Genomic DNA, 114,483 nt, shown 5'->3' with positions numbered 1-114,483 from the left:
TGCGATTGTCTTCACCGGCCTGGTTGGCGCAGCCGAGGAAGACTTCGTCGACTTCCTCCCAGTTCACCGACGGATTGCGCTCCATCAGCGCCTTGATCGGCAATGCAGCCAGATCGTCAGCACGAACCGTGGCCAGTGCGCCACCGAAGCGGCCAATCGGGGTGCGAATCGCGTCGCAGATAAAGACCTCACGCATCATGCTTCTCCCGGTGCCTGACCGTGAGCGGCAGCGGTACGCGCTTCCAGATCACGCAGGGCAGACAATTCGTATTCGCTCGGCTCTTCAGACACCACAACGTTGTCCGCGAAACGAAGCTCCCAGCCTGTGGCCGCGATGACTTGTTCGCGGGTGACGCCCGGATGCAGCGTAGTTACGACGAATTCGTTGGTGCCCGCTTCCGGCTCCATGATGCACAAGTCGGTGATGATGCCGACCGGGCCGGCGCCCGGCAGGCCGAGGCGCTTGCGGGAATCGCCGCCCTCGCCATGCCCCACGGAGGTCACGAAATCCAGCTTGTTGACGAACGCGCGGGAAGACTGCTTCAGGATGATCAGCACTTCCTTGGCTGACCCGGCAATTTCCGGCGCGCCACCGGCACCCGGCAGGCGCACTTTCGGGTTGTGATAGTCGCCCACCACGGTGGTGTTGATGTTGCCAAAGCGGTCGACCTGCGCCGCACCGAGGAAACCGACATCCACCCGGTCGCCTTGCAGCCAGTAACGGAAGATTTCACTGGTGGAGACCACAGTGTCGGCGGTTTCAGCCAGCTCGCCATCGCCAATGGATAGCGGCAGCACGTTGGGTTTGGCACCAATCGGGCCGGACTCGTAGATCAACACGACATCAGGCGACGAGGTCAGACGTGCGAGGTTAGCGGCCTTGGAAGGCAAACCGATGCCGACAAAGCAGACCGAACCGTTCTTCAGGCGGCGAGCCGCAGCCACGGTCATCATTTCACTGGTGGTGTACGTCATTATTTTGCCTCCGAAGCGCGGGCCAGCTTGCTCTGGAACTCACTGAAATCACGGGTGCCGTGGATGTATTCCTCGATCCACGCAGTAAATGCCTCACGGTCGCGACCGATCGGGTCCCACGCCTGATAGAAACGGTTGTCACGCTCGTAGTAGCCATGAGCGTAGGAAGGGTGCGCACCACCGGGCACGACGCACACGGCACTCAGCGCCCAAGTCGGCAGTACACAGGCGTTCATCGGCGCGTTCAGGTCGTCGACGATTTCTTCGACGGTGACAATGCAGCGCTTGGCAGACAGTGCGGCTTCTTTCTGCACGCCAAGAATGCCCCACAGCAGCACGTTGCCTTTGCGGTCGGCTTTCTGGGCGTGAATCACGGTCACATCCGGGCGCACGGACGGCACGGCAGCCAACACTTCGCCGGTGAACGGGCAGGTCACGGACTTGATCAGCGGGTTGACCTTGGGCAAGTCGGACCCGGCGTAAGCGCGCAAGACAGCGAACGGCAGACCCGATGCACCCGCTACATAGGCGTTGGCCAGATCAGCATGGCTGTGCTCTTCGATTTCCATCGGTTGCGGCCATTGCTTTTCAACGGCGTCACGCAAACGATGCAGCGAACCTACACCCGGGTTACCGCCCCACGAAAAAATCAGCTTCTTCGCACAGCCGGCGCCAATCAGTTGGTCGTAGATCAAGTCAGGGGTCATGCGAACCAGCGTCAGGTCTTTCTTCTTCTGACGAATGATTTCATGCCCGGCTGCGGTAGGAATCAGATGGGTGAAGCCTTCCAGCGCAACGGTGTCGCCATCGTTGACGAATTGCTTCACGGCATCGTGCAGGGAAAGAATTTCAGCCATGGGGCGCTCCAGGTTCGAATCTCTATCGGTGAGCGGCGCGTTGTCGATCAGCGCCGGGATGAGATTCAGGTTATGCCTGAGCGTGGGGCGTAACAATCCGATAATCGACTATCTGTTCGATAATCGAACAGAGAGTGCATCAGCAGAAATCACGTGAACAACTGAGTGCTCAGGTCTCGACTGGCGTCGAGCATGATCGGCAGAAATTTCTGCTCAAGCTCATTGCGCGTCACCCGGCCCGCGCTGGTGCTGACATTAAGCGCGGCAAGCACCTGGCCGGATGCGTCGTAAACCGGAACTGCAATGGAACGCAGACCCTGTTCCAGCTCCTGATCAACAATGCACCACCCCTGCTGGCGAACCTGTTGCAGACATTCGAGCAAGGCGTCGGGTGTGCGCAGGGTGCGGCTGGTTTTGGGCTGCAGATCGACGTGATCGAGATACTCCTGCAACGACACATCATCCAGCGCCGCCAGCAGAATTCGCCCCATCGACGTGCAATAGGCCGGTAGACGACCGCCGACGGCCAGATCCACCGAAATCAGCCGCTGCGTCGTCGCCGAACGGGCTATATAAAGGATGTCATCGCCTTCGAGGGTGGCCATATTGCAGGCTTCATGCAACTGATTGCTCATGCGATCCAGATAAGGCTGAGACGACACTGCCAACGGGGTCGACGACAGATACGCATGGCCCAGAGTGAGCACTTTGGGCAGTAGCGAATACGTGCGACCGTCGGTGGTGGCATAACCGAGCTTGATCAATGTATGCAGACAACGCCGAACTGCAGCGCGCGGGATTTCGGTGCGATGGCTGATCTGGGCGATGGTCAGGTGCCGTTTACGCTCCTGAAAGGCATGAATCACTGCCAGCCCACGGGCCAGAGAGGTCATGAAATCCGGATCACCCGTAAAGGCCTGAATCCGCTTGGCAGGAGACGCCACAATGGGCGGGGCCAGCGAAGAAAAGGAATTACGCAGTTGATCGTTCATCTTCACACCGTTCGTCGCGGCCTTGCAGGCCTTCTGTAGCGCCACTCTCGCTTCTTTTGCAGAGAACGGCAAGAGCGATCCGTGCGATTATCGAACCACTGGCCGATAATCGCAATTGACCCGCCGCTCAGTTGCTTATACCTTTCACACGCCACCATGTGGCTTCTTGGAAATACTGGTCAGGTACCCACTGAGAAGTCCCAGGCAACGGCCTTGCTCACTGCAAGGCCGTTTTTGTCTCCACGCCTCCTCGCCTCGCAATAAATTGTAAGCAATCCAATACACTCACGCTTATCGCCCCATGAAGAGCGCCATGGAATTACGTCGCCAGTTTTTTGTCTCTGCATGCCGAGTTTTGAATATTAAAGTTTTGTCATGATTTCTCCTTCATGAACTTCGGAAGCGTCGTACAAGAAAACAGTATCTGTTCGCAGTTATTGAATTGAAGTGCGCTGCACAGTTGACTACCGCGATCTTCTTGGAGATAGTGCCCACTCATTGACGAGCTATAACGCCAAGGCGCGTGTGCCATCCGAAACCCTGAAGGTAATGGATCCAATCAACGCGCCGCATGCACTACCCGAGTGCCATGCCCGGCGATAGACAGGCCAGAAGCCTGGTCAATCTGCCAGCCTCCTGGCAAACCGAACACATGAATTGGGGCTACGACAGTTTTGTCGTTCTGGTGTGCGTAGCCGCATGTGACAAGAAGTGTTTAATACATTCGTTGAAGACTCATCGCACACGTTTGCCATCCGTCGCCAGCGCTCGACACTTCTGCCACCTGCGTTATCACCAGAATCACACTCGACACGATCAGGTAATAATGTGACCAAAGATGAACTGCGCGCAGAACTAGAGCGCCAGGAACAACGTTACAAGGAAGTCTACGGCGGTGAAGTGACCACCTACGCCGCCCAGCCGGAGCCCGAACGCAAGCCATGGCGCAAACGTGCCAGCCTGCTCGATCAGGCGTTCAAGCAAGAACTTCAGAAGATGGAAGAAGAGCTCAAGGAAGAACGTTGATCCTTGATCGGCTCAGGCTCGATGTACCGAGATAGGCAAGGTGACCCGCAAGGCTTTCCCACAGAAAGTCAACGGGGGTGAACGGGCAGAATTTTCGTTGCAGGTTGCTACCAATTGGCGGCTTGCCTATCGATTAGTTTTTTTTCTGTCATAATCCCGCCCCCTTAATACCGGGTCAGAAAACCTTCCATGATCGATTTATTCAGCGGACTGGATGCTTGGGTGATTGTGAGCTTGTTGCTCGCCCTGGCCTTCGTCCTCACCTTCGAGTTCATCAACGGCTTTCATGACACCGCCAACGCGGTGGCGACAGTCATTTACACCAAGGCGATGCCACCCCACCTGGCGGTGTTCTTCTCGGGTGTGTTCAACTTTCTCGGGGTGCTGCTTGGCGGCGTCGGCGTTGCGTATGCCATCGTCCATCTGCTGCCAGTCGAACTGCTGATCAACGTCAACACCGGTCACGGCCTAGCCATGGTGTTTTCGCTTCTGGCTGCGGCGATCACCTGGAACCTGGGCACCTGGTACTTCGGGATTCCGGCGTCCAGCTCCCATACGCTGATCGGTTCGATTCTGGGCGTGGGCCTGGCCAACGCGCTGATCAACCACATTCCGCTGGCGGAAGGCGTGAACTGGCAGAAGGCAATCGACATTGGCGCCTCGCTGGTGTTCTCGCCTCTGATGGGCTTCATCGTCGCCGCACTGGCGTTGATCGCGCTGAAGGCGTGGCGTCCGCTGTCGAAGATGCACAACACGCCGGAACAGCGTCGCAATACCAAGGACAAGAAGCATCCACCCTTCTGGAACCGTCTGGTGCTGGTGATTTCAGCGATGGCGGTCAGCTTCGTCCACGGTTCCAACGACGGCCAAAAAGGCATTGGCCTGATCATGCTGGTGCTGATCGGTATCGTTCCTGCCCAATTCGTGCTGGACCTGAGCACCACCACGTACCAGATCGAACGTACTCGCGACGCCACGCTGCACTTGAGCCAGTTCTACCAGCGCAACAACGCGACGCTGGGCGAATACCTGGCACTGGGCAAATCGACGAACGGCGACCTGCCGGAGCACTTCAGCTGCAACCCGGAGCAAACCGAGCCGACTATCGACGCGTTGCTCAATAACCTCAAAGGCGTAACGGACTACCACAGCCTGTCTGCCGAGCACCGCATCGAAACCCGCCGTTATCTGCTGTGCCTGGACGATACGGCGCGCAAGGTCGGGAAACTGCCTGCGCTCGACGCCCGCGAAAAATCCGATCTGGAAAAGCTGCGCAAGGACCTGACCGCCACGACCGAATACGCGCCGTTCTGGGTGATTCTGGCTGTCGCACTGGCGCTGGGTATCGGCACCATGGTCGGCTGGAAACGCGTGGTACTGACCATCGGCGAGAAAATCGGTAAACAGGGCATGACCTACGCACAAGGCATGTCGGCTCAGATCACCACTGCCAGCGCGATCGCCTTGGCCAACGTGTTCAGCCTGCCGGTCTCGACCACCCACATCCTGTCGTCTGGCGTCGCTGGCACCATGGTTGCCAACAGGAGCGGTCTGCAAGGCGGCACCGTCCGCAACATCCTGCTCGCTTGGGTGCTGACGCTGCCTGCCACTGTTGCGCTGTCCGCTGCGCTGTTCTGGCTGTCGTCCAAGGCGCTGGCGTGATTCAACAGCCCTCGTGACATGAAAATGCCCACAATTGAGTGGGCATTTTCGCTTCTACAGTCCACTTTAACGTCGCTTCTTACTGCCGCCCAACAAAGATCCCATGAGACCGCGCACCAATTCCCGACCGATCTGGTTGGCGGCCTGGCGCACTGCACTCTTGACCGCCTGCCCCGCCAGGCTACCCAAAAAGCCGCCTGCGAGATCGGCCAGACCGCCTTCGGACTTTTCTTCAGCGGCGGGTTTCGAGGCAGCATCAGGTGCAGCGCCTTTGCGCGCCAATAGCATCTCGTAGGCTGATTCGCGGTCCACCGCCTTGTCATACCGACCGGCAAGCGGCGAATGAGCAATCAGCACTGCTCGCTCCGCCTCACTCAGCGGCCCGATCCGCGATTGTGGAGGCGCCACCAGCACACGCCTGACCACTTCCGGCGTACCCTTTTCCTGCAAGGTGCCCACTAACGCCTCGCCGATACCCAATTCGGTCAGCACCGTCAGCGCGTCGAAAGCAGGGTTGGGCCTGAAACCCTCCGCCACGGCTTTCAGCGATTTCTGTTCCTTACTGGTAAATGCTCGCAGGCCGTGCTGAATGCGCAGACCCAACTGCGCCAGAACGGTGTCTGGCAGATCACCCGGCGACTGGGTCACGAAATACACGCCGACACCCTTTGAGCGAATCAGACGAACCACCTGTTCGAGGCGGTCTTGCAAGGCTTTGGGGGTATCGGCGAACAACAAATGGGCCTCATCAAAAAACAATGCCAGCAGGGGTTTGTCCGCATCGCCGCGCTCCGGCAATTGCTCGAACAATTCCGCCAGCAGCCAGAGCAGAAAGGTCGCGTACACTTTCGGCGCTTCATGCACCAACCGACTGGCGTCGAGTAAATGAATGCGCCCTCGCCCGTCACTTGCCGGTTGCAGAATGTCTTCCAGTTGCAACGCAGGCTCGCCAAACAGCGCCTCGGCCCCCTGCTGTTCCAGAACAGCCAGCCGCCGCAGCAGCGCCTGGCTCGAACCCGTCGTCATCAGGGCACTGTCCTCGCCCAATGCCTGCGGGTTGTCGTGCAAGTAATTGAGCAAAGCCTTGAGGTCTTTGATATCCAGCAACAACAGGCCCTCGCGATCCGCCACCTTGAACGCCGCGTACAGGGCCGACTGCTGACTGTCCGTAAGTTCGAGCAAACTGCCGAGTAGCAAAGGCCCCATTTCCGATAGTGTCGTTCGCAAAGGATGACCCGATTGGCCGTAAACATCCCACAATGTCACCGGATACGCCTGGGGCGTGTGATTGAGCCAAGGCATCCCCGCAATGCGCTCGGCGACCTTGCCCTGGGGGCTGCCCGCCGCCCCCAGACCGCACAAATCACCTTTGATGTCGGCAGCGAACACGGCCACTCCGGCATCGCTGAACACTTCAGCCAAGCGCTGCAAGGTGACCGTCTTTCCGGTGCCCGTAGCGCCTGCTACCAGACCGTGGCGATTACCAAGCCTGAGCGTCTGCCCGACCGGCTGGCCATCCGGCCCCGCACCAATCAGCATCTGTTGAGAATCCGGCATGTCTTCACCTACAAATCAAATGGGAGTTGCAGCAAGACCACGGCGAAACGACACACCCTTGCCTGCATCGACGATTGCCAACTGAAGTCAGCCCCTTCACTCTAGTTCAATGCAGCCCGGGCACCGGCCACCCACCACCTGCTGACGAACACCTGATTGTGAACGCTGTCCACTCAGCACCCAAAACGAAGAGCATTTGTCATCGTGCCCATTGCCTTTTTCTTACCCGCGTTCAAATCGTCCAACAGGTCCTGCGCGTGAAACGACTCGTCTGGCTTGTCGTCATTCTGCTGATCGCCTTGCTGATTCCGTTCTTCATGGGCGGCGCAGAGATGTTTCACCGCTTGCGCAATTTTCCCCTGACACTGCTGCTCGCCATGTTTGGCATGGTGCTGGTGGGATGGTGCGCCAACACCATGCGACTGCGGCTATTGCTGGGTGAGAGCGCTGCCGGAGTCGGCATGCGTAAAAGCTTGGGCATCGTCATGGCCACGGAATTTGCCTATAGCGCGACACCTGGAGGCAGCGGCGCGCCATTGACCTTGGTGGCGTTGTTGTCACGTTGCGGCATCGGCCCTGCCAGAAGCACGGCCGCGTTCGCCACCGACCAACTCAATGATCTGGTGTTTTTCCTGCTGGCACTGATCGGGATTCTGATTTACGCGGTCTTTCACAAGCTCAGTGAAAATCTGGAATGGATGCTCATCGCCAGCGCGCTGCTGATCGGCGCGGGTTTATGCGTGTGTGCAGGTTTCGCACGCTTTCACCGGCGCATCATTCTGTTTAATGGCAAGTTGCTGACACGTCTGAGACGCAAGAACACCACACGCATTCGCTGGGCACGCAAACTTCTGCATTTTCGCGACGCACTGGCTGACACCTGGAAAATGCCCCATCGCATTCTGCTCAAGGTATTCGCCCTGACCTGCGTGCACTGGGGCCTGCGCTACAGCGTGATGTATCTGGCCCTCAGAGGCCTGGGAGTCGACATCGACTGGGCCTGGACGTTTCTGGTGCAAATGCTGTCGCTGAGTGCGGGACAGTTCAGCCTGTCACCGGGCGGTGCCGGGGCTGCGGAATTGACATCAGCCGCCCTGTTGGCGCCGATGGTGGGTAAATCGACCGCTGCGGCGGCGATTCTGATCTGGCGGATCGTGACCTACTACTTCTACCTGATCGCAGGCGGGCCGGTCTTTCTGCTGATGGTCGGCAAGCCGCTGCTGATGAAGCTATTGCGAGTCAGGACCGGCTGACTCGTCCTCATCAGGCTTCACCTGTTCCCACAACTGCGCAGCGCCCTCGAACTCGGTGCCGTCTTCGGGAGACAGCGCATCCGGGTCGTAACGCGTCAGACAGCCTTCACCCAGCGTCGGCGGGGCTTTGGACGTGGCTTTGTCGAGTGGATGGGTCATTACAGAATGCCTCCGAAGATGGGGACACGTGTCCTGTGGGAGCGAATTCATTCGCGATGCAAGGGTACATCCGGCAGTTACGCATAGGATGTACCGCGCTCTCGCGAAGTACCGCCCAGAATGAATTCACCCCCGCAGGGCTGGGCGTGCTTCGAGCTTAGTCGAACACCACCGTCTTGTTGTCGTGCACCAGAACGCGGTCTTCCAGATGCGCGCGCAAGCCGCGAGCCAGCACCATTTTCTCGACGTCACGACCGAAACGTACCATGTTTTCGATGCTGTCGCGGTGGCTGACACGCACCACGTCCTGTTCGATGATCGGACCGGCATCCAGCTCTTCGGTCACGTAATGGCACGTCGCACCGATCAGCTTCACGCCGCGCAGCGACGCCTGATGGTAAGGCTTGGCGCCCACGAACGACGGCAGGAAGCTGTGGTGAATGTTGATGACTTGATGCGCGTACTCGCGGCACAGTTGGGGCGGCAGGATCTGCATGTAGCGCGCCAGTACCACCACATCGGCCTCATGCTGCTTGACCAGACGCGACACTTCGGCGAACGCAGGCTCCTTGTCCTTTGGGTCTACCGGGACGTGGTAATAAGGAATGTCGTGCCACTCGACCATGCTGCGCAGATCCTGATGGTTGGAAATCACGCAGGCGATTTCGCAGTCCAGTTCATCGCTGTGCCAGCGGTGCAACAGATCCGCCAGGCAGTGCGATTCGCGGCTGGCCATGAGTACGACGCGCTTTTTCTGATCGGAGTCGGTGATGCGCCAGTCCATCGAAAACTCTTCCGCGATCGGGGCAAATGCCGCGCGAAAGCCTTCCAGGTCAAAAGGCAGGGTGTCGGCGCGGATTTCATGCCGCATGAAAAACCAGCCGCTGAGGTTGTCAGAGTGATGGCTCGCTTCCGTGATCCAGCCGTTGTACGACGCCAGAAAGTTACTGACTTTGGCAACGATGCCGACACGGTCCGGGCAGGCGATCACCAGACGAAAAGTGCGCATGGGGGAAAACTCCAGAACTTCGCAAAGGCGGCTATTCTAGCGATAACCCGGCGCCAGTGCAGTATGCTGATCACGCAGATTTTCCCCGGGCAGAAAAAAGGATCCGATCAATGGTAATGGACCGGTGTTTTCACCCGAGGTCCGCCCGCGCCGAACATGGCGTCGCTAAAAACTTATTAACCCTCACTTCTTACCGCCGACAGTGTTGTTTGATGGCCCGCGTATGTTCATACGCTATTTCAAAATGCTACGAATAAAACTTTTCTTAAATGTTTACTTGCGCAAATACTGTGACTATTATTGCGTCATTGCACCCCGCTCATCACAACACAGGTAGCCCTCATGTCCCTGATCAACGAATACCGCGCAACAGAAGAAGCCATCAAAGAATTGCAGGCCCGTCTGCAAAACCTGCAACAAGACGACAAGCTGCAAAAAGAACTTGAGTTTGAAGGCAAGCTGCGGTCGCTGATGGGTGAGTACCAAAAATCGCTGCGCGACATCATTGCGCTGCTGGATCCAGAATCCAAACTGAAGGCCCCACGTGGCGCCGCTGTCAAAACTACCGGCACCAAGCGCGCACGCAAGGTCAAGCAATACAAGAACCCGCACAACGGCGAAATCATCGAAACCAAAGGCGGCAACCACAAAACGCTGAAAGAGTGGAAAGCCAAGTGGGGCGGTGACGAGGTTGAAAGCTGGGCAACGCTGCTGGGCTAATTAGCCCGCGTGTTGTAACCGTCGTTGTACAGTGATGTGCGACCTGAAAAACGCCAGCGATTGCTGGCGTTTTTTATTGCCCCGGATTCATCATGCACCTGCGTCAAAGTCCGACTCGTTGCTGCAGTTGCAGCGAGTAATCCTGCCACTGGGCCAGCACCTTCAATTGATCCGGTGTCGCCTTCAGCGACAGCTCTAGCAGCGCCTTGGTAAAGGCCTTCAAGGTATTCGGGGCGCCTGCTTCAGGATCGGTCAAGCGTTGCTGACAAAAACTCAACCAGCGCTGCCGTTCAACATCGTTCAAGGTTTCAGCAAAGTTTCGTGCCCGGTAACGAAACAGCAACTCAGGCAACCGTGGATCATCAAAAAGCCACGGATCGCTGGCCAACTGTTGCGGTTCGGCCAGACGCACCTGCTCACAGAGACGACGGTCCCGATCGTTAATGAATCCATCATATAATTGTTGTTCCGGGTCATCGCTGACAGCGAATTCGTCAGCGCCGTAAACCGTTTTCAACTTATCCAGCCAGATCCCCTGCCCTTCACTCAGGTCCCGGGCACGTGCCTTGTAAACGTCCATATCCAGTTGCAGACGCTCACGGTCCTCCTCTCGCAACACGCTTAACGGGGCCACGACCGGGCACTTGTTTATATGCAGTAGTTTAAGCGGCACCGGCAACTGGCCGTCGAGCAGATCTTCGCGACGGGTATATAAGCGCTGACGCAACGTTTGCGCCGCTTCATCCAGTAATGGACGGGGGTCATGAAAAAGGTCGCAGACAATCAGGGCATTGCGATTGGTCGGGTGCCAGGCCAGCGGCAGAACAACGCTCAAATAACTTCGCGCGGCGGAAAAGCGTCCGGATATATGAACAAGCGGCTGTAGCAAACGGATCTGATCCTGAACCTTATGTTTACTGCGTAGCTGAAAAAGATAGTCGTACAGCTTGGGCTGCTTGTCCCGGATCAGGCGCGCCAGTGCAATCGTCGCTCGCACATCGGACAGCGCGTCGTGAGCCTGTCCATGGTCTATACCGTTGGCGACGGTCAATCGCTCCAGCTTGAGCGTGACCCGCCCCTCTTCCTCCGGCCAGACGATCCCTTCGGGGCGCAAGGCATAGGCCGTACGCACGACATCGATAAGGTCCCAGCGGCTGTTGCCACCTTGCCACTCGCGTGCATAGGGGTCGTAGAAGTTGCGATAAAGGCTGTAGCGGGTCATCTCGTCATCGAAGCGCAACGTGTTGTAGCCCGCACCACATGTACCGGGCAACGCCAGCTGGGCATGGACCCGAGTCATGAAATCTGCTTCGCACAGGCCCTTTTCAGCCAGCCGCGCAGGTGTGATACCGGTGACCAGACACGCCGCCGGATGAGGCAGGATGTCATCGCTGGGTTGACAATAGAGGTTCACGGGTTCGTCGATTTCGTTGAGCTGGTCGTCCGTGCGGATCCCCGCCACCTGAAGCGGCCGGTCGTTACGCGGATTGATCCCGGTGGTTTCGTAGTCGTACCAGAAGATGCTGGAAGTCACGGGTAGATCCTGAGCAAAAGTCCCGCGCAGTCTAACAGATGCGATCAGGCACCCAGACCGTCCAAAAGGCGTCGTGAAGTGTTTAAAGACGTTTCCCACAACACGGTTCAGAATCGTCCGGTTGCTTAGCGTTCATACCGTGGCTAGCATCAACTTTTATTTTCAGGCATACCCCTCCCGACAATGTCCTCCTCGCAAGCCTGGCCAAGGAACGCTGCACAGCCTGCCCCGCTGGACACCCGCATCCGCATGGAAACTCCGGAAGGCATCGATTTGCTGCTGCGCCCGGCGGGGCTGTTGTCCCGTTCACTGGCGTTCACGATCGATCTGGCCATTCGCGGCGTGTTACTGATCGCGTTGTTCTTCCTGCTCGATGCCTTCGGCGAATTCGGCAGTGGGGTGTTCGTGCTCACACTGTTTCTCATCAACTGGTGGTACATGGTGCTGTTCGAAGTGCTGCATCAAGGGCGCACACCCGGCAAACAGATCATGGGCCTGCGTGTGGTTCATGACGACGGCACGCCGGTGGGGTGGTCGGCCTCGCTGCTGCGCAATTTGCTGCGCTTCGTCGACATGCTCCCGTTTGGGTACAGCGTCGGCGCCTTCGCTTGCCTGCAACATCCATTGTTCAAGCGACTGGGGGATCTGGCCGCCGGCACACTGGTAATCTACCGCGACGTTCCGGTCACGCGTCCTGCCGTACCGGATGCTCCCTTGCTGATGCCCCCCCTGCGTCTGACACTGGACGAGCAGCGGGCGATACTGTCCTTTGCCGAACGACAACAGCACTTCACACCCGCCAGAGCGCAGGAACTGGCTGCGCTGCTGGTGACGCCCCTGCAAATGCCGACGCAGACGCCCCCTCAACATGCGGTTGACCAGTTGAACGGTATCGCGCGTGGGCTGGCGGGGTCACCATGAAACAACGCGAGTTCGAACAACGCCATCAGGCAGACTGGACGCGCTTCGCCGAGCGCCTGGTGATCCTGGAGAGCAGTCGTCGCCTCAACGAAGCGGGCAAGGGCTTCACCGAAGACTATCGCCAGATTTGCCGGCACCTGGCTCTGGCACAGGAGCGTGGGTACAGCAGTCACCTGGTCGATCCCTTGCAGCAGCTGGCGATGCGAGGTCATCAACAGCTCTATCGTCATCGCAGCCAACTCGTGGCCCGGCTTCTGAGTTTCGTTCTGGCTGACTTTCCTCGGCTGGTACGTGCCGAATGGCGGCTGGTCGCCTTCTCGGGAGTGCTGTTCTTCGGCAGCCTGTTCATCATGGGAGTGCTCGTTCACGGCTACCCGGACCTGATCTACAGCGTTGTCAGCCCCGCAGAGGTCAGTGAAATGGAGGGCATGTACGACCCGGCGGCCAGACGCCTTGGACAGTCTGCCGAGCGGGCGTCGAGTACAGACTGGCTGATGTTCGGCTACTACATCATGCACAACATCGGCATCGCGTTTCAGACCTTCGCCAGCGGATTGCTGTTCGGCCTGGGCAGTCTGTTCTTCCTGCTGTTCAACGGTTTGATGATTGGCGCAGTAGCGGGGCATCTCACGAACGTCGGGTTTGGTGAAACCTTCTGGCCGTTCGTGGTGGGCCACGGTTCATTCGAGTTAACCGCCATTGCCCTGGCAGGCGCGGCAGGTTTGAAACTGGGTTGGGCGTTGCTGGCGCCCGGTCCGCTGCGGCGTGGCGAAGCCTTGAGAGTGGCCGCGCAAACCAGCGTTCGCCTGATGGGTGGCGTTATCCTGTTTCTGATGATCGCCGCCTTCATCGAGGCCTATTGGTCATCGATGACCTGGCCGCAGCCCGTCACCAAGTACCTGGTCGGTGCCACGTTGTGGTTGCTGGTCGGCGCCTATCTGATTTTCGCCGGACGCACCGCCCATGCGCCTGACTGAAGCCCACGTGGCCATCCGCCCGCGCAACCCTTGGGAAGCCGTCGACCTGGGTGTCCTGTTCGCGCGCCAGCACCAATATTTGTTGATAACCAGTTGGGCGTTGGTGACGCTGCCGACGTTCCTGCTGCTCAGCGTGGTGCTGTGGGACTATCCGACCCTCGCGGTGCTGCTGTTCTGGTGGCTGAAGCCCGCCTTCGAGCGTCTGCCCCTGCTGATCCTGTCGCAAGCCCTGTTCGGCCAGCCTCCCACACTCAAAAATGCCCTTGGCGCCTGGGTTCGAGCGCTCAAACCACAACTGTTGGCCAGCCTGACCTGGCGCCGCTTCAGCCTCAGCCGCAGCTTCAATCTGCCGGTCCTGCAACTGGAGGGGCTGGATGGCTTGCCCCGCGCGCAACGCATCGCGCTGCTTGGCCAGAAAAACCTTTGGGTGGCTCGCTGTCTCACCTCGATGGGCAGCACACTGGAAATGTGCCTCTGGATAGGCCTGATGGTGTTGTTCTATACGCTGATCCCTCAACAGGTCGAGCTGGACTGGTCATGGCGCAGCCTGCTCGCCGTTGATAGCAGCTGGAACTGGCTGGAACACCTGACCAACGCGTTCTATGCGCTGGTACTGGTGATGTGGGGACCGATTTACGTGGCATCCGGATTTGCGCTGTACATCAATCGCCGCACCACACTCGAAGCCTGGGACATCGAATTGACGTTCCGCCGCCTGCGTCAGCGAGTGGTCGGCAGTGCCTATGCCTTGTTGCTCGGCGTCGCACTGGCGCTGAGCGTTTCGCCGTCCAGTGTCATGGCAGACGAAAGCGCTGACGAGCCGAATTACAGCTGCCCGCTGCCACCACTGGATCTGCCGCAAACAGAGGATCAGGTCGCAGCCCCCAACACGGCAAGGCTGCTCAATCAGCCACTGACCAGTGCAGCGTCCCGAGAGGCGATCAAAGGCGTGCTCGACAGCCCGCCCTTCAAGAACCCGAAAAACGTTTCAGGCTGGCGGCTGCCCGAACAAAAGCACAACGCGAAAACAAAGGCCAGCGACACCCCTCAGTGGCTGGCAAAGCTGATTCTGGGCATGCTCAACCTTGGCAAAACGCTTTCAACCGTATTCGAAGCCCTGCTCTGGACGCTTCTCGCACTGACCTTGGGCTGGGTCATCTGGCGCTATCGGGCCTGGTTCGGCACATTCGTCAGCCGCAACAAGGCGACACCTGTAACTCGCCACAACGTTCCCCAGCAATTGTTCGGCTTGCAGGTGAATACAGAGAGCCTGCCGGACGACGTTGCCGCTGCCGCCGAACGACTCTGGCAGCAATCACCTCGCGAAGCGCTCAGCCTGTTGTATCGCGCACTGCTCAATCGCCTGCTGACCGACTACCAACTGCCCTTGAAAAACTCGGACACCGAAGGGCAAGTGCTGGCGCATACCGAGCGATTGAACCTGCCCCCCTTGCATGCCTTCAGCCAGACCCTCACCCATCACTGGCAAACCCTCGCCTACGGCCACCAACTCCCCGCCGCAGAGGTGCTGAAATCGCTGTGCGATGACTGGCGACGTCTGTTTACCGGAGAAACGACAGCATGAGCCGCCGTATCGGGTTCGTGATCATTGCGCTGGTCCTGCTCAGCATTGCGGGCGCCAGCGTGCCTCTGCTCAAGCGCCTCGAACACTATCAGGAAGTGGTCGATCAAGGCCCTGCCCCAGAGGTGAGAGCGAATCCCTATCTGGCGGCTGAGACGTTTCTGCGCGAGCGCGGCATCACCGTCAACACGACACAGGCCCTCAACGTGCTGCCTGATATCGGTCAGCAGCCTCAGACCCTGATGCTACTGGACACCCGCGAAAAGATGACGCCGAGCGAAGTCCAGCGTCTACTGAGGTGGGCGCGAGCAGGCGGACGGCTGCTCTTCGTTGCCGAGCAGTTGTGGGATGAAACGAAGGGCCGCAGTGGCGATCTGTTGCTCGATCAACTGCACATTCACCAATTCCTCACCCGCGACCTGCGCGAACAGGACAAACAGCGCGAGCGAGCGTTGAACACCCCTGTCATTCCGCTGAGCGTCCCGGATGTCGAAGCCCCCAAAACACTCTGGCCCGAGCTCACCCGGCTTTACGTGCAGAACGAAAACGATCCGGCCTACATGAGCTTCGATCCGGCCTTCCATCTGGACGACCCGGACAATCTTGCACAGTCCTGGGCCAACAGCGCGGATGCGACACACCTGCTACAGATGGCCTATGGCAAGGGCTTGATCACGGTGTTGACCGACGCCGACCTCTGGAAAACCCGGGCCATCGGCAAATACGACAATGCCTGGCTGCTGTGGTATCTGAGCCAGGACAGCGACGTGACGATGTTGCTGCGCACTGACCACGATAATCTGTCGGCGCTGCTGTGGCGGTATTTCCCACAGGCACTGTTCGCGCTGGCGCTGTTCATTGGCGCAGGACTCTGGCACAGCGGCATGCGCCATGGCCCCCTGCAACCGGAGCCTTCCCGCGCCAGACGGCAATTGAGCGAACACCTGCGAGCCAGCGCCGATTTCATACTGCGACGCGAGGGGCATCAGGCGCTGCTACGTCCATTGCAGCACGACATCCTGCGCCGAGCCCGTCAACGACATCCCGGCTTCGAGGGCCTGCCCGTTGCCGAGCAGTGGCAGATACTGGCCCGCATGACAGGTCAATCCACCCGCGATATCGGACAGGCATTGCGACCACGTCCGGACGAACATCTCTCCAACATTGAATTCACCCGTCAGGTTGCCTACCTGCAAAGCCTCAGGAATGCCTTAGCATGAGCGATCACCCCACGCCGCAGTCGAGCGCGACAGACAGCCAGACGGACATTGAACAGCCCGTCACCCATGCACCTGGCGAACCCGAAGACAGCGCATCTCAAGCCGGGTCCGCCAGCCACATGACTCAGCAACGTCAACGGGCGATTCATCTGGCGCAGGCCGTGCGCCATGAATTGCAAAAGGCCGTGATCGGCCAGAACCTCGTCATCGACGATGTACTGACCGCGCTGATCGGCGGGGGCCACGTTTTGCTCGAAGGCGTTCCCGGGCTGGGCAAGACCCTGCTGGTCCGTGCCCTCGCCCGCTGCTTCGGCGGTGAGTTCGCCCGTATTCAGTTCACCCCCGACCTGATGCCGAGCGATGTAACGGGGCATGCCGTGTACGACATGCAGAGTGAACAGTTCAAGCTGCGCAAAGGCCCGCTGTTCACCCACCTGCTGCTCGCCGATGAAATCAACCGCGCCCCTGCCAAGACGCAAGCCGCGCTGCTCGAAGCCATGCAGGAACGACAAGTGACGCTGGAGGGCCGCGCACTGCCGGTGCCTCAACCGTTCATGGTGCTGGCGACCCAGAACCCGATCGAACAGGAAGGCACCTACCCTCTGCCTGAAGCCGAGCTGGACCGTTTCATGCTCAAGTTGCGCATGGACTATCCACAGGCGGACCAGGAACTGGAAATGGTGCGACAGGTCACCCGATCGACGCGCTCTGACATGCTGGAGGTCCAGCCATTACGCACGCTGATGACGGCCAAGGATGTGCAGGTATTGCAACGCATCGCCAGCGAATTACCGGTGGACGATCAGGTGCTGGACTATGCGGTGCGCCTTGCCCGCACCACGCGTACATGGCCTGGCCTGACACTGGGCGCAGGCCCTCGCGCGTCCATCGCACTCGTGCGCGGCGGTCGTGCCCGTGCGCTGTTGCGCGGGGGAGACTTCGTGATCCCCGATGACATTAAAAGCTGCGCACTGGCCGTGCTTCGTCATCGCGTCAGGCTGTCGCCTGACCTGGACATCGAAGGCCTGTCGGTGGATCAGGTGCTCAAACAAATGCTCGACCAGGTTCCGGCGCCGCGTCAATGAAGCAACTGTTGAGACCCTCTACTCGACTGCTCTGGTGGCTGGCCGTTCTGGCAGGTTACGGCGTACTGCTGGGAGCATTGCAGGCGTTGGGACGAGGGCCGCTGGGCCGCCTCGACGGGCTGTTCTGGACGCTGGCCGGCGTGATGGGCGTGCTGATTGCGCTTGATGCCTGCTGGCTTTGGCGCTTGCCGTCTCCCCGTCTGCAACGCCATCTCCCCGGCAGCCTCCCATTGGGGCGTTGGGCCGAGGTGCGTATCGCGATCGAACACACCTATCGACGAAGCGTCGCCCTGAGCGTGTTCGATCACGGCCCGGAAGGCGGCACCAACCGTTTCGACGCCGAATACCTGCCCCAAGCAGTCGTACTCCGCGCCCAGCGCGGCGCGCAGCTGACCTGGCGCCTGCGCCCTACTAGCCGTGGGCTGTTCACCTTCGAAAAAGCCGAACTCCAACTGCGCAGCCCGCTGCGTCTGTGGTTTTCCCGACGCTATGTGCCGTTGATCAGCTCGGCGCGGGTCTATCCCGACTTTGCACGGCTGCACAATGGCCAGTTACTCGCGGTGGACAATTGGCTCAGCCAGATTGGCATACGTCAGCACCCTCGCCGAGGGCTGGGTCTGGAGTTCAATCAATTGCGCGAATTTCGCGAGGGCGACAGCCTCAAGCAGATCGACTGGAAGGCGACAGCCCGGCAGCGCACCCCCATAGCGCGCGAGTACCAGGACGAACGGGATCAACAAATCGTGTTTCTGCTCGACTGCGGACGTCGGATGCGCAGTCAGGACGGAGAGCTGACGCACTTCGACCATGCGCTCAACGCCTGCCTGCTTCTGGGCTACGCCGCGCTCAGGCAAGGGGATGCGGTAGGCCTGTCGACGTTCGCAGCCGAACAGGATCGACACCTGACGCCGGTCAAAGGCCCGGCTCAGTTGAACCTGCTGCTCAATCACGTATATGACCTGGACAGCACACAAAAGTCTGCCGACTACGGCGCCGCGATCGGCCAACTGTTGATCCGACAGAAACGCCGCGCCCTCGTCGTGCTGGTGACCAACCTGCGCGATGAGGACGACGAGGAATTGCTGGGAGCGGTCAAACACCTGGCACGCCAGCACCGCGTACTGATCGCCAGCTTGCGTGAGGAAGTGCTGGATGAACGGCGCAGTACACCTGTCCAGGGCTGGCAGCAGGCACTGGACTATTGCGGCACAGTGGACTTTCTCAATGCCCGGGCAAGCCTGCATGAAAGGCTGACCGCTCATGGCATTCCGGTACTGGACGTGCGCCCCGGCGAACTGGGGCCGCAATTGGTGAGTCGCTACCTGAGCTGGAAGAAAGCCGGCACCCTGTGACAGGTGCCGTTCTCAGGCAGAAGCCTCCAGCGGATAGAAGCTGAAATAGCGCTGCAGCGCCTGAATCAGATGGTAGTACTCGGCAGGTGCCGCCTGCAGCTTGAACCCTGAATCGTAGACCCTGGGGGTCTCGTCTTCCTGGCACCACAGGCAACTGGCGTTGATGTCGATGTGATAGAGACCGTTCTTCTCGTCAGGGACTTTCAGACGCAACTGAAAGTCCGCGCCGACGAGAATCGGCAGGTCGCTGATCAACATCAGACCTTGTTCGGACACGTTCCCCAGGCAACCCAATGGCTTGTCGGTGTACCGATTGAACACCTGGAGGTAGTAAGGGAGTTGGTGACGCTCGATTCGTCTTTCGTTAAGCATTGGACATGGGTCCTCGAATGACCATTGAGCATGGCCTTGCTAATGCGAAGAGATCCGGTCGCGCGTGAACCACAGACGACGAAACGACCGAACCCACCTGTTCATTACAACAGGGACGTCATCTGACTCACCAGCCATAACCGAAGTCACTCATCCGATTATTCGATTTCGCGATAGCGATTGATCCCGCTAGCCCGCGTTGAAATAACCGGAGTGCTCTTCGCCACTCCTGTGATGAAATCTTTAGGTCCCTACCGATTGCAGCCTAGCTCAACATTCTGGAAAGGCCACTCGAAAAACGTGACGCTGTATCCAAACGGGTGTAACTAGAGTGAAGCAGGTCGCGGGACTGCCGGGGGCGCGAGGTTGTCATGGCCCAACTGGTGCAGCGTATCGAGACGCGCGCGGGCTCTGAACGCGTATTCACTGTACGGGTACTGGGTAATGATGAACTGGTACGTCTGCACGGCATCGACGTACAGCTTCTGGCGCTCTAGGCACTGACCGCGCAACATCGATACTTCAGGCTGAACATAGCGACGCGCGCGACTTTCGCGATCCACTTTGGACAGGTTGTACATCACCGCATCGCAGTCGCCCTGGGCGTACGCACGGTTGGCATTGTCCAGATGGCTGTTCATTGCCCAGCGCGTGCAGCCGCTCAAAGCCGCCAGCGCCACTAATATCATCACGATTCGCATGAGAGTCTCCTGTGCTCTCCAGCATATCGGCGCCTGGCGAGATTTCTTCAAGCCCGTTTTGCACATTGCCAGTCTGCCTACACTGGGCCGATTGCCCATTCAATGCGCAACAAGTAGTGCAAAGGAACAATGACTACAGGCCAATACAGTAGTAGCCTTCCGCTGCGCTTCATTTAAGGAGTTTGTGCATGTCCGTTCGTCGCACCAAAATCGTAGCCACACTTGGCCCTGCCAGTAATTCGCCTGAAGTCATCGAGAAGCTGATTCTTGCTGGCCTGGACGTTGCCCGCCTGAACTTTTCCCACGGCACGCCTGACGAGCACAAGGCTCGCGCGAAGCTGATCCGTGACATCGCTGCCAAGAATGGCCGCTTCGTCGCGCTGCTGGGCGACCTGCAAGGCCCGAAAATCCGCATCGCCAAATTCGCCAACAAGAAGATTGAGCTGAAAGTCGGTGACAAGTTCACCTTCTCCACCAGCCATCCTCTGACCGAAGGCACGCAGGAAGTTGTCGGTATCGATTACCCCGATCTGGTCAAGGATTGCGGCGTAGGCGACGAACTGCTGCTCGACGACGGACGCGTGGTCATGCGTGTGGACACGCAAACCGCTGAAGCCCTGCACTGCACCGTGACCATTGGCGGCCCGCTGTCGGACCACAAAGGCATCAACCGCCGCGGTGGTGGCCTGACCGCACCAGCGCTGACCGACAAAGACAAGCAAGACATCAAGCTCGCCGCTGAAATGGACCTGGACTACCTGGCCGTTTCGTTCCCGCGTGACGCAGCCGACATGGAATACGCCCGCAAACTGCGTGACGAAGCTGGCGGTACGGCGTGGCTCGTGGCGAAGATCGAGCGCGCCGAAGCGGTTGCCGACGACGAAACCCTGGGCAATCTGATCCGCGCCAGTGACGCCGTCATGGTTGCCCGTGGCGACCTGGGCGTAGAAATCGGTGACGCCGAGCTGGTGGGCATCCAGAAGAAAATTATCATGTTGGCTCGACGCAACAACAAAGCGGTGATCGTGGCCACGCAGATGATGGAGTCGATGATCTCCAGCCCCATGCCGACCCGCGCTGAAGTGTCCGACGTGGCCAACGCCGTGCTCGACTACACCGACGCCGTGATGCTGTCCGCTGAAAGTGCCGCGGGTTCCTACCCTGTCGAAGCCGTTGAAGCCATGGCGCGTATTTGCGTCGGCGCCGAACGTCACCCGACCGGCAAGACTTCCAGCCACCGTATCGGCCACTCGTTCACCCGTTGCGACGAAAGCATCGCCCTGGCGGCCATGTACACCGCCAACCACTTCCCTGGCGTGAAGGCGATCATCGCACTGACCGAGAGCGGCTACACCCCGCTGATCATGTCGCGCATCCGTTCCTCGGTGCCGATCTACGCGTTCTCCCCGCACCGCGAAACCCAGGCCCGTGCGGCCCTGTTCCGTGGCGTCTACACCATTCCATTCGACCCGGCTTCGCTGCCAGCGGGCCAGGTCAGCCAATCGGCTGCGGACGAGCTGGTGAAACGCGGTCTGGTCGAGCAAGGCGACTGGGTCATCCTGACCAAGGGTGACAGCTACCACACCATCGGTGGCACCAACGGCATGAAGATTCTGCACGTCGGCGACCCAATGGTTTAAGGCACTTCGCAGCGATCAAAAAGCCCCGGCGCGTGAGCGTTCGGGGCTTTTTTGTGTCGACTAACCCTTCTCCAGAAAGGTATCCGCCAGCAATTGCCCCCGTGGCAACCCGGCGATGAACAAGCGCTTCGAAAACGCTTCAACGCTACCTGGCGAACCACAAACGAGGGCGATGGTTTGTCGAGAAGCGACCCGCAAGCCAGACAGCGCAGTCTGAAACTGCTCGGCATCGATCAGCTCGACCTGCAGTTGATCATGCTCGGTCGCCAAGCCTTGAAGGCTCGCAGCCAGGTAATGTTCCCGCGCAATGTGCATCACCCGAATAGGCCCCTGATGCCCCTGCCGCAACGCTTCGCGCAGAATGCCCCATAAAGGCCCCAGACCGGTTCCCGCCGCCAGCAACCACAAAGGCCGCTCCTGCCAGTCAGGGTCGTAGTGCAGTACGCCGCCACGCAGTTCGCCCATTCGAAGTTCGTCGCCGATTTTCAAGAAGCGCGCCACATCGACGAACGCCCCGGGCCGGGCACAATCGATATGAAATTCAAGAAAGATATCCTCCCCCGGAACGCTTGCCAGCGAATAGGGCCGCGCGACGCCGCTGGCGGTCCAGAGCAGCAGATGTTGCCCGGCGCGATAGCGCAATGGACGCTCGGGTTCAAGCCGCAGACGCAACACTGAAGGACTCAGCCAGTCATGACCGCTGACAGTCGCGAGCGAACCATCGCGTAATGGGTCGAAGAGCTCGACGCTCAAGTCATCGACGACCCGGCACTGGCATGCGAGGCGCCAGCCCTTTTCGCGCTGGCCCGCATCCAGTGCCTCGGGTTGCGCATCCAGTGGCTCACCCTGAGTGCAACGCACAAGGCAGGCATGGCAACTGCCTGCACGGCAACTGTAAGGCACGCAAAGCCCCGCGCCGTTGAGTGCGTCCAACAGGTTGCTTCCGGCGGCGACCGACCATTGCCAATCACCGGCGCGCAATTCAGGCATCGACGTGGTCCCATGCGCCGTGGCAGCAATTGCGACCCTGGTGTTTGGCGCGATACAAGGCCTGGTCGGCACGGTGCAATGCGTAGTCCAGTGTGTCGCTGCGTTCGATCAACGTCATACCGACCGACAGGCTCAGTTCCAGCCCCGGCAAATCAACAAGGGTGACGTGCTCGAAAGCATGGCGAACCCGCTCGCAGCAATCGATCAATTGCTCGCGGGTACAACGCGGAATCAACAACACAAATTCCTCCCCGCCATACCGCGCCAGGATGTCATCCGAACGCAGGCAATTGGCGGCCGTCTTGGCGAATACCTGAAGCACGCGGTCGCCTGCGGCGTGACCGAACACGTCATTGACCCGCTTGAAATGGTCCAGATCGATGAGCGCCAGTCCTTGCGTGTAACTGCCCTCCATGGACTCCAGCTCACGGCTGGCCAGACGCAGGAAATGGCGCCGGTTACACAGATGGGTCAACTCGTCGGTGGACGCCAGTTCCTCAAGCTGAAACATCATGCCGCGCAGCGTTTCCTGGTGGGCTTGCAAGGTGATGCGGTGTTGGTGCATGCGTTGCCTTGAATCCTGCACAAAGCGCGCATAAAGGCACAACCAGCTCAGCGCGATAAACAGCGCTCCCGTTTGCAAAATAGCCAGACCAGGATCATCGAGGCGACCCTCATACCCGTCCCAAAGATTGAGCGCCGTGAATCCCAGCAACGCAAACACCGCACAACGGGTGAAGACTCTGGGCGGCAGATGGAACAGACCGAACAGCAGCACCAGCACATACAACAGCAAAAAGGTGCCCCGCGCCGAATCCAGGTGATAGAGCAGAAAGGTTTCCCATCCCAGGCCCATCAACACCTGAAACTCCGTCAGGCTCGAATCCTTGAAGCGTTGGTTGTAACCGCTGAAAAAAACCAGGCTCAGCACCGCCTGAGACATCATTACCGAGACGCTGACCAGCCAGACGTCGAAGAAATCAGCGTGGTAATACCCCGCGCAATACGCCAGCCAAACGAGCACGATCAGCAGCATGTAGGTGCCCGCCGCCATGGCGAAGCGCTTCAACCGCAAGCGCTGAATAGTTCCATCTACATGGGGGTGATTCATCATTGAGGCTCTTGCAGTCCGACCAGATGTGCCTGCCTCAAACAGCCTTCTGATCGAGTCTTGCTGTCGGAAAAGGCAGAGGCGCTACGGTCATCCGGAAAAATGCCAATGTAGAGCAAACGTGGCGATTCGCCAACGCGTGCTGAACGATCAGTCTCGGCCACACATCTGAACGACACACGTGCTGCCATCCTCCCTCGATGCCTGCCCACAGGGAAACACTCTGCAAACCTTCCACGGGAGTGCAATACATATATATACCAACCCGCAGAGAAGCAGCCTCTAGGCTAGAGTCTCCCACTAACACCATGGACGGTGAAAAACCATGAGTTACAACAACGATACCCAATGGATCAGCGCCTTCACCCTCGCGGTCACTTCCAGCTCCAACAAAGTGTTCTCCAACGGCCGCCACCAGGTGGAAATCACGGTCGGAGTTACCCCACAGGAAGGTGAAGAAGTCACCGAGGAGCAGATGGCGAGCATCCAGCTCGTCACTCTGGATGATGACGGCAATTATCAGGAGCTGTCTGGCGAACTGCAGCTCGGCACCGAGCGGGACGAACGCTTCGACTATCACCCGGACGCAGGTTCTGCCTCCGACACCACAGACCTCGAATCCACGACTCAGCGCCGCACCTTCTATGTTTCGTCGACCCGCCCTGACGGCTCTCAAGATACGCTCTATGCGGTGATCAGCAAAAACGAGGAGAAACGCTACGTCACTCACAGCAGCGAATTTGGCGCTTCGGTCACTGTGGAGTCGGTAGTACCCACACAGGTGGGTGCAGACGATTTCTTGTTCTGGGCAGACAACGTATCAAACCGGGAGCTTGCTACCTCGCGGGCAGGCTGCGAAATCTATTCCCTGGCCTTCAAGGACGCAGAACGCAGAATTGTGGCATCTGTTCCTCGCGGGGCTGGAGAAGGCGTCGCCTACTACCAGAACCACCTCGATATTTCTCCATGGGACGACGCTAATGAAGAAGAGTACGTCCCGACACGCTTCCAGAACTTCTACCACCACGCCTATAAGGTGGGCGAACCCAAGGAGTTCGTCTTTCAGGGCACCGCCATCCCGCTGAACCAGACACCTGGCGTCATGAACTTCGTGCGACTGAAGACGATCAGCGACAGTCCTGAGGTGGAGTTCCATCACGACGCTAGCCGTTGGGAGTTGCTGGATCAATATGGAAATGCACACACGATCGAGATGAAACAGTTCAACGATGGCGCAGGTATGGATTTCGAGTTGCTCGAATACATCTGAGGCGCAAGCGATTTCAGTCTGTTTAATCTAGACGAGACGCCCAGAGCCTCTTTCAAGCACGCCTAGATCGGGCGACTCGTCAATCCATGGATGGAATAAAAATGAAGATTATTGAAAACACCAACTTTCTCAGCACATTTAAAATTCAGATAACCTCTGGCCAGCCTCGAATCTACAACAACGGGCATCAGCAGATCGAAATAACGGTCACCTATCAACCGGCAAAAAATGTGGAGCTGTCTGAAGAGCAATTAAATAGCCTCAGGCTCGTGACCTCCAAAGGGGGTGAGTTCCAAGAGCTGTCGGATGAGTTCACCGTCTCGACCACCCGCGACCCACGATTCAAATATTTTCAAGACCCGCGGGGTCCGTCTAACGTAAGAGCGCCGGAGGTTATCGCAGGCCAGAACATCAAAACCTTCTACATTTCCTCCACTCATGAAGCGGAGGTCCCCATCAATCTCCACGCCGCCATGAACAAAGATGATGACCTTGTGGCAATCACGGGAACCAAATACTTCAATTCATCGTGCATCATAACGACAGCCAATCCGGACCTGATACTTTCTCGCCAGGATTTCACATTCTGGGGCGAAGATGTTCACGAGGAGGACCTGAGCTACTGGCACGGAGGGCAGAAAACCACGAGAGAGCTGGACGTCGACGTCTACCATCTATCCTTCAAAGACCCACGAAACCGACTGGTGGAGTCCGTAAAAGCTGAAGAAGGGACCGTGGGTGAGGGAGAACCGTGGTTCCACAAAAAGTTCGGAGCCGACGCATCCTGGTTCTTCAGCAGCCACGAAAGCCGTACACACACGCACATCGCCTATACGGTCGGTACAAAGCTGAGTTTCAGTAACGAGCACATCACCATCAACGTCTCCGGACGCAACGTCATGAAGTTTGTACGCGTCAAGATTTATGAGAAGCATTCTTCATTTCCTGTATCGGTAAAAACCGTCAATGAGCGCAGTGTATGGCTGTTGCGGGATCAGAACGGGAACACACATAAAATCGAGATGTTTACGGAATCCAATGGCAACATTCCAAACTTCAAAGTCATTGAGTCGCACTATTACGACCGCTTGATAGCACAGCGGTAACGACGTCCCTTTTGAGCGCAAGTTCAAAAGGGTGCGTCCTCTATCAGGCATACCTACAGGGAACGATGATATGTCTATCAGCGGTATTCATACCCAAGCTACAAATTTCATGGATTTTATCAAGACTGGCGTAGATGCACGGACGGGTCAGTTTACGATTGCATTCCAATTGCCACTTCTTCCCGCTAACGGTCTGGCGGGTCCCTCTCTTTCGCCCACCTTGTCATTCAACGTATTGGCCTCGACCGTCGACCGAGGCTTTGGTTACGGTTGGGCACTGGGTTTCAGCGAAATCAACCTTCAGCAAACCTCAGCCTCCCTACAACTTTCGTCAGGCGAAAGTTTTGCCATTGATATCAAAAATACCGACTTCTCGCCTGGCAACGAGCTGCTGTTGTTGGACAACAAACTTAAATCCGTGGTGATCACGTGCCAAAGTGACACGGAGGTCCGAATCGATCATAAATCCGGGCAGACCGAGATTCTGACGAAACAACACAACAGTGCCAAATACCTCCTGACGGAGCTACGCAGTCCAGAGGGGCGTCGGATGTTCGTGGATTGGTCCGCGTTCGCCAATGACGATTTCAGGCTCGACAAAATCCGCGACGAGACTCGCACCCTGTTGGCGGTTCAAAGTGACGGCGCAGAAGTGGTATTTCAGGTGCCAGGCCATGAGGCTCGTACCCTGTCCCTGCAGCTGACGAACGATATGCTGGGCTCTGTGTACCTGCCTGGCATCGATCAACCCTTCACGGTGACTTATGAGGCTCATCCGGTGAGCGACCAGTTGGAAATACTGCTGCCTACCGAGCTCACTAGCCCACTGGGGGCATCCGATAGCGTCAGATGGGGGACGGGTGAGTTTGGCCACCAGCTTCCACCAAGTGCTCCCCTCCCTGAACTACCAAGGGTGATTGAATGGAAGCACTCATCCGGCACAGGAGACGTTGAACTGACCCGCTCTTACGAATGGGTCGGAGCACTCAACTTTCTGGGGTTCGGCAGCGAGCACCCCTTCGACTGGCAGACAGGACGCGACAACCTTTATGCGGTCCAGGAAGATTACAACTACGAAGTCATTGAAACGCTGACAGATGAACAAGAGCGCACGCTTTCGACCACTACGCGCACCTGGAACCGCTTTCATCTGCTGACCAGTGAAGTGACTCGCCGAGGACAGTGCGAGATCCGGAACACCACCACCTACGGCATCGAGACTGGCAAGCATTGGGAAGACCAACCCGCGTGGTGCCAGCTTCCCCACCTACGGAAAACGACGTTTATCGATCACAGCGCTGCAAACCTGCAACGTAGCGAAGAGACCGAATACCGCTACGACACGTTCGGCAATGTGCTCTTCACACGCACACCCGACGGGATCGAGGAGCACAGCGAGTATTACCCTGCCGAAGGCGTGGAAGCGACCGAAGAGAGCGACGGTTGCCCGGCCAGCCCTCTGGGCCTGGTCAGGTTCTTGAAGAAAAAAACCGTCAAGCCGGCCCTCGTGGAAGACGGCACCTACGGCGGCGCATCCGAGACATCCACCACGTATGCCTATAAAGCGCTGGATTCCACTATCGAAGGTGGCCTTCCGTTCGTAGTGGTGCAGAGCGAGAGGGTGCGGGATGAAACTCACTCCCGTGATCTGGAAACCACGACCCAGACCTACATCACCGAGAAAGGCCCCCACTATGCTCGCGTGAGCGAAAAAGTCATCACCCTCAATGGCAAGGCCACCACTACCAGCTATCGCTATGAATTGACCAACGATGAGTTGAGCACCCACACGACCGTCACAGGTTTCGAGGACACCGATCTGGTTCGTGCGACTCAAAGCAGCTCGCGCTCGCTGATCACCGGCCAACTCACCCGCGAGCGCAATCAGGCGGGTGTATTGTCGCGTTACGAATACGACGCCCTTGGTCGTGTGACCAAAGCGGTCAACGCCGACGACAGCCCTTATCAGACCCAGATGACGTCGTCCTATCACGTGAAAGACAAGGTGGCGATCGAAACCGCCGCTGAGGGCGAAAACCCGGTGATGATCGAGCAGGTGCTTGCCACGGGCCAGCGACGTCGGCAATGGCTCGACGGAGAAGGCCGCGCAGTTCGCATCGAACTGCAGGATATAGACCACGCTCCCGATGAGTTTCGCGAGATCGCCCGTACCGTGTTCGACGCTGAGGGCAGAACAATCAGCGAAACACAGCAGGACTGGCTGCGTGCCCCGGAAAACCCGGCCACGGTCACAGCGCTCACGCTTACCACAACCTTCGAATACGACGACTGGGGTCAAGTGCGTCAAACCACTTCTCCGGATGGTGTGCAGAGTTGCAATGAACACGACCCGGTGGCCTTGACCCTCAAAGCCTGGCAGCAGAACGGCTCCCTTCAGGGGCCGCAGACGATGACCCGGCACAACGCTGCAGGCAGCCCGATAAAGGAGCAGTTGTATGACAGCGAAGGCACGCTCATCCGCACCAAGGAATGGGTACGCGACGGGCTGGATCGTGTCACCCAGACCACCATCAAGGTGCCCGGCCAACAGGACCGCGTAACGTCGTTAAGACTGGATGTTTATGGCCGAGTCCTCGAACAGCGTCTGGCCGACGATACGGTCGTGAATTGGACATACGCCTTGCACAGCGATGCCAACCACCCGGAAACCATCGCTGTGACACCCTCGAGCGCTGAACAATCGCAAGCCGCGCCATCCGAATGACCGAGCGAGTGTCGGGAAGCCTGAGAGCGGAAAGAGCATCCCACGACTTACATCATTTCCAAGGATCGGAAACATGAGCACACCAACGATTATCGGTCGGCAGACCTTCGACGGCCTGGGCCGTCAACTCAGCGTCGAAGTGGGAGGGAACACTACCCGGTTTGACTACATCGACGGCCAGCTTCCTCCAGCAGCCAACACCCTTGCCGATGGCAAGAAGATCACGTTCACCTACGAAAAGGCGTTGAATAATCAATTGCTCAGCATAGCTGCGGAGGGCGAAACGACGACCCTGATCAGTCGCCATCCCATGCTTGGCCAGCCCTCCTTCATCGAAGCGGAATTGGGCACCCAAGCCTTCGAATTCACAGCCGCTGGTCAACCGGACAACGATAACTGGACAGTGGACGGCAAGACTCATACCACCCGTTGGCGGCATTCGCTCAGCGGCTTGCTGCAAGGCTTCAATGACGCGCAAGGCGTGGTTCATGAGCGCCATCTGGATGCAGTCGGACGCGTGGAAAAGACCCGCGTGGCAGACGTCGAGACGACCTACACCTATGACGCCCTGTCTCGCCCACTCACCGTGAGCGTCATCGACCCGCAAAGCCAGCAGGCCCTCACCACGTCGCTGACCTACGACGCGCTGGGGCGAGAACACACCCGCACCTTTACGGTCGTGCAGACAACGGATGCCGAAGCGGGCGAGGCACCCGAGGCCACCACTCGCACATTGACCCAGACACTGAGCTACTCAGGGCTCGACCAGATCACTTCTCGCACCTGGACCGATGGAGAGGCGCAAGGCGAGGAAACATTCGAATACGACGTGCGCAATCGCTTGGTGCGCTGCACGGCCAATGCCTGGGCGGCGGCAGAAGATCCTTACGGCAACCGGATCGTCGAGCAGGTGTTCACCTTCAACGCGTTCAATGGCTATAAAAAGGTCGTCAGCACCTTCATCGATGGAACGCACGACGAGGCTGTCTTCAGCTATGCCAAAAACGACCCCACCCGCGTCGTCGAGATTACCCACACTCACCCTTCGTGGCCTTCGCAAGTCACGCTGACCTACGATGCCTGCGGCCGGGTCGTCAGCGACAGCCTGGGGCGAAATTTAAGCTGGAACACCCAAGGTCGACTGACCGAAGTGCAAACGCCTACAGGCACGTGCACCTACCGCTACGACCCCAGTGGCCAACTCACCGACCGCGAAGTGAACGGTATCCTTACCCGAGACTTCTTCAGCGCAGACCAACTGACCCACAAACAGACCGACGAAGACAGTATTCAGTTAATAGGTGACATGGATGCCCTGTTCGCCGTGAACAAAGTGACGGACGGCGTTCGACAGACCATTCTGCTGGGCACCGATGCCCAGGGCAGCGTGCGCATGGAGGCAGGCAACACGGTGCGAGCCCGCCGTTACAGTGCGCATGGGGCAGACGTAGCCACTGCAGACAACGAGCCGTTCGGCTATACCGGCGAGCAGTGCGAGCCGGTATCAGGCTGGTACATTCCAGGCGGTTACCGGCCTTATGACCCCGTGCTCATGTGTTTTCTGGCCCCTGACACCGATAGCCCGTTCGGTCAGGGGGGAATCAACCCTTACGCGTGGTGCGACGGGGACCCGGTCAATCGCGTCGACCCGGACGGCCATAGTTGGGTGAGCTACGCCTTGGCAGTCACTGGCATCGTCCTGGGTTTTATCGGTTTGATACCTGGCTTGCAGGCATTACCTGCCTTTGGAGTTTTGTTCAGCACCGGGACGAGTTTACTCACGACTTCAAATATCACCGCACTGGTCGCCACGACACTGGATATCGTTGCGCTAGCCACCGGAGCTGCAAGCACACTCCTCGAAGCCTCAGGCAACGATGGAAAAGCATCATCGATTCTCGGGGCCATTTCGCTGGTGACCGGCCTGGCGGGGGCAGGACTGGGCTTGAAATTGGGTTTCCGACGCGCGGGCACGCATGGTTTCAAATCAACTCCCAGAAAACAAGCGGATTACGAAGTCATTTACGAGGCTGCGTCAAACAGTGTTGACGTGGGTTTCATTCCTAACTATCACCGCACCAAACGTGCTGCGTTCGTCACTCATGGCGATCCCCTGCGCCCGATCCTGATGGGCCCGGACGGCAAACCCATGTCCGCAGCCGAATTTGCCAGAACGGTTATCTCCCCACGGCTTGCAAACCTCCCTGACGCGGATGCCACCATTGTGTTGGTGTCATGTTGGGGGGCGAAGAATGGTGCGGCTTTGGAAATCGCCAGGGAGCTGAACCGGCCGGTACAGGCATTCACTCATAAGGCCTACATTAAGTTCGTCAACTTGGCTCAGCCTGCCAACAAAAACACCATTGCCAAAGAAGCCAACCCTTACTTCGAGCGTCTATTGGCAACCCGCAACCCCGTGAAAGCCTGGAAGACAACCTACCGGGAGGCCGCTTCGAAGATCTTTTATCCACCAGCAGCAGCCTCGGCAGCGTGACATGCTTCCGACGGCGTGCAACGAACCATCTGGACTCAACTTCCAAGGATTGGAAAATCATGAACACACCCCTGATCATTGGTCGGCAGACCTTCGACGGCCTGGGTCGACAGCTGTCGGTAGAGGCCGCAGGCTACATCACCCAGTTTGAATACACTCAAGGGCAACTCCCGCCCACGGCCAACGTCCTGGCCAATGGCAAGCGCGTGGACTTTACCTACGAACCGGCGCTGAGCAACAAATTGCTCAGCGTCAAACCGCAGGACGAAGCCGCGCAACAACTGTCATACCACCCGTTGGGCATGCCCGCCTCAGCCAGTGGCGCGCTGGGCACAGAGGCATTCGACTTCACGATGGCAGGCCAGCCTCAACAGGACACCTGGACCGTTGACGGCACGCCGTACAACACCCTGTGGCTGTACTCGATAAACGGTTTGCTGCAAGGCTTCAGGGATGCCAACGGCGAGAACCATCGACGCCATTTCGACGCTCAGGGGCGCGTGCAACAAACTCAGGTCGGCAACCTGACAACCCGCTACAGCTACGACGGGTTGTCGCGTCCAGTGAGCATCATCATCAAGGATCCGGACAACTCACGTACACTGACCACGGCAATGACCTACGACGCTTTGGGGCGTGAGTCGACGCGAACCTTCTCGACCACCGCTATTGGCGACCCTGAGCAGCCGGTCATCAACACGTTCACCCAGACCCTCGCCTACTCCGCGCTGGATCAGATCATTTCTCGCATCTGGACTGAAGATGATCAGCTCGCCGAAGAGGCTTTCGGATACGACACGCGGGGTCGTCTGGTGACCTACGTCGCCAATGCCCTCGCAGCGCCGGAGGATCCATTCGGCAACCGCATCGTGCGACAGGAATTTTCATTCAACGCCCTCAACGGCCACGAGAAAGTGGTGACTACCTTCACAGACGAAAGTACCGACGAGGCGCTGTTCACTTACGCAAAGGGCAACCCCGTTCAGGTGGTCAAGATCACTCACACCCACCCGTCCTGGCCCCAGGAAGTGACACTGACCTACGATGCCTGTGGCCGTGTAGTGAGCGATAGCCTGGGACGTCGCATGGTCTGGAATGCGCAAGACCGTCTGACTGAAGTGCATCTTGATGACCGAACCTGCCAATACGGCTACACCGCCCATGGCCGTCTGGCAGACCGCACGCTGGATGGCACCCTGAGCCGCAGTTTTTTCAGTGGTGAAGAGCTGACCCATGAACGGACCGGCGAAAACAGCATGCAGTTTTGCTCAGGTGCTCAGGGCATGTTTGCCATCAACAAAATCGCCGGAGGTGTCCATCAAACGATTCTGCTGGGCGCCGACGCACAGGGCAGTATCAAACTGGAAGCCGACAGCGACATCCGCACCCGTCGCTACAGCGCCCATGGCGCCGAGCCAGAAAGCACCGAGCATGTGCCCTTCGGGTTTGCCGGGCAACGCCAGGAGCCACTGACTGGCTGGCAGATTCTGGGCGACTACCGCCCGTATGACCCAGTGTTGATGTGCTTTCTCAGCCCGGACAGCCTGAGTCCGTTCGGCAAAGGAGGGCTTAATCCTTATGCCTATTGCGCGGGTGATCCGGTCAATCGCATCGATCCGGACGGTCATAGCTGGGTAAGCTATGCGTTGGCCGGTATTGGGCTAGCGATCGGCATAGCGACTGCTATCGCGAGTTTCGGCACGGCGTCGGCCGTCATTGGAGGAATCGCCGCTGCGGGATGGTCGGCGCTCACGCCCAGTGCAGCGATAACCATCGGTGCCGTCGCTCTGGACATTACCTCGACAGCCACGGGCATTGCGGCAATGGGCATGGAGTTGGCGGGCGCAGACTCCAACGCCTCCGACGTGCTGGGCTGGGTTTCGCTCGGCACCGGATTGGCCGCCGCTGGAGCGCTGACAATCGGATTCAAAACCAGCCGCTCAGCCTTGAATATGGGCCGATACACCAAGTCAGGCTCACCAAGCGCGCCTATCCGAAAAATGGGTCATGCCGATGTTCTGTTCGGTTCACCAAGACCCGACGTCGCATTCCACCACAACCTGTGGGGCGACGTACCCAAGCCTTGGGGGCCGGGGGAACTCAGGGCTTTTGAGACCCACGGGCTGAAAAACGGTCATCTGATGAATGCAAACGGGGTCTTCGAAGACGCGGCCAATATTGCCCGACAGGAAATTGCCCCCCGGCTGGCAGGCTATGCATCAGATCGACCCCTTGTGTTGCTGGCTTGTGAAGGTGGAAGAAGCGGCGCCGCGCAACAGGTTGCCGATGTCGTACGCAGACCTGTGATTGGCTTCGATAAAGTGATCCACCTCCACGCGCCCCATTTGATGACCCGATTCGGATATGGGGCCGTCGGTAAAGTCATCGAAACCAATTTTCCGCTACAGCGAGTGTCGTTCTGGAAACAATTCAAGATAAGCAGACAGTTGCCCTATGACATGGGAAGGAACTACGAACTGGCGACCTACAAATTCTATTACCCTCAGTAAACCGCTGGACTCCCGGCATCCCGGCTAAGCGGAGACACCGACACCGTGCCCTTTAAGACCAACGTTTACCCTGCGGCAGGGTGTCGCGCCGGTCTCCACGCGGTATACTGCCGCGCCTTTTTCCTGCCGCTGCGCCTGAGCGGTAGCAGAGCCAGAGGCCGTTCGCGCAGATGCCAAGCGCATCGTGCGCCAACCGCCCATATAATGTTCCCGCCTGACAGAGGAGAACGCCCATGACCGTGATCAAGCAGGATGACCTGATTCAGAGCGTCGCCGACGCGCTGCAGTTCATCTCCTATTACCACCCCGTCGACTTCATCCAGGCCATGCACGAGGCCTACCTGCGCGAAGAATCGCCCGCCGCGCGCGACTCCATGGCTCAGATCCTCATCAACTCGCGCATGTGCGCCACCGGCCACCGTCCGATCTGCCAGGACACCGGTATCGTCACCGTATTCGTACGCGTGGGCATGGACGTGCGCTGGGATGGCGCCACCATGAGCCTGGACGACATGATCAACGAAGGCGTGCGTCGCGCTTACAACCTGCCGGAAAACGTCCTGCGTGCCTCGATCCTCGCCGACCCGGCAGGCGCTCGCAAGAACACCAAGGACAACACCCCGGCGGTCATTCACTACTCCATCGTTCCGGGTAACACCGTTGAAGTGGACGTGGCAGCCAAAGGCGGCGGTTCGGAAAACAAATCGAAGATGGCGATGCTCAACCCGTCCGACTCGATCGTTGACTGGGTGCTGAAAACCGTTCCCACCATGGGCGCTGGCTGGTGCCCGCCTGGCATGCTCGGCATCGGCATCGGCGGCACCGCCGAGAAGGCTGCGGTCATGGCCAAGGAAGTCCTGATGGAGTCCATCGACATCCACGAGCTCAAAGCGCGCGGCCCGTCGAACCGTCTGGAAGAAATGCGTCTGGAGCTGTTCGAGAAGGTCAACCAACTGGGCATCGGCGCTCAGGGCCTGGGCGGTCTGACCACCGTGCTCGACGTCAAGATCATGGACTACCCGACCCACGCAGCCTCCCTGCCGGTCTGCATGATCCCGAACTGCGCCGCCACCCGTCACGCCCACTTCGTGCTCGACGGTTCCGGCCCCGCTTCGCTGGAAGCGCCACCGCTGGACGCCTACCCGGAAATCGTCTGGGAAGCTGGTCCTTCGGCTCGCCGCGTCAACCTCGACACCCTGACACCAGAAGAAGTGCAGAGCTGGAAGCCGGGTGAAACCGTCCTGCTCAACGGCAAGATGCTCACCGGTCGCGACGCTGCGCACAAACGCATGGTCGAGATGCTGAACAAGGGCGAAACCCTGCCGGTGGACCTGAAAGGTCGTTTCATCTATTACGTCGGCCCGGTCGATCCGGTCGGTGACGAAGTGGTAGGCCCAGCCGGTCCGACCACCGCTACCCGTATGGACAAGTTCACTCGCCAGATCCTGGAACAAACCGGCCTGCTGGGCATGATCGGCAAATCCGAGCGCGGCCCGACCGCCATCGATGCGATCAAGGACAACAAAGCTGTCTATCTGATGGCCGTGGGTGGCGCAGCGTACCTCGTCGCTCAGGCGATCAAGAAATCGCAAGTGCTGGCATTCCCTGAACTGGGCATGGAAGCGATCTACGAGTTCGAAGTCAAAGACATGCCGGTCACTGTCGCGGTCGATAGCAAAGGCGAGTCGGTACACATCACAGGTCCTGCCATCTGGCAGAAGAAGATCAGTGAGAGTCTGGCGGTGGAAGTGCAGTAAGCGCTGCTCTGGCAGCAACGAAAAGCCCGGCCTCAGTGCCGGGCTTTTTCATGTGCGCTTCGCCCCTGGCCTTACTTGCCCACCGCTCGCAAAAGGCTGGGCTCGGGCGCCACAGAGGGTCGTTTCTGACTCAAATACCGCGTACAACTCACCCGCAGAAACGAGGCGAAATTAACCACCTCGCCATTGAATCCCATCACCTCTTCGTACAGTTTGGTAATCAATTGATTGGTCGTCATGCCGTCGTGGCGGGCGATTTCCGCGAGGATGTCCCAGAACTGGTTTTCCAGCCGCAATGTCGTCACCACGCCGCAGATGCGCAACGAACGAGAGCGGGATTCATAGAGAATCGGGTCGGCCTTTACGTAGAGTTCGCACATGGTTTTCCCCTGTGAGATTGCCTTCTGTCAAAGAATGATCTGAGTGCCCAGCAGCTTCAAAAACGCCGCTAACCACGCCGGGTGGGCAGGCCACGCCGGGCCGGTCACCAGATTGCCGTCTGTGTGCGCCTCTTCCATGCCGATCTCGACGTATTCGCCCCCCGCCAGCCTGACCTCGGGCGCGCATGCGGGGTAGGCACTCAACGACTTGCCCTTGAGCACCCCGGTTTCAGCCAACAATTGTGGGCCATGGCAAACAGCAGCAATGGGCTTGTTGTCGCGACCAAACTCGCGCACCAGTTCCAACACACGGGCATTGAGCCGCAGGTACTCAGGCGAACGGCCGCCGGGCACCAGCAGCGCGTCGTAGTCGGCGGATTTGACGCTGTCGAAATCGAAATTCAGCCCGAAGTTATGGCCGCGCTTTTCGCTGTAGGTCTGATCGCCTTCGAAGTCGTGAATGGCTGTGCGAATGACCTCGCCTTTCTTCTTGCCGGGGCAAACGGCATGAACGGTGTGGCCGACCATCTGTAGCGCCTGAAACGGCACCATCACTTCGTAGTCTTCGACGTAATCGCCGACCAGCATGAGGATTTTCTTGGCTGCCATGTGCGATGTCCTCCAGTGAGAGAGTCCTTTAGCCGAAAGTATCGGTGGGATATTTCCCCCGCAGGTAACAGCGTAGTACTACACAGAGAAATGCACGTTGGCATCTGTAGCAGGAAAAGGAGCTGCGCGACGTTTATCCCCGCCGATCCAACGCATTGACCACCAACCGATCCACCCAACCCCACACCCGCTGCTTGACGCGACTCCACAGCGGACGAGCCTGCCACGCCTCCAGACTGACCTGGTGGCTGACCAGAAAATCGCGCTCAAAGCTCTCAGCCACCGCTTGAGTCAATCCCGGGTCAATCGCCTCCAGATTCGCCTCAAGGTTGAAGCGCAAATTCCAATGATCGAAGTTGCACGAGCCGATACTGACCCAGTCGTCCACCAACACCATTTTCAAATGCAGGAAGCACGGTTGGTATTCGAAGATTTTCACCCCGGCCTTGAGCAAGCGGGGGTAGTAGCGATGCCCGGCGTAGCGCACCGAGGGATGGTCGGTGCGCGGGCCGGTGAGCAGCAGGCGCACGTCGACGCCTCGGGCCGCAGCGCGACGCAATGCGCGGCGGACTTTCCAGGTGGGCAAGAAATAGGGAGTCGCCAGCCAGATGCGTTTTTTGCTGGTGCTCAGCGCGCGAATCAGTGATTGCAGAATGTCTCGATGCTGGCGCGAATCGGCATAAGCCACGCGCCCAAGACCCTGGCCACTGACCGGGGCTTTCGGCAAGCGCGGCAGGCCGAAATTTTCCGCCGGACGCCAGGCGCGACGTCGGGGGTTGGCGTGGAACTGGCGGTCGAAGAGGGCTTGCCAGTCGAGTACCAAGGGGCCACGAATCTCCACCATCACTTCGTGCCACTCGCTGACGTCATGATCGGGGCGCCAGAACTCGTCTGTCACCCCGGTACCGCCCACCACCGCCAGTTCCTTGTCGACCAAGAGCAGCTTGCGATGATCTCGGTAGAAATTACGGATGCCGCGACGCCAATGCACGCGATTGTAGAAACGCAGAATCACCCCGGCGTCGGTCAGGCGTGTGCGCAAACTCAAGGTGAAGGCCAGCGACCCGAAATCATCGAACAGGCAACGCACGATGACGCCACGCCGAGCGGCATTGACCAGCGCTTGCACGACCGCCTCGGCGCACGCCCCCGCCTCTACCAGATACAACTCCAGTTCCACCTGCTGCTGCGCGGCATCGATGGCCGCGAGCATGCGTGGGAAGAACGCAGGCCCGTCGATCATCAGGTTGAACTGGTTGTCGTCACGCCACGGAAAGATCGCGCCTCTCATGGTCAGCGCGCCGTGAAGATCAACACGGCACCGACGGGCACCGAAAAGCCGATGGCCGACAGATCAGCCACTTTGCGCAGACTGTCGAGGCCCGGCAGCAAACCGAAATCCTCGACGTGCAGCACCAGCGGCTCCAGCGTCACCACTTGAAAGCGGCGGTCATCCAGCCGCGTGGCCAACAGTTCAGCGCTGTAGCTTTGCGACTGCCCATGCATTTGCACCTTCAGCGGCAGGCGCAGTTCCAATTGCGCGCCGGGGGCCAGCGCGTTGATAGGACGCATGTCCAGTTGTGCGGTGATTTTCGCTTCGGGGAATTGCTTGACGTCGAACAACTGCCTGCGCAAGCGCTCGTCGCGCAAAGGGATGCCGGTGGCCACCGAGTCCATTTCCACTTCCAGCTCCGCCACGCCTTTCGGGTCGACCTTGCCGTGCAGATTGAGGAAGCGATGCACCTCGGAAATGTCAGCGTTCTTGGTAGAGATGAACGAGAGCCGCGACGACTCGTTATCCAGATACCAGTTCGCCTGAGCAGGCAACGCCAAGGCGGCAAGCGAGGCCAGCAGCAGGCGAGAACGTAAGGGCATGGGAACTCCAGATGCGCGATGGGACAAACCTTATCCGGCTGTCAGACCGCAGGCAAATGGGGATGTTCGCCGTTACGGCACCGGGGGCAACAATTGGCAGCCCTGACGCGCACCTTGCCATTGCGCTGTGCTCTCCCGGCCCATGCCGGTGGCAGTGATGCGCTTGTCGCTGGCACTTTCCGACAACGTGCTGGGCAGCCACTGCTTCACGTACCGCTGACAATAGTCCACCGGGTTGTTCATCACATAACGGCAGGAACAATATTCCTTGGCGGTGTAGGCGCTGATGATGCTTGGGAACACCTGCAATGGCACTCGCCAGACCCAGAGCACGGCGCACAGGAAAAACAGCAGCAGGATCGCGAGGCTGCTGAATGGGCGACGTCGAATGAAGCCTTTGCCCGCGTTCATTGGGCACCCTCCCCGAGCACGGCATGCAACGCTCGTTTCAGCAACTGATTGTGGTCGTAGGTGCCGTCCCGGTCATCGGCGTAGCGCACGATGACCAATCCCTTGCTCGGAACCACGTACAGCGCCTGGCCCCAATGCCCAAGCCCGGCAAACGTATCGGGCGGCGCGTCTGGCCAAGGTCCGGGCTGACTGCCTGCTTTACGGTTCAGCCACCACTGGCCACCGGGGGCTTCACCCGTGGCATTCGGGAATGCGAACGGCGTGACGTTGAAATCGATCCACGCTTTGGGCAACAACTGGCGACCTTGCCAGGCGCCACCGCGTTGCATCAGCAGGCCAATGCGCGCCAGGTCGCGAGCGGTCATGTAGGCGTAGGACGAACCCACGAACGTGCCGGTGGCATCCGTCTCCCATACCGCACTTGTGATGCCCAGCGGGTCGAACAAGGCCGTCCACGGGTAATCGGCATAGGCCGTGTCGCCCACCATGCCTTTCAACGCGGCGGCCAACACCGTGCTGTCGCCGCTGGAATAGCGATACGAGGTGCCGGGAGCGCTGGTTACCTTGTGCTCAGCGGTGTAGCGCGCCATGTCGCCGCGCCCACGGGTGTAGAGCATCGCGACCACCGAGGAATTGAGCGGTGCGTATTCGTAGTCTTCCTGCCAGTCCAGGCCCGAGGCCCAGTGCAGCAGGTCTTGAAGGCGAATATCGGGGTGGGCGCTGAACGGCGAATAGAACTTCGCCACTGGATCATCGAGCTTGAAATGCCCCTCGCCGAAGGCCACGCCGAGCACGGTCGCCAGAATGCTTTTGCTGATGGACCAGGTGAGGTGCGGCGTCTGGGCGGTCGTCACGCCTGCGTAGCGTTCGTAGACCACTTCACCGTTGCGGATGATCAACAGCGCGTCGGTGCGGATGCCTTTGCGCTCCTGTTCGTCGCGAGGTGGGAAGGCGTAGGTTTCCAGATCCTTTAGGGCAGCGCTCTGTGCAAGAGGGTGAACGGGCCACTCGGGGTCAGGCCAGCTCTCGGCAAACGCCACATTGGCGAACAGCAAGAAAACGAACAACAGACGGCTCATGAAGGGGTCTCGAACGCAGGTTGCCCAGAACCCTAGCAGGGGATGATGACAACGCGTGGAGGCCAACACATCTTCTTCGACAAACGCTGTTCACCTTGTGGGAGCGAAGTCATTCGCGATGCGGCGTGTCAGGCGAAATCAATGTCGCGTGTGCCGACGCCATCGTCGGAAGCCGCCCAGAATGAATTCGCTCCCACAAGATGATCTACGTCGGTTCATAAACGTAGGCACACACCCTCCGTCCGCCCTGTCACGCAACCATCACCAAAGCTTAATGGTCATGACATCGGCCCTCCCTAGCCTGCATTCGTACAGCAATGCTTCGAATAATCAGTCGACCGGCCTGGACCAGGGCTGGCCCACGGAGACGCCACATGACTCAGATCGCCAGTATTCGAGACTCCAGCTCCGACCGCCGTCTGCAGGCTGAACGCCTGATCGGCACCCAAGCCCTGCAGGAAGCACAGGCTTTGCGCTTCAGCGTGTTCAGTGGCGAATTCAACGCAAAACTCAAAGGCGCCGAGCTGGGCCTGGACATCGACGATTACGACATCCATTGCATGCACATCGGCGTACGTGACCTGAACAGCGGTCGCCTGGTCGCCACCACTCGCCTGCTGGACCACAAGGCCGCCAACACGTTGGGCCGGTTCTACAGCGAAGAAGAATTCAGCCTGCATGGCCTCGGCCATCTGCAAGGCCCAATCCTGGAACTGGGCCGCACCTGCGTCGACCCGGCCTACCGCAACGGCGGCACCATCGCAGTGCTGTGGAGCGAACTGGCTGAAGTCCTCAACGAAGGCGGCTACAGCTACCTGATGGGCTGCGCCAGCATTCCGATGCAGGACGGCGGCATTCAGGCCCAGGCAATCATGCAGCGTCTGCGCGAACGTTACCTGAGCACAGAGCACCTGCGCGCCGAGCCGAAGAACCCGTTGCCGAATCTGGACCTGCCGAACAACGTCATCTGCGAAATGCCGCCGCTGCTCAAGGCCTACATGCGTCTGGGCGCGAAGATCTGCGGCGAGCCGTGCTGGGACGAAGACTTTCAGGTCGCCGACGTGTTCATCCTGCTCAAGCGCGACGAACTCTGCCCGCGCTACGCCCGCCACTTCAAGGCAGCCGTGTGATGGGCGCCCTGCGCAGTCATGCGCGCGTCATTCGCGTGTTGTGGGTCATCGGTCTGGGCCTGACCATTGCGGGCACCTTCGCCCTGATGGAACGTATGAGCATCGGCGCGTCCATGGCTCGTCGTCAGCGCTGGACCAGTTGGTTCATGGCGCGCCTGACCGCCGCTCTGCCCTTCCGCGTGAAGGTCAGCGGCAAACTGCCCGATCAGCCAATGTTGTGGGTCTCCAACCATGTTTCGTGGACCGACATCCCGCTGCTGGGCATGCTCGCCCCACTGTCGTTTCTGTCCAAGGCCGAAGTGCGCACCTGGCCTGTCGCCGGTTGGCTGGCACTAAAGGCTGGCACACTGTTCATCCGTCGCGGTTCGGGCGACAGCAAATTGATCCAGAAACAGATGGGGCAGCATTTGCTGAGCAAGCACTCGCTGGTGATCTTCCCCGAAGGCACCACCACCGACGGTCGCAGCCTGCGCACCTTCCATGGCCGCTTACTGTCGAGCGCGATTGAAACGAGCACCCCACTGCAACCGGTGGCGATCCAGTACCTGCGAGACGGCAGGCCGGATCAGATCGCGCCGTTCATTGGCGATGACGATCTGCTCTCCCACTTGTGCCGCCTGTTCGCCAACGAGGTGAGCGAGGTGCACATTCAGTTGCTGACCCCGATTCAGCCGCATGACAAAGAACGCGCAGCCCTGGCGTTCGAAGCCCAGCAGGCGGTTCAGGTGGCGCTGTTTGGCGAAGCGGATCAGCCAAGCGAGACGGCTCAGCCTGATGGCGCCCGCCCGGCGGCCAAAGCCGCCTGAGCGAATGCCTGAAGTTCGGGATAGAACACGCTGAAATCCTCACTCAATGGTCGATAAAGCGCCTGCAATTCCTGCATGGCGCCGACCAACCCTTCGGGGCGCGACAGGCGTCTGGAAATCCCCGCCAACGCGTTGCCCACCACCTCGAACTCCACGTACGAACCCAGCCAGTCCTGCGCAGCCATGCGCGGGGCGATCAGCGCCAGACGTTCGGGTAATTGCGGTTCGTCCGCCAGCACGCGGTAGACCTTGCCGGTGAAAATCTCCAGCGGTTCGTCGGCATAGTGCGCCCAGTCTCGTGCCAGGCAGTGATCGAAAAACACGTCCAGTACGATCCCCGCGTAACGCCTGCGCTCTGCCGGAAAGCGCGCCATGGCCTGTTTGATGACGGGATGGGAGTCAGTAAAGGCGTCGATGCGTCGGTGCAGACGAATGGCGTCCTCGATGTCCGCAGGAAAACGCCCCGGCAGCAGCCCTTTGACGAAATCGCCGTACAGGCTGCCGAGCAATTGCGCAGGCGTTTGACCGCCAAGGTGGAGGTGTGCGAGGTAGTTCATGGAGAGGAATGTATCAGAGTGCAGCGCAATCCCTGTAGCCGCCCGGCCGTGCTGCTACGAGGATCGCGTTTCAATGGACTGCAAATGAAGGCAGTACGAATATCGTTATAACCCGATATACCGATTTTCGACTTCCTTATCACGCATTCATATTTGTATATCGCGATTTACAGATATATGGTTCGCCCTATCGCGATATACCGCTACACACCCTTGAGAACGACATGCCTATCGACCTCGACGAAATAATAAAAGCCCTGGCGCACCCGGTTCGCCGTCAGATTCTGGACTGGCTCAAAGACCCTGCGACCTGCTTCCCGGACCAAACGCACAGTTTCGAAGGCGGCGTCTGCGCCGGTCAGATCGACCAACGCGCCGGGCTTTCGCAATCGACGGTTTCTGCCCATCTGTCGCAACTGCAACGTGCCGGGCTGATCACCAGCAAAAAGCACGGGCAGTGGCACTTCTTCAAACGCAACGAAGACGTCATTCAGGCGTTTTTGCAGGAACTGAACAAGCAGCTCTGAGCTGACCGTTCCCCTACAGATTCAGGAGACGCACCGTGCCTCTTTCGCTACTTATTCTGGCCCTGAGCGCCTTCGCCATCGGCACGACCGAGTTCGTCATCATGGGCCTGTTGCCCGACGTCGCCGCCGACCTCGGCGTGAGCATTCCTGGCGCCGGGTGGTTGGTGACCGGCTATGCGCTGGGCGTTGCCATCGGCGCGCCGTTCATGGCCATGGCCACCTCCCGCCTGCCGCGCAAGGCTGCGCTGATCACACTGATGGGCATCTTCATCATCGGTAATCTGATGTGCGCCGTGGCCTCCGATTACAACGTGCTGATGCTCGCCCGCGTCATCACCGCCCTGTGCCATGGCGCGTTCTTCGGCATCGGCTCGGTGGTGGCCGCCGGTCTGGTTCCGGCCAACCGTCGAGCCTCGGCCGTCGCCCTGATGTTCACCGGTCTGACCCTGGCCAACGTGCTAGGCGTGCCACTGGGCACAGCGCTGGGTCAACAGGCGGGCTGGCGTTCGACGTTCTTTGCTGTGACCGTGATCGGCGTGATCGCCTTCATCGGTCTGGTGCGCTTCCTGCCCAATAAACACGACGAAGAGAAACTCGACATGCGCGCCGAGCTGGCGATGCTCAAGGGCGCCGGAATCTGGCTGTCCCTCAGCATGACGGCGCTGTTTTCTGCGTCGGTGTTCGCGCTCTTCACTTACGTGGCGCCACTGCTGGGCGACGTCACCGGGGTTTCGCCTCGCGGTGTGACCTGGACCCTGATGCTCATCGGCCTTGGATTGACCGTCGGCAACATCATCGGCGGCAAGCTGGCAGACCGGCGTCTGGCCGCCACGCTAATCGGCGTGTTCATCACCATGGCCGTTGTTTCGACGGTTCTGAGCTGGACCAGCGCTGCACTGATCCCCGCCGAGGTGACGCTGTTCCTTTGGGCTGTCGCCTGCTTCGCGGCGGTCCCGGCCTTGCAGATCAATGTCGTGACCTTCGGCAAGGACGCACCGAACCTGGTGTCGACCCTGAACATCGGTGCCTTCAACGTCGGCAACGCCTTGGGGGCCTGGGTCGGCGGCAGCGTCATCGCCCACGGCTTCGGTCTGACCAGCGTGCCACTGGCCGCAGGCGCTTTGGCGGTACTGGCCCTGCTGGTCACCCTGATCATTTTCCGTCAGCGCGGCGATGCCGAGCTGGCTGCGGTAGCGAACTGAGCCTCAAGAGTCAGCGCTGAACGCATGCGTTAACCACTGCGGATTCACCCTTTACTGACAGCATTGAGGATATTCCCGATGACCACGATTTTTGACCCGATCAAGGTCGGCGAACTGGACCTGGCCAACCGAATCATCATGGCCCCGTTGACCCGCTGCCGCGCGGACGAAGGGCGCGTGCCCAATGCGATGATGGCCGAGTACTACGTACAGCGCGCCTCGGCGGGCCTGATCATCAGCGAAGCCACCTCGGTGACACCAATGGGCGTAGGCTACCCGGATACTCCCGGCATCTGGTCCAACGACCAAGTGCGCGGCTGGAGCAACATCACCAAGGCCGTTCATGCGGCAGGTGGCAAGATCGTGCTGCAACTGTGGCACGTGGGCCGTGTGTCTCACCCCATCTACCTGAACGGTGAAGCGCCGGTCGCGCCAAGCGCCATCCGGCCAAAAGGTCACGTCAGCCTGGTGCGTCCGCTGTCGGATTACCCAACGCCACGGGCACTGGAAACCGCTGAAATCGCCGACATCGTCGAGGCCTATCGTGTCGGTGCGGAAAACGCCAAAGCCGCTGGTTTCGACGGCGTGGAAATCCACGGCGCCAACGGTTACCTGCTCGATCAGTTCCTGCAAAGCAGCACCAACCAGCGCACCGACGCCTACGGCGGCTCGCTGGAAAACCGTGCGCGTCTGCTGCTGGAAGTGACCGATGCGGCGGTAGAAGTCTGGGGCGCTGGCCGCGTTGGTGTGCACCTGGCACCTCGTGCCGACTCCCACGACATGGGCGACGACAACCTGGCCGAAACCTTCACCTACGTGGCGTCGGAGTTGGGCAAACGCGGCATCGCGTTCATCTGCGCTCGCGAACGTGAACTGGACGACAGCCTGGCGCCACGCCTGAAGCAAGCCTTTGGCGGCGTGTTCATCGCCAACGAGAAGTTCACCAAGGAAAGCGCCAACGCCTGGCTGGCCAGCGGCAAAGCCGACGCAGTCGCCTTCGGCGTGCCGTTCATCGCCAACCCTGACCTGCCTGCGCGTCTGGCCAAGGATGCACCACTGAACCAGCCGCACCCAGAAACGTTCTACGGCAAGGGTCCGGTGGGGTATCTGGATTATCCGACGTTGTAATTCAGACAACGCGGAACCTGTGAGCCGCCTTGGTGGCGAACGAGGAAGGTCAGGCACCTCGATGTTGTCTGAACCCCCGCATTCGCCAGCAAGCCGGCTCCCATAATTTCAGCGTCGAACAAAAAATCTGAATTCGACGCAATCGAAGTGGGAGCCGCCTTGCTGACGAAAAGGCTGGCCAGCCCCCCTAGAATCTCCCACATCAAAAAACCCGCTCACTGCCCCCGCGCATTAATCTGCTGCGACAACGTCTGAATCTGGCTCTGCAAGGTGTTCAGGTTACGCGTCATCTGCCCACGGAATGCATCGAATTCCTGGGTGCTCGCGCCCGAGGAAGCTGCCTGCGCCGGACGATTGTCCTGCTCGCTCTTGAGCACGATCATGTCCTGCTCCAGTCGCTCGATCGCCTGGCTGTTGTTGTTCTTCTTCAGGTTCGCCACGTCTGCCGACAAACTCTTGATTTGCGCGTCCAGCGAGTCCTGCTCGGCCTTGGCTGACTTTCCGTCCGGCATCGCCGCTTTCAGTGCGGCCAGTTCAGTGGCCACGGTCTTGAGCTGATCTTGCAACTGCTGATTGGTTGCCTGCTGCTGGGCCGTCTGACTGGCAATCTGCTCCAACCGCTTGTCCAGGCCGCCCTGCAATCCAGCCACGCCTTGTTGCTGTTTGCTCTGATCGGCCAATTGGTCCTGCAACTGCTTGATCTGAGCTTTCAGCGCTGCGCCGCCGCTATTGGCTTCTGACTCACTGGCGTTGAACTTGCCGGAAATGTCCTGCAGACGGCCTGCAGCTTCTTCACTGATCCGCGCGAAGCTTTCCTGAGTGGCCACCAACTGCTGTTCCATCAACGAGATCTGCTGAAAGCTCCACCAGGCCAAGCCGCAGAACGCGATCAGCAGCGCGCCAATCAGCGCCCACAAAGCACCTGATCCTGGCGCTTTGACTTTCACGACCGGTGTGGTCCGCGAATACACCGTCGTACGCTCACGGGCACCGGCGGTGGGGATGAAATCGTCGTCATCGTCTTTGGCGCTAAGGCTCGGAATGTCATCGACGTCGTCATAGGGGTCTTTGCGCATGGGTTTCCCTTTGAAATCCATTGAATCTTGAGGGTGGAGGCTGTCCACCGAACGTTAGGACCATCCGAATCGTCGGCTGTTTTACAGCGCCGTACCGTGTGTCGCTTTCCACCAGCCGCAGAACTCGTCGAGCGCGGTCCAGACGCTGACCTTGGGCTGGTAATCCAGATAATACTGGGCGCGGCTGATATCAAGCGTGAAATCTCGGCTCATGACCTGCATTCCGATTCTCGACAGCGTCGGTTCAGGTCGACCGGGCCAGAGCAGGCACGCAGCCTCGTTGATCGCAGCGGCGCTGTAGCCCAGGCCATAGGAGCGATAGCGCGTGACGGGCGGCAGCTCCATCTTGCGCATCACGTAATTGACCACGTCCCAGATCGGAACCGGCGCACCATTACTGATGTTGTACGCCTTGCCCAAAGCCGAGCCGGTCGCCAGCAGGCTGCTGAGCAATGCTTCGTTGAGGTTCTGAATGCTGGTGAAGTCGACTTTGTTCAAGCCGTTGCCGATGATCGAAAGACGCTTCTTGCTCTGCATCTGCATCAGCCGTGGAAAGATGCTGTTGTCCCCGGCCCCGGTGACGAAGCGCGGGCGCAAGGCAATCACTTCCAGACCGAACTCTTCGGCACCGAACACCTTCTGCTCCGCCAGGTACTTGGTAGCAGCGTAGTGGTTGTGGAAACGTTTGGGCACCTGCTCTTCACGAATATCGAGGTGCGACTTGCCGTCGAAATAGATCGAAGGCGACGACAGGTGCACCAGCCGTCGCACTCGCCGCTTGAGGCAGGCCTCAACGACGTTTTCGGTGACCTGAACGTTGCCTTGCAGGAAATCCTGATGCTTTCCCCAGGTGCCGACCGCACCGGCGCAATGCACCACGGCTTCGACGTCGTCGCACAGAGCCTGCACAAGTTCGGCGTCGTTCAGATCGCCTTGAATGAACTCGGCCCCCCGTCGAACCAGATGTTCAACGCCTTGCGGGCGACGGCCGTTGACCCGGACGCTCAACCCCTGCTCCAACGCAAAACGCGCAAAGCGTCCGCCGATGAAGCCGCTTGCGCCGGTGACCAGAATCTTCATTTACCGCTCCGTTTTACGTCTGTAGCAGCCTGGCTTGCCGGCGGCGGCGTCATCAAAATCGCTACCGTCGGCAAGCCGGACTGCTACAGGGATTTGCGTGAATCACACGTTGACGTTCACTGCTCGCTCAGCGGCACCAGCCATTGCCCGGCTTTTTTCGCCAAATGCTCGGTCAACTGCGTCAACAGTTGCCCACCGTTGCGCCAATGATGCCAGTACAAAGGCACATCCACCCACTGATCCGCGAACAACTCCACCAGCTTGCCAGCCGCCAATTGCTCGCGAACCTGCATCTCAGGCACCAGCCCCCAGGCCATGCCCGCCTCGGTCATGCGCATGAAGCCTTCGGACGACGGGCACAAATGGTGCTGGAAACCGCCATCAACCCCCAACGACGCCATGTAGCGATGTTGCAGAAAGTCGTCAGGGCCAAACACCAACGCGGGCGTGCGCGCCAGCGCCTGAGGCGTCACCCCGTTCGGGAAATGCCGAGCGATGAATGCGGGGCTGGCCAAACCACGATAGCGCATGGCGCCCAGCGACAGGCTTCTGGCCCCGGCGACAGGCCGTTCGCTGGCGCACAGACAAGCGGCGACCTCTCCTGCGCGCATGCGCTTGAGGCCGACATCCTGATCTTCAATCACCAGATCGGTCAGTAAGTGATGCTCGGCGCAGAAGTCCCCTACCGCCGGTGCCCACCAGGTCGCGAGGCTGTCGGCGTTGAGCGCAATGCGCAATCGTTCAGGCGCACCGCCTTCGTCAAGCGCAGGGACGACGCTTTGCAGGTCACGCTCCAGCAACCGAACCTGCTGCACGTGGTTGAGCAGGCGCTGACCGATTTCCGTCGGTGTCGGTGGCGTGGCCCTGACCAGCACCGGCTGGCCGACCCGCGCCTCCAGCAGTTTGATGCGCTGGGACACCGCCGATTGCGACAGCCCCAACACCTGAGCGGCACGCTCGAACCCCGTTTGTTCCACGACCGCCGCAAGGGCCGCGAGCAGTTTGTAATCGAACATCAATTTTCCTAATGAGCGATCAGCATTATTGGTTTTTCTTATACCGCCGATCCCTCGACAATCGCCACACTCTTTTCATCGCAACACCTGACTCACGGAGCAAGACATCATGTGGCAAAGCTACCTCAACGGACTGTTGGTCGCGTTCGGCCTGATCATGGCCATCGGCACGCAAAACGCCTATGTGCTGGCGCAAAGCCTGCGTCGTGAGCATCACCTGTCCGTCGCGGTGCTGTGCATTCTGTGCGACGTGGTGCTGGTGGCTGCCGGAGTGTTCGGGTTGGCCAACGTGCTGGCGCATAACCCGACATTGCTTGCCGTGGCGCGCTGGGGCGGTGTGGTGTTTCTGCTCTGGTACGGCGCCAAGGCGCTGCGCCGTGCTTTGGCCCCGCAAAGTCTGCAAGAGGGGGACGTCACCGGCCAGCGCTCGCGTCGCGCGGTCCTGCTGACAGCACTGGCGGTGACGCTACTCAACCCGCACGTTTATCTGGATACCGTTTTGCTGATCGGGTCTCTGGGCGCTCAACAGACCGAGCCCGGCGCGTATGTCGCGGGCGCCGCCAGCGCATCGCTGTTGTGGTTCTCGACGCTGGCGATTGGCGCAGCCTGGCTGGCGCCCTGGCTCGCCCGCCCCGCCACTTGGCGTCTGCTGGATCTGATGGTGGCGGTGATGATGTTCAGTGTGGCGGTGCAGTTGATTCGCACGGCTTAAATACGGCGCCCAACACGCCCCTGTGAGAGCCGGCTTGCTGGCGAATGCGGTGGATCTGTGACGAATGAGCCGCCTGACACTCCGCCTTCGCCAGCAAGCCGGCTCCCACAGAGATCAGCGTGCCACCGCTTTTCATCATTTCCCCTGCAAACCTCTGGAACCTCTATCCCACACAGTTGTTGCGTGGTTATGGGCCGGGGCCGGTGCTATGATCCAGCCCCTGCGCCGCAAAGAGTAAAAACTCGCCGGCGTATTCTGTCTGGCCGTCCGTGATCGGCCTTGCGCTAACCGCAACCTGACCTGATTAGGAGAATTACCATGGCTTTCGAATTGCCGCCGCTGCCTTACGCTCATGACGCTCTGGCACCGCACATCTCCAAGGAAACGCTGGAATACCACCACGACAAACACCACAACACCTACGTCGTGAACCTGAACAACCTGGTCCCAGGCACCGAGTTCGAAGGCAAGACACTGGAAGAAATCGTCAAGTCTTCCTCGGGCGGTATCTTCAACAACGCAGCCCAGGTCTGGAACCACACTTTCTACTGGAACTGCCTGGCGCCAAACGCTGGCGGCCAGCCTACCGGTGCACTGGCTGACGCCATCAACGCTGCATTCGGCTCCTTCGACAAGTTCAAGGAAGAGTTCAGCAAAACCTCCATCGGCACCTTCGGCTCCGGCTGGGGCTGGCTGGTGAAGAAAGCTGACGGCTCCCTGGCGCTGGCCAGCACCATCGGCGCAGGCAACCCGCTGACCAACGGCGACACCCCGCTGCTGACCTGCGACGTCTGGGAACACGCGTACTACATCGACTACCGTAACCTGCGTCCAAAATACGTCGAGGCGTTCTGGAACCTGGTGAACTGGAAGTTCGTCGCTGAGCAGTTCGAAGGCAAGGCGTTCACTGCCTGATTTGCGCACCCAATGAAAAAAGCCCGGCCTGTCCGGGTTTTTTTTCGCCTTCTATTCGTCCTTTATGTATTGTCAGGCCACGATAGCGGACTAATATCAGGTTCGGTCAGAATCGACGAAACGAGGCTCAAGTTCCGCCCTCTGTTTACCGACACAGTACTGATAGCCAAGATTGCCCCTGTGAAATCGTTACCTGAATGAAACAGGTCGAGGGTGTTTCAAAACCTTGACCCCGGGCGCTGTATTGCCAATGCTTGTTACGTCACCCGCTATCAGCATGGATGAAGGAATGGCCATTTGAAGCTGGAACTCAAAAACAGCTTGTCGGTGAAGCTGCTGCGTGTGGTGTTGTTGTCGGCGCTGGTCGTGGGCGTTGTGCTCAGTTGCGCGCAAATCGTCTATGACGCCTACAAAACCCGGCAAGCCGTCGCCACAGACGCCGAGCGGATTCTGGACATGTTCCGAGACCCGTCGACTCAGGCTGTCTATAGCCTGGATCGGGAAATGGGCATGCAGGTCATCGAAGGTCTGTTCCAGGACAAGGCCGTGCGCATGGCATCCATTGGCCATCCTAACGAAACCCTTCTCGCCGAAAAGACCCGCGATCTCAAATCGTCCCCCACCCGCTGGCTGACCGATCCGATTCTCGGACAGGAACGCAGCTTCACCACGCAACTGGTCGGTCGCAGCCCCTACAGCGAATACTACGGCGACCTGCGCATCACCCTCGACACGGCCACCTACGGTGAAGGCTTTCTGGTCAATTCAATGATCATCTTCGTTTCCGGCGTGTTGCGTGCACTGGCCATGGGGATGGTGCTGTATCTGGTGTATCACTGGCTACTCACCAAACCGCTGTCGCGCATCATCGAACACCTGATCAGCATCAACCCCGACCGCCCCAGCGAGCATCAACTCCCCCTGCTCAAAGGCCATGAAAAGAACGAACTGGGGATTTGGGTCACCACCGCCAACCAGCTATTGGCCTCCATCGAGCGCAACACCCACTTGCGTCATGAGGCCGAATCCAGCCTCCAGCGCATGGCCCAATACGACTTCCTGACCGGCCTGCCCAATCGCCAACAACTGCAAACCCAACTGGACAAGATTCTGGTCGATGCCGGTCGCGTGCAACACCGAGTAGCCGTGCTGTGCGTTGGTCTGGATGACTTCAAAGGCATCAACGAGCAGTTCAGCTATCAAGCGGGCGACCAGTTATTGCTGGCGCTGGCCGACCGTCTGCGCGCTCATAGCGGACGTCTGGGCGCACTGGCTCGCTTGGGCGGCGACCAGTTCGCGCTGGTTCAGGCCGATATCGAACAGCCCTACGAAGCGGCCGAGCTGGCGCAAAGCATCCTCGACGATCTGGAAGCCTCTTTCGCGGTAGAAGGCGAAGACATCCGTCTGCGGGCCACCATCGGCATCACCCTGTTCCCGGAAGATGGCGACAGCACCGAAAAGCTGCTGCAAAAAGCAGAACAGACCATGACCCTGGCCAAGACCCGCTCACGCAATCGATACCAGTTCTACATCGCCAGCGTCGACAGCGAAATGCGCCGCCGCCGAGAACTGGAAAAAGACCTGCGCGAAGCCTTGGTGCGCAATCAGTTCCATCTCGTCTACCAGCCACAGATCAGCTACCGGGACCAGCGTGTAGTGGGCGTTGAGGCACTGATTCGCTGGATTCACCCCGAACACGGCTTCGTGCCGCCGGATCAGTTCATTCCACTGGCCGAACAGAACGGCACGATCATCGCGATTGGCGAATGGGTGTTGGATCAGGCCTGTAAACAACTGCGCGAATGGCACGATCAAGGCTTCACCGAACTGCGCATGGCTGTGAACCTGTCCACCGTGCAACTGCACCACTCTGAGTTACCCCGCGTGGTGAACAACCTGTTGCAGATCTACCGTCTGCCGCCGCGCAGCCTTGAACTGGAGGTGACGGAAACCGGCCTGATGGAAGACATCAGCACCGCCGCTCAACACCTGCTCAGCCTGCGTCGCTCCGGGGCGTTGATTGCGATCGATGACTTCGGAACCGGGTATTCCTCGCTGAGCTATCTCAAAAGCTTGCCGCTGGACAAGATCAAGATCGACAAGAGCTTCGTTCAGGACCTGATCGACGACGATGACGACGCCACCATCGTGCGCGCCATCATTCAGTTGGGCAAAAGCCTTGGCATGCAGGTCATTGCAGAAGGTGTGGAAACCACTGAGCAAGAGGCGTACATCATTTCCGAGGGTTGCCACGAGGGTCAGGGCTATTTCTACAGCAAGCCGCTGCCTGCCCGGGAGTTGCTGTCGTACCTGAAACAATCCCATCGCACCCACGTCGGCGTTCTGTAGCCGATCTCTCCTTGAGGAAAACCGCTGGCTCCTGATTTGGCCTCGGCATTGCCGAGGTCCCTTCACGCCGACGCCCATGTCGCGTTCAGCGGTGTCTCGACTATTTGTCTATGAAGAGCGAGAGCGTTTGGTGTTGCGGGCACTTTTTGTCGCGAATGTTCTTGTAACAGCTTGAAATATCTCATCGCCCGCATCAGGGCGTTTTGCCTTTACACAGAATGCAAATCTTTCGCATTATGTCGCAGCTTTTTTTGGCGTTCGCCACCGTTCCCCTCCCCCTTTCGACGCAGGATTCCGTCATGATTCGTAAGCCCCTGGCTACTGCCAGTCTGCTGGCCCTCGCTATCGCTCTGGCCGGTTGTGACCAAGGCAAGGACAAGCCCGCTGCCGCCGCACCAACGCCGGCCCCCGCCGCTTCCGCGCCAGCACCAGCCGCTGCCCCGGCCGCCGCGCCCGCCCAGACCAGCGATGCAGCCGCCAAGGCGGTGGTCGCCAACTACGCGAGCATGGTGTACGCCGCCTTCAGCGACGCCGAATCCACTGCGAAAGCCCTCAGCACCGCCGTCGACACATTCCTTGCAACGCCGAACGATCAAACCCTTAAAGCCGCTCGCGATGCCTGGCTCGCCGCTCGCGTGCCGTACATGCAGACCGAAGTCTTCCGCTTCGGCAACACCATCATCGATGACTGGGAAGGTCAGGTGAACGCCTGGCCACTGGACGAAGGCCTGATCGACTACGTCGCCAAGGACTATCAACACGCGCTGGGCAACCCGGGCGCCACCGCCAACATCATCGCCAACAAATCGATCCAGGTCGGCGAAGACAAGGTCGACGTCACCGAAATCACGCCGCAGAAACTCGCCAGCCTGAACGAGCTGGGCGGTTCAGAGGCCAACGTTGCCACCGGCTACCACGCCATTGAATTCCTGCTCTGGGGCCAGGACTTGCACGGCACCGGTCCCGGCGCGGGTGAACGCCCTGCCAGCGACTACATCGATGGCAAAGGCGGCACTGGCGGCCACAACGACCGTCGTCGCGCCTACCTGAAGGCTGCTACCGATCTGCTGGTCAGCGACCTCGAAGAGATGGTCAATAACTGGAAACCGGGCGTTGCCGACAACTACCGCGCCACCCTGGAAGCCGAACCGGCGGAAAGTGGCCTGCGCAAAATGCTGTTCGGCATGGGCAGCCTCTCACTGGGCGAACTGGCGGGCGAACGCATGAAGGTGGCACTGGAAGCCAACTCCAGCGAAGACGAACACGATTGCTTCAGCGACAACACTCACAACTCGCACTTCTACAACGGCCTGGGCATCCGCAACGTCTACCTGGGCGAATACACCCGTGTAGATGGCAGCAAGGTCAGCGGCCCGAGCCTGTCGTCGCTGGTGGCCAAGGCCGACGCGGCAACCGACACTACCCTGCGCACCGATCTGGATGACACCCAGGCCAAGCTGCAAGTCATCGTTGATCACGCCAATAAAGGCGAGCACTTCGACCAGTTGATTGCCGCAGGCAACACGGCAGGCAACCAAGTCGTTCGCGACGCCATCGCGGCACTGGTCAAGCAGACAGGCGCCATCGAGCAGGCGGCAGGCAAGCTGGGCATCACCGACCTGAACCCGGACAACGCCGATCACGAGTTCTGATCGGCGCGTTCGGTAAAGCACCAGAAAAAGGCCGACCCATTCGTGGGTCGGCCTTCTTTTTTGGGCCTCTGAAACCCCTCAAATGCCCCGCAAAACAGGTCCCTCCCAGAGACCGATCCGTAAGTTCTGTAGGGCATTTCCTGTTCTCACTCTGTCGGATTGAACGCCTTTTACTCGCCCTTGATCATGGTCACTTCCTTGACCCCATCCCATCCAGGAGGAGACAGACCGTGCCGAAAGGAAACAAGAAAAGGCGTCGCGTCAACACACTCAAAGCCAACGATTACGGAATCCACCTGTTGGTCGGAATCAACGGGCCGCGAGCATGGAAAGTGACGATCTACCGCGACGGCCGAACCCTCAACCGCCTGTTCTCATTCTCTCGATACGGAGGGCGCGAGGCCGCAAGAAGAGCCGCTGATGCATGTCGTGACGAACTGATGCTGACCCACCTGCCCAAACTCAGCCGAGACATCCGCCAACGCATCATTGCAACCAACACCAGCGGCTATCCGGGCGTGCACTACCGCTGCTACACCGGAATCGCCTACTGGGTAGCCCGCACGACGTTACGCAACGGCAGCAGCGTGACCAAATCCTTCCGCGTCGAATATTACGGCTATGAGCGGGCGAAAGAGCTGGCCATCCGGGAGAGAGAGCGTCAGCTCGACAGCATCGGCGAGTATCGCTGTTTCAAGGTGGTCGAGGGCGAGCGTCGCCTCATGCAACTCATGGTGGAGAATCCATCACTGGAAATTACCGGATTCGGAAACCTCGAAACCGCGATACCGGGCGCTGGGTAATTAGTTACAACACGTTTCGAGAGGCGCTTACAAACGCAAATCCCTCTTATTAGGCCAACACGGGGCTGGTAAGCTTGCCCGCCCCGATTCCCCCCTTTTTTGCAGGTATGTATGACTGCGAGGTTCCGTCTTTCGCTGTTCCTGCTGATGGCTTCGGCCCTCGGCGGGTGTGATGACGCCCCGCGTTTCACCGCTGCCGAGCCTGGCGAAGCCCAATCCGGTGGTGCTGCCACCGTGAGCCGCAGCGATCGCAACGCCTTCGCCCTGCCCTCGGGCAACCTGTCGCCCGAACGACGCCTGGACTTCAGCGTCGGCAACAGCTTCTTTCGCAACCCTTGGGTGATCGCCCCTTCGACGACCACCGCACGAGACGGCCTCGGCCCTCTGTTCAATACCAACGCCTGCCAGAATTGCCACATCCGGGACGGTCGCGGGCATCCACCCGAACCTGGTGCGGACAACGCCGTGTCGATGCTGGTACGCCTGTCGATTCCCGATGACCCCGCGCGCACCGAACGCCTGACACGATGGGGCCTGACGCCAGAACCGGTGTACGGCATGCAACTGCAGGACATGGCGGTTCCCGGCGTGCCTCCCGAAGGCAAGGTGCGCGTCGACTACGACTCACTGACGGTGCACTTTCGCGATGGCACGCCGGTTCAACTGCGCCGCCCGACCCTGCAGATCACCCAGCTCGGCTATGGCGCAATGCACCCGCAAACCCGCGCTTCGGCCCGAATCGCCCCGCCGATGATTGGTCTGGGTCTGCTCGAAGCGATCCCCGAGGCGTCAATTCTGGCCAACGCCAACCCCGATAATAAAAACGGCACCGGCATCACCGGCACCCCAAATTGGGTCTGGGATGAAGCGCAGCAGAAAACCGTGCTCGGTCGCTTCGGCTGGAAAGCATCGCAACCCAGCGTGAATCAACAGAACGCTCATGCGCTCGCCGGAGACATGGGCCTGACTTCACGCCTCAAACTCGCTGACGACTGCACGGTGTTTCAGACGGATTGCCTAGAGGCGCCTCACGGCGGCGGCCCCAATGGCGAGCCGGAAGTCAGCGACAACATCCTTCGGCTGATCACCTTTTACACCCGTAACCTTGGGGTTCCAGCCCGTCGTGATGTCGGCGACCCACAGGTGCTGCAAGGTAAAAACCTGTTCTTCAGGGCCGGTTGCCAGCAGTGCCACACACCACAGTTCACAACAACTGCCGACGCTGCCGAGCCGGAGCTGGCCAATCAAGTCATCCGCCCTTATACCGACCTGTTGCTGCACGACATGGGTGAAGGCCTGGCGGACAACCTCAGCGAATTCCAGGCCCGCGGCCAGCAGTGGCGAACGCCCCCCTTGTGGGGCATTGGGTTGACCCAAAGCGTCAGCGGCCATACGCAATTCCTGCACGACGGGCGTGCGCGCAATCTGATGGAAGCCGTGTTGTGGCATGGCGGCGAGGCATTGCCTGCGCAGCGGCAGGTGTTGGCGTTCGACGCGGGGCAGCGGGCAGCGTTGCTGGCGTTTCTGAATTCTCTTTAATCGTACTTTTACAAAAAGGAGCCGGACATGTTCCGTCCCAAGCTGTTGTTCACCAGCCTCGCTGCGCTTGCGCTGGGTGCCTGTGCGCCATCGGACCCGCAGGCCGTGACGTCTGCGGCCATCGCCAAGCAGGTGATCCTGCCGACATACAGCCGCTGGGTTGACGCCGACCGGCAACTGGCGGTCAGCGCGCTGGCGTTTTGTCAGGGCAAGACCGATCTGGACACCGCCCGCGCCGATTTCCTTCATGCGCAAAAGGCCTGGGCCCAATTGCAGCCATTGCTGATTGGCCCGCTGGCCGAGGGCAATCGCTCCTGGCAGATCCAGTTCTGGCCGGACAAGAAGAACCTCGTCGGGCGTCAGGTCGAACAACTGGTCACCGCGCAGCCGCACATCACGGCAGAAGCACTGGCCAAGTCCAGCGTCGTGGTGCAGGGGCTGTCGGCTTATGAATACATCCTGTTCGACGCTGAAATCGACATGGCCAACGCCGAACAGAAAGCCCAGTACTGCCCGCTGCTGACCGCCATCGGCGAACGTCAGAAGACTCTGGCCGAGGAAATCCTCAACAGTTGGAACAGCACCGACGGCATGCTCGCCCAACTGAGCAAATTCCCGAACCAGCGCTACGCCGATTCTCACGAAGCCATCGCCGAATTGCTGCGCGTGCAAGTGACCGCCCTCGACACCCTGAAGAAGAAACTCGGCACGCCGCTGGGCCGTCAATCCAAAGGCGTACCGCAGCCGTTCCAGGCCGATGCCTGGCGCAGCAAGGCCTCGTTGAGCAGTCTGCAAGCCAGCCTGGACAGCGCTGAAACGGTGTGGTCGGGTGTGGACAACAAGGGCCTGCGCGGCCTGTTGCCCGCTGAGCAGAAACCGTTGGCCGACAAGATCGACGCCGCTTACGCTGAAAGCCGCAAACAACTGGCCGCGTTGAAGCCGCCGCTGGTCGAACTGCTGGCCACCGAACAGGGTCGCCAACAATTGAACGCGTTCTACGACAGCCTCAACGTCGTCCACCGCCTGCATGAAGGCGAACTGGCCAAGGCGTTGGGCATCCAGCTCGGTTTCAATGCCAACGATGGTGACTGATATGTTGCGACGTCAGGCCCTTGGCAGTCTGGTCCTCAGCGCGTGCACGCTGGGGGGCTGGACGCTGTTCAGGAAAAAAGGTGAAAGCCCGTTGCTGCTGTCCGCCCGCGATGACGGCAACGGCCAGCACTATGCCGTCGGCTATCGCGTGGACGGCACTCAAGTGTTCGCCACGCAGGTCGCCCAGCGTTGCCACGACATCATCAATCACCCGGAACTGCCGATTGCGTTGTTCGTCGCCCGGCGCCCTGGAACGGAAAGCTACCTGATCGACCTGCGCGATGGGCACTTGCTGCAAACCATCACCTCGCAACCGAACCGGCATTTCTACGGCCACGCCGTCATCCACAAAGGCGGCGAATGGCTGTACGCCACCGAGAACGACACCACTGATCCGGGGCGTGGCGTGTTGGGCGTTTACCGGTTCGTTGGTGAGCGTCTGGAGCACAACGGCGAAATCTCCACCCACGGCATCGGCCCGCATCAGGTCTCCTGGCTGCCGGACGGCGAAACCCTGGTGGTGGCCAATGGCGGCATTCGCACCGAAGCGGAAAGCCGGGTCGAGATGAACCTCAACGCGATGGAGCCGAGCCTGGTGCTGATGCAGCGTGACGGCACCCTGCTGAGCAAGGAAACCCTGTCACAGCAGATGAACAGCGTGCGCCACATGGCGATCGCCAGCGACGGCACCATCGTCGCCGGGCAGCAGTTCATGGGGCCATCTCATGAGTCTGCCGAGCTGTTGGCGATCAAACGTCCGGGGCAACCGTTTCAGGCATTTCCGGTGGCCGAGCAGCAGTTACAGGCCATGGCCCATTACACCGCCAGCGTGGCGATTCATAACGAATTGCGGCTGGTGGCATTAACAGCGCCGCGTGGTAATCGTTTCTTCATTTGGGACCTGGACAGCGGCGCCGTGCGCCTCGATGCGCCGTTGCCGGATTGTGCCGGGGTCGGCGCGGTGGCGGATGGCTTCGTGGTGACTTCAGGCCAGGGTCGTTGCAGGTTTTATGATTGCCGCCAGAGTGCATTGGTGGCACAGCCGTTGGAGCTGCCTGCGGGGTTGTGGGACAACCATTTGCATTTGGTTTAACCCCTATCCCCCTGTAGGAGTGAGCCCACCAAAACCGCAACGAGCACTGGCAACAAACCCGCGACGCGACTACCGTGCTCGCCTGATTCATCTGTTTTCCAAGGAAGTGGAATATGTTGCGTCGCCGCATGTTGATCATGTTGGGAGTTGTCCTGATCGTGGTGCTGGCCCTGGGCGGGTACAAGGCATTCTCGATTTATCAGCAAATCCAGCAGTTCTCTGCCCCAAAACCGCCAATCAATGTCGCGGTGGCTGTCGTTGAATCCCGAGCCTGGCAAAACCGCCTGCCTGCCATTGGCAGCCTCAAGGCATTGCAAGGCGTGAACCTGAGTCTGGAGGTCGCCGGGACAGTCAAAGCGCTTCAGTTCGAATCAGGGCAAAAGGTCAAACTCGGCCAGCCACTTCTGCAACTCGACAGCGATGTGGAAAAAGGCCTGCTGGGCACCGCCGAGGCGGATCTGGGTCTGGCGCAGGTCGACTACGCACGGGGCAGCAAGCTGGTGGGCGACGCGGCCATTTCCAAAGGCGAGTTCGACAAACTGGCCGCCACGCAGAAAAAGGCCGCAGCCACCGTCGCGCAACTCAACGCCTCACTGGCCAAGAAGCGCATCCTCGCGCCTTTCAGCGGCACCATCGGCATTCGCCAGGTGGATGTGGGCGACTACCTCGCCAGCGGCACAGTCATCGCCACGTTGCAGGATTTGAGCAGCCTCTACGCCGACTTCTATGTGCCCGAGCAAATGCTGCCGAAACTGAGCATCGGCCAGCAGGTTCAAGTCAGCGTCGCGGCCTTCCCCGATGAAAGCTTCAACGCCAGCATCAGTGCAATCAACCCCAAGGTCGAAGACGCCACGCGTAACGTGCTGGTACGCGCAACCCTGCCCAACCCGGACAGCAAACTGCTGCCGGGCATGTTCGCCAACTTGCAGGTCATTCTGGGGCAGGACACCCAAGAGCTGGTCGTCCCCGAAAGCACCATCACCTACACCCTTTACGGCAATTCGGTGTTCGTCATCACCCCGAAAAAAGACGCCAATGGCCAGCCTGAAAAGAACGCCAAAGGTGAGCCGCTGCTGGCCGTGGAGCGCCGTTTCGTCGAAACCGGCGAGCGCCGTGGCGGGCAGGTGATCATCCGCAAAGGCTTGAAAGTGGGCGAACAAGTGGTGACCGGTGGCCAGTTGAAGCTGGACAACGGCACCCCTGTCGCCATCAGTGCCGATTCGGCAGCCCCCGTCGAACAGCGCGACCAGCCCAAGGTTGACTGACCCTGGCGACTGTTCGAAGGAGCTTTTTTCATGGCATTTACAGACCCGTTCATCCGACGCCCTGTGCTCGCCAGCGTGATCAGCCTGTTGATCGTGCTGCTGGGTTTTCAGGCTTTCAGCAAACTGACCATCCGCCAGTACCCGCAGATGGAAAACGCGCTGATCACCGTCACCACGGCTTACCCCGGCGCCAATGCCGAAACCATTCAGGGCTACATCACGCAACCGTTACAGCAAAGTCTGGCCAGCGCCGAAGGCATCGACTACATGACCTCGGTCAGTCGCCAGAACTTCTCGGTGATCTCGATCTACGCGCGCATCGGTTCCAACAGCGACCGCCTTTACACCGAACTGTTGGCCAAAGCCAACGAGGTGAAGAACAAGTTGCCTCAGGACGCCGAAGACCCGGTGCTGAGCAAAGAAGCGGCTGACGCCTCGGCGCTGATGTACATCAGTTTCTACAGCTCGGAGCTGAACAACCCCCAGATCACCGACTACCTGTCGCGGGTCATCCAGCCCAAGCTCGCTACGCTGCCGGGCATGGCCGAAGCCGAGATCCTTGGCAATCAGGTGTTCGCCATGCGTCTGTGGCTGGACCCAGTGAAACTGGCAGGCTTTGGCCTGACCGCCAATGACGTCACTGACGCCGTGCGCAAGTACAACTTCCTTTCGGCGGCAGGCGAGGTGAAAGGCGAATACGTGGTCACCAGCGTCAACGCCACCACCGATCTCAAATCCCCGGAAACCTTCGCCGCGATCCCGTTGAAGACGGTGGGCAACAGCCGCGTGCTGCTCGGCGATGTGGCGCGGGTCGAGATGGGTGCGGAAAACTACGACACCGTCAGTTCGTTCGATGGCACACCGTCGGTCTACATCGGCATCAAGGGCACGCCCAGTTCCAACCCGTTGGACGTGATCAAGGAAGTGCGGCGGATCATGCCGGAACTGGAAAGCCAGTTGCCGCCTAGCCTGAAAGCCTCCATCGCTTACGACGCCACGCTGTTCATTCAGGCATCGATCCATGAGGTGGTGAAAACCCTGATCGAAGCGGTGCTGATCGTGATCGTCGTGGTGTTCCTGTTTCTGGGCGCACTGCGTTCGGTGCTGATCCCGGTGATCACCATTCCGCTGTCGATGATCGGGGTGTTGTTCTTCATGCAAATGATGGGCTACTCGATCAACCTGCTGACACTGTTGGCGATGGTGCTCGCGATTGGCCTTGTCGTCGACGATGCCATCGTGGTGGTGGAGAACATTCATCGCCACATCGAGGAAGGCAAAACGCCGTTGAATGCAGCATTAGAAGGCGCGCGGGAAATCGCCATGCCGGTGGTCTCGATGACCATCACGTTGGCGGCCGTTTATGCGCCCATCGGTTTTCTTGAAGGCCTGACCGGCGCCCTGTTCAAGGAGTTCGCGCTGACGCTGGCCGGTGCGGTGGTGATTTCCGGGATCGTCGCCCTGACGCTGTCACCGATGATGTGCGCCATGCTGCTGCGCCACGATGGAAACCCCAGCGGGCTGGCCCACAAGCTCGATCAGATTTTCGACGGCCTGAAAGTGCGCTATCAGCGGCTGTTGCACGGCACGCTGAACACCCGCCCGGTGGTTATCGTGTTCGCTGTGCTGGTGCTGTGCCTGATTCCAGTGTTCCTCAAGTTCAGTCAGTCGCAACTGGCGCCGGACGAGGATCAGGGCATCATTTTCATGATGGCCACGTCGCCGCAGCCGACCAACCTCGATTACATGAACAAGTACACCCAGCAGTTCATCGACATCTTCAAGGCGTTCCCGGAGTATTACTCGTCGTTCCAGATCAACGGTTTCAATGGTGTACAGACCGGCGTGGGCGGTTTCCTGCTCAAACCGTGGGATGAACGCAAACGCACGCAGATGCAATTGTTGCCCGAAGTGCAGGCCAAGCTGGAACAGATCACCGGGCTGCAGATTTTCGGTTTCAACCTGCCTTCATTGCCGGGCACGGGCGAGGGCCTGCCCTTCCAGTTCGTGATCAACACCCCTAACGACTATGCGGCGCTACTGGAGGTGGTCAACCGCATCAAGAAACGTGCGACCGAATCCGGCAAGTTCGCGTTTCTCGACCTCGATCTGGCGTTCGACAAACCGGAAGTGGTGGTCGACATCGATCGCGCCAAGGCCGCACAAATGGGCGTGTCGATGCAGGACCTGGGCGGCAGCCTTGCCACGTTGCTCGGTGAGGCGGAGATCAACCGGTTCACCATCGATGGCCGCAGTTATAAAGTCATCGCGCAGGTGGAGCGGGCCTATCGCGACAACCCGCAGTGGCTGTCCAATTATTACGTGAAAAACGCCGAAGGCACGATGCTGCCATTGTCGACGCTGATCAAGGTCAGCGATCGGGCTCGTCCACGTCAGTTGAATCAGTTCCAGCAGCTCAACTCGGCGATTATTTCCGGGTTCCCGCTGGTGAGCATGGGTGAGGCCATCGAAACGGTTCGGCAGATCGCTATCGAAGAAGCGCCCGCCGGTTTCGCCTACGACTATGCGGGGACCTCCCGCCAGTTCGTTCAGGAGGGCAATGCACTGTGGGTCACCTTTGGCCTGGCGCTGGCGATTATCTTTCTGGTGCTCGCGGCGCAGTTCGAAAGCTTCCGCGATCCGCTGGTGATTCTGGTGACCGTGCCGTTGTCGATCTGCGGCGCGCTGATTCCTCTGTTCCTTGGGGTGTCGACGCTGAACATCTACACCCAGGTCGGGCTGGTGACGTTGATCGGGTTGATCAGCAAGCACGGGATTCTGATCGTTGAATTCGCCAACCAGTTGCGCAAGGACAAAGGACTGACCGCCCGTGAGGCGGTGGAAGAAGCAGCAGCGATTCGCCTGCGGCCGGTGTTGATGACCACGGCGGCGATGGTGTTCGGCATGGTGCCGTTGATCCTGGCGACAGGCGCGGGGGCTGTGAGCCGGTTCGATATCGGACTGGTGATCGCGGTGGGGATGTCGGTGGGGACGTTGTTTACGCTGATTGTGTTGCCGTGTGTTTATACGGTGTTGGCGGGGAGGGATAAGAGGTTAGCGTGAGGTGGCCACATTGTTGCCCTGTCGGGCCTATTCGCCAGCTTGCTGGCGAATAGGCCCGACAGGGCAACAGAGTGAGATTCCAGAGCCAACCACTCTCAAAAACCCCACCCAACCTCAGTTCTGCCCCCTCGTCCCCTGCGCCAACCCAAACATCAACAACAGCAAATCATGATCCGGACGTACGGGCGATTCAGCCTTCGCCACACGCGGGAGGGCGCATTGGCCCTCGCCGTGGACTGCGCTCAGGATCTTCGGTTTGGGGGTTTCCCACGCCGCCATGGCTATGGATGCGATGCCTAACGCTCCAACCAGAAACAAACCTCGAGCGACTTCTAACTTCATCGATCTAAACCTTTGATGGGGCTGCCAAACGCCGTTTCGTAAAAATAGACGAGCTTGCTCCAGTCCGCCGACGCAAACGACGAGTGGCGACGCAGTTGTTTCATGTCGTGCTGGGCCGCGCCATAAGCGGTCAGGCGCTGGCGGCATTTCTCCAGGTCCAGAAGCGCCACTTCAGGCTTGGCGTTTGCGCCTTCACCGACCACGCGGACGAAAACGTGCTTGATGTAGATGCAACTGTGCTGCCAGCGCCCCTTGTGCATACGCGCCAGGTTCTCGGCCAGTTCCTTGAGCATTTGCTCGTAAACGGCCTCGCCATATTGCTCACGACCACCGGCCTTGAGCCAGTTTTCAAATTCGTCGAAACCGTCCAGCGACGCGGTGACCAACAGCGCGCGCCACTCGTTGTTTTCATCGCGCTCAGCACCACAGAACACCATGCGCGGTACGTTGACGTTGAGCTGACGCAGGCCTTCGAGGGCATCGCGCTCACGCAAGACCGTCGGGCGGCCGAATGGATGCAGCCAACTGCGGTAGATGTGACCGACCTGCCGCTTCACGTACAGCAAGCGGCCATTCTCCGACACGACGCGTTGCACGCCACTTTCACCACCACGGCGCACGTTGGGCTCTTCCACCCACTCGCCTTTGGTGTTCCAGAAATAGGCAAAACGGTCCTTGGCGGGAAGGGTCAACTCTGCTGCGAAATCCACGGCCATCCTGTTACCTCTTACGTAATAGATACACACGCCACATGGCGTACAACGGCAGGAAGTCCAGACGATCCTGGATGCGAAATCCTGCCTGTTCGAATTCGGCTTCTACTGTGTTCACCGGTAACACGAAGCGGTTCTGGTAACCCTCTTGATGACGGTTACGCTCGGCGCGCTTGCGTTTCCAGGCTTTGAAATTGCCATCCACCCAGAGCGAAATGATCACGCTGTCGCGAGTGACCCGATGAAACTCCCTGAGCAACACGGCTCTGTCCTCGGCCTTGCCGACGTGGTGCAACAGGCGCATGCAAAAGATGCTGTCCACTGCATTGTCTGGCATGTCGATGGCGAATGCAGAGGTCTGCAAGGGTTGTACCCGTTTCACCACTTCAGCCGGTTGCGAATTGCAAGCGGTCTTGACCATGGAGGCCGAGTTATCGGCGCCGATGATGACCCGGTTGGCCTTTTCCGCCAGCAATGGCCAGAAACGCCCGGCCCCACACGGCAAGTCCAGCACCAGACCAGGTTCGCCTGCCAACGCCAGTGCGCGGCGGGCCAGCTGCTTGTCGCGATGGTCAGACAACCGCCGCGCCAATCCGTCCCTGTGTTTGCGTAAATATTTTTTTGCGTGTTCGTCGTCGTATTTGCGCGAGAAATCTAACTCAATCCGCTTGCTCATGGCCGCCTCTCCTGAAGGTGATACGGCCAAAAGTAGGTGGATTAACGTCATCCTCAGGTCACGTGAATGTGAAAAAAACGTCCCCTGACAAGCACAAATGTTACGAGGTTTTTCCAGAAGATAGGGCTAGCATATGGCCACAACCTGAATGATCGCAGCAATATTTACACTGCCGATACATTGAAAGGCCATTCACTGACAAGGCTGTCAGGCAGCGGCCTTTTTAAACTCGACAGTGAAACAGCACCCGTTGGGCTCCATGGTATCGAGGCTGACGGTCCACCCCTGGTTTTCGCAAATCCGCTGAACCAGCGAAAGTCCCAGCCCCAGTCCTTCGCCGCGCTTTTCATTGCCGCGCACAAAAGGTTGAAACATGGCCTCGCGCTTTTCTTCCGGGATACCGACACCCGAATCCTCAACCGTGAAGCCATTGGGCAGCAGCGTCAGGCGAATGAACCCGTGATCGGTGTAATGCAGTGCGTTGCGCAGCAGGTTACCCATCACGGCATACAGGAATGTAGCGTTGTAGGTGCCTTGAGACGCGTTGTCCGGGAAGTAATCCAGACGCAGCCCCTTGGTTTCGATCGGATCACGCCAGAGCGTCAGCAACTGTTGCGCGGCCCCTTGCAGAGACAACTGCGGATTCAATCCGGCATCGTCGCGTTGTGTGCGGGCCAGCATCAGGAAGGTCTGCACCAAGTCGCGCATTTCCTCGCAGGCGCGCCCTACTCGCTCGACTTGCGCACGGGCGCGCTGATCGAGTGCGGGATTTTCCAGCAACAGTTCACAAGAGCTGGCCAGCACCATCAACGGCGTGCGCAATTCGTGGCTCACGTCGCTGGTGAACATCCGCTCGCGGGTCAGAGCATCGCGCAGGCGTCCCAACGTGGCATCGAACGCGACGGCCAGTTCGCCCACCTCATCTGCCGCGTAGTCCGGTGCCAGCGGTGGCGCCAGCCCCAGCAATTGGTCGCGATGACGCACTTGTCGCGCCAGCCGCACCACAGGCGCCATGACCCGACGAGCGAGAATCCAGCCCAGGACCACGGCCAACGCCAGCGCCAGTACGAAACCGACAAGCACGACAGCAAAGAGCACACGCTCGCGCTCCTCGAAATCGCTTTGGTCTTGCAACAGCACGTAATGGCGGCCATCGACCACCTCAACCATCGCGTGATAGGACAGCGGCCCACGAAATACTTCGTGAAAACCAGGCTCCAGATGACGCAGGTCTTTGGGTAGCTCGAAATCTCCCGGACCGCCGCTGAAATAAAACAACTGATCCGGCTCGGGGCGATGACTCCAGTCTTCAACGCTGTCCATCAGCAGCAGACGGGTCAAATCCCCCCCCAGCCCCGCAGAAATCAGCTTTTCTTCGACCAGATGGACGGTCGCCACGATGCCCATCGCGAACGAACCGGCCACCAGCGCACTCATCAAGGCAAACGCGATGATGATGCGCTGGGCAAGGCTCTGCTTAAACTCCATCGCGGCCCTCAGCCAAGCGATAGCCGACACCATGTACCGTTTGCAGCAGCGGTTTGGCGAACGGCTTGTCGATCACCTGACGCAACTGGTGCACATGGCTACGCAGGCTGTCGCTGTCCGGGCAATCGTCGCCCCACAGCGCCTCTTCGAGAATTTCCCGACGCAAGACGTGAGGGCTTTTCTGCATCAGGACCGCCAGCAACTTGAGGCCGACCGGGTTGAGCTTGAGCATGCGCCCCTCGCGGGTCACTTCCAGCGTGTCGAGGTCGTAGACCAGGTCGGCGACTTGCAGCGTGCGACGCCCGCCGCCTTGCGCACGACGCAGCACCGCTTCGATACGCGCCGCCAGTTCCGACAACGCGAAGGGTTTGAGCAGATAGTCGTCCGCACCGGAGCGGAAGCCCTGCAAACGATCATCAAGCTGGTCACGAGCGGTCAGCATGATCACTGGCGTGTCGCGACGGGCGTCCTCGCGCAGGCGTTTGCACAGCGTGTAACCGTCGATGCCCGGCAGCATGATGTCGAGCACGATCAGGTCGTAATGCTCGGTTGCGGCCAGGTGCAGGCCGGACAAGCCATCTTGCGCGCAATCGACGGTATACCCCTTCAACCCCAGGTAGTCAGCCAGGTTTGCCAGGATGTCGCGGTTGTCTTCAACCAGCAGAATTCTCATGGGCGCATGTCTCCGTATGCAGTTGTCGCTATGACCCGGCCGCGTCGGAACGCGCACTCAATGAGGTCAGAGTTGGCGGCAGCTTACGGCCAACTTCGCCCGAGGGCCAGCGCCGAGGCACATAACGTTTTTTTCACCCGTGATTCACAGCGACGCGACAGCCTGCCGCTCAGACTGCCAAATGCTAACGAGGGGCTCCTCTCCATCACACGGAATCCAACATGTCTGAAGTTCTCGAACGGCCCGCTTCGCGCCCGATCAATTTGTGGGTGTATCTGGGCATCCCGGTGGTGACCGCCATCGCCCTGTTGTTGCTGGAACTGACCTCGCTGGACATGAACCTCGCCCAAATGGCCTACGATCCGGCCGCAGGGGAGTTCATCGGCAAACACAGTTACTTTCTGGAAAACATCCTGCACGACCGCGCCAAACAGGTGGTCATCACCTTGGGCGTGTTGTCGCTCGCAGGATTTGTTGCATCGTTTTTCGTGGGGCCACTAAAGCCTTGGAAACGGGAGTTGGGTTGCATGGTGCTGTCGATGGCGCTGTCGACCAGCTTCGTCACACCGGTCAAGGCTGTGACGTCCGTTCAATGCCCGTGGAGCCTTACGCAGTTTGGTGGCGAGGAAACCTACAGCGAACTGCTGAGTCCTCGTCCACCGACCGACAAACCGGGCCGCTGCTGGCCGGGTGGGCATGCGGCGACGGGTTTTACCCTGTTCGCCCTGTTCTTCGTGTTCAGAGACCGCAAACCACGTCTGGCCAAGGCGGGGCTGATCTTTGCGTTTGGCTTGGGAACGGTGTTCTCTGTAGGCCGCATGCTGCAAGGCGCGCACTTCTTTTCGCACAACGTGTGGACGGCGGTGTTTTGCTGGTTGATTTGTCTGGGGGCGTATTACGCGGTGTTGTATAGGCCGGTGGGGAAATCAGACAAGGCTTTGGCGGGTGAGGCGGTCTCTGGGTAGTTGGCGTTAGATCGCAACTCTGATGCAACCCCCGCCAAGGCATCCGAGTAAGAACCCCAAGCCAGACATCCATAAAAAAACCCCGCCGAAGCGGGGTTTTTTGTGCATCCGGGTAAGGCCGACTTACATCATGCCGCCCATGCCACCCATGCCGCCCATGTCTGGCATACCGCCGCCAGCTGCTGGCTTGTCTTCTGCCACGTCAGCGATCATCGCTTCGGTGGTGATCATCAGACTGGCAATCGAGGACGCCGCCTGCAGAGCAGAGCGAGTCACTTTGGCCGGGTCCAGAATACCCATTTCGATCATGTCGCCGTATTCGCCGGTTGCAGCGTTGTAACCGAAGTTACCCGAACCCTGCTTGACCTTGTCGACCACGACGCTTGGCTCGTCGCCGGAGTTGGCAACGATCTGGCGCAGAGGCGCTTCAACCGCACGACGCAGCAGGGCGATACCGACGTTCTGATCGGCGTTGTCGCCTTTCAGCTCAGCGATGGCTTGCAGCGAGCGAACCAGCGCTACACCACCGCCAGGCACCACGCCTTCTTCGACGGCTGCGCGGGTTGCGTGCAGGGCGTCTTCAACGCGGGCTTTCTTCTCTTTCATTTCGACTTCGGAACCGGCGCCGACTTTGATCACCGCAACGCCGCCGGACAGCTTGGCCAGACGCTCTTGCAGCTTCTCTTTGTCGTAGTCGGACGAGGTGTCGCCGATTTGCTGACGGATCTGAGCGATACGACCATCAATGTCAGCCTTGTTGCCAGCGCCGTCGATGATGGTGGTATTTTCTTTGTTCAGCACAACGCGCTTGGCGTTACCCAGGTGCTCCAGGGTGGTGCTTTCCAGGCTCAGACCGATTTCTTCGGAGATCACGGTACCGCCGGTCAGAACAGCAATGTCCTGCAGCATGGCCTTGCGACGGTCGCCGAAGCCTGGTGCCTTGACGGCAGCGACTTTGACGATGCCACGCATGTTGTTCACAACCAGGGTCGCCAGCGCTTCGCCTTCGACGTCTTCAGCGATGATCAGCAGAGGGCGGCCAGCTTTGGCAACGGCTTCCAGGACTGGCAGCATTTCGCGGATGTTGGAGATCTTCTTGTCGACCAGCAGCAGCAGCGGGCTGTCCAGCTCGGCCACCATGGTGTCCGGCTTGTTGATGAAGTACGGGGACAGGTAGCCACGGTCGAACTGCATGCCTTCAACGACCGACAGCTCGTTTTCCAGACCCGAACCTTCTTCAACGGTGATCACACCGTCTTTGGTCACTTTTTCCATGGCTTCGGCAATGATGTCGCCGATGGAATTGTCGGAGTTGGCCGAGATGGTGCCGACCTGAGCGATGGCTTTGGTGTCGGTGCAAGGCTTGGACAGGGATTTGAGCTGAGCAACGATGGCCACGGTGGCCTTGTCGATGCCGCGCTTGAGGTCCATTGGGTTCATGCCGGCAGCGACGGCTTTCAGGCCTTCGTTGACGATGGCTTGAGCCAGAACGGTTGCAGTGGTGGTACCGTCACCGGCGTCGTCGTTGGCACGGGAGGCAACGTCTTTGACCAGCTGCGCGCCCATGTTTTCGAAACGGTCTTTCAACTCGATTTCTTTGGCTACCGATACACCGTCTTTGGTGATCAGAGGAGCGCCGAAGCTTTTTTCGATGATAACGTTACGGCCTTTCGGGCCCAGAGTTGCTTTTACAGCGTCGGCCAGGACGTTTACGCCAGTCAGCATTTTCTTACGGCCGGCGTCGCCGAATTTAACTTCTTTAGCAGCCATGATCGTTATTCCTTAAATACTTAGTAGTAGCGGGAAATGCGGTTTATCGACTCAGCCTTCAACGACGGCGAGGATTTCGTTCTCGCTCATCACCAGCAGGTCTTCGCCGTCTACTTTCACAGTGTTGCTGCCGGAGTAAGGGCCGAACACCACTTTGTCACCCACTTTTACGGCCAGCGCACGTACTTCACCGTTGTCCAGGATGCGACCAGCGCCGACGGCGATGACTTCGCCACGGTTTGGTTTCTCGGCAGCCGAACCTGGCAGCACGATACCGCCAGCAGTCTTGGTTTCTTCTTCGCTGCGACGGATTACGACGCGGTCATGCAGAGGACGAAGCTTCATTGTCGATCTCCTAATTATGGTTTTTGAACGTCCGGCGTTGGCACCGAGCGGCTAAAACGTTCCGGACTTGCCGGTTGCGGCTCGCGAGCGAACCGCGGAATACGGTCTGGCGAAATGCGCCAGAAACCTTACGGTGACCCATACATAGGGGCGGGCAAGATGATTACAAGGCTGGGCGAAGAAAAAATTTTCAACGGGCACATGCCGTTGAAACGAAAACGGCACCCGAAGGTGCCGCGCGAATCGCAGGCAGGATTCACTTTTTGTCGACAGGCTCGTATTCGCCTTCGATCACTTCACCTTCGATCACCTCGGGCTGGCGAGCGCCCGTACGGCCAGCGCCCGGATGCATGGAACCAGCACGCAGATCATCGGCGAAAGCTCGCTGACGATTGGCCGACGCTTCGGCGCGCTGACGCACCTTGTTGGCCAGCAAGCGACGAGTGAACGGCATCAAACAGATCAACCCCAACACGTCACTGATGAAACCAGGTAACACCAGCAAGCCGCCGCCGACCGTCATCATCAGCCCATCCATCATCTGCTGCGCGGGCAACTCGCCCCGCGCCAGGCTCTCGCGAGCGCTCATGGCCGTCGCGAGGCCTGCGACACGCATGACGAAGAACCCGAGCATGGACCCGGCGACCACCAGTAGGAAGGTCGGCAGAAAGCCGATCGACATCCCGACTTTCACCAGTACGAACAGCTCAAGCACCGGAAAAAGCAAAAAAAGCAGTAAAAAAGCGCGCATCAAATAGTTTCCTCTACGGAAGTAAGGCTTCCAGTAGACACTAGGTGAAGTCGCAAAGTCGTTAATTCAAGCTTCGGTCGGTTCAGCGGTCGGCCATTTTTCCGCGTGAGCCAGCTGCACCAAGGCTTGGCGGACTTGTGTCGGCGTATTACAAGACTCCGCAAACGCCAGCCAGTACAGGCTTTGGCCGATGCGCAAGTGCATGCCTTCGCTGTCGATACCCACCAATACTGCCGGTTCGGTCTGGGGCAGCCCGGACAACTCGACGTAATGCGCGATGGCCTTGGTGTGATCCTCGTTCATGTGCTCGACCATGCTCGTTTCGGCAGCTCCGGCGAACGGGTTGGCCAGCGCGACGTCGTCAAGCCAGTGAATCGCGCCAAAACCGCCGATGTAGCGATAGCGCACCGGCACCAACACCCAGAAATCGAAATCGTGGGCGCTGTGATAGCTCTCGGAGTCCGGGAAATAGCGGTAGTAGCGCTGGGCGGCAGCTTCGATCGCAGCCTGGTCGGTGACCTTCTGCGCCTCGGCCATCACCGTTACGCGACCGACGGCCTGAACATCTTCTGCCTCACGCTCACCCACCAGCATCGAACACTTGGGGTCACGCTGCAGGTTGTGGGTGTGCTGGGCGATGCGGCTGATCAGGATCAGTGGACGGCCCTGATCGTCAAGGCAGTACGGCACCACCGAGCCAAACGGGAAACCGGGCATCGACTTGGAATGAGTCGACAGCACGCCGCGATATTCCTTGAGCAATAACTCTCTGGCTTGCCGGTTGGCTTTGGCGCTCATGATGAGGCTCCTGAACAGATGAAAACGACGAGTGGGACAGCGCTCAGCGGCTGAGGCCCACACGATAATCGTTATCGCTCAGGGGTGCCAGATTGGAGGCACGTGACGATTTTGCGGGAAATTTGCGTAAAAATTTCAGAGAAGGCCAGCCTTGCGCAATACCTGTGGGAGCCGGCTCCCACAGGTTAAGCGGCGACTACCAACAGCGTGGAGCCGCTATGTCTAGATACAGGGCTTACCACGCCACACCAAACCCTGCGGTATAACGGGTCTTGTTCAAATCACCATCGTCAGAGCCGCTGATGATGTCTTTCTCGGCCTTGACGTTGAGCGAGGCCCATTCAGTGACCTTGTAGCGCAGGCCCACTTCCGTATCGAGGCTGTAATCCGCCACACCGCTGATCGGTTTGCCCACTTCGCCGTTGGTGAAGAATTCGACCTTCTTGCCAATCAGGTAACGGTTGTAATCCCACGTACCTGAAACGGAGTAAAAGTTGTCTTTCGAGCCATTGGAATATTCAAAGTCCGTCCGGTTGACCAACGCGCCGATCTTGAATGCGCCCAACTCGTCATCCCAAAGCTGATAACCCGGTCCCGTACCGACTGTGCGCTGGCGGCGCAAATCTTCGATACCGTCATGCTTGTAGGTGATCCGGCCGTCCCAGAAGAACTTGTCGGTGATGAAGCGGTCGAGGGAATACTCGGCACTCCAGTTGTTGGTGGTGGTCGTGTCGTCCTGCGTCTCGCGGTTGAATTCGCCCTTGGCGTTATGGCGCCAGCGGCCATGGGTCGCAGAGGTTTTGAAGGCCAGGTTGTAGTCGTCGGTGTCGGTGTCTGCCCGCTGGAAGTCCAGCGCCGCGTCGATGTTGCCCTTCCAGACAAGATCGGTGACGACCGGCTTGGGCTTCATGATTTGCTGAATGCTCGCCAGATCCACGGTCTTCGGCGCATCGCCGTTGGCCAGGGTGACCTTGCCGTCATCCGCTGCCTTCAACGATTTGGAAATCTCGCCGGTGTAAGCGTCCTGTTTGACCAGCAGGTGCTGCTCACTCTCCAGCGTCTTGACTTCTTTCCAGTCCAGCGGAATATCGCCTGCATACTTGGTATTGAGCAGCAACTTTCCGCCGTCGAAGACCTTGATGGTCCCCGTCAGTTTGTCGCCGTTCTTCAACCAGACGGTATCGGCAAGCAAAGGAGTGGAGGCGCTGGTAATGGCAAGGCACAACAGGGTTCTGGACAACATAAGCGAAGACAAGGCTCTGGCTGGCGGGTAAATCGGGCATTATCCCTCGGGACAACATCGAGGCAATCCGTGGACCGCCGACACAGGAATCACTGACCGTAGGAAATTTCCTCAGTTCCCTATCGAATTTTCCTGCTGCCTCTTTGAACAGGAACGAACGCGTGACCGAACAGACTTCATTGATGGATGACCCCAGCGGTCAATCTCCCGCAGAGGCACGGCGCACGGCGCTTTACCTGACAATGCATCAAATTCCCGTAGGCAAAGTCGTCAGCTATGGCCAATTGGCCGAGTTGGCCGGTTTAGGACGAGCGGCACGTTTCGTCGGGCGCACCTTGAGCCAGTTACCGGACGGCAGCAGCCTGCCCTGGCATCGCGTCATCGGCGCAGGCGGACGCTTGAGTCTGGTCGCCGGAACGGTTTCCGGAGAAGAGCAGCGCGCTCGATTGCGCGCCGAAGGGGTGACCATCCGTAACAATCGTGTGGATATGGAGCGTCATGGCTGGCGCCCGACAGAGCACAACGGTTAGAGTGCGCGCTTTGTTTACGTAATCTGAGGCAGATTTCAGCCCATGCCCCGCAAAACCTGGCGCGCCGCGCTCGCCGCTTATGCCAGCCCATCGACGTTCGTGCTGCTGCTCCTCGGATTCGCTGCGGGCATGCCTTATATGCTCGTGTTTTCCACGCTGTCGGTCTGGCTCCGGGAAGCGGGTGTCGCCCGCGAGACCATCGGTTACGCCAGCCTGATCGGCCTGGCCTACGCCTTCAAATGGGTCTGGTCCCCTCTTCTCGACCAATGGCGCCTGCCGCTGCTGGGCAAACTGGGGCGCCGTCGCTCCTGGCTGGTGCTCTCGCAGACGCTGGTGACCCTCGGTCTGATCGGCATGGGTTTCTGTGACCCCCAGCAGCACTTGTCGTGGTTGATCGCGATCGCGGTGGTCGTGGCCTTCTCGTCTGCGACCCAAGATATCGCCATCGACGCCTACCGCCTTGAAATCGCCTCGGACAGTCAGCAAGCCACGCTCGCCGCCAGCTACATGGCAGGCTACCGCGTTGCAGCCCTGCTGGCCACCGCAGGCGCGCTGTACTTCGCCGAAGGCTTCGGCTCCTCCGGCTTCGCGTATAAGCACTCGGCCTGGACCGGCACTTACGTCATCTTCGGCTTGTTGATGGTCCCGGCGCTGATCACCACGCTGGTGATGCGCGAACCGCCCGTCGCCTTGCGCACCCAGCTCTCGGCGGCGCGTTATGGCTTCGCACACCAGTTGGCCTCAGTGTTTGTGCTGATCATTCTGCTGGTGTCCGTGCCTGCGATGTTCACCCAGCTCTACAACACCGATTTCGCCAGCGTGCTGTTCAAGGATGCGACCTGGAAAAGCCTTCTGATGGAAGACCGCGCCTTCCTGCGCGCGATCCTCTACACGCTGCTTACCGCGGCCTGTCTGTCTTCCATGGGACGACGCGGTCTGGCGCCAGTGCTGACCCCCATCAATGACTTCATCCTGCGCTACCGATGGCAGGCCTTTCTGCTGCTGGGGCTGATCGCGACCTATCGCATGTCCGACACAGTCATGGGCGTGATGGCCAACGTGTTCTACATCGATCAGGGCTTCACCAAGGACCAGATCGCCAGCGTCAGCAAGATCTTCGGGCTGGTGATGACGCTGCTCGGCGCCGCCTTCGGTGGCCTGGCCATCGTGCGTTTCGGCATCCTGCCGATCCTGTTCATCGGCGGCGCGACCTCCGCGGCGACCAACCTGCTGTTCCTGATGCTGGCCGACATGGGGCCGAACCTGAAGATGCTGATCCTGACGATCTCGCTGGACAACTTCAGCTCGGGTCTGGCGACGTCGGCGTTCGTGGCGTACCTGTCGAGCCTGACCAACCTCAAATTCTCGGCGACCCAATACGCCCTGCTCAGCTCGATCATGCTCCTGTTACCACGCCTGATCGGCGGGTATTCGGGGGTCATGGTCGAGAAGATGGGCTACCACAACTTCTTCCTGGCCACGGCCCTGATGGGCGTGCCTACCCTGTTCATGATTGCGTTACATTGGGGGCAGGAGTTGCGCAAGGAGAAGCCGGTGGAGACGCCCGCCAGCGACAGGCCGTAAATCGAATGGCTGCCGCAAAACCTATGGGAGCCGGCTTGCTGGCGAAAGCGGTGGGTCAAGTCACAGATACATTCACTGTCACGACGCATTCGCCACCAAGGCGGCTCCCACAATGATTGCGAATCCGTGGCTTCCAGGTGCAGCAGCGCCTGAAACGTGACAACAAAAAGCCCCGATCTCTCACGAGTCGGGGCTTTTGCGTTGCAGGGCAGACGAATTAACGCTGAGTCGTCGCTTCCTGCTGCTCCTGCACCACACGAATCACGCGCTGCGGGAACGGGATGTCGATGTTCTCGGCACGCAGGCGATCGCGGGCTTCAGCGTTGAGCATGAACATCACGTCCCAGTAATCCGACGTCTTGGTCCACAAACGCAGCGACACGGTGATCGAGCTGTCGCCCAGCGTCGACACCACTGCCACTGGCGCAGGCTCGGCCAGTACACGCGGGTCCTTGGCCAGTTCCAGCAGGACTTCGCGAGCCTTCTGCAGATCGGCGTCGTAGTCCACACCCACGTCGAACACCACTTTACGGGTCGGCTGGCGGTTGGTGTTGGTGATAATGCCGTTGGACAGATTGCCATTCGGCAGGATCACGGTCTTGTTATCGCCAGTGCGCAGGATGGTGTGGAAAATCTGAATGCTGTCCACAGTCCCCGCCACGCCCTGCGCTTCGATCCAGTCACCGATGCGAAACGGACGAAACAGCAGAATCAGCACCCCACCGGCAAAGTTGGCCAGACTGCCTTGCAGCGCCAGACCAATGGCCAGGCCCGCAGCACCAATGGCGGCCACGAACGAGGTGGTTTCGACGCCGATCATCGATGCAACGCTGACGATCAGCAAAATCTTCAGAATGATGTTGGCCAGGCTGCCGATGAAGCCTTGCAGCGCCAGATCCACATGACGATAAGCCAACAGCGCGCTGACTTTGGCGGTCAGTTTGTTGATCAGCCACCAGCCGATGAGCAATACGACAAGCGCCAGCAGCACGCGGCTGCCGTACTGCATGACCATGGGAATCCAGGCTTGGGAAGCCTTGACCAGATGATCCACCTGGCCGTTCAAATCCAGATCCATTGAGTGCTCCTTGTGGTCGCGAAACGAAAGACTGAAGCGATGCGCCTCTCAGGGTGCACCGCTTCAAGATGACCTGCACTCCGACGTGCACAAACCCGGCAGGTTCCCGCGTCGGGGCAAATCGAGGAGACGATCAGTCGCGGAAGTTGTTGAACTGCAGCGGCATGCCGAATTCGTGACCGCGCAGGGCGGCGATGGCTTCTTGCAGGTCGTCACGTTTCTTGCCGGTCACACGAACCTGTTCGCCCTGAATGGCGGCCTGAACCTTGAGCTTGGCTTCCTTGATGTGAGCGACGATCTTCTTCGCCAGTTCCTTGTCGATGCCTTCCTTGAGGGTGGCTTCCTGCTTCATCACCTTGCCGGAGGCGTAGGCGTCCTTCACTTCCAGACATTGCACGTCGATCTTGCGTTTGATCAGCGCCATTTTCAGGATCTCGATCATCGCCTCAAGCTGGAATTCCGCTTCGGCGGTCAGGTTGACGGTCAGCTCCTTTTCCTTGAACTCGAAGCTGCCTTTGCCTTTGAGATCGTAGCGGCGGTCCAGCTCTTTGATCGCGTTGTCGACGGCATTCGTGACTTCGTGTTTATCCAGTTCAGACACTACGTCGAACGAGGGCATGTAGATTCTCCAATTGATACGGCGCGGCTCAATGCACAACGAGCGCGCCTGACTTGACGGGATGAAAACCCGGTCATTATAACGAGACTTTTCCTCTGTTCATCGCGACCCCTCCCGGTATGGCGCAATTCCCCGTGAAATCCTCTGTGTGGCACATCCTCGGCGCTGGCAGTCTGGGCAGTCTGTGGGCGACCCGACTGGCCCGTGCCGGTTTACCTGTGCGCTTGCTACTGCGTGATCAAACACGCTTGGACACTTACACCGCCAAAGGCGGCCTGACGCTGAGCGAGCAAGGCCAGCGACACGTTTTTCAAATATCCGCGCAAACCCTCGACGACCCCGAGCCCATCCATCGCCTGCTGGTGGCCTGCAAGGCCTATGACGCTGAGCGGGCGGTAGCGAGCATCGCTTCACGGCTGGCGACTGGTGCGCAGGTTCTATTGCTGCAAAATGGTCTGGGCAGCCAGCAAGCGGTCGTCGAATCCATTCCTCAGGCTCACTGCGTGTTTGTGTCCAGCACCGAAGGGGCCTTTCGCGATGACGATTTCAGCGTGGTGTTTGCCGGGCAGGGTTTCAACTGGCTGGGTGACGGCCAGCAGAAGGCGCCATCTGAACTGCTCACCGCTCTCGAACAGGCGGGCATTCCCCACGAATGGACGCCGGATATCCTCGACCGCCTGTGGCGCAAACTGGCCCTGAACTGCGCGATCAATCCGCTGACCGTGCTGCATGGGTGCCGTAACGGCGAATTGCGCGCGCATGCCGACGAGGTCGCGGCACTGTGTGATGAGCTGGTCGCCGTCCTGACCGGCTGTGGGCAAGCTGCCGCCGCAGAAGGGCTGCACGCTGAAGTGAGCCGGGTCATCGAGGCCACGGCGGCCAATTACTCGTCGATGTATCAGGATGTGGCGCAGGGGCGACGTACGGAAATCAGCTATTTGCTGGGGTATGTGTGCGACGCTGCGGAACTTCACAATGTTGATGCGCCGTTATTGCATGATTTGCGACAACAGTTGGTGTCGCACCTGACTGTCAAAGGTCTACCTAACGATTGAGTTCTTTGTGGGAGCGGCAATACCCCCCACAGATGCCTCCAGACTTTACATCACGGGTTTGCGCTGACCGCGAACAGCGCTAACCTGCCAATTCCCATTCGCCAGTGATCCTGCCCCATGCCATTGCGCCAGCGCCTTGAAAACCTGCCGGTCGGCCAAAAGCTGTTGGCCGCCCTGCTGGTTCTGCTGACCACCGTTCTATTGGTCGCTAACCTGACCTTCATCAGTGCCGCCTATTACATCTCTCAGGAAGCGATGGCCCCCCAGGCGTTGCAGACCATCGGCCGCCTGATCAGCAACCCTGGCCTCTCCGAGCAGGCGCTGTCCTCGCCCTACAACGCGCAAGCCTTGCTTAAAGAGCTGAAAAACTACGGCCCCCTGCGCGCTGCGGCCGTTTACGACAGCACCGGCGAGCGACTGGCTCAAGTGCAGCAAGGCGACAAACTGCGTCTGCCGGACCATTACCGCAACATGGAAAGCTGGCGCATCACCGAGTTTCGCAATACCCAGGTGATCTCGATTCCCAAGCCAGGCCAGGCGCCAGGCCATCTGTTGCTGGTGGCCAGCAGCGAACTGCCCACAGCGTTCTACACCGGCACGCTGACGGCGAGTCTGGGCATTCTGATTTTCAGCGTCCTGCTGTGGGCGGGTGTGGCCCGGCAGATTCGCCGCTTCATCACCGAACCGATCTATCAACTGGAAGAACTGTCGCGCCGAGTCACGCGCGAAGAGAACTACGCCCTGCGCGCAGGCCCTGGTAATCGGGACGAAATCGGCTCCCTCGCCGAGGCCTTCAACACGATGCTGTCGCGCATGGAAGCCCGCGAGCAGCAGCTCAAGCGCGCTCGCGATGAATCTCAGGAAGCTTATGATCAAGCTCAAGGGCTGGCGGAAGAAACCCGTCACACCAACCGCAAGCTGGAACTGGAAGTGCAGGTTCGCAGCAAGATCGAGAAAAAGCTCACCGGTTTTCAGAATTATCTGAACAGCATCATCGACTCCATGCCTTCGGCGCTGATCGCACTGGACGAACAGTTGTACGTGACCCAGTGGAACCAGGAAGCGGGCGCCCTCTCCGGCACGCCACTGGACGAGGCGTTGAACCAGCCGATATTCCTCGCGTTCCCGCCGATGAAGGCGTTCCTGCCGCAGATCAAGCAGACCGTCGAGAAGCACACCGTCACCAAGATCGAGCGCGTGACGTGGGTCAAAGACGACCTCACCCGCCACTTCGCCCTGACCTTCTACCCGCTGACCGGCGGCGCCGGGCGTGGTGTGGTGATCCGCATCGACGACATCACCCAGCGCCTGTCGCTGGAGGACATGATGGTGCAGTCGGAAAAAATGCTCTCGGTCGGTGGTCTGGCTGCAGGCATGGCCCACGAAATCAACAACCCGCTTGGCGCGATCATGCACAACGTGCAGAACATACGACGCCGCTTGTCCCCTGAACTGCCGAAGAACCTGGAACAGGCCGAGCAGGAAGGCATCGAACTGGCGGCGGTGAATCAATACCTCAGCGCGCGGGAAGTGCCGCAATTGCTCGACGGCATTCAACAAGCCGGTGGGCGGGCGGCGAAGATCGTCAGCCACATGCTCAGTTTCAGCCGCCGCAGCAACCGACAGATGGCGCCGTGCGATCTCCCCGCGCTGATCGATCAGGCAGTAGAAATCGCCAGCAACGACTTCGATCTGACCATCGGCTTCGACTTCAAGGGCCAGAACATCCTGCGCCAGTTCGATGCGAAACTCGGCCCCGTCCCCGGCACGGCCAACGAACTGGAACAAGTGCTGCTCAATCTGCTGAAAAACGCCGCGCAAGCCATTCACATGCGAGACCACGACGCCGATCCGGGGCGCATCATTCTGCGCACCCGGCTGAACCCGCCGTGGGCGGAAATTCAGGTGGAGGACAACGGCATCGGCATGCCCGAGAACGTGCGCAAACGCATCTTCGAGCCGTTCTTCACCACCAAGGAAGTCGGTCAGGGCACCGGGCTGGGCCTGTCTGTCTCGTATTTCATCATCACCAACAACCACAAAGGCCAGATGGAAGTGCATTCCACCGTCGGCCAGGGCACCTGTTTCACGCTTCGTCTGCCGCTGGCAGGCAATCCGATGAACGTGCCTGCCCCGCAAGTCATTGGTCAAAACGACCGGGAGTAAAACGATGGGATTTCGCTTGTCGAAAATTTACACACGCACTGGCGACAAGGGCGAAACCGGCTTGGGCGATGGCCGCCGCGTACCCAAGGACCATCCGCGAGTCGAGGCCATTGGCGAAGTCGATACGCTGAACAGCCAGTTGGGTTTGCTGCTGGCGGGGCTTGAAGGGTTGGCCCATTCAGTGCCTGCGATGCAGGACGTCATCGATGTACTGGCGCCGTGTCAGCACCGGTTGTTCGACTTGGGTGGCGAGTTGGCAATGCCCGAGTATCAGGCGCTGAATGCGGCCGAACTCGAGCGGCTGGAAGCGGCGATTGATGAGTGGAACGAAGAAGTGGGACCGCTGGAGAATTTCATCCTGCCCGGTGGTTCTACGTTGATTGCCCAAGCCCATGTTTGCCGCAGCCTGGCGCGCAGTGCAGAACGCCGCTGTCAGCACCTCAATGCGATCGAGCCGCTGGCTGGCGTGGGGTTGGCGTACATCAATCGCCTGTCGGATCTGCTGTTTGTTGCCGCACGAATCATCGCACGCAGGCAGGGTGTGGCGGAGATTTTGTGGGAGGCAGCGAAGAAGCCGGAGTGACCACAAATAACAATTCGATGGGGTTAACCTGTGGGAGCCGGCTTGCTGGCGAATGCGGTGTGTCTGCTGCCTATCTGCAACTGACCCGACGCATTCGCCAGCAAGTCGGCTCCTAGGCGATCATCGTTGCAATCAAACCCCGTGTGGCCAGAACGCGCGGATTCCGGCCACGCCCTGCGCGCCGTTTTCCCACGCCTGTTCCCGCTGCGCAGGCCCTACTCCGCCCAACAGATAAACCGGCTTGCTGAACCCGTCTATCAACGCCCGCGCCTGCTCCCAGCCCAACGGCGTGGCATCCGGGTGCGTCTGGGTCGGTTGAACCGGTGACAGGGTGACGAAATCCACACCCATCTGCTCAGCCAAGGACAGTTCTTCAGCGCTATGGCAAGACGCCGCCAACCAGCGTTCTTCCGGGAAAGGACGGCCTTTGCTGGCGTACTTGCGCAGTTGCTCGCTGGTCAGGTGCCAACCCGCAGCCGGAAAGTCGCCCAGCCACTCCAGCGGGCCTTTGAGCATCAACTGCGCCTTGCCTGCGCACAAGCCTACCGCATCCACCGCGATGTCGCGGTATTTAGGGTCGTACCCGTTCGGGGCGCGTAGCTGAATCAGCTTGATGCCACCGGCAATGGCCTTCTGCATGCCTTGCAGCAACTGCGGCGTGTCGAGGCCATCCGGAGTGATCAGGTACTCACCCGGCAGCCGTGCGGCGGCCACGATCGGCTTGTTCGCCGCAGGGAATTCATACCCGGCCAGCTCTTTGTTGGACACCCAGGCCAGTGGCTGCCCCTCGGCGCCATGGGGCTCGCCAGTAAAAGACGAAACTTCCCAGACATCCAGTAACACCTGCTTGTCGGGGTAGTCGTGTTTGATCTTGATCAGGGGCCGCGCCTTGGTGACCACAATGCCCAGTTCTTCCTTCAACTCGCGGGACAATCCCGCTTCGACGGTTTCGTCGGGCTCGACCTTGCCACCGGGAAACTCCCATAAGCCGCCCTGATGCTGCGTGTCAGCGCGCCGGGCAATGAGAATCTTGCCGTCGGCGCCACGGATGACGGCGGCGGCTACATGGATGCGTTTCACGTTCGGTATTCCTCAGAATCGGCATCGAATACACATCTATGGTTCGACGCGTATCACTGTGGGAGCCGGCTTGCAGGCGAAAGCGACCTGTCAGTCAACTCATTCGTCACTGACTCACCGCATTCGCCAGCAAGCCGGCTCCCACAAGAACAGTGTCCAACCAAAGACACTCGACACACGATCCAATCAGGTGCGGTATTCCGCGTTGATCTTCACGTACTCGTGGGACAGGTCGGTGGTCCAGATGGTTTCGCTGCACTCACCACGGCCCAGTTCGATGCGAATGGTGATTTCTTCCTTGGCCATCACTGCCGAGCCTTGCTCTTCGGTGTAGGTCGTCGCGCGAGCGCCCTTGCTGGCGATGCACACGCCGCTCAGAAACACGTCGATCTTGCTCACGTCCAGATCCGGCACGCCAGCACGGCCCACAGCGGCCAGAATACGGCCCCAGTTCGGGTCGGAAGCGAACAGTGCGGTCTTGATCAGTGGCGAATGGGCGACGGTGTAGCCAACGTCCAGACACTCCTGGTGATTGCCGCCGCCGTTGACTTCAACAGTCACGAACTTGGTGGCGCCTTCGCCGTCACGCACGATGGCTTGTGCCACGTCCATGCAGACTTCGAACACGGCCTTTTTCAGCGCATCGAACAGCGGGCCTTTGGCTTCGGTGACTTCCGGCAGGTTGGCCTGGCCGGTCGCAACGAGCATGCAGCAGTCGTTGGTCGAGGTGTCGCCATCAATGGTGATGCGGTTGAACGACTTGTTGGCACCGTCGCGGATCAGGTCCTGCAACACGCTCTGGGAGACTTTAGCGTCGGTGGCGATGTAGCCGAGCATGGTCGCCATGTTCGGACGAATCATGCCCGCGCCCTTGCTGATGCCGGTCACGGTGACAGTCACGCCATCGATCTGGAACTGACGGCTCGCGCCTTTTGGCAGGGTGTCGGTGGTCATGATGCCGGTGGCCGCAGCCGCCCAGTTATCCACAGACAGGTCGTCCAACGCGGCTTGCAGGGCGCCTTCGATCTTTTCCACAGGCAGCGGCTCACCGATCACCCCAGTGGAGAACGGCAGAATGGCGCTGGCGTCGACGCCAGTCAGCTCAGCCAGCTTGGCAGTGGTGCGCTCGGCGGCACGCAAGCCCGGCTCACCGGTGCCCGCGTTGGCGTTACCGGTGTTGGTCAACAGGTAGCGAACAGTGCCGCCCACGCGCTGCTTGGACAGGATCACCGGAGCGGCGCAAAACGCGTTCAGGGTGAACACGCCTGCAACGCTGGAGCCTTCGGCGCAGCGCATGACCACAACGTCCTTACGCCCTGGGCGCTTGATACCGGCAGAGGCGATGCCGAGTTCAAAACCGGGAACCGGGTGCAGCGTCGGCAGAGGACCAAGACCAACAGCCATGAAATGCGCTCCTTGAATAGCCAGGCCGACGGGCAGTGCCACTACGGCGCGAATGATTGAAAAACGCCGCGACGGCTAGGCCAGTCGCGGCGTGGGATTACAGTGATGCTACAGCCGGATTGTTACTCAGGAAATCTGGCCATGGCAGTGTTTGAATTTCTTGCCCGAACCGCACCAGCACAATTCGTTACGACCCAGTTTCTGGTCGTTGCGAACCGGCGACATAGCGGTGGCGGCCGCGACGGCGACGTCATCGCCCTCTTCTGCCAGCGCGGTCGGCTGATCCAGACCTGGCGCTTCGGCGTGCTGGAACTGCATGCGCTGAGCCAGCTCTTCGGCTTCGCGACGCAGACGCGCTTCCTCTTCGGCCGGATCTTCGCGGCGCACCTGAACGTGAGACAGCACACGAATGGTGTCGCGCTTGATCGAATCCAGCAGTTCCTGGAACAGCGTGAAGGACTCGCGCTTGTATTCCTGTTTCGGGTTCTTCTGAGCGTAGCCGCGCAGGTGAATACCGTGACGCAAGTGGTCCATGGTCGACAGGTGGTCTTTCCACAGGTCGTCCAGCACGCGCAGCAGAATCTGTTTCTCGAAGGTGCGCAACGCTTCGGCGCTCGCCTGATCTTCCTTCTCGTTGTAAGCCGACAGGATGGCTTCCAGCAGTTTCGGACGCAGGTTTTCTTCGTGCAGATGGTCGTCTTCGTCCAGCCACTGCTGAATCGGCAGTTTCACGCCGAAGTCGCTGTTCAGCGCCGCTTCCAGACCCGCCACGTCCCACTGCTCTGGCAGCGACTGTGGCGGAATGTGCGCGGTGATGGTGGCATCGAGGACCTCTTCGCGGAATTCGGCAATGGTGTCACCAATATTCGCCGCAGCCAGCAGGCTGTTGCGCATGTGGTAGATCACTTTACGCTGTTCGTTGGAGACGTCGTCGAACTCCAGCAGTTGCTTACGAATGTCGAAGTTGCGGCCTTCAACCTTGCGCTGGGCCTTCTCGATGGCATTGGTCACCATGCGGTGCTCGATCGCCTCACCGGACTGCATGCCCAGCGCTTTCATGAAATTCTTCACCCGGTCAGAGGCGAAAATGCGCATCAGGCTGTCTTCCAGCGACAGGTAGAAACGGCTCGAACCGGTGTCGCCCTGACGACCGGCGCGACCACGCAACTGGTTGTCGATACGACGGGATTCGTGGCGCTCGGAGGCGATCACATGCAGACCACCGGCCTGGATCACTTGCTGATGACGCTTCTGCCAATCGGCCTTGATCTGGGCGATCTGCTCTGGCGTCGGATCTTCGAGGCTCGCGACTTCCACTTCCCAGTTACCGCCCAACAGGATGTCGGTACCACGACCGGCCATGTTGGTGGCGATGGTCAGGGCGCCCGGACGACCGGCCTGCGCGATGATCTCGGCTTCTTTTTCGTGGAACTTGGCGTTCAGGACCTTGTGATCGATACCTTCCTTTTTGAGCAGGTTGGACATGTGCTCGGAGGTTTCGATGGTCGCGGTACCCACCAGCACCGGACGCTGCTCGGCCAGGCAGGCCTTGATGTCAGTGATGATCGCTGCGTATTTCTCGTCAGCGGTCAGGTACACCAGGTCGTTGAAGTCTTTACGCGCCAACGGCTTGTTCGGCGGAATGACCATCACGGCCAGTGCGTAGATCTGGTGGAATTCGAACGCTTCGGTGTCCGCCGTACCAGTCATGCCAGACAGCTTGTTGTACAGACGGAAGTAGTTCTGGAACGTGGTCGATGCCAGCGTCTGGCTCTCGGCCTGAATGTTCAGGTGCTCTTTGGCTTCGATCGCCTGGTGCAGACCTTCCGACAGACGACGACCCGGCATGGTGCGGCCGGTGTGTTCGTCGACCAGCATGATGCCGCCATCCTGAACGATGTATTCAACGTTGCGATGGAACAGCTTGTGCGCACGCAGACCGGCGTAAACGTGAGTCAGCAGGCCCAGGTTGTGCGCCGAATACAGGCTCTCGCCTTCGGCCAGCAGACCGACCTGGGTCAGCATCTCTTCGATGAACTGGTGACCGGCCTCGTTCAGTTCCACCTGACGGGATTTCTCGTCGATGGTGAAGTGGCCCTGTTTGGTCACCTGGCCTTCCACTTCCTCGATGTGTTGTTCGAGTTTGGGGATCAGCTTGTTGATTTCGGTGTACAGCTTGGAGCTGTCTTCGGCCTGGCCGGAAATGATCAGCGGGGTACGGGCTTCGTCGATGAGGATGGAGTCCACTTCGTCGATCACGGCGAAGTTCAGCTCGCGTTGGAATTTGTCTTCCAGGCTGAACGCCATGTTGTCGCGCAGGTAGTCGAAGCCGAATTCGTTGTTGGTGCCGTAGGTGATATCGGAGTTATACGCAGCACGCTTTTCTTCAGGCGGCTGGAACGGCGTGACGACGCCGACGGTCAGGCCGAGGAACTCATACAACGGACGCATCCAGTTGGCGTCACGACGGGCCAGGTAGTCGTTCACGGTCACCACATGCACGCCCTTGCCAGACAGCGCGTTGAGGTACACCGCCAGGGTGGCTACCAGGGTTTTACCTTCACCGGTACGCATTTCGGCGATCATGCCTTCGTGCAGCGTCATGCCGCCGATCAGTTGAACGTCGAAGTGACGCATTCCCATGATGCGTTTACCCGCTTCACGGCAGACCGCGAAGGCTTCAGGCAGGAGCTTATCGAGGGTCTCACCTTTGGCGATACGGGCCTTGAACTCTTCGGTCTTGGCGCGCAGCTGCTCGTCCGAAAGGGCCACCATTTGCTCTTCGAAGCCATTGACGATCTGGACCGTCTTGAGCATGCGCTTCACTTCGCGCTCGTTCTTGCTTCCGAAAAGTTTTTTTAACAAAGGTGCAAACATATCGACAGGATCTTCCACACATAGGAATGGAGGGCGGCCCCGTGAGTCGCCCGTGCAGCCCTCATGGCCGCATGCGAACGAGCATTCTACCCGGAAATGGTGGTGAGGAAAGTGGCGTTATTCCACGATGCTGGCACTGCAATGTTACGGGGCAGAAGTACAATAGGGGCATTTCTTCGGACTTCAACCCGTACAGGCATCAGATTACATAAAGTTTTCTTCATAATCGCCCGGCTCACGGCACACCGCACCGGTGCCGAGAATGGTACACACGTATTCTGGTAACATCGTGAACTTGTATCGAAAGGCAACCTGACATGGCATTCCGGCCCCTCTCGGCTCGCGCCCCCTCTGTTTTTCTGCGTGATGCGAGACCACTCAAAGCCATTTTCAATCACGCTCAACGGCTGGCTCACTTGCAGCGATTGCTGGAAAGTCAGCTGCAACCGGCTGCGCGGGAACATTGCCATGTGGCTTCGTGGCGGGAAGGTACGCTGGTGCTGGTGGTGACCGACGGGCACTGGGCCACGCGATTGCGCTATCAGCAGAAACGGTTGCAGCGGCAGTTGGTGGCGTTCAGGGAATTTGCCAACCTGACTCGGCTGTCGTTGAAGGTCCAACCGTCAATCACGCGCGGCGCCGTGCCGGGTCAGCCAAGGGATCTTTCGCCTGTGGCGGCTGAGGCGTTGAACGAAGCGGCTGAAGGGATCACTGATCCGAAGTTGCGGGCGGCGCTGGAGCGATTGGCGGCGCATGGGAAGGTCAAGAACGCGTGACCCCGAGTAAGCAAAAGCCTTTACTCCCGGCTTGTTCCAACTTCTTTGGGGCTTGCGTTTCGGCCAGCGCCCAGGTCACGCTCTGCGGCGTCTGAATAGAGAACGTCCCAAGATCAACGGCAGTCGTAGTTGCAGCGGCACCGCTACCTGATTGCCAATCCAAATAAAAAAGGCCACCCGAAGGTGGCCTGAAATATTCAAACTAAGAAGAAGAGGTGTGGTTACACCGCCGCTACAGGGCGCATGTATGAGATCGGTGCAGTACTGGCATCTTCGAATGTCACGACTTCAAACGCATCTGGCTGTGCGATCAACGCACGCAGCAGGCGGTTGTTCAGACCGTGTCCAGACTTGAAGCCCTGGTACTCGCCGATCAAGCTGTTACCCAGCAGATACAGGTCACCGATGGCATCCAGGATCTTGTGTTTGACGAATTCGTCTTCATAGCGAAGACCGTCTTCGTTCAATACGCCGTCCTTGTCCACGACGATCGCGTTTTCGACGCTGCCGCCCAGAGCAAGGTTGTGCTTGCGCAGGTACTCGATGTCTTTCATGAAACCGAAAGTACGCGCACGGCTCACTTCTTTCACGAAGGAAGTGCTGGAGAAGTCGACGCTCGCGGTTTGTGTGCGGTTCTTCAGGTACGGGTGATCGAAATCTATTTCGAAGCTCACCTTGAAACCTTCGAACGGCACGAACTTGGCGTATTTGCCGTCTTCTTCCACGCAGACTTCTTTCAGAATGCGAATGAATTTCTTCGGTGCGTCCTGTTCTTCCAGGCCAGCTGACTGAATCAGGAATACGAAGGGACCTGCGCTGCCGTCCATGATCGGAACTTCGGAGGCAGAGAGTTCAACGTAGGCGTTATCGATGCCAAGGCCAGCCATGGCCGACAGCAAGTGTTCAACCGTATCGACCTTCACATCGCCGTTGAACAGCGTTGTGGAAAGCGTGGTGTCGCCCACATTCAGCGCGTGTGCGTTGATCTGGACAACCGGCTCAAGGTCGGTACGGAAAAACACAATGCCAGCGTTCACAGGTGCAGGTTTGAGGGTCAGGTAAACCTTTTCCCCCGAGTGCAGGCCGATACCTGTGGCACGGATAATATTCTTCAGGGTGCGTTGTTTAATCATGGCATTGGCCGCTTCAGCGCATATCGCGAATTAGTATCAACAAAGGCTGGCGATGATAGCAGACCTGGCCTTTGCTGAACACCAATCACCCTTATACCCCTGATAGAACTCATCAATCAGCCTGACGACGCAGGAAAGCTGGAATGTCCAGGTAATCCAGATCGTCTTGCGGATTCATTTTTGCCGCTGCCGTGGCGCCTGCGTGAGCCTGATTGCGCATCACGGTAGGACGGTCCAGATCGCGGTAATTCACCGACGGCTGCTCCTGGCGAACGGCTTGTTGCTGCACGGGAGCGGCTTGAGCGGTTTGCATGGTGTTGTCGATAACCTTCACAGGCTTCTCGATTTTTGCACCCAGGCCGGTGGCAACCACGGTCACGTGCAACTCGTCGCGCATGTCCGGATCGATAACGGTACCGACCTTGACCATCGCGTGCTCGGAGGCGAACGCTTCGATGATGCTACCCACGTCGGAGTACTCACCCAGAGAAAGGTCAGGACCGGCAGTGATGTTGACCAGAATGCCGCGAGCACCTTGCAGGTTCACGTCTTCCAGCAGCGGGTTGCGAATGGCCGCTTCGGTGGCCTCACGCGCACGGTTCGGACCGCTGGCCGCGCCGGTGCCCATCATCGCCATGCCCATTTCGGACATCACGGTGCGTACGTCGGCGAAGTCGACGTTGATCATGCCAGGACGCTTGATGATGTCGGAGATACCGCGAACGGCACCGGCCAGTACATCGTCAGCCTTGGCGAAAGCCGACAAGAGGCTTGCGTCTTTGCCCAGGATGGTCAGCAGCTTCTCGTTGGGGATGGTGATCAACGAGTCGACGCTTTCGGACAGCGCGCGGATGCCTTCGTCGGCGATCTGCATACGCTTGCGGCCTTCGAACGGGAACGGACGGGTCACGACCGCAACGGTCAGAATGCCCAGTTCCTTGGCCACCTCGGCGATGATCGGCGCTGCACCGGTACCGGTACCGCCACCCATGCCGGTGGTGATGAAGACCATGTTGGTGCCCTGCAGCACTTCCGCAATGCGCTCACGATCTTCCAGCGCAGCCTGACGACCCACTTCAGGGTTGGCACCGGCACCCAGACCTTTGGTCACGCCAGTGCCCAATTGCAGAATGGTGCGTGCGCCAATGTTTTTCAGGGCTTGAGCATCGGTGTTGGCGCAGATGAACTCAACGCCTTCGATGTTGCTCTTGACCATGTGATTGACCGCGTTGCCGCCGCCACCACCGACACCGATAACTTTGATTACCGGGCTTTGTGGGATGTTGTCTACGAGCTCGAACATGTTCCCTCTCCTTCACTTCTCTAGTTTTTTATCGCCTACTGCCGCCTACCACTTTTTGAAACTTAGAAATTCCCCTGGACCCAGCGCTTGAGACGCTCAAACACGGGTGCCTTAGGTTCATCGCTATAACTGCTACTGGAGCCGGTCAGGCCGGACAGCGAGATGCCGTCAGACTGCTTTTGCAGTCCGTAGAGCAACAGGCCGACACCAGTGGAGTAGATCGGGTTGCGAACGACGTCCGCGAGCCCTTTGATGTTGTGCGGAGTACCCAGGCGAACCGGCATGTGGAAGATTTCTTCCGCCAGCTCCACCGCGCCTTCCATTTTCGACGTGCCACCGGTCAGCACGATGCCGGCCGGAATCAGGTCTTCGTAACCGCTGCGACGCAGTTCGGCCTGAATCAGGGTGAACAGCTCGTCATAGCGCGGCTCGACCACCTCGGCCAGCGCCTGACGGGACAGTTCGCGAGGTGGACGGTCGCCCACGCTCGGCACTTTGATGGTTTCACCGGCACCGGCCAGCTTGGCCAGCGCACAGGCGTAACGGATTTTGATTTCTTCGGCGTACTGGGTCGGGGTACGCAGCGCCATGGCGATGTCGTTGGTCACTTGATCACCGGCAATCGGGATCACGGCGGTGTGACGAATCGCGCCTTCGGTGAAGATCGCGATGTCAGTGGTGCCGCCACCGATGTCCACCAGACACACGCCCAGTTCTTTCTCATCGTCCGTCAGGACCGAATAGGCCGAGGCCAGTTGCTCCAGGATGATGTCGTCGACTTCCAGACCACAGCGGCGTACGCACTTCTCGATGTTCTGCGCAGCGTTCACCGCACAGGTCACGACGTGAACCTTGGCTTCAAGACGCACGCCCGACATGCCCAGTGGTTCACGAACGCCTTCCTGGTTATCGATCACGTAATCCTGCGGCAGGGTGTGCAGCACGCGCTGGTCAGCCGGGATCGCGACCGCCTGAGCCGCGTCCAGTACGCGCTCAAGGTCCGCAGAGCTCACTTCGCGGTCACGAATCGCCACGATGCCGTGGGAATTCAGGCTGCGAATGTGATTACCGGCCACACCGACGAACGCCGAGTGGATGCGGCAACCCGCCATCAACTGCGCTTCTTCGACAGCGCGTTGAATCGACTGCACGGTCGACTCGATGTTGACCACCACGCCCTTCTTCAGACCGCGTGACGGGTGGGTGCCGATACCGACGATTTCCAGCGTGCCATCAGCCGCGACTTCGCCTACCAGCGCCACCACCTTGGAGGTGCCGATATCCAATCCGACGATCATTTTGCCGCTTTGCACGTTTGCCATGGGTCCTGCCTCTTATCAATTCTTCGCGACGGCGGGTTTGTCCGTCGTTGGCGCTACTGCCTGCTCACGCCACCCAACAGCCAAGCCGTTGTTGTAGCGCAGGTCTACTCGCGCAATGTTCGTGATCTGTTCTTTAAGCGTTTTTTCGTAGATGGCGATAAAGCGGCGCATCTTCTCCACCAGATGATCACGCCCCAGCAGCAACTCCAGACCGGGGCCTGCGCTGTTTGCGCCGGTGGTGAGGAACCAACTGCCTCGCTCGCGCAATTCCAGACGAGCGATGGAGAAGCCCAGCGGGCGCAACATCTGGCTCAGCACCTGGTACTGCTGCATCACCTGCTGTTGGGCCCGTTGAGGCCCGAACAACTGCGGAAGGTGTTCGTAGTTGGACAGTTCACGCGGGGTGAAGGCCTGCCCCTGATTGTTCAGCAGGGCTTCGTCGCCCCAACGCGCAACCGGCAATTGTTCTTCCAGACGGATCACTACCTGATCCGGCCAGACACGGCGGACTTCGGCGTGGGCGATCCACGGCATCTGCTCAAGCTCGGTACGCATGCCAGCCAGGTCGATGTTGAAGAAACTGGTCGCTACGTAAGGCGCGATACGCTGCTGAACGGCCTGCTGGCTGATGTAGCTCAGGTCGCCCTGAACGTTGATCCGCGAGATCGGCCGATCAGCATAAGGCAGCAGACGCTGGGCCGCTTCGTAAGTGCCGAAACCGAATACCACCAGCAACACGGGCCACATCAGGCTGCGCAGGAAACCGAAATTCGGTTTAGGCATTCGCGCCGACAGCGGCTCTTTGGCCACCATGCGACTGGCACCCCGCGGCACCGGCTTGCGACCACCGGAAACGGGTTGTTGATGACGTACCGTTGCGCCGAGCATGACTTACCCCCGCACCTGGACACTGTCGGCCAGAATTGCCAACACCAACTGTTTGAAATCGAGCCCCGCCGCGTTCGCCGCCATGGGCACCAGACTGTGATCGGTCATACCGGGCACGGTGTTGACTTCCAGCAACCAGAATTTGCCGTCGGCGTCCTGCATGACATCCGTGCGCGCCCAACCGGCAACCCCCACGGCTTCGCAGGCGCGAGCGGTCAGCGCCTTGAGTTCCTGTTCCTTGCTTGCATCGAGGCCACATGGAATCCGGTACTGGGTATCGGAAGCCAGGTACTTGGCGTCGTAGTCGTAAAAACTGTGAGGAGTGCCCAGACCGATGGGGGGCAGGATTTGCCCACGCAGGGACGCGACCGTGAACTCCGGACCTTGAATCCATTGTTCGACCAACACGTGCGAATCGTAGGTACTGGCGGCATTCCATGCGGCGATCAATTCGTCGACGCTGGTCACCTTGGCCATACCGATACTGGAGCCTTCATGGGCGGGTTTGACGATCAAAGGAAAGCCCAGTTCCGTCGCCGCAGAAATACAGTCGGCTTCGCTGTTCAGCACGGCATGACGCGGTGTCGGCAAGCCCAGGCTCTGCCAGACCTGCTTGGTGCGCAGCTTGTCCATCGCCAGTGCAGAGGCCAGTACACCACTGCCGGTGTAAGGAATGCCCAGGCACTCCAACAGGCCCTGCATGGTGCCGTCTTCACCGCCACGGCCATGCAGAACGATGAACGCACGGTCGATGGTTTCGCTGGCCAGTCGATGCAGCAAGTCATCGCCCACGTCGATCCCGAAGGCATCGACGCCCCCGCTCAACAGCGCTTCAAGCACTGCATTGCCGGATTTCAGGGACACCTCCCGCTCCGCGCTCTTGCCACCGAAGAGCACGGCCACGCGACCGAAGCTTTTTGGCTCGGCGGTCGAGAGCAGGGAGACTGGCGCAACGGCTGTCATTTCAGCTTACCTTCGGTAGAAGCCACGATGGCGCCCGTGAACAATGGGCTCCTGAGCAGTTGTGGTGCGAGACCGCCGATGTCACCGGCGCCCTGGCACAGCAGGATGTCGCCTGCACGCAGCAACGGTTTGACCAGCGGCGCCAACTCGACGCCACGTTCGATATAGATCGGGTCCAGTTGCCCACGCTGACGAATGCTGTGGGCCAGTTGACGGCTGTCCGCACCCGGAATCGGCTCTTCGCCCGCCGGGTAGACCTCCATCAACAGCAACACGTTGGCGTCGTTGAGCACTTGCACGAAATCGTCGTACAGATCGCGGGTTCGGCTGTAACGGTGCGGCTGGTACACCATCACCAGACGACGATCCGGCCAGCCACCGCGCACGGCATTGATGACCGCTGCGACTTCACGCGGGTGGTGACCGTAGTCGTCAACCAACATCACGTTGCCGCCTTCGACCGGCAGCTCGCCATAGACTTGGAAGCGACGGCCCACGCCCTGGAAGCCCGACAAGCCCTGAACGATGGCTTCGTCGGTGATGCCTTCATCCGTCGCGATGGCGATGGTCGCCAGCGAGTTGAGCACGTTGTGGTTGCCCGGCATGTTTACCGACACGTCCAGCGGCTCTCGGTCGCGGCGCAGCACGGTGAAATGGGTACGCATGCCTTCCTGGCGCACATTGATGGCGCGCACGTCGGCATTTTCATTGAAGCCGTAGGTCACCACCGGACGCTTGACCGCAGGCAGGATGTCGCGCACCACAGGATCGTCGGTGCACACCACCGCCAAACCGTAGAACGGCAGGTTGTGCAGGAACTCGACGAAGGTTTTCTTCAGTTTGTTGAAGTCCCCTTCGTAGGTTGCCATGTGATCGGCGTCGATGTTGGTGACAACCGCCACCAGCGGCTGCAGGTGCAGGAAGCTGGCGTCACTTTCGTCAGCTTCAGCGATCAAGTAACGGCTGGTGCCGAGCTGGGCGTTGGTGCCCGCGGCGTTCAGACGGCCGCCGATCACGAAGGTCGGGTCCAGGCCACCCGCCGCGAACACCGAAGCGATCAGGCTGGTGGTGGTGGTCTTGCCGTGAGTTCCGGCCACCGCGATGCCGTGACGATAGCGCATCAGCTCGGCCAGCATCTCGGCGCGTGGCACCACCGGAATGCGACGTTCAAGGGCCGTCGCCACTTCCGGGTTGGAAGTGTTCACGGCACTGGAGACCACCAGCACGTCAGCGGCAGCAGCGTTCTCGGCGCGGTGACCAATGAAAATCCGGGCGCCGAACGATTCCAGACGCTCAGTCACAGGCGATGCCTTGAGGTCGGAACCGGATACGTCATAACCCAGGTTCAGCAACACCTCTGCAATCCCGCACATGCCCACACCGCCGATCCCGACGAAGTGGATGCGACGGATACGGCGCATTTCCGGTTGTGGCATCGCGCGTTGATTCTCAACCATGGACCACCTCCAGGCAGACATCGACGACGGTGTTGGTGGCATCCGGCTTGGCCAGTTGGCGGGCCGTGGTAGCCATGCGCTTCAATTGCTCGGGTTGCATCAAAACCTCTTTCAGGCGAGCCGCCATTTCGGCTGCGCCAGTTGTCTTTTGTGGCATCACGAAGGCAGCGCCTTCACGGGCCAGATATTCGGCATTGCGCGACTGGTGGTCGTCGATCGCATGGGGCAGCGGCACCAGCAACGACGGCAACCCAGCGGCGGCCAGTTCACTGATGGTCAACGCGCCTGCGCGGCACACCACCAGATCCGCCCAGCCATAGGCCTGGGCCATGTCCTTGATGAAGGGGGCAACCTGTGCCTCGACACCCGCCGCGCGGTAACGCTCGGCGGTGATTTCATCGTGATTCTTGCCCGCCTGATGGAACACTTCAGGACGGACCTCGACCGGCACTTGAGCCAGCGCTTCGGGCAACAGCTTGTTCAGCGGTTCGGCGCCAAGGCTTCCGCCCAGTACCAGCAGCCTTGGCTTGCGTCCTTCCAGTGCCTGACGCGGCGTTTCGAAGAACAGCTCGGCACGCACCGGGTTACCGGTGGTGCGGCGTTTGGCCGATGCGGCGAAAGTCTGCGGAAAAGCTTCGCACACACGCGATGCGAACGAGGCCAGACTGCGGTTGGCAGTACCGGCGACGGCGTTCTGCTCATGAATGATCAACGGCACGCCCGCCAGCTTCGCGGCCAGGCCACCGGGGCCGGTCACATAACCACCGAAGCCGACGACGCAGACGGGCTTGAGTTCACGCACGACCTTGCGCGCCTGCATCAGCGCCTTGAGCAACATGAACGGCGCCTTGAGCAAGGACAGCCGCCCTTTTCCGCGCAGCCCGGTCACGTTGATCAAGTGCAATTGCAACCCGGCTGCCGGGACCAGTTCGTTTTCAATGCCCCGCGGCGTGCCCAGCCAGTGCACGGTGTAGCCACGCGCCTGGAATTCACGGGCGCAGGCCAGCGCCGGGAACACGTGCCCGCCGGTGCCGCCTGCCATGATCAACACATTACCGACGGCCATGATTCGGCTCCTCGGCGAAATCGCTCTCGTTGAACTCGGCTTCTTCACTGCCCATGTTGTTGCGTGACTCCCACTCGATACGCAGCAACAGACCCAGACTGGCGCAGCAGATAATCAACGAACTGCCGCCGTAACTGAGGAACGGCAGGGTCAGGCCCTTGGTCGGCAACAGACCGACGTTCACACCGATGTTGATCAGGAACTGACCGATCCACAGGAACGCCAGACCGTAAGCGGTGTAAGCGGCAAAGAATTGCTTGGCACGCTCGGCCCACATGCCGATGTACATCGCACGAATACTGACGAACATGAACAGCGCAACGGTCGCCAGCGAACCCACAACGCCCAGTTCCTCGGCCAGTACCGAGAACACGAAGTCGGTGTGCGCTTCCGGCAGGTAGAACTGCTTCTGCACGCTGTTGCCCAGACCGACGCCGAACCATTCACCACGACCGAAAGCGATCAGTGCCTGGGTCAATTGGTAGCCGGAGCCGAATTGATCGGACCAAGGGTCAGTGAAAGTGATCAGACGCGCCATCCGATACGGCTGCGCCTGTACGAGCACGAACACCGCACCGACAGCCAAAGCGACCATCAGCGAGAAGCGGAATAGGCCGACTCCTCCGAGGAACAGCATTGCCGCCGCCGACCCCATCATCACGACGGTGGCACCGAAGTCAGGCTCCATCAGCAACAGACCTGCCATCGGCAGCAGCACGATGAACGGCTTGAAGAAGCCCATCCAGCTTTCGCGCACCTCCGTCTGGCGACGAATCAGGTAACCGGCGAGGAAGATCACCACGAACACCTTGGCGATTTCCGATGGCTGTACGTTGAACATGCCGAAGCCAATCCAGCGCATCGAACCGTTCACCTCGCGCCCGATACCGGGCACGATCACCAGCACCAGCAAACCGAAGGCGCCGATCAGCATCAGCCAGCCCAGACGTTGCCAGGTCGACACCGGAATCATCATGGTGGCCACGCAAGCCGCCAGCCCCAACACCAGATAAATCAAGTGGCGGGTCATCATGTACAACGCGTTGCCCGACTGTACGGCAGCCACTTCCGAAGATGCGGAAGTGATCATCACCAGGCCCAGACCCAGCAAGGCCAGACAGCCCGCCAGCATCGGGAAATCGAGGTCCACGCCACGACCGCTGATGATCGGCGACGGGTAAGGCTTGATCACGCCAAAGATCATGACAAGTCCCCCGCCGCCTGTGCGAACAGACGTCCGCGTTCTTCGAAATTCTTGAACATGTCCAGGCTCGCGCAGGCAGGAGACAGCAACACGGCATCCCCTTCCTGAGCCACTTCGGCCGCACGTTGTACGGCCTCTTCCAATGTTTTGACGCGAATCAACGGCACCGAATCGCCAAAGGTCTCGGCAAGCAGCTCAGCATCGCGTCCCAGCAGGACCACTGCACGGCAGTGAGTCGCGACCGGCGTTTTCAGCGCAGAGAAATCAGCGCCTTTACCATCGCCGCCCGCAATCAGCACCAGCTTGCCGTTGATGTCAGCTCCCAGACCTTCAATGGCAGCCAGTGCGGCCCCCACGTTAGTGGCCTTGGAGTCGTCGTAATAGTTGACGCCGTGACGCTCGCGCACCCACTGGCAGCGATGCACCAGGCCACCGAAGCGACGCAATGCGTCGAGCATCGGCTCGAACGCCAGCCCTGCCGCATGCCCCAGCGCCAATGCAGCCAGCGCGTTGGCCTGATTGTGCGCGCCACGGATTTTCAGCTCGCTCGCAGGCATCAGCTTTTCGAACTGGAACGCCAGGTACTTCTCGCCGTCCTCTTCCCGCAGGCCGAAACCATTGATGTCCGGCTTGTTCAGGCCAAAGGTCCAGCACGGCACGCCTTCACCGATCAAAGGCCGTGACAGGGCATCCTGGCGGTTGACCACCACCTGCCGCGCCCCCCGAAAAATCCGGTGTTTGGCCAAGTGGTAAGCCGGCAGGCCGCTGTAGCGGTCCATATGGTCTTCGCTGACGTTGAGCACGGTGGCCACTTCGGCGCCGAGGTGATCGGTGGTTTCCAACTGGAAGCTCGACAGCTCCATGACGTACAGCTCGACGTCGTCGCTGAGCAAATCCAGCGCAGGCGTGCCAAGGTTGCCGCCGACCGCGACGCGCTTGCCCGCCGCAGCGGCCATTTCACCGACCAGCGTGGTCACGGTGCTTTTCGCGTTGGAGCCGCTGATGGCGATGATCGGCGCCTTCGCGTTACGCGCGAACAGCTCGATGTCGCCAGACAGCTTCACGCCACGGGCTGCAGCCTGCTGCAACGCGGGTGTCGCCAGCGCCAGGCCGGGGCTCACGTACAGTTCATCGGCACGGCAGAGGAATTCGACGTCCAGCTCACCACAACGCACTTCCACCTGCGGGTAGTCACGACGCAAGGTCGCCAGTTCCGGAGGGTTCTCCCGTGTATCGGCCACGGCAAACGCCACGCCCCGGTTCGCCAGGAAGCGAACCAGGGACATGCCGCTCTTGCCGAGGCCGACAACGATGCGGAAGTGGTCAGAAGCGATCAGTGACACTCTGTCTTACCTCAGTTTCAACGTGGCAAGGCCGATCAGCACGAGAATCACGGTGATGATCCAGAAACGGACGATCACGCGCGGCTCGGGCCAGCCCTTGAGTTCAAAGTGGTGATGGATCGGCGCCATGCGGAAAACGCGGCGGCCGGTCAATTTAAAGGATGCGACCTGAATGACGACTGACAGGGTCTCCATCACGAACACGCCGCCCATGATGAACAGAACGATTTCCTGACGAACGATGACCGCGATGGTGCCCAGCGCAGCGCCCAGCGCCAATGCACCGACGTCGCCCATGAAGACTTGAGCCGGATAAGTGTTGAACCAGAGGAAGCCCAGACCGGCACCGATCAGTGCACCGCAGAACACGATCAGTTCGCCCGCGCCCGGCACGTACGGAATCAGCAGGTATTCGGCGAACTTTACGTTACCGGACAGGTAGCAGAAGATGCCCAACGCACCACCGACCATGACCGTCGGCATGATGGCCAGGCCATCCAGACCGTCAGTCAGGTTGACCGCGTTGCTGGAGCCGACGATCACGAAGTAAGTCAGGATCACGAAGCCTGCGCCCAGCGGGATGCTGAAGTCTTTGAGCATCGGGATCAGCAGCGTGGTTTCGACCGGCGTCTGCGCAGTCATATAAAGGAAGATTGCGGCACCCAGACCGAAGACCGACTGCCAGAAATACTTCCAGCGGCTTGGCAAGCCTCTTGAGTTTTTCTCGATGACCTTGCGGTAATCGTCGACCCAGCCGATGCCGCCGAACAGCAGCGTGACGATCAGCACGACCCACACGTAACGGTTGGTCAGATCGGCCCACAGCAGGGTGGAAACCCCGATAGCGGAAAGAATCAACGCGCCACCCATGGTCGGGGTGCCGGATTTGGACAGGTGGGATTGAGGACCGTCGTTGCGGACGGATTGGCCGATCTGCTTGTTCTGCAGGGCACGAATCATCCAGGGACCGAAGCACAGCGAGAGCGACAATGCAGTGAGCACGCCAAGAATCCCGCGCAGGGTCAGGTACTGGAAGACCGCGAAGCCTTTATAGAACTGTTGCAGATACTCGGCCAGCAGCAGCAGCATTAATGTTTCTCCAAGCTGACTCCACACAGAGCCGCGACGACGTTTTCCATCGCGGCACTGCGAGAACCTTTGATCAAAATGGTGGTGTTTTTATCTTGCTCAGCGCCCAGCGCCTCGATCAGGTCGGCCTGACTGGCAAAATGGCGGGCATCCTGCCCGAAAGCCTTGACCGCATGGGCCATCAGCGGACCGACGGCATACAGCGCGTCGACCTTACCCGCAGCATAAGTGCCAACATCACGATGGCCCTGCTCGGCCCAGTCGCCCAACTCGCCGATATCGCCCAGCACCAGCACTTTGCGGCCCGGGAAACTGGTCAAAATGTCAGTGGCTGCCGCCACGGACGTCGGGTTGGCGTTATATGTGTCGTCGATCACCCGGATGCCGTTGGTCGCCAGTTGCGCAACGGTGCGCCCCTTGACCGGTTGAACATTGTTCAGACCCGCGACAATGCCCGGCAACGAAACGCCCAGCGCGTGAGCGGCAGCCGCCGCAGCCAGTGCGTTCGCTACGTTATGAGCCCCCAGCAGATTCAGTTGCACCTGCGCGGAACCAGCCGGGGTGTGCAGGGTGAAGGCCGGACAGCCACGGGCATCGATACCCAGATCACTGGCGTAGATGTCCGCTTCGCTGCTCTTGACCGAAAAACTCAGAACCTTGCGCGCACCGGCACGGGTCGCCCAGATGTCGAACGCTTTGTCGTCACGGTTCAATACCGCCGTGCCGCGAGCGTCCAGACCTTCGATGATTTCACCCTTGGCCTCGACGATCTTGTCAGGGCCGCCAAACTCACCGACGTGGGCGGTCCCGGCATTGGTCAACACCGACACATGCGGTTTGGTCAGGCTGACGGTCAGCGCGATTTCGCCCACGTGGTTGGCGCCCAGTTCGATCACGGCTGCGTCGAACTCCGGCGACAGCGTCAACAAGGTCAGCGGTACGCCCAGTTCGTTATTCAGATTGCCTTTGGTCGCCAATACTGAGCCACGTGTGCGCAGTATGCTCGCGAGCATTTCCTTGACCGTGGTCTTGCCGCTGGAACCCGTAATAGCGGCAACCGGCTTGTCGACGAACGCATTGCGATTCATCGCGCCCAATTGGGCCAGCGCCTTGCGGGTATCCCCGACGATCAGTTGTGGCAGGGCACTGCCCGGTACTTCACGCTCGACCAAGGCGCCGACGGCACCTTTGGCCGCGACCTGATCGAGATAATCGTGGCCGTCAAAACGCGGACCGGTGAGCGCCACGAACAACTGCCCTGCGTCGATTGCACGACTGTCGATACTGACGCCGTTGAAACTCACGTCCTCACCCACCCGACGCGCGTCGAGGGGCAACAGCAATTCGCTGAACGAAAGCGGCTTAATCATGTGCAGCCTCCCATGCGTCCAGTGCCTTGGCGGCTTCTTCAAGATCAGAAAACGGATGGCGCTGACCATCGATCTCCTGGTAATCCTCATGCCCCTTGCCGGCGAGCACGATCACGTCGGCGGCGTCAGCCTGCGCGATGATTTGCGCAATGGCCTGACCACGACCGGCGACGAACGCGACGTTATCCACAGCGGCGAAACCGGCGCGAATGTCCTCGAAAATGACAGATGGGTCTTCGGTGCGAGGGTTGTCGTCGGTGACCAGCACCTTGTCCGCCAGACGCTCGACCACTTCTGCCATCAACGGACGCTTGCCGCGATCGCGATCACCGCCGCAACCGAACAGGCAGGTCAGTTGACCTTTTGCGTGCGGACGCAGTGCAAGGAGAACCTTTTCCAGCGCATCCGGGGTGTGAGCGTAGTCAACGACCACCAGCGGACGGGCGCCGCCGCCCAGACGCTGCATGCGTCCGACCGGGCCTTCCAGCAACGGCAACACGTTCAGAATCTCGTCCAGCGGGTAGTCCAGCCCCATCAGCGCGCCGACGGCAGCCAACACATTGCTCAGGTTGAAACGCCCCAGCAGGCTGCTGCGCAAGACGTGATCGCCCTGCGGCGTCACCAGTGTGGCGCGCACGCCGTCGTCATCGAACCGGGCGTCGCGGCAGAACAGGTACGCGCTGCTGTCTTCCTGGCTGTACGTGATCAACCGCGACTCGTGAGACTGAGCGGCCAGTTGGCGACCGAACGCATCGTCGATATTGACGACGCGGCAACGCAGGTCATTCCAGGCGAACAACTTGGCCTTGGCCGCGCCGTAAGCTTCCATCGTGCCGTGGTAATCCAGATGATCACGGGACAGGTTGGTCATGACCGCGACGTCGAACGCCAAAGCAGTCACGCGCCCCTGATCCAGGCCATGGGACGAGACTTCCATGGCGATGGCCTTGGCTCCCGCTTTTTTCAGGTCGTAGATCGTCGACTGCACGGAAATCGGATCGGGCGTGGTGTGAATCCCGCTTTTCAACTCGTTATGGAAACCGGTGCCCAAAGTGCCAATCAGGCCGCAACGCTCGCCCAGCAAGTCGAGTGCCTGTGCGATCAACTGGGTGACGCTCGTTTTACCGTTGGTCCCGGTGACGCCGACCATATTCAGGCTGCGACTTGGGTCGCCATAAAAGCGCCCGGCGATGTCCGACAGTTGAGCGCCCAGCGCTTTGACCGGAATCATCGGGATGTCAGTGATCGGCAGCACTTTGGCGCCTTCGACCTCATAAGCCACTGCCGCTGCGCCATGCGCAATGGCGTCAGTGATGTGATCACGACCATCGACCTTCAGACCCGGCACCGCCAAGAACAGGTCGCCCGGGCGCACCTTGCGGCTGTCCAGGGTCAGTTCGCGGATCAACAAATCACGGTCGCTCTGGGCGAAAATCTTGTTCAGGTTAAAGGACATCAGCCGCGCCCTCCTTTAACAGGCACGACCAGCGGCGCCGCGTTGGCTTGCTGTTCAGGTGGAACTGGCGCGAGGTTGTCCGGACGCACGTTCATCAGACGCAACGTGCCCGACATGACTTTGCTGAACACAGGCGCCGACACCAGACCACCGAAATAGCCGCCTTTACTCGGCTCGTCGATCACCACCACGATGGCGTAACGCGGGTTGCTCATCGGGCCGAAGCCTGCGAACAGCGAGCGGTAAGAGTTTTCGGCGTAGCCCTTGGTGCCAACCGACGTCTTACGTGCAGTACCCGACTTGCCCGCCACGTGATACGACGGCACGCGGGCACGATAAACGCCGCGCGGGTCTTCGATCACCGACTGCAGCATGGTCTGCAGGGTTTTGGCAGTGGCTTCCGGAATGGCCTGAGTGGACTCGGCCGGCTTGTCCGTCTTCAGAATCGTCAGCGGAACGATCTTGCCGTTGTTGGCCAGCGCCGAATAGGCGTGAACCAGTTGCAACGCGGTCACCGACAGGCCGTAGCCGTAAGACAGGGTCGCGGTCTCTGCTTTACGCCACTCGCGATAGTTCGGCAGGTTGCCCACGCGCTCGCCCGGGAAGCCCAGGCCGGTATACTGCCCCAGACCCACACGCTGCATGGCGCGGAAGATCGCTTCGCCACCGACATCGAAAGCCACTTTACTCATGCCGACGTTACTGGAGTTGATCAGAATGCCGGTCAAGTCAAGGATCGGGCCTTCAGTCTTGGTCACGTCGCGAATGGTGTATTTGCCGATTTGCAGGGTGCCCGGATACACCTCGACCTTGTCGCTGGGTTTCCAGCGGCCACTGTCCAGGGCTGCGGTCATGGAGATCGGTTTCATGGTCGAGCCCGGCTCGAACACGTCGATGATTGCGCGGTTACGCATCGCCGCAGGTACCATGGTGCGACGGTTGTTCGGGTTGTAGGTTGGCTGATTGACCATCGCCAGCACTTCGCCGGTCTTCACGTCCATGATCACCAGGCTGCCCGCCTTGGCGTCGTTTTCCTGAATCGCGTTGCGCAGCTCACGGGTTGCCAGATATTGCAGGCGCAGATCAATAGACAAAGCCAAGGTCTTCCCGGCCTTGGCGTTTTTCTTAACTTGCAGGTCTTTGATCAGCCTGCCTCGCCGATCCTTGATGACTTGCCGCTTACCGGGCACCCCGGCGAGCCAGTCATCGTAGGCCAGCTCCACACCTTCCCGACCGTGGTCGTCCAGGTCAGTGAAACCCACCATGTGCGCGGTGACATCACCGGCCGGATAGAAACGACGGAACTCTTCCTTCCCGTAGACGCCCGGCACCTTCAGGTCGAGCACCGACTGCCCCTGTTCCGGGGTCAAGCCACGAACCAGATAAATGAATTCTTTGGAGGCCTGCTCGTTCAGGCGATCGGCCAACGCTTTCGGGTCCTGCCCCAGCGCTTGCGCCAACACGCCCCATTTGCTCTTGTCTGCCTGCATTTCGGACGGGTTCGCCCAAATGGTGGTGACCGGCGTACTGACCGCCAGCGGCTCGCCGTTACGGTCGGTGATCAGACCGCGGTGGGCAGGAATCGAAACGGTACGCAGGCTGCGCGCATCGCCCTGCTCGATCAGGAAGCGGTGATCGATAACTTGCAGGTCGACGATGCGATAGGAGATCGCCAACACCATGATCGACAGCAAGCCGACCACGACGCGGAACCGCCACGGATAGAGGGCGCCTTCAAGCTTCATCATGGCGACACCATCCGGATATCGGCAGCGTTCGGGATGTGCATTTTCAACTGGTCAGTGGCCAGTGTTTCGATACGGCTGTGGGCGGTCCAGGTGCTCTGTTCAAGAATCAGACGCCCCCACTCGGCCTGCGCCTTGTCGCGCACGCTGAGTTCGGCATACAGCGAGTTGAGCAACTGGCGGTTCCAGTGGGCGCTGTAGGACACGGCGATGGCCGACACAAGGACAGCGATAAACAACAGCATCATAAAGAAGCTGCCGCCGGGCAGTGGCTTGAAGAAACCGCGACTCACCGGAGTTTCTCCGCAACACGCATCACGGCACTGCGTGAGCGAGGGTTGGCACGGGTTTCTTCGTCGGAGGCGAATTGCGCCTTGCCGATCAGTTTGATGCGTGGCTCGAATGCCTGATGACGCACCGGCAGATTGCGCGGCAGATTATCCGCCTCGCCTTTCACCAGCTTGCGCATGAACAGTTTGACAATGCGATCTTCCAACGAGTGGAAGCTGATGACCGCCAGACGACCACCCACTTCCAGCGCCTCAAGAGCGGCGTCGAGGCCAGCTTCCAGGTCACCCAGTTCGTTATTGACGTGAATACGCAGCCCCTGGAAGGCACGCGTCGCCGGATTTTTGCCTTTTTCCCAGGCAGGGTTGGCGACTTTCAGCACTTCAGCCAGGTCACCCGTGCGCTCGAAAGGTTGGGTTTCGCGGCGCGCTGCGACGGCTGCAGCCATGCGCTTGGCGAAACGCTCTTCGCCGTATTCCTTGAACACGCGAGCGATTTCTTCGACAGGTGCGGTGTTGACGAACTCGGCGGCGCTGACACCCCGGGACGGATCCATGCGCATGTCCAGCGGGCCATCATTCATGAAACTGAAGCCGCGCTCAGGGTCGTCAAGCTGTGGCGAGGACACACCGAGGTCCAACAGGATACCGCTGATTTTCCCCGCAATCCCGCGCTCCAGAGCCTCGGAGCCCAACTCGGCAAAACTGCGCTGCACAATGACAAAGCGGCCGTCTTCGGCCGCCAGCGCTTGCCCGGTGGCAATCGCTTGAGGATCTTTATCGAATCCGAGAAGTCGACCATCCGGCCCGAGGTTCTGCAATATAAGACGGCTGTGCCCGCCCCGCCCGAACGTGCCATCCAGATAGCAGCCATCAGCGCGCACCGCGAGAGCCTCGACGGCTTCTTCGAGCAGTACGGTGATGTGGGTAAAGCCGCTATTCGTAGTCACAGGATCAAATCACGCAGTTCATCAGGCATCGCGCCCGGTTTTTGAATGGCCGCAAGGTCCGCATCAGCAAGTGCGTTCCAGGCGTCCTCATCCCACAGTTGAAACTTGTTGAGCTGGCCTACCAGCATCACTCGCTTGTCGAGCTTGGCGTACTCGCGCAAACGGGGCGGCACCAGAAAACGTCCACTGCCATCGAGTTCCAGATCCACCGCATTACCGATCAACAACCGCTGCAAGCGACGGTTTTCTTCACGAAATGTCGCGAGCTCACGCAATTTGGCTTCGATCACTTCCCATTCCGGGAGCGGATAGATGCACAAGCATGGGTCGACGGTATCAATGGTCACGATCAATTGGCCGGCGCTACGCGAATCGAGCTCGTCACGGTACCGGCTCGGCATAGCGAGACGGCCCTTTGCGTCGAGATTGATTGCGTTTGCACCACGGAACACAGGCGCTTTCTCCGAATATTATCGTTTTGCGTCCAAAAAACCCACTTCACGCCACTTTCCGCCACTTGCGCACACTATAGGAATCCGCCCACCACACCGTCAAGGCAACTTCTTAAGGAAAACCCTTACAGGACGGAGATTTACGAGGGGTAATAGAGGAGTTTTGAAAAAAATCGGATCGTTCCTACGGATAAATCCGAAGGAACTCAAAAAGATGAGCTTCGAAGTTAAAGTGATTTGTGAGGTTTAAGATTTTTTCGACATTACGACGAGGGGTTATGCGAGGAAAAAAAAGCGGAGGTGGAGAAAAGTGGAGAGTCAATCTGTAAGCCGGGTTCTGTCGAGGACAGTCATTCCTCTACGATGGCCATCACTGGACATCTTTAGCAACCTACCCGGTTCCAGCGCGGGCCACGCCTTGGAACCCTATTTGGTCTTGCTCCGAGTGGGGTTTACCTAGCCACGAACTGTTACCAGCCGTGCGGTGCGCTCTTACCGCACCTTTTCACCCTTACCGGCACCGAAGTGCTTAGGCGGTTGTTTTCTGTGGCACTTTCCGTAGGCTCACGCCCCCCAGGCGTTACCTGGCACTCCGCCCTATGGAGCCCGGACTTTCCTCCCCCCTTCATTGCGGAACAATGAAAGGCAGCGACTGTCCAATCGACTCTCCGCCGCCAAGGTTACTGACTGGTCGGCTCAAGAACAAGCATTAATAAGCCTGTCGTTCATTTAAACGACAGGCTGACGGGCACTGCTCACTCGCCCTTTTGCTTGTCCAGCGCCACCTGATACAGCAGATTCTTGCGCACACCTGTGATCTCGGCCGCCAGCGCCGCCGCACGCTTGAGCGGCATTTCCTCCAGCAACAGGTCCAGCACGCGCCGCGCCTCAGCACCAACCGCGTCGTCTCCTTCAGGCTCACTCCATCCTGCGACCACCACGACGCACTCTCCGCGCTGCTGATTGCTGTCACCCTCGACGAACGCTCGCAGCTCGCCCAAGGGCAACCCCTTCAGGGTTTCGAAGGTTTTGGTCAACTCGCGCCCCAGTACGGCCGGCCTGTCGGCACCGAAGATCGCTTCCATGTCCTGAAGGCATTCCAGGATCCGGTGAGGCGCCTCATAGAAGATAACCGTGCGCGGCTCTTCTCTGAGCAGCTCGAGCCGCACCTTGCGCCCCACTGATTTAGCCGGAAGAAAACCTTCAAAGATGAAACGATCGGAGGGCAGGCCTGCCGCCGACAGCGCTGCAATCAACGCGCAGGCCCCCGGAACGGGCACGACCTGAATCCCTGCCGCACGAGCCTGACGCACCAGGTGGTAACCCGGATCGGAAATCAATGGCGTGCCTGCATCGGAAATCAGCGCCACATCATCGCCCGCTTGCAGACGCGCAATGAAGCGACTGCCCTCGTCACGTTCGTTGTGCTCGTGGCAGGCCGCCAATGGCGTGGAGATGCCAAAGTGCTGCATGAGTCGTAATGAATGCCGGGTATCTTCGGCCGCAATCAACGAAACTTCGCGCAACACTTTCAACGCGCGCACGCTCATGTCATCCAGGTTGCCAATTGGCGTGGCCACCACATAAAGCGAGCCTGTAGTGGAATTCAAAGCACCCGGAGCAGTCAAAGCGCACACCTCATGATCAGTCAAAGCCTGCATTGTACAGGTTAAGGCGAAACAAACAGGGAGCTTGAAGAATGAAGCAGAGCGTCATGCCTTCACCTTCGAGAACGGGAAAACCACTGACCGAAGCGTCCGATTACGCTTCAGTACGACCAATATCACTGCTTTAACGCCTACAACATCGCGCCCCGGCCAGTGCTTGGGTACAATTCCACGCTTATTTGCTTGAGTACCAGGAACACATACATGATCGCTTGCCTGCGGCTGTTCTCTGCCCTCTGCCTGGCTGCCTTGTTGGCCGCTTGCGCCGGTTCGCCCTCTTCCAGTCTTGGCGAACTGCCTCGCACTCCTGACGCCAGCATCGAGCAGTTGCTCGAACAAGCCGCTGCCGCCAAAACGCCCGACCAGGCCGCCCTCTTGCGCCTGACCGCGGCAGACCTTGCAGCACGCCAGAACAACCCGAGCCGTGCCGCCAGCATTCTTGAACAGGTCCAGATCGACCAACTCAAGACTGACAAGCAGATCTACGCCAATACCCTGTCGGCCGAACTGGCTCTGGGTCGCAGTCAGCCCAAAGCGGCACTGCAGGCGCTCAACCATCCAAGCATGCAGCATCTGGGCGAAATGCCTGTCGATCTGCAAACCCGCGCCTACACCGTTCGCGCCCGCGCCTTCGAGGCCGATGGTCAGACCCTGGCCGCCGCCAGCGAACGCGTTTTCATGGGGCCGTTGCTGCAAGGCGATGCCCTGAGCGCCAACAACGACGCGATCTGGACACTGGTTGCCGCACTCCCGCCTGAACAACTTCAAAGCACCGCCAACGATGACATGGGCGGCTGGCTGAGCTTGGCCCGCGCCGTCAAAGGCGCTGGCACGCTGGAACAACAGCAGGCGGCCATCGACAACTGGAAAGCCCAAAACCCGCAGCACCCAGCCGCGCGTCAACTGCCGACGTCCCTGGCTCAATTGCGCGAACTGAAAAGCCAGCCGCTGACGAAAATTGCCCTGCTGCTGCCACAGGATGGCCCTCTGGCCTCCGTTGCCCGTGCCCTGCGCGACGGCTTCATGGCCGCTCATTACCAAGCGCAACAGGCCGGTCAGAAACCACCTGCCATTGAAGTGTTCGACAGCTCCCGCGTGACGTCGATGGACGCGTTCTACGCCCAAGCCAAAGCGGCTGGCGTGCAAATGGTCGTCGGCCCCCTGGAAAAGCCGCTGGTCAAACAGCTGAGCGCTCACCCGCAATTGCCAATCACGACCCTGGCCCTGAACTACAGCGACTCCAGCGCTCAAGGCCCGGCTGAACTGTTCCAGTTTGGTCTGGCAGCCGAAGACGAAGCCCGCGAAGTGGCCCGTCGCGCCTGGGCGGATGGCAAGCGCAGCGCCGTGGCCATGGTGCCGAAAGGCGAATGGGGCGACCGCGTCCTCGACGCTTTCCGTCAGAGCTGGCAGGCCAAAGGCGGCACCTTCCTGGGTGTCGAGCGCATCGATCAACCGGTGGCACTGGCCCAACAAGTTGCCGACCTGTTCCAACTGCGCAATAGCGAAGGCCGCGCCCAACGCCTGCAAAGCACCACTGGCGCCCAGATGGCCGCCCAGCCGAGCCGTCGTCAGGACGTGGACTTCATGTTCCTGGCGGCCACGCCGCAACAGGCACAGCAGATCAAACCGACCATGGTGTTCCAGTACGCGGGCGATGTGCCGGTCTACGCGACTTCTCATTTGTTCACCAACAGTGGTGATCAAGCGATGTACAACGATCTGGCTGGCGTGCGCTTCTGTGAAACCCCTTGGCTGCTGAACGCGACCGACCCACTGCGCCAGCAAGTGACCAATCAATGGCCACAAGCAGCGGGCAGCCTCGGCCGCCTGTACGCCATGGGCATCGATGCCTATCGCCTGGCACCACGCCTGACCCAACTGAAAACCCTGCCTGAAAGCCGTATCGACGGCCTGTCGGGCAGCCTGGCCATCGGTCAGGGTCAGCGCATCGAACGCCAACTGCCTTGGGCGCAATTCGTTGACGGCAAAGTTCAGCGCCTGCCGGACACTGCGCCTTGACCTCAGGCAGTACGCGAAAAACCGCAGGGCAAGAGGCCGAGGCCTACGCCCTGCGACACTTGCTACAACACGGTTTGCAATTGATCACGCAAAACTGGTCGTGCAAACGCGGCGAGCTTGATCTGGTCATGCTCGACGGCGATACAGTAGTATTCGTCGAAGTTCGCTATAGGCGCCACGCCGGATGGGGTGGTGCACTGGAGAGCGTCGATTTTCGCAAGCAGGAAAAACTCATCCTGGCCGCACAATGGTTTCTGCAGAGTGAATTGAAATGGTCTGATTCCCCCTGCCGTTTCGATGTCGTGGCAATCAATGGTGACCCAGGCACTGAGCCTGCGCTGAACTGGCTGCAACATGCGTTCGAAGGCTGATCCCCGATGAATACATGCCGATGCCACGCTCGCCAAAACACCTCATTCACACCGTTTTTTGCTCTTTGCTTTGCGGGCTGCACAGTTTTGTGCCGGGAAGCCGATGACCCGTTTCAGACGCCGACCGACCAGCCGCCCCTATTAAGGTTTTCATAGATGGACATGCAATCCCGAATTCGCCAGCTTTTTCAGGCCAGCATCGATACCAAGCAGCAGGCGATGGACGTTCTTGCACCTTACATCGAGCAAGCCAGTCAGGTGATGGTTGATGCCCTGCTCACGGAGCGCAAGATTCTCGCCTGCGGTAACGGTGGCTCAGCGGGCGATGCTCAGCACTTCTCATCCGAGCTGCTGAACCGCTTCGAACGTGAACGTCCCAGCCTGCCTGCCATCGCGCTGACCACCGACACCTCGACGATCACCTCGATCGCCAACGATTACAGCTACAACGAGATTTTCTCCAAGCAGATTCGCGCACTGGGTCAGCCCGGCGACGTGCTGCTGGCGATTTCGACCAGTGGCAACTCGGCCAACGTCATTCAAGCCATTCAGGCCGCGCACGATCGGGAAATGATTGTAGTGGCCCTGACCGGTCGCGACGGCGGCGACGTCTCATCGCTGCTGCTGCCAGAGGACGTGGAAATCCGCGTTCCAGCCAAAGTCACCGCGCGCATTCAGGAAGTTCACCTGTTGGTGATCCACTGCCTGTGCTATTTGATCGACAGCCAAATTTTCGGGAGTGAAGAATGATATCCACACGTCTCAGCCTGTTGGCCCTGACCCTCTGCCTGGGCATCAGCGGATGCAGCTCGGTGGTCAATGCCAGCCGCGAAGCACCAATCGATGACGATCGTGGCACCCGCACACTGGGCAGCAAGATCGACGACTCTCTGATCGAAACCAAGGTCGCAGTCAACATCGCCAAAGCCAGCCCGGACCTGGACAGCAACTCGCACATCGTCGTGACCAGCTTCAACGGCGTAGTGCTGCTGGCAGGCCAGACACCGCGCGCCGACCTCAAGCAGTTGGCCGAACAGACTGCCAGCCAAGTGCAGAAGGTCAAGAAGGTCAGCAACGAACTGCAAGTGATCGAGCCGTCCTCCTACCTGGCCCGCAGTAACGACTCGTGGCTGACCAGCAAGATCAAGACCGAGATGCTGACTGACAGCGCCATTCCCGGCTCACGCATCAAGGTCGTGACCGAGAACGGTATCGTCTATCTGATGGGCCTGCTGACCCAGGCAGAAGCCAACCGCGCAACCAATCTGGTTCAGGGCGTGTCCGGCGTGCAGAAGATCGTGAAGCTGTTTGAGTACATCGATTAACGAAATAACTGCGAACCTACTCTGTGGGAGCGAATTTATTCGCGAAAGGGCCGGCAGGTCCGATGCATTTCTGTCGAATGTACGAACGCATCGCGAATGAATTCGCTCCCACATGGGATCAACGGCAGGCACAAAAAAGGCGATCCCTCGGGATTGCCTTTTTCGTTACTACGTCATGATCACTTGACCACTTTCAGACTCGGCCGACCGGTCGGGCGCGGTGGCTCGTCATCCGGTGGTGGCAGATCATCATCTTCCACATCCAGATCTTCATCGTCATCCACGGCCGGCTCCAGGTCGAAGACCATGCCCTGACCGTTCTCACGGGCGTAAATCCCCATGACGGCGGCGACAGGCACGTACAGACTGTGCGGCACACCACCAAAGCGTCCTTCGAAGCTCACCGCATCGTTGTCCATGTGCAAATGGCGCACGGCGCTTGGCGAAATGTTGAGAACGATTTGCCCATCATTGGCGAAGCCTTGCGGGACTTGTACCGCCGGATACTCGGCGTTGACCAGAATGTGCGGCGTGCAATCGTTGTCCACGATCCACTCGTACAGAGCACGGACCAGGTAGGGGCGACTGGAGTTCATCGAACGGTTCCTTAAGCCTTAGCGCATGTCTCGTTCGGCAGCAGACAGACTTGCCTGAAATGCCTCACGAGCGAATTGGCGCTCCATATAATCAAGCAGCGGCTTGGCGGGCCGCGGCAACTCGATACCCAGAACCGGCAGGCGCCAGAGTATGGGCAATAGACAGCAGTCGACCAGGCTCTGCTCGTCACTGAGGAAAAATGGCTTTTCCGCAAACAGTGGCGAGACACCGGTCAGACTTTCGCGCAGTTCCTTGCGCGCCTGGGCTCGTACGGCGTCTTTGTTGCGCGAGTCCAGAATGACATCCACCAAAGCGCACCAGTCGCGCTGAATGCGGTGCATCAGCAGACGGCTGTTGGCTCGGGCCACAGGGTAAACCGGCAGTAAAGGCGGATGCGGATAACGCTCATCCAGATATTCCATGACCACCGTCGACTCGTATAGCGCCAGGTCACGATCGACCAGCGTCGGCACCGTGCCATACGGGTTCGCCTCGATCAGTTTGGCCGAGTGCTGACCTTCAACGACATCGATGATCTCGGCGCTGACACCTTTCTCGGCGAGCACGATGCGCACGCGGTGGGAATAGTGGTCGGCGGGGTCGGAGTAACAGGCCAACCGATTGGTCACGCCCATGGCGATCCTCCTCGCTTGTTAAATATGCAAAAGCAGAAAAACGAACGCGCCCTGAAGACGCCTCCGGCAACATCCACAATCAGCGGGTGTTCATGCGGGCGACAAGATAGCTCATTTACGCGAAGTAAATTCTGCAATCTTTCGCCCGCAACTATACCCGCTTTGCGTCCATTACCCGAATGAGACTCTACAGAGCGCGTTCCGTCTGCCTCGCCACGACTGCACCGCTAATGCACGTCCTTCCAATATTCACGCTTGAGCAGATAGGCAAAGATAAACAAAACCGCCAGATACAGCAGCACATAGGTGCCGATGCGCTGGTGTTGCAGCTTGACCGGGTTCGCCGAATACGCGAGGAAGGTCACCAGGTTCTTCACCTTCTCGTCGAACTGCTCTTCGGTCAGCGTGCCGGTCTTGGGCACGATGGTCAATTGATCGCAGGCCTCGTGGGTCAGCGGCACACCGGTCAGTGGATCGAACTGTTTCTTGCCGTGCTCGACCCATTGCACCTGCTTGCAGCCGATCACCTGACGCCCCTGAAGCCCGACCAGCACGTTAGGCATGCCGACGTTCGGGAAAACCTTGTTGTTCACCCCCCACGGGCGCGCAGGGTCCTCATAGAACGAGCGCAGATACCCATAGAGCCAGTCCGTGCCTCGTACTCGCGCCACCAGCGTCAGGTCGGGAGGGGCTGCGCCGAACCAGACCTTGGCATCGGCAGGCTGCATGCCAGCGACCATGTGATCACCAATCTTGGCCCCGGTGAACACCAGTTTTTCGAGCATCAGCTCATGAGGAATACCCAAATCATCCGCGACCCGCTCATAGCGCTGGAACTTGGCGCTGTGACAGCCCATGCAGTAGTTGACGAACGTTCTCGCGCCGTCCTGCATCGCCACTTTGTCGGCGACGTCAATGTCGACGCTTTCCAGTTCAGGCCCGCCGTGTTCATCTGCAATCGCCAGCACAGGCAGTGCTGCAAGCAGTAAGACCGCCAATATTCTTTTCATTAGCCCGTCACCCTTTCCGGTACCGGTTTTGTCTTCTCCATGCGCGTGTAGAACGGCATCAGGATGAAGTAGGCGAAATACACGGCCGTACACACCTGCGACAGCAACGCGCGCCCCGGGCTGGGTGGCAGCACACCCAAAATCCCCAGAATCACGAAGGCCACACAAAACAGCAGCAACCAGATTCGGCTGAGCCAACCTTTGTAGCGCATGGATTTGACCGGGCTTCGGTCCAGCCACGGCAGCACGAACAGCACGGCAATCGCCGCCCCCATCGCCATGACCCCCATGAGCTTGTCGGGAATCGCGCGCAGGATCGCGTAGAACGGGGTGAAGTACCAGACCGGTGCAATGTGCTCGGGCGTCTTGAAGGCATTCGCCTGCTCGAAGTTGGGTTTTTCCAGGAAATACCCGCCCATCTCCGGAAAGAAGAAGACAACCGAGCAGAAGATGAACAGAAACACCACGACCCCGACGATATCCTTGACCGTGTAGTACGGATGGAACGCGATACCATCCAGCGGCTTGCCGTTCTCGTCCTTGAGTTTCTTGATGTCGACGCCGTCCGGGTTGTTGGACCCGACTTCGTGCAGCGCCAGTACGTGCAGCACCACCAACCCGAGAATTACGATCGGCAGCGCCACCACATGCAGTGCGAAGAAGCGGTTCAAGGTAATGCCGGAAATCAGGTAATCACCGCGAATCCATTGGGTCAGGTCATTGCCGATGATGGGAATCGCGCCAAATAGGGAGATGATCACCTGCGCGCCCCAGTACGACATCTGCCCCCACGGCAGCAGATACCCCATGAACGCTTCAGCCATCAGCGCCAGGTAAATCAACATACCGAAGATCCACACCAGCTCGCGAGGCTTCTGATACGAGCCGTAGAGCAGTCCGCGGAACATGTGAAGGTAAACGACGATAAAAAACGCCGACGCCCCTGTGGAATGCAACAGACGCAGGATCGAGCCGTACTCCACGTCCCGCATGATGTACTCGACGGACGCGAACGCCTCCTCCGCCGAGGGCGTGTAACTCATGGTCAACCAGACGCCAGTGACGATCTGATTGACCAGCACCAGCAACGCCAGCGAGCCGAAAAAATAGAAGAAGTTGAAATTCTTGGGGGCGTAATACTTGCTGAGATGATCTTCCCACATGGAAGTGGCAGGGAAGCGCGCATCGATCCAGTCCATGAACTTGCTCATTACGCTTTCTCCTGATCGACACCAATGACGATGATTGAGTCCGACTCGTAGGAATGCGGCGGCACTGGCAAATTCAGAGGTGCTGGTTGCGCCTTGTAGACGCGCCCGGCCAGGTCGTAATGGGAGCCGTGACAAGGACAGAAGTACCCACCCACCCAGTCTTTACCCAAATCAGCGGGGGCAACTTCAGGGCGGAACGTGGGCGAACAACCCAGATGCGTACAAATGCCGATCAACAGCAACATCTCGGGTTTGATTGATCGAACCACCGGATCGACGTAGGTCGGTTGAGTAGAGTTCTTGGACTCTGGGTCGGAGAGCTGAGCGGTGATCTTGCCCAGATTGGTGAGGATTTCCGGCGTACGATGGACGATGAAGACCGGCTGACCGCGCCACTCGGCGATCATCTGCTGGCCTGGCTCGATTTTGCTGATATTGACCTTAACGGGTGCACCAGCCGCTTTGGCCTTGGCACTGGGAAACCATGACCCCACGAACGGGACCGCAGCCCCGACCGCCCCTGCAGCGCCCACCACAGATGTGGCGGCGACGAGGAAGCGACGCCGGCCTGCATTCACGCCGTCATTGCTCATTCCTTCCTCTCCCATCAGCTTTTAGAAACCTGCTTGGTCAGGCTTCCCTTCGTATTATTTTTTAGCTGTCGATGCATCTGCCAAAGGCAATCAGAGCGCTCCTTGATCCATCAAGGGGACTGCCATTTGGCGAAAACCGGGAGGCCTTATAGATCGGGGCATCCACCGATGATTCGTGTCGTCATCACCCATAATAGACGCCCATAAAAAAACGCCCAGTTCCGTGAGGAAACTGAGCGTTCTTTTTGAACGAAAGCGAATTAACGCTTCGAGTACTGCGGACGCTTACGCGCTTTACGCAGACCGACCTTCTTACGTTCAACTTCGCGAGCGTCGCGAGTGACGTAGCCTGCTTTACGCAGAGCGCTACGCAGGGTTTCGTCGTAGGACATCAGAGCGCGAGTGATACCGTGGCGGATTGCGCCAGCTTGACCACTCACACCACCGCCGATAACGGTGACGTAGATGTCGAATTTTTCAACGGTCTCGGTCAGTTCCAGCGGCTGACGAACTACCATGCGTGCAGTTTCGCGGCCGAAGAACGTGTCCAGGGAGCGGTTGTTGATGGAGATGTTACCGGTGCCCGGACGCAGGA

The 114,483-nt window shown here is 59.4% G+C and carries 103 protein-coding genes and 1 other RNA gene (1 of these 104 only partly in view); 43 read left to right on the top strand and 61 right to left on the bottom strand.

Annotated elements, in window-relative coordinates; all coding sequences use genetic code 11:
* From pcaF to pcaR, 4 genes are all read right to left on the bottom strand, one after another.
* Window positions 1-199 carry the beginning of a 3-oxoadipyl-CoA thiolase gene (gene pcaF, locus ACI2KB_RS15345; protein ID WP_404635911.1) on the bottom strand. It extends 1,004 nt beyond the left edge of the window, so only the first 199 of its 1,203 coding nucleotides appear in the window; the start codon lies at window positions 197-199; its stop codon lies beyond the left edge, outside the window.
* A complete protein-coding gene (locus ACI2KB_RS15340) occupies window positions 196-975 on the bottom strand; it encodes a CoA-transferase subunit beta (protein WP_404635909.1) in 780 nt (259 codons plus the stop codon). The genes pcaF and ACI2KB_RS15340 overlap by 4 nt, the downstream gene beginning before the upstream one ends.
* Window positions 975-1,832, bottom strand: a complete 858-nt coding sequence (locus tag ACI2KB_RS15335) for a CoA transferase subunit A (protein WP_404635907.1) — start codon at window positions 1,830-1,832, stop codon at window positions 975-977. The genes ACI2KB_RS15340 and ACI2KB_RS15335 overlap by 1 nt, the downstream gene beginning before the upstream one ends.
* 149 nt (window positions 1,833-1,981) lie before the next feature.
* Window positions 1,982-2,824 (bottom strand): pca regulon transcriptional regulator PcaR, encoded by an 843-nt coding sequence (gene pcaR, locus ACI2KB_RS15330; protein WP_404635905.1) that lies wholly within the window; start codon window positions 2,822-2,824, stop codon window positions 1,982-1,984.
* Between the two features lie 828 nt (window positions 2,825-3,652).
* Between pcaR and ACI2KB_RS15325 the strand changes: the two genes are divergently transcribed.
* Together ACI2KB_RS15325 and ACI2KB_RS15320 are read left to right on the top strand one after the other, a co-directional pair.
* On the top strand, window positions 3,653-3,850 hold the full coding sequence (locus tag ACI2KB_RS15325) for a hypothetical protein (protein ID WP_404635903.1): 198 nt from the start codon (window positions 3,653-3,655) through the stop codon (window positions 3,848-3,850).
* Window positions 3,851-4,039: 189 nt separating this feature from the next.
* Window positions 4,040-5,512 carry an inorganic phosphate transporter gene (locus ACI2KB_RS15320; protein ID WP_404635901.1) on the top strand — a complete coding sequence of 491 codons (1,473 nt, stop codon included), beginning with the start codon at window positions 4,040-4,042 and terminating at the stop codon, window positions 5,510-5,512.
* Between the two features lie 66 nt (window positions 5,513-5,578).
* Here the strand turns inward: ACI2KB_RS15320 and ACI2KB_RS15315 are convergent, their stop codons facing one another.
* Window positions 5,579-7,069, bottom strand: a complete 1,491-nt coding sequence (locus ACI2KB_RS15315; protein ID WP_404635899.1) for a helicase HerA-like domain-containing protein — start codon at window positions 7,067-7,069, stop codon at window positions 5,579-5,581.
* Window positions 7,070-7,326: 257 nt separating this feature from the next.
* Between ACI2KB_RS15315 and ACI2KB_RS15310 the strand changes: the two genes are divergently transcribed.
* The gene (locus tag ACI2KB_RS15310; RefSeq protein WP_404635897.1) at window positions 7,327-8,322 is read left to right on the top strand and encodes a YbhN family protein; all 996 of its coding nucleotides are present in this window, start codon (window positions 7,327-7,329) and stop codon (window positions 8,320-8,322) included.
* Here ACI2KB_RS15310 and ACI2KB_RS15305 read toward each other — a convergent pair.
* Both ACI2KB_RS15305 and purU read right to left on the bottom strand, forming a co-directional pair.
* Window positions 8,299-8,481, bottom strand: coding sequence for a hypothetical protein (locus tag ACI2KB_RS15305; RefSeq protein WP_404635895.1), 183 nt, complete (start codon window positions 8,479-8,481; stop codon window positions 8,299-8,301). The two genes, ACI2KB_RS15310 and ACI2KB_RS15305, sit on opposite strands and share 24 nt — an antisense overlap.
* Window positions 8,482-8,638: 157 nt before the next feature.
* Window positions 8,639-9,490: a formyltetrahydrofolate deformylase gene (purU, locus tag ACI2KB_RS15300; RefSeq protein WP_404635893.1), complete on the bottom strand. Its 852-nt coding sequence runs from the start codon at window positions 9,488-9,490 to the stop codon at window positions 8,639-8,641.
* A gap of 342 nt (window positions 9,491-9,832) precedes the next feature.
* Between purU and mvaT the strand changes: the two genes are divergently transcribed.
* Window positions 9,833-10,210, top strand: coding sequence for a histone-like nucleoid-structuring protein MvaT (mvaT, locus tag ACI2KB_RS15295; protein WP_404635891.1), 378 nt, complete (start codon window positions 9,833-9,835; stop codon window positions 10,208-10,210).
* Between the two features lie 103 nt (window positions 10,211-10,313).
* On the opposite strand, the gene sbcB is transcribed toward mvaT, so the two are convergent.
* A complete protein-coding gene (gene sbcB / locus ACI2KB_RS15290; protein ID WP_404636259.1) occupies window positions 10,314-11,744 on the bottom strand; it encodes an exodeoxyribonuclease I in 1,431 nt (476 codons plus the stop codon).
* 183 nt (window positions 11,745-11,927) lie between these two features.
* Between sbcB and ACI2KB_RS15285 the strand changes: the two genes are divergently transcribed.
* The 6 genes from ACI2KB_RS15285 to ACI2KB_RS15260 all read left to right on the top strand — a co-directional run bounded on the left by ACI2KB_RS15285 (window position 11,928) and on the right by ACI2KB_RS15260 (window position 18,881).
* Window positions 11,928-12,665 (top strand): RDD family protein, encoded by a 738-nt coding sequence (locus ACI2KB_RS15285; protein ID WP_404635889.1) that lies wholly within the window; start codon window positions 11,928-11,930, stop codon window positions 12,663-12,665.
* Entirely contained in the window at window positions 12,662-13,642 is a 981-nt protein-coding gene (locus ACI2KB_RS15280; protein ID WP_404635887.1) for a stage II sporulation protein M, read from the top strand. The genes ACI2KB_RS15285 and ACI2KB_RS15280 overlap by 4 nt, the downstream gene beginning before the upstream one ends.
* Entirely contained in the window at window positions 13,629-15,227 is a 1,599-nt protein-coding gene (locus tag ACI2KB_RS15275; protein WP_404635885.1) for a DUF4129 domain-containing protein, read from the top strand. The genes ACI2KB_RS15280 and ACI2KB_RS15275 overlap by 14 nt, the downstream gene beginning before the upstream one ends.
* A complete protein-coding gene (locus ACI2KB_RS15270; RefSeq protein WP_404635883.1) occupies window positions 15,224-16,444 on the top strand; it encodes a DUF4350 domain-containing protein in 1,221 nt (406 codons plus the stop codon). The genes ACI2KB_RS15275 and ACI2KB_RS15270 overlap by 4 nt, the downstream gene beginning before the upstream one ends.
* A 119-nt stretch (window positions 16,445-16,563) precedes the next feature.
* Window positions 16,564-17,529 carry an AAA family ATPase gene (locus tag ACI2KB_RS15265; RefSeq protein ID WP_404636258.1) on the top strand — a complete coding sequence of 322 codons (966 nt, stop codon included), beginning with the start codon at window positions 16,564-16,566 and terminating at the stop codon, window positions 17,527-17,529.
* On the top strand, window positions 17,526-18,881 hold the full coding sequence (locus ACI2KB_RS15260; RefSeq protein ID WP_404635881.1) for a DUF58 domain-containing protein: 1,356 nt from the start codon (window positions 17,526-17,528) through the stop codon (window positions 18,879-18,881). The genes ACI2KB_RS15265 and ACI2KB_RS15260 overlap by 4 nt, the downstream gene beginning before the upstream one ends.
* 12 nt (window positions 18,882-18,893) lie before the next feature.
* Here ACI2KB_RS15260 and ACI2KB_RS15255 read toward each other — a convergent pair whose 3' ends face one another.
* Entirely contained in the window at window positions 18,894-19,253 is a 360-nt protein-coding gene (locus ACI2KB_RS15255) for a PilZ domain-containing protein (RefSeq protein WP_404635879.1), read from the bottom strand.
* 326 nt (window positions 19,254-19,579) lie between these two features.
* The gene (locus ACI2KB_RS15250; RefSeq protein WP_404635877.1) at window positions 19,580-19,954 is read right to left on the bottom strand and encodes a tol-pal system YbgF family protein; all 375 of its coding nucleotides are present in this window, start codon (window positions 19,952-19,954) and stop codon (window positions 19,580-19,582) included.
* 188 nt (window positions 19,955-20,142) lie between these two features.
* Between ACI2KB_RS15250 and pyk the strand changes: the two genes are divergently transcribed.
* Window positions 20,143-21,594, top strand: coding sequence for a pyruvate kinase (gene pyk / locus ACI2KB_RS15245; RefSeq protein ID WP_404635875.1), 1,452 nt, complete (start codon window positions 20,143-20,145; stop codon window positions 21,592-21,594).
* Between the two features lie 60 nt (window positions 21,595-21,654).
* Here pyk and ACI2KB_RS15240 read toward each other — a convergent pair whose 3' ends face one another.
* Window positions 21,655-22,584: an iron-sulfur-binding ferredoxin reductase gene (locus ACI2KB_RS15240; protein ID WP_404635873.1), complete on the bottom strand. Its 930-nt coding sequence runs from the start codon at window positions 22,582-22,584 to the stop codon at window positions 21,655-21,657.
* Window positions 22,577-23,695 carry a diguanylate cyclase domain-containing protein gene (locus tag ACI2KB_RS15235; protein ID WP_404636257.1) on the bottom strand — a complete coding sequence of 373 codons (1,119 nt, stop codon included), beginning with the start codon at window positions 23,693-23,695 and terminating at the stop codon, window positions 22,577-22,579. Before ACI2KB_RS15235 ends, ACI2KB_RS15240 begins: the two co-directional genes overlap by 8 nt.
* Window positions 23,696-24,020: 325 nt before the next feature.
* Here ACI2KB_RS15235 and ACI2KB_RS15230 point away from each other — a divergent pair, with 325 nt between their 5' ends.
* The 6 genes from ACI2KB_RS15230 to ACI2KB_RS15205 all read left to right on the top strand — a co-directional run bounded on the left by ACI2KB_RS15230 (window position 24,021) and on the right by ACI2KB_RS15205 (window position 35,557).
* On the top strand, window positions 24,021-24,965 hold the full coding sequence (locus ACI2KB_RS15230) for a hypothetical protein (RefSeq protein ID WP_404635871.1): 945 nt from the start codon (window positions 24,021-24,023) through the stop codon (window positions 24,963-24,965).
* Between the two features lie 101 nt (window positions 24,966-25,066).
* Window positions 25,067-26,071, top strand: coding sequence for a hypothetical protein (locus ACI2KB_RS15225; protein ID WP_404635869.1), 1,005 nt, complete (start codon window positions 25,067-25,069; stop codon window positions 26,069-26,071).
* 70 nt (window positions 26,072-26,141) lie between these two features.
* A complete protein-coding gene (locus ACI2KB_RS15220) occupies window positions 26,142-28,796 on the top strand; it encodes a hypothetical protein (RefSeq protein WP_404635867.1) in 2,655 nt (884 codons plus the stop codon).
* A gap of 73 nt (window positions 28,797-28,869) precedes the next feature.
* Window positions 28,870-31,290 carry an RHS repeat-associated core domain-containing protein gene (locus ACI2KB_RS15215; RefSeq protein WP_404635865.1) on the top strand — a complete coding sequence of 807 codons (2,421 nt, stop codon included), beginning with the start codon at window positions 28,870-28,872 and terminating at the stop codon, window positions 31,288-31,290.
* 59 nt (window positions 31,291-31,349) lie between these two features.
* Window positions 31,350-33,800, top strand: a complete 2,451-nt coding sequence (locus ACI2KB_RS15210; RefSeq protein WP_404635863.1) for an RHS repeat domain-containing protein — start codon at window positions 31,350-31,352, stop codon at window positions 33,798-33,800.
* 233 nt (window positions 33,801-34,033) lie between these two features.
* Entirely contained in the window at window positions 34,034-35,557 is a 1,524-nt protein-coding gene (locus tag ACI2KB_RS15205; RefSeq protein WP_404635861.1) for a fumarate hydratase, read from the top strand.
* A gap of 71 nt (window positions 35,558-35,628) precedes the next feature.
* Here ACI2KB_RS15205 and ACI2KB_RS15200 read toward each other — a convergent pair whose 3' ends face one another.
* The 6 genes from ACI2KB_RS15200 to ACI2KB_RS15175 all read right to left on the bottom strand — a co-directional run bounded on the left by ACI2KB_RS15200 (window position 35,629) and on the right by ACI2KB_RS15175 (window position 39,911).
* On the bottom strand, window positions 35,629-35,937 hold the full coding sequence (locus tag ACI2KB_RS15200) for a ribbon-helix-helix domain-containing protein (protein ID WP_404635859.1): 309 nt from the start codon (window positions 35,935-35,937) through the stop codon (window positions 35,629-35,631).
* Between the two features lie 27 nt (window positions 35,938-35,964).
* Window positions 35,965-36,546 (bottom strand): DJ-1/PfpI family protein, encoded by a 582-nt coding sequence (locus ACI2KB_RS15195; RefSeq protein WP_404635857.1) that lies wholly within the window; start codon window positions 36,544-36,546, stop codon window positions 35,965-35,967.
* Between the two features lie 133 nt (window positions 36,547-36,679).
* Window positions 36,680-37,837, bottom strand: a complete 1,158-nt coding sequence (locus ACI2KB_RS15190) for a phosphatidylserine/phosphatidylglycerophosphate/cardiolipin synthase family protein (protein ID WP_404635855.1) — start codon at window positions 37,835-37,837, stop codon at window positions 36,680-36,682.
* 2 nt (window positions 37,838-37,839) lie between these two features.
* Window positions 37,840-38,421, bottom strand: coding sequence for a YceI family protein (locus ACI2KB_RS15185; protein ID WP_404635853.1), 582 nt, complete (start codon window positions 38,419-38,421; stop codon window positions 37,840-37,842).
* Between the two features lie 72 nt (window positions 38,422-38,493).
* The gene (locus ACI2KB_RS15180) at window positions 38,494-38,832 is read right to left on the bottom strand and encodes an amidase (RefSeq protein WP_404635851.1); all 339 of its coding nucleotides are present in this window, start codon (window positions 38,830-38,832) and stop codon (window positions 38,494-38,496) included.
* Window positions 38,829-39,911, bottom strand: coding sequence for a serine hydrolase domain-containing protein (locus ACI2KB_RS15175; protein ID WP_404635849.1), 1,083 nt, complete (start codon window positions 39,909-39,911; stop codon window positions 38,829-38,831). The genes ACI2KB_RS15180 and ACI2KB_RS15175 overlap by 4 nt, the downstream gene beginning before the upstream one ends.
* 374 nt (window positions 39,912-40,285) lie before the next feature.
* On the opposite strand from ACI2KB_RS15175, the gene olsB reads away from it, so the two are divergent.
* Both olsB and ACI2KB_RS15165 read left to right on the top strand, forming a co-directional pair.
* Window positions 40,286-41,041, top strand: a complete 756-nt coding sequence (olsB, locus tag ACI2KB_RS15170) for an L-ornithine N(alpha)-acyltransferase (protein ID WP_404635847.1) — start codon at window positions 40,286-40,288, stop codon at window positions 41,039-41,041.
* Window positions 41,041-41,847, top strand: coding sequence for a lysophospholipid acyltransferase family protein (locus tag ACI2KB_RS15165; RefSeq protein ID WP_404635845.1), 807 nt, complete (start codon window positions 41,041-41,043; stop codon window positions 41,845-41,847). Before olsB ends, ACI2KB_RS15165 begins: the two co-directional genes overlap by 1 nt.
* Here ACI2KB_RS15165 and ACI2KB_RS15160 read toward each other — a convergent pair.
* On the bottom strand, window positions 41,808-42,404 hold the full coding sequence (locus tag ACI2KB_RS15160; RefSeq protein ID WP_404635843.1) for an ACP phosphodiesterase: 597 nt from the start codon (window positions 42,402-42,404) through the stop codon (window positions 41,808-41,810). The two genes, ACI2KB_RS15165 and ACI2KB_RS15160, sit on opposite strands and share 40 nt — an antisense overlap.
* Before the next feature lie 224 nt (window positions 42,405-42,628).
* On the opposite strand from ACI2KB_RS15160, the gene ACI2KB_RS15155 reads away from it, so the two are divergent.
* The 3 genes from ACI2KB_RS15155 (at window position 42,629) to ACI2KB_RS15145 (ending at window position 45,261) form a co-directional block, all read left to right on the top strand.
* On the top strand, window positions 42,629-42,931 hold the full coding sequence (locus tag ACI2KB_RS15155; protein WP_404635841.1) for an ArsR/SmtB family transcription factor: 303 nt from the start codon (window positions 42,629-42,631) through the stop codon (window positions 42,929-42,931).
* A 35-nt stretch (window positions 42,932-42,966) separates the two neighbouring features.
* Window positions 42,967-44,133 (top strand): MFS transporter, encoded by a 1,167-nt coding sequence (locus ACI2KB_RS15150; RefSeq protein ID WP_404635839.1) that lies wholly within the window; start codon window positions 42,967-42,969, stop codon window positions 44,131-44,133.
* 78 nt (window positions 44,134-44,211) lie between these two features.
* Window positions 44,212-45,261, top strand: a complete 1,050-nt coding sequence (locus ACI2KB_RS15145) for an alkene reductase (RefSeq protein WP_404635837.1) — start codon at window positions 44,212-44,214, stop codon at window positions 45,259-45,261.
* A 215-nt stretch (window positions 45,262-45,476) separates the two neighbouring features.
* Here the strand turns inward: ACI2KB_RS15145 and ACI2KB_RS15140 are convergent, their stop codons facing one another.
* From ACI2KB_RS15140 to ACI2KB_RS15130, 3 genes are all read right to left on the bottom strand, one after another.
* On the bottom strand, window positions 45,477-46,337 hold the full coding sequence (locus tag ACI2KB_RS15140) for an ATPase (RefSeq protein WP_404635835.1): 861 nt from the start codon (window positions 46,335-46,337) through the stop codon (window positions 45,477-45,479).
* An 81-nt stretch (window positions 46,338-46,418) separates the two neighbouring features.
* Window positions 46,419-47,417, bottom strand: coding sequence for an NAD-dependent epimerase/dehydratase family protein (locus ACI2KB_RS15135; protein ID WP_404635833.1), 999 nt, complete (start codon window positions 47,415-47,417; stop codon window positions 46,419-46,421).
* A 116-nt stretch (window positions 47,418-47,533) separates the two neighbouring features.
* The gene (locus ACI2KB_RS15130; RefSeq protein WP_404635831.1) at window positions 47,534-48,433 is read right to left on the bottom strand and encodes a LysR family transcriptional regulator ArgP; all 900 of its coding nucleotides are present in this window, start codon (window positions 48,431-48,433) and stop codon (window positions 47,534-47,536) included.
* Window positions 48,434-48,542: 109 nt separating this feature from the next.
* Between ACI2KB_RS15130 and ACI2KB_RS15125 the strand changes: the two genes are divergently transcribed.
* The 10 genes from ACI2KB_RS15125 (at window position 48,543) to ACI2KB_RS15080 (ending at window position 62,916) form a co-directional block, all read left to right on the top strand.
* On the top strand, window positions 48,543-49,145 hold the full coding sequence (locus tag ACI2KB_RS15125) for a LysE/ArgO family amino acid transporter (protein ID WP_404635829.1): 603 nt from the start codon (window positions 48,543-48,545) through the stop codon (window positions 49,143-49,145).
* Window positions 49,146-49,463: 318 nt separating this feature from the next.
* Window positions 49,464-50,060: a superoxide dismutase gene (locus tag ACI2KB_RS15120; protein ID WP_108236952.1), complete on the top strand. Its 597-nt coding sequence runs from the start codon at window positions 49,464-49,466 to the stop codon at window positions 50,058-50,060.
* Between the two features lie 297 nt (window positions 50,061-50,357).
* Complete coding sequence (locus ACI2KB_RS15115; protein WP_404635827.1) at window positions 50,358-52,409, top strand: putative bifunctional diguanylate cyclase/phosphodiesterase; 2,052 nt, start codon at window positions 50,358-50,360, stop codon at window positions 52,407-52,409.
* Between the two features lie 299 nt (window positions 52,410-52,708).
* Complete coding sequence (locus ACI2KB_RS15110; protein ID WP_404635825.1) at window positions 52,709-54,061, top strand: imelysin family protein; 1,353 nt, start codon at window positions 52,709-52,711, stop codon at window positions 54,059-54,061.
* A gap of 230 nt (window positions 54,062-54,291) precedes the next feature.
* Complete coding sequence (locus tag ACI2KB_RS15105) at window positions 54,292-54,864, top strand: AP2/ERF family transcription factor (protein WP_404635823.1); 573 nt, start codon at window positions 54,292-54,294, stop codon at window positions 54,862-54,864.
* Between the two features lie 111 nt (window positions 54,865-54,975).
* Window positions 54,976-56,403, top strand: coding sequence for a di-heme oxidoredictase family protein (locus ACI2KB_RS15100; protein WP_404635821.1), 1,428 nt, complete (start codon window positions 54,976-54,978; stop codon window positions 56,401-56,403).
* Window positions 56,404-56,430: 27 nt separating this feature from the next.
* Window positions 56,431-57,495, top strand: coding sequence for an imelysin family protein (locus tag ACI2KB_RS15095; RefSeq protein ID WP_404635819.1), 1,065 nt, complete (start codon window positions 56,431-56,433; stop codon window positions 57,493-57,495).
* Window position 57,496: 1 nt separating this feature from the next.
* Window positions 57,497-58,588, top strand: coding sequence for a DUF1513 domain-containing protein (locus tag ACI2KB_RS15090; RefSeq protein WP_404635817.1), 1,092 nt, complete (start codon window positions 57,497-57,499; stop codon window positions 58,586-58,588).
* Window positions 58,589-58,701: 113 nt separating this feature from the next.
* Window positions 58,702-59,853 carry an efflux RND transporter periplasmic adaptor subunit gene (locus ACI2KB_RS15085; RefSeq protein ID WP_404635815.1) on the top strand — a complete coding sequence of 384 codons (1,152 nt, stop codon included), beginning with the start codon at window positions 58,702-58,704 and terminating at the stop codon, window positions 59,851-59,853.
* 30 nt (window positions 59,854-59,883) lie between these two features.
* Entirely contained in the window at window positions 59,884-62,916 is a 3,033-nt protein-coding gene (locus ACI2KB_RS15080) for a multidrug efflux RND transporter permease subunit (protein WP_404635813.1), read from the top strand.
* A gap of 114 nt (window positions 62,917-63,030) precedes the next feature.
* Here ACI2KB_RS15080 and ACI2KB_RS15075 read toward each other — a convergent pair whose 3' ends face one another.
* The 5 genes from ACI2KB_RS15075 to colR form a co-directional block, all read right to left on the bottom strand.
* Window positions 63,031-63,258: a hypothetical protein gene (locus tag ACI2KB_RS15075; RefSeq protein WP_404635811.1), complete on the bottom strand. Its 228-nt coding sequence runs from the start codon at window positions 63,256-63,258 to the stop codon at window positions 63,031-63,033.
* Complete coding sequence (locus ACI2KB_RS15070; protein ID WP_404635809.1) at window positions 63,255-63,974, bottom strand: lipopolysaccharide kinase InaA family protein; 720 nt, start codon at window positions 63,972-63,974, stop codon at window positions 63,255-63,257. Before ACI2KB_RS15070 ends, ACI2KB_RS15075 begins: the two co-directional genes overlap by 4 nt.
* Window positions 63,975-63,978: 4 nt before the next feature.
* Window positions 63,979-64,647, bottom strand: coding sequence for a class I SAM-dependent methyltransferase (locus ACI2KB_RS15065; protein ID WP_404635807.1), 669 nt, complete (start codon window positions 64,645-64,647; stop codon window positions 63,979-63,981).
* A 207-nt stretch (window positions 64,648-64,854) separates the two neighbouring features.
* Entirely contained in the window at window positions 64,855-66,135 is a 1,281-nt protein-coding gene (locus ACI2KB_RS15060) for a sensor histidine kinase (protein WP_404635805.1), read from the bottom strand.
* Window positions 66,125-66,808 (bottom strand): two-component system response regulator ColR, encoded by a 684-nt coding sequence (gene colR / locus ACI2KB_RS15055; protein ID WP_108236939.1) that lies wholly within the window; start codon window positions 66,806-66,808, stop codon window positions 66,125-66,127. The genes ACI2KB_RS15060 and colR overlap by 11 nt, the downstream gene beginning before the upstream one ends.
* Before the next feature lie 221 nt (window positions 66,809-67,029).
* Here colR and ACI2KB_RS15050 point away from each other — a divergent pair, with 221 nt between their 5' ends.
* Window positions 67,030-67,773: a phosphatase PAP2 family protein gene (locus tag ACI2KB_RS15050; RefSeq protein WP_404635803.1), complete on the top strand. Its 744-nt coding sequence runs from the start codon at window positions 67,030-67,032 to the stop codon at window positions 67,771-67,773.
* Window positions 67,774-67,896: 123 nt separating this feature from the next.
* Here ACI2KB_RS15050 and groL read toward each other — a convergent pair whose 3' ends face one another.
* The 5 genes from groL to ACI2KB_RS15025 all read right to left on the bottom strand — a co-directional run bounded on the left by groL (window position 67,897) and on the right by ACI2KB_RS15025 (window position 72,680).
* Window positions 67,897-69,543, bottom strand: a complete 1,647-nt coding sequence (gene groL / locus ACI2KB_RS15045; protein WP_404635801.1) for a chaperonin GroEL — start codon at window positions 69,541-69,543, stop codon at window positions 67,897-67,899.
* Window positions 69,544-69,594: 51 nt separating this feature from the next.
* A complete protein-coding gene (locus tag ACI2KB_RS15040) occupies window positions 69,595-69,888 on the bottom strand; it encodes a co-chaperone GroES (RefSeq protein ID WP_274135953.1) in 294 nt (97 codons plus the stop codon).
* Between the two features lie 256 nt (window positions 69,889-70,144).
* Entirely contained in the window at window positions 70,145-70,639 is a 495-nt protein-coding gene (locus tag ACI2KB_RS15035; protein ID WP_404635799.1) for an FxsA family protein, read from the bottom strand.
* A gap of 66 nt (window positions 70,640-70,705) precedes the next feature.
* Window positions 70,706-71,437 (bottom strand): HugZ family protein, encoded by a 732-nt coding sequence (locus ACI2KB_RS15030; RefSeq protein ID WP_404635797.1) that lies wholly within the window; start codon window positions 71,435-71,437, stop codon window positions 70,706-70,708.
* Between the two features lie 235 nt (window positions 71,438-71,672).
* Entirely contained in the window at window positions 71,673-72,680 is a 1,008-nt protein-coding gene (locus ACI2KB_RS15025) for a DUF481 domain-containing protein (protein ID WP_404635795.1), read from the bottom strand.
* 182 nt (window positions 72,681-72,862) lie between these two features.
* Between ACI2KB_RS15025 and ACI2KB_RS15020 the strand changes: the two genes are divergently transcribed.
* Window positions 72,863-73,210, top strand: coding sequence for an MGMT family protein (locus ACI2KB_RS15020; RefSeq protein ID WP_404636256.1), 348 nt, complete (start codon window positions 72,863-72,865; stop codon window positions 73,208-73,210).
* A 42-nt stretch (window positions 73,211-73,252) separates the two neighbouring features.
* Window positions 73,253-74,794 (top strand): AmpG family muropeptide MFS transporter, encoded by a 1,542-nt coding sequence (locus ACI2KB_RS15015; RefSeq protein WP_404635793.1) that lies wholly within the window; start codon window positions 73,253-73,255, stop codon window positions 74,792-74,794.
* Window positions 74,795-75,011: 217 nt separating this feature from the next.
* Here ACI2KB_RS15015 and ACI2KB_RS15010 read toward each other — a convergent pair whose 3' ends face one another.
* Window positions 75,012-75,866, bottom strand: a complete 855-nt coding sequence (locus ACI2KB_RS15010) for a mechanosensitive ion channel family protein (protein ID WP_404636255.1) — start codon at window positions 75,864-75,866, stop codon at window positions 75,012-75,014.
* 139 nt (window positions 75,867-76,005) lie between these two features.
* Window positions 76,006-76,491 (bottom strand): YajQ family cyclic di-GMP-binding protein, encoded by a 486-nt coding sequence (locus ACI2KB_RS15005; RefSeq protein ID WP_404635791.1) that lies wholly within the window; start codon window positions 76,489-76,491, stop codon window positions 76,006-76,008.
* A gap of 119 nt (window positions 76,492-76,610) precedes the next feature.
* On the opposite strand from ACI2KB_RS15005, the gene ACI2KB_RS15000 reads away from it, so the two are divergent.
* The 3 genes from ACI2KB_RS15000 (at window position 76,611) to ACI2KB_RS14990 (ending at window position 80,295) form a co-directional block, all read left to right on the top strand.
* Window positions 76,611-77,546 carry a putative 2-dehydropantoate 2-reductase gene (locus ACI2KB_RS15000; RefSeq protein WP_404635789.1) on the top strand — a complete coding sequence of 312 codons (936 nt, stop codon included), beginning with the start codon at window positions 76,611-76,613 and terminating at the stop codon, window positions 77,544-77,546.
* 117 nt (window positions 77,547-77,663) lie between these two features.
* Window positions 77,664-79,712, top strand: a complete 2,049-nt coding sequence (locus tag ACI2KB_RS14995) for an ATP-binding protein (protein ID WP_404635787.1) — start codon at window positions 77,664-77,666, stop codon at window positions 79,710-79,712.
* A gap of 4 nt (window positions 79,713-79,716) precedes the next feature.
* Window positions 79,717-80,295: a cob(I)yrinic acid a,c-diamide adenosyltransferase gene (locus ACI2KB_RS14990; RefSeq protein WP_404635785.1), complete on the top strand. Its 579-nt coding sequence runs from the start codon at window positions 79,717-79,719 to the stop codon at window positions 80,293-80,295.
* Window positions 80,296-80,427: 132 nt separating this feature from the next.
* On the opposite strand, the gene ACI2KB_RS14985 is transcribed toward ACI2KB_RS14990, so the two are convergent.
* From ACI2KB_RS14985 to secA, 3 genes are all read right to left on the bottom strand, one after another.
* Window positions 80,428-81,375 (bottom strand): Nudix family hydrolase, encoded by a 948-nt coding sequence (locus ACI2KB_RS14985; RefSeq protein WP_404635783.1) that lies wholly within the window; start codon window positions 81,373-81,375, stop codon window positions 80,428-80,430.
* Window positions 81,376-81,561: 186 nt separating this feature from the next.
* Complete coding sequence (argJ, locus tag ACI2KB_RS14980; RefSeq protein ID WP_404635781.1) at window positions 81,562-82,779, bottom strand: bifunctional glutamate N-acetyltransferase/amino-acid acetyltransferase ArgJ; 1,218 nt, start codon at window positions 82,777-82,779, stop codon at window positions 81,562-81,564.
* A 126-nt stretch (window positions 82,780-82,905) separates the two neighbouring features.
* A complete protein-coding gene (secA, locus tag ACI2KB_RS14975; protein WP_404635779.1) occupies window positions 82,906-85,656 on the bottom strand; it encodes a preprotein translocase subunit SecA in 2,751 nt (916 codons plus the stop codon).
* A 317-nt stretch (window positions 85,657-85,973) separates the two neighbouring features.
* Here secA and ACI2KB_RS14970 point away from each other — a divergent pair, with 317 nt between their 5' ends.
* The gene (locus ACI2KB_RS14970; protein ID WP_404635777.1) at window positions 85,974-86,432 is read left to right on the top strand and encodes a DUF721 domain-containing protein; all 459 of its coding nucleotides are present in this window, start codon (window positions 85,974-85,976) and stop codon (window positions 86,430-86,432) included.
* A gap of 221 nt (window positions 86,433-86,653) precedes the next feature.
* Here ACI2KB_RS14970 and lpxC read toward each other — a convergent pair whose 3' ends face one another.
* The 18 genes from lpxC to rsmI all read right to left on the bottom strand — a co-directional run bounded on the left by lpxC (window position 86,654) and on the right by rsmI (window position 106,121).
* On the bottom strand, window positions 86,654-87,565 hold the full coding sequence (gene lpxC / locus ACI2KB_RS14965; protein WP_404635775.1) for a UDP-3-O-acyl-N-acetylglucosamine deacetylase: 912 nt from the start codon (window positions 87,563-87,565) through the stop codon (window positions 86,654-86,656).
* Between the two features lie 112 nt (window positions 87,566-87,677).
* The gene (ftsZ, locus tag ACI2KB_RS14960; protein ID WP_108236923.1) at window positions 87,678-88,868 is read right to left on the bottom strand and encodes a cell division protein FtsZ; all 1,191 of its coding nucleotides are present in this window, start codon (window positions 88,866-88,868) and stop codon (window positions 87,678-87,680) included.
* A gap of 62 nt (window positions 88,869-88,930) precedes the next feature.
* Window positions 88,931-90,190, bottom strand: coding sequence for a cell division protein FtsA (gene ftsA, locus ACI2KB_RS14955; RefSeq protein WP_404635773.1), 1,260 nt, complete (start codon window positions 90,188-90,190; stop codon window positions 88,931-88,933).
* A gap of 15 nt (window positions 90,191-90,205) precedes the next feature.
* A complete protein-coding gene (locus tag ACI2KB_RS14950; RefSeq protein WP_404635772.1) occupies window positions 90,206-91,078 on the bottom strand; it encodes a cell division protein FtsQ/DivIB in 873 nt (290 codons plus the stop codon).
* Window positions 91,079-91,081: 3 nt separating this feature from the next.
* Entirely contained in the window at window positions 91,082-92,041 is a 960-nt protein-coding gene (locus tag ACI2KB_RS14945) for a D-alanine--D-alanine ligase (protein ID WP_404635770.1), read from the bottom strand.
* On the bottom strand, window positions 92,038-93,498 hold the full coding sequence (gene murC, locus ACI2KB_RS14940; RefSeq protein ID WP_404635768.1) for a UDP-N-acetylmuramate--L-alanine ligase: 1,461 nt from the start codon (window positions 93,496-93,498) through the stop codon (window positions 92,038-92,040). Before murC ends, ACI2KB_RS14945 begins: the two co-directional genes overlap by 4 nt.
* Window positions 93,491-94,564 carry an undecaprenyldiphospho-muramoylpentapeptide beta-N-acetylglucosaminyltransferase gene (gene murG / locus ACI2KB_RS14935; protein ID WP_404635766.1) on the bottom strand — a complete coding sequence of 358 codons (1,074 nt, stop codon included), beginning with the start codon at window positions 94,562-94,564 and terminating at the stop codon, window positions 93,491-93,493. The genes murC and murG overlap by 8 nt, the downstream gene beginning before the upstream one ends.
* A complete protein-coding gene (ftsW, locus tag ACI2KB_RS14930) occupies window positions 94,551-95,768 on the bottom strand; it encodes a putative lipid II flippase FtsW (protein WP_404635764.1) in 1,218 nt (405 codons plus the stop codon). The genes murG and ftsW overlap by 14 nt, the downstream gene beginning before the upstream one ends.
* Entirely contained in the window at window positions 95,765-97,111 is a 1,347-nt protein-coding gene (gene murD / locus ACI2KB_RS14925) for a UDP-N-acetylmuramoyl-L-alanine--D-glutamate ligase (protein WP_404635762.1), read from the bottom strand. The genes ftsW and murD overlap by 4 nt, the downstream gene beginning before the upstream one ends.
* Window positions 97,112-97,117: 6 nt before the next feature.
* Window positions 97,118-98,200: a phospho-N-acetylmuramoyl-pentapeptide-transferase gene (mraY, locus tag ACI2KB_RS14920; RefSeq protein ID WP_404635760.1), complete on the bottom strand. Its 1,083-nt coding sequence runs from the start codon at window positions 98,198-98,200 to the stop codon at window positions 97,118-97,120.
* The gene (gene murF / locus ACI2KB_RS14915; RefSeq protein WP_404635758.1) at window positions 98,200-99,570 is read right to left on the bottom strand and encodes a UDP-N-acetylmuramoyl-tripeptide--D-alanyl-D-alanine ligase; all 1,371 of its coding nucleotides are present in this window, start codon (window positions 99,568-99,570) and stop codon (window positions 98,200-98,202) included. Before murF ends, mraY begins: the two co-directional genes overlap by 1 nt.
* Window positions 99,563-101,026 (bottom strand): UDP-N-acetylmuramoyl-L-alanyl-D-glutamate--2,6-diaminopimelate ligase, encoded by a 1,464-nt coding sequence (locus ACI2KB_RS14910; RefSeq protein ID WP_404635756.1) that lies wholly within the window; start codon window positions 101,024-101,026, stop codon window positions 99,563-99,565. The genes murF and ACI2KB_RS14910 overlap by 8 nt, the downstream gene beginning before the upstream one ends.
* Window positions 101,026-102,774 (bottom strand): peptidoglycan D,D-transpeptidase FtsI family protein, encoded by a 1,749-nt coding sequence (locus ACI2KB_RS14905; protein WP_404635754.1) that lies wholly within the window; start codon window positions 102,772-102,774, stop codon window positions 101,026-101,028. The genes ACI2KB_RS14910 and ACI2KB_RS14905 overlap by 1 nt, the downstream gene beginning before the upstream one ends.
* A complete protein-coding gene (gene ftsL / locus ACI2KB_RS14900; RefSeq protein WP_404635752.1) occupies window positions 102,771-103,064 on the bottom strand; it encodes a cell division protein FtsL in 294 nt (97 codons plus the stop codon). Before ftsL ends, ACI2KB_RS14905 begins: the two co-directional genes overlap by 4 nt.
* Entirely contained in the window at window positions 103,061-104,008 is a 948-nt protein-coding gene (gene rsmH, locus ACI2KB_RS14895; protein WP_404635750.1) for a 16S rRNA (cytosine(1402)-N(4))-methyltransferase RsmH, read from the bottom strand. The genes ftsL and rsmH overlap by 4 nt, the downstream gene beginning before the upstream one ends.
* Window positions 104,005-104,460: a division/cell wall cluster transcriptional repressor MraZ gene (gene mraZ / locus ACI2KB_RS14890; RefSeq protein ID WP_404635748.1), complete on the bottom strand. Its 456-nt coding sequence runs from the start codon at window positions 104,458-104,460 to the stop codon at window positions 104,005-104,007. The genes rsmH and mraZ overlap by 4 nt, the downstream gene beginning before the upstream one ends.
* 310 nt (window positions 104,461-104,770) lie before the next feature.
* An RNA gene (gene rnpB, locus ACI2KB_RS14885) (RNase P RNA component class A) lies at window positions 104,771-105,128 on the bottom strand.
* 87 nt (window positions 105,129-105,215) lie between these two features.
* Window positions 105,216-106,121 carry a 16S rRNA (cytidine(1402)-2'-O)-methyltransferase gene (gene rsmI / locus ACI2KB_RS14880; RefSeq protein ID WP_404635746.1) on the bottom strand — a complete coding sequence of 302 codons (906 nt, stop codon included), beginning with the start codon at window positions 106,119-106,121 and terminating at the stop codon, window positions 105,216-105,218.
* 210 nt (window positions 106,122-106,331) lie between these two features.
* Here rsmI and ACI2KB_RS14875 point away from each other — a divergent pair, with 210 nt between their 5' ends.
* The 4 genes from ACI2KB_RS14875 to ACI2KB_RS14860 all read left to right on the top strand — a co-directional run bounded on the left by ACI2KB_RS14875 (window position 106,332) and on the right by ACI2KB_RS14860 (window position 109,842).
* The gene (locus tag ACI2KB_RS14875) at window positions 106,332-108,146 is read left to right on the top strand and encodes a penicillin-binding protein activator (protein ID WP_404635744.1); all 1,815 of its coding nucleotides are present in this window, start codon (window positions 106,332-106,334) and stop codon (window positions 108,144-108,146) included.
* On the top strand, window positions 108,143-108,517 hold the full coding sequence (locus ACI2KB_RS14870; RefSeq protein ID WP_404635742.1) for a YraN family protein: 375 nt from the start codon (window positions 108,143-108,145) through the stop codon (window positions 108,515-108,517). The genes ACI2KB_RS14875 and ACI2KB_RS14870 overlap by 4 nt, the downstream gene beginning before the upstream one ends.
* A 156-nt stretch (window positions 108,518-108,673) precedes the next feature.
* Window positions 108,674-109,267 (top strand): phosphoheptose isomerase, encoded by a 594-nt coding sequence (locus tag ACI2KB_RS14865; protein WP_404635740.1) that lies wholly within the window; start codon window positions 108,674-108,676, stop codon window positions 109,265-109,267.
* Window positions 109,264-109,842, top strand: coding sequence for a BON domain-containing protein (locus ACI2KB_RS14860; protein WP_404635738.1), 579 nt, complete (start codon window positions 109,264-109,266; stop codon window positions 109,840-109,842). Before ACI2KB_RS14865 ends, ACI2KB_RS14860 begins: the two co-directional genes overlap by 4 nt.
* A gap of 179 nt (window positions 109,843-110,021) precedes the next feature.
* Here the strand turns inward: ACI2KB_RS14860 and ACI2KB_RS14855 are convergent, their stop codons facing one another.
* The 6 genes from ACI2KB_RS14855 to rpsI form a co-directional block, all read right to left on the bottom strand.
* The gene (locus ACI2KB_RS14855; RefSeq protein WP_404635736.1) at window positions 110,022-110,438 is read right to left on the bottom strand and encodes a ClpXP protease specificity-enhancing factor; all 417 of its coding nucleotides are present in this window, start codon (window positions 110,436-110,438) and stop codon (window positions 110,022-110,024) included.
* Window positions 110,439-110,456: 18 nt separating this feature from the next.
* Window positions 110,457-111,074, bottom strand: a complete 618-nt coding sequence (locus ACI2KB_RS14850) for a glutathione S-transferase N-terminal domain-containing protein (RefSeq protein WP_404635734.1) — start codon at window positions 111,072-111,074, stop codon at window positions 110,457-110,459.
* 227 nt (window positions 111,075-111,301) lie between these two features.
* Complete coding sequence (locus ACI2KB_RS14845; protein ID WP_404635732.1) at window positions 111,302-112,084, bottom strand: cytochrome c1; 783 nt, start codon at window positions 112,082-112,084, stop codon at window positions 111,302-111,304.
* Window positions 112,084-113,295, bottom strand: a complete 1,212-nt coding sequence (locus ACI2KB_RS14840) for a cytochrome bc complex cytochrome b subunit (protein WP_404635730.1) — start codon at window positions 113,293-113,295, stop codon at window positions 112,084-112,086. The genes ACI2KB_RS14845 and ACI2KB_RS14840 overlap by 1 nt, the downstream gene beginning before the upstream one ends.
* Window positions 113,295-113,888 (bottom strand): ubiquinol-cytochrome c reductase iron-sulfur subunit, encoded by a 594-nt coding sequence (gene petA, locus ACI2KB_RS14835; protein ID WP_404635728.1) that lies wholly within the window; start codon window positions 113,886-113,888, stop codon window positions 113,295-113,297. The genes ACI2KB_RS14840 and petA overlap by 1 nt, the downstream gene beginning before the upstream one ends.
* A gap of 260 nt (window positions 113,889-114,148) precedes the next feature.
* On the bottom strand, window positions 114,149-114,481 hold the full coding sequence (gene rpsI / locus ACI2KB_RS14830; protein ID WP_404635726.1) for a 30S ribosomal protein S9: 333 nt from the start codon (window positions 114,479-114,481) through the stop codon (window positions 114,149-114,151).
* Window positions 114,482-114,483 lie beyond the last annotated feature (2 nt).

Source organism: Pseudomonas sp. NPDC088444, from assembly GCF_044900175.1.
Lineage (GTDB): Bacteria > Pseudomonadota > Gammaproteobacteria > Pseudomonadales > Pseudomonadaceae > Aquipseudomonas.
The sequence above is the reverse complement of the archived record's forward strand: the minus strand, read 5'-3'. Positions and strand labels throughout refer to the sequence as shown.

What these genes read in the sequence shown, in the direction of transcription:
- ACI2KB_RS15340 (WP_404635909.1), bottom strand. Translation starts at nt 975, where the DNA reads ATGACGTACACCACCAGTGAAATGATGACCGTGGCTGCGGCTCGCCGC.
- ACI2KB_RS15335 (WP_404635907.1), bottom strand. Translation starts at nt 1,832, where the DNA reads ATGGCTGAAATTCTTTCCCTGCACGATGCCGTGAAGCAATTCGTCAAC.
- pcaR (WP_404635905.1), bottom strand. Translation starts at nt 2,824, where the DNA reads ATGAACGATCAACTGCGTAATTCCTTTTCTTCGCTGGCCCCGCCCATT.
- ACI2KB_RS15320 (WP_404635901.1), top strand. Translation starts at nt 4,040, where the DNA reads ATGATCGATTTATTCAGCGGACTGGATGCTTGGGTGATTGTGAGCTTG.
- ACI2KB_RS15315 (WP_404635899.1), bottom strand. Translation starts at nt 7,069, where the DNA reads ATGCCGGATTCTCAACAGATGCTGATTGGTGCGGGGCCGGATGGCCAG.
- ACI2KB_RS15305 (WP_404635895.1), bottom strand. Translation starts at nt 8,481, where the DNA reads ATGACCCATCCACTCGACAAAGCCACGTCCAAAGCCCCGCCGACGCTG.
- purU (WP_404635893.1), bottom strand. Translation starts at nt 9,490, where the DNA reads ATGCGCACTTTTCGTCTGGTGATCGCCTGCCCGGACCGTGTCGGCATC.
- mvaT (WP_404635891.1), top strand. Translation starts at nt 9,833, where the DNA reads ATGTCCCTGATCAACGAATACCGCGCAACAGAAGAAGCCATCAAAGAA.
- ACI2KB_RS15285 (WP_404635889.1), top strand. Translation starts at nt 11,928, where the DNA reads ATGTCCTCCTCGCAAGCCTGGCCAAGGAACGCTGCACAGCCTGCCCCG.
- ACI2KB_RS15280 (WP_404635887.1), top strand. Translation starts at nt 12,662, where the DNA reads ATGAAACAACGCGAGTTCGAACAACGCCATCAGGCAGACTGGACGCGC.
- ACI2KB_RS15275 (WP_404635885.1), top strand. Translation starts at nt 13,629, where the DNA reads ATGCGCCTGACTGAAGCCCACGTGGCCATCCGCCCGCGCAACCCTTGG.
- ACI2KB_RS15270 (WP_404635883.1), top strand. Translation starts at nt 15,224, where the DNA reads ATGAGCCGCCGTATCGGGTTCGTGATCATTGCGCTGGTCCTGCTCAGC.
- ACI2KB_RS15265 (WP_404636258.1), top strand. Translation starts at nt 16,564, where the DNA reads ATGACTCAGCAACGTCAACGGGCGATTCATCTGGCGCAGGCCGTGCGC.
- ACI2KB_RS15260 (WP_404635881.1), top strand. Translation starts at nt 17,526, where the DNA reads ATGAAGCAACTGTTGAGACCCTCTACTCGACTGCTCTGGTGGCTGGCC.
- ACI2KB_RS15255 (WP_404635879.1), bottom strand. Translation starts at nt 19,253, where the DNA reads ATGCTTAACGAAAGACGAATCGAGCGTCACCAACTCCCTTACTACCTC.
- ACI2KB_RS15250 (WP_404635877.1), bottom strand. Translation starts at nt 19,954, where the DNA reads ATGCGAATCGTGATGATATTAGTGGCGCTGGCGGCTTTGAGCGGCTGC.
- pyk (WP_404635875.1), top strand. Translation starts at nt 20,143, where the DNA reads ATGTCCGTTCGTCGCACCAAAATCGTAGCCACACTTGGCCCTGCCAGT.
- ACI2KB_RS15240 (WP_404635873.1), bottom strand. Translation starts at nt 22,584, where the DNA reads ATGCCTGAATTGCGCGCCGGTGATTGGCAATGGTCGGTCGCCGCCGGA.
- ACI2KB_RS15235 (WP_404636257.1), bottom strand. Translation starts at nt 23,695, where the DNA reads ATGAATCACCCCCATGTAGATGGAACTATTCAGCGCTTGCGGTTGAAG.
- ACI2KB_RS15230 (WP_404635871.1), top strand. Translation starts at nt 24,021, where the DNA reads ATGAGTTACAACAACGATACCCAATGGATCAGCGCCTTCACCCTCGCG.
- ACI2KB_RS15225 (WP_404635869.1), top strand. Translation starts at nt 25,067, where the DNA reads ATGAAGATTATTGAAAACACCAACTTTCTCAGCACATTTAAAATTCAG.
- ACI2KB_RS15220 (WP_404635867.1), top strand. Translation starts at nt 26,142, where the DNA reads ATGTCTATCAGCGGTATTCATACCCAAGCTACAAATTTCATGGATTTT.
- ACI2KB_RS15215 (WP_404635865.1), top strand. Translation starts at nt 28,870, where the DNA reads ATGAGCACACCAACGATTATCGGTCGGCAGACCTTCGACGGCCTGGGC.
- ACI2KB_RS15210 (WP_404635863.1), top strand. Translation starts at nt 31,350, where the DNA reads ATGAACACACCCCTGATCATTGGTCGGCAGACCTTCGACGGCCTGGGT.
- ACI2KB_RS15205 (WP_404635861.1), top strand. Translation starts at nt 34,034, where the DNA reads ATGACCGTGATCAAGCAGGATGACCTGATTCAGAGCGTCGCCGACGCG.
- ACI2KB_RS15200 (WP_404635859.1), bottom strand. Translation starts at nt 35,937, where the DNA reads ATGTGCGAACTCTACGTAAAGGCCGACCCGATTCTCTATGAATCCCGC.
- ACI2KB_RS15195 (WP_404635857.1), bottom strand. Translation starts at nt 36,546, where the DNA reads ATGGCAGCCAAGAAAATCCTCATGCTGGTCGGCGATTACGTCGAAGAC.
- ACI2KB_RS15190 (WP_404635855.1), bottom strand. Translation starts at nt 37,837, where the DNA reads ATGAGAGGCGCGATCTTTCCGTGGCGTGACGACAACCAGTTCAACCTG.
- ACI2KB_RS15185 (WP_404635853.1), bottom strand. Translation starts at nt 38,421, where the DNA reads ATGCCCTTACGTTCTCGCCTGCTGCTGGCCTCGCTTGCCGCCTTGGCG.
- ACI2KB_RS15180 (WP_404635851.1), bottom strand. Translation starts at nt 38,832, where the DNA reads ATGAACGCGGGCAAAGGCTTCATTCGACGTCGCCCATTCAGCAGCCTC.
- ACI2KB_RS15175 (WP_404635849.1), bottom strand. Translation starts at nt 39,911, where the DNA reads ATGAGCCGTCTGTTGTTCGTTTTCTTGCTGTTCGCCAATGTGGCGTTT.
- olsB (WP_404635847.1), top strand. Translation starts at nt 40,286, where the DNA reads ATGACTCAGATCGCCAGTATTCGAGACTCCAGCTCCGACCGCCGTCTG.
- ACI2KB_RS15165 (WP_404635845.1), top strand. Translation starts at nt 41,041, where the DNA reads ATGGGCGCCCTGCGCAGTCATGCGCGCGTCATTCGCGTGTTGTGGGTC.
- ACI2KB_RS15160 (WP_404635843.1), bottom strand. Translation starts at nt 42,404, where the DNA reads ATGAACTACCTCGCACACCTCCACCTTGGCGGTCAAACGCCTGCGCAA.
- ACI2KB_RS15155 (WP_404635841.1), top strand. Translation starts at nt 42,629, where the DNA reads ATGCCTATCGACCTCGACGAAATAATAAAAGCCCTGGCGCACCCGGTT.
- ACI2KB_RS15145 (WP_404635837.1), top strand. Translation starts at nt 44,212, where the DNA reads ATGACCACGATTTTTGACCCGATCAAGGTCGGCGAACTGGACCTGGCC.
- ACI2KB_RS15140 (WP_404635835.1), bottom strand. Translation starts at nt 46,337, where the DNA reads ATGCGCAAAGACCCCTATGACGACGTCGATGACATTCCGAGCCTTAGC.
- ACI2KB_RS15135 (WP_404635833.1), bottom strand. Translation starts at nt 47,417, where the DNA reads ATGAAGATTCTGGTCACCGGCGCAAGCGGCTTCATCGGCGGACGCTTT.
- ACI2KB_RS15130 (WP_404635831.1), bottom strand. Translation starts at nt 48,433, where the DNA reads ATGTTCGATTACAAACTGCTCGCGGCCCTTGCGGCGGTCGTGGAACAA.
- ACI2KB_RS15125 (WP_404635829.1), top strand. Translation starts at nt 48,543, where the DNA reads ATGTGGCAAAGCTACCTCAACGGACTGTTGGTCGCGTTCGGCCTGATC.
- ACI2KB_RS15120 (WP_108236952.1), top strand. Translation starts at nt 49,464, where the DNA reads ATGGCTTTCGAATTGCCGCCGCTGCCTTACGCTCATGACGCTCTGGCA.
- ACI2KB_RS15110 (WP_404635825.1), top strand. Translation starts at nt 52,709, where the DNA reads ATGATTCGTAAGCCCCTGGCTACTGCCAGTCTGCTGGCCCTCGCTATC.
- ACI2KB_RS15100 (WP_404635821.1), top strand. Translation starts at nt 54,976, where the DNA reads ATGACTGCGAGGTTCCGTCTTTCGCTGTTCCTGCTGATGGCTTCGGCC.
- ACI2KB_RS15095 (WP_404635819.1), top strand. Translation starts at nt 56,431, where the DNA reads ATGTTCCGTCCCAAGCTGTTGTTCACCAGCCTCGCTGCGCTTGCGCTG.
- ACI2KB_RS15090 (WP_404635817.1), top strand. Translation starts at nt 57,497, where the DNA reads ATGTTGCGACGTCAGGCCCTTGGCAGTCTGGTCCTCAGCGCGTGCACG.
- ACI2KB_RS15085 (WP_404635815.1), top strand. Translation starts at nt 58,702, where the DNA reads ATGTTGCGTCGCCGCATGTTGATCATGTTGGGAGTTGTCCTGATCGTG.
- ACI2KB_RS15080 (WP_404635813.1), top strand. Translation starts at nt 59,884, where the DNA reads ATGGCATTTACAGACCCGTTCATCCGACGCCCTGTGCTCGCCAGCGTG.
- ACI2KB_RS15075 (WP_404635811.1), bottom strand. Translation starts at nt 63,258, where the DNA reads ATGAAGTTAGAAGTCGCTCGAGGTTTGTTTCTGGTTGGAGCGTTAGGC.
- ACI2KB_RS15070 (WP_404635809.1), bottom strand. Translation starts at nt 63,974, where the DNA reads ATGGCCGTGGATTTCGCAGCAGAGTTGACCCTTCCCGCCAAGGACCGT.
- ACI2KB_RS15065 (WP_404635807.1), bottom strand. Translation starts at nt 64,647, where the DNA reads ATGAGCAAGCGGATTGAGTTAGATTTCTCGCGCAAATACGACGACGAA.
- ACI2KB_RS15060 (WP_404635805.1), bottom strand. Translation starts at nt 66,135, where the DNA reads ATGGAGTTTAAGCAGAGCCTTGCCCAGCGCATCATCATCGCGTTTGCC.
- colR (WP_108236939.1), bottom strand. Translation starts at nt 66,808, where the DNA reads ATGAGAATTCTGCTGGTTGAAGACAACCGCGACATCCTGGCAAACCTG.
- ACI2KB_RS15050 (WP_404635803.1), top strand. Translation starts at nt 67,030, where the DNA reads ATGTCTGAAGTTCTCGAACGGCCCGCTTCGCGCCCGATCAATTTGTGG.
- groL (WP_404635801.1), bottom strand. Translation starts at nt 69,543, where the DNA reads ATGGCTGCTAAAGAAGTTAAATTCGGCGACGCCGGCCGTAAGAAAATG.
- ACI2KB_RS15040 (WP_274135953.1), bottom strand. Translation starts at nt 69,888, where the DNA reads ATGAAGCTTCGTCCTCTGCATGACCGCGTCGTAATCCGTCGCAGCGAA.
- ACI2KB_RS15035 (WP_404635799.1), bottom strand. Translation starts at nt 70,639, where the DNA reads ATGCGCGCTTTTTTACTGCTTTTTTTGCTTTTTCCGGTGCTTGAGCTG.
- ACI2KB_RS15030 (WP_404635797.1), bottom strand. Translation starts at nt 71,437, where the DNA reads ATGAGCGCCAAAGCCAACCGGCAAGCCAGAGAGTTATTGCTCAAGGAA.
- ACI2KB_RS15025 (WP_404635795.1), bottom strand. Translation starts at nt 72,680, where the DNA reads ATGTTGTCCAGAACCCTGTTGTGCCTTGCCATTACCAGCGCCTCCACT.
- ACI2KB_RS15020 (WP_404636256.1), top strand. Translation starts at nt 72,863, where the DNA reads ATGGATGACCCCAGCGGTCAATCTCCCGCAGAGGCACGGCGCACGGCG.
- ACI2KB_RS15015 (WP_404635793.1), top strand. Translation starts at nt 73,253, where the DNA reads ATGCCCCGCAAAACCTGGCGCGCCGCGCTCGCCGCTTATGCCAGCCCA.
- ACI2KB_RS15005 (WP_404635791.1), bottom strand. Translation starts at nt 76,491, where the DNA reads ATGCCCTCGTTCGACGTAGTGTCTGAACTGGATAAACACGAAGTCACG.
- ACI2KB_RS15000 (WP_404635789.1), top strand. Translation starts at nt 76,611, where the DNA reads ATGGCGCAATTCCCCGTGAAATCCTCTGTGTGGCACATCCTCGGCGCT.
- ACI2KB_RS14995 (WP_404635787.1), top strand. Translation starts at nt 77,664, where the DNA reads ATGCCATTGCGCCAGCGCCTTGAAAACCTGCCGGTCGGCCAAAAGCTG.
- ACI2KB_RS14990 (WP_404635785.1), top strand. Translation starts at nt 79,717, where the DNA reads ATGGGATTTCGCTTGTCGAAAATTTACACACGCACTGGCGACAAGGGC.
- argJ (WP_404635781.1), bottom strand. Translation starts at nt 82,779, where the DNA reads ATGGCTGTTGGTCTTGGTCCTCTGCCGACGCTGCACCCGGTTCCCGGT.
- secA (WP_404635779.1), bottom strand. Translation starts at nt 85,656, where the DNA reads ATGTTTGCACCTTTGTTAAAAAAACTTTTCGGAAGCAAGAACGAGCGC.
- ACI2KB_RS14970 (WP_404635777.1), top strand. Translation starts at nt 85,974, where the DNA reads ATGGCATTCCGGCCCCTCTCGGCTCGCGCCCCCTCTGTTTTTCTGCGT.
- lpxC (WP_404635775.1), bottom strand. Translation starts at nt 87,565, where the DNA reads ATGATTAAACAACGCACCCTGAAGAATATTATCCGTGCCACAGGTATC.
- ftsZ (WP_108236923.1), bottom strand. Translation starts at nt 88,868, where the DNA reads ATGTTCGAGCTCGTAGACAACATCCCACAAAGCCCGGTAATCAAAGTT.
- ftsA (WP_404635773.1), bottom strand. Translation starts at nt 90,190, where the DNA reads ATGGCAAACGTGCAAAGCGGCAAAATGATCGTCGGATTGGATATCGGC.
- ACI2KB_RS14950 (WP_404635772.1), bottom strand. Translation starts at nt 91,078, where the DNA reads ATGCTCGGCGCAACGGTACGTCATCAACAACCCGTTTCCGGTGGTCGC.
- ACI2KB_RS14945 (WP_404635770.1), bottom strand. Translation starts at nt 92,041, where the DNA reads ATGACAGCCGTTGCGCCAGTCTCCCTGCTCTCGACCGCCGAGCCAAAA.
- murC (WP_404635768.1), bottom strand. Translation starts at nt 93,498, where the DNA reads ATGGTTGAGAATCAACGCGCGATGCCACAACCGGAAATGCGCCGTATC.
- murG (WP_404635766.1), bottom strand. Translation starts at nt 94,564, where the DNA reads ATGGCCGTCGGTAATGTGTTGATCATGGCAGGCGGCACCGGCGGGCAC.
- ftsW (WP_404635764.1), bottom strand. Translation starts at nt 95,768, where the DNA reads ATGATCTTTGGCGTGATCAAGCCTTACCCGTCGCCGATCATCAGCGGT.
- mraY (WP_404635760.1), bottom strand. Translation starts at nt 98,200, where the DNA reads ATGCTGCTGCTGCTGGCCGAGTATCTGCAACAGTTCTATAAAGGCTTC.
- murF (WP_404635758.1), bottom strand. Translation starts at nt 99,570, where the DNA reads ATGATTAAGCCGCTTTCGTTCAGCGAATTGCTGTTGCCCCTCGACGCG.
- ACI2KB_RS14910 (WP_404635756.1), bottom strand. Translation starts at nt 101,026, where the DNA reads ATGTCCTTTAACCTGAACAAGATTTTCGCCCAGAGCGACCGTGATTTG.
- ACI2KB_RS14905 (WP_404635754.1), bottom strand. Translation starts at nt 102,774, where the DNA reads ATGATGAAGCTTGAAGGCGCCCTCTATCCGTGGCGGTTCCGCGTCGTG.
- rsmI (WP_404635746.1), bottom strand. Translation starts at nt 106,121, where the DNA reads ATGCAGGCTTTGACTGATCATGAGGTGTGCGCTTTGACTGCTCCGGGT.
- ACI2KB_RS14875 (WP_404635744.1), top strand. Translation starts at nt 106,332, where the DNA reads ATGATCGCTTGCCTGCGGCTGTTCTCTGCCCTCTGCCTGGCTGCCTTG.
- ACI2KB_RS14865 (WP_404635740.1), top strand. Translation starts at nt 108,674, where the DNA reads ATGGACATGCAATCCCGAATTCGCCAGCTTTTTCAGGCCAGCATCGAT.
- ACI2KB_RS14860 (WP_404635738.1), top strand. Translation starts at nt 109,264, where the DNA reads ATGATATCCACACGTCTCAGCCTGTTGGCCCTGACCCTCTGCCTGGGC.
- ACI2KB_RS14855 (WP_404635736.1), bottom strand. Translation starts at nt 110,438, where the DNA reads ATGAACTCCAGTCGCCCCTACCTGGTCCGTGCTCTGTACGAGTGGATC.
- ACI2KB_RS14850 (WP_404635734.1), bottom strand. Translation starts at nt 111,074, where the DNA reads ATGGGCGTGACCAATCGGTTGGCCTGTTACTCCGACCCCGCCGACCAC.
- ACI2KB_RS14845 (WP_404635732.1), bottom strand. Translation starts at nt 112,084, where the DNA reads ATGAAAAGAATATTGGCGGTCTTACTGCTTGCAGCACTGCCTGTGCTG.
- ACI2KB_RS14840 (WP_404635730.1), bottom strand. Translation starts at nt 113,295, where the DNA reads ATGAGCAAGTTCATGGACTGGATCGATGCGCGCTTCCCTGCCACTTCC.
- petA (WP_404635728.1), bottom strand. Translation starts at nt 113,888, where the DNA reads ATGAGCAATGACGGCGTGAATGCAGGCCGGCGTCGCTTCCTCGTCGCC.